Source organism: Sanguibacter biliveldensis, assembly GCF_033798665.1.
Classification (GTDB): domain Bacteria; phylum Actinomycetota; class Actinomycetes; order Actinomycetales; family Cellulomonadaceae; genus Sanguibacter; species Sanguibacter inulinus.
In genome coordinates this window covers 3901373-4016715 of sequence record NZ_CP138359.1, presented here as the reverse complement: position 1 = coordinate 4016715, position 115343 = coordinate 3901373, and the positions used below count along the sequence as shown (strand labels likewise).

At 71.2% G+C, this 115343-nt stretch carries 103 protein-coding genes, 1 tRNA gene and 2 riboswitches (1 of these 106 cut by a window edge); of the genes, 60 read left to right on the top strand and 44 right to left on the bottom strand.

What is annotated here, in order from left to right; genetic code table 11:
- From SANBI_RS17460 to SANBI_RS17445, 4 genes are all read right to left on the bottom strand, one after another.
- A protein-coding gene (locus SANBI_RS17460; RefSeq protein WP_319157322.1) for a hypothetical protein crosses the window boundary here: on the bottom strand, positions 1-1025 show its 5' portion. The gene continues 718 nt to the left of window position 1, outside the view; only the first 1025 of its 1743 coding nucleotides appear in the window; its start codon is at positions 1023-1025; its stop codon lies off the left edge, out of view.
- Between the two features lie 88 nt (positions 1026-1113).
- Entirely contained in the window at positions 1114-2616 is a 1503-nt protein-coding gene (locus SANBI_RS17455; protein ID WP_319157320.1) for a hypothetical protein, read from the bottom strand.
- Positions 2617-2913: 297 nt separating this feature from the next.
- On the bottom strand, positions 2914-3444 hold the full coding sequence (locus SANBI_RS17450; protein WP_319157318.1) for a hypothetical protein: 531 nt from the start codon (positions 3442-3444) through the stop codon (positions 2914-2916).
- Between the two features lie 304 nt (positions 3445-3748).
- Positions 3749-4264 (bottom strand): MerR family transcriptional regulator, encoded by a 516-nt coding sequence (locus SANBI_RS17445; RefSeq protein WP_408669719.1) that lies wholly within the window; start codon positions 4262-4264, stop codon positions 3749-3751.
- Between the two features lie 179 nt (positions 4265-4443).
- Between SANBI_RS17445 and SANBI_RS17440 the strand changes: the two genes are divergently transcribed.
- Positions 4444-5973 carry a SulP family inorganic anion transporter gene (locus SANBI_RS17440; RefSeq protein ID WP_373367342.1) on the top strand — a complete coding sequence of 510 codons (1530 nt, stop codon included), beginning with the start codon at positions 4444-4446 and terminating at the stop codon, positions 5971-5973.
- A 96-nt stretch (positions 5974-6069) separates the two neighbouring features.
- Positions 6070-6927 (top strand): SDR family oxidoreductase, encoded by an 858-nt coding sequence (locus tag SANBI_RS17435; protein ID WP_319157316.1) that lies wholly within the window; start codon positions 6070-6072, stop codon positions 6925-6927.
- 57 nt (positions 6928-6984) lie between these two features.
- On the opposite strand, the gene SANBI_RS17430 is transcribed toward SANBI_RS17435, so the two are convergent.
- From SANBI_RS17430 to SANBI_RS17395, 8 genes are all read right to left on the bottom strand, one after another.
- Positions 6985-7626, bottom strand: a complete 642-nt coding sequence (locus tag SANBI_RS17430) for an MBL fold metallo-hydrolase (RefSeq protein WP_319157314.1) — start codon at positions 7624-7626, stop codon at positions 6985-6987.
- A gap of 110 nt (positions 7627-7736) precedes the next feature.
- On the bottom strand, positions 7737-9152 hold the full coding sequence (locus SANBI_RS17425; protein WP_319157312.1) for a D-arabinono-1,4-lactone oxidase: 1416 nt from the start codon (positions 9150-9152) through the stop codon (positions 7737-7739).
- A complete protein-coding gene (locus SANBI_RS17420; protein WP_319157310.1) occupies positions 9146-10291 on the bottom strand; it encodes a hypothetical protein in 1146 nt (381 codons plus the stop codon). Before SANBI_RS17420 ends, SANBI_RS17425 begins: the two co-directional genes overlap by 7 nt.
- Complete coding sequence (locus SANBI_RS17415) at positions 10284-11303, bottom strand: vWA domain-containing protein (protein ID WP_319157308.1); 1020 nt, start codon at positions 11301-11303, stop codon at positions 10284-10286. Before SANBI_RS17415 ends, SANBI_RS17420 begins: the two co-directional genes overlap by 8 nt.
- On the bottom strand, positions 11300-12430 hold the full coding sequence (locus tag SANBI_RS17410; RefSeq protein ID WP_319157306.1) for a VWA domain-containing protein: 1131 nt from the start codon (positions 12428-12430) through the stop codon (positions 11300-11302). The genes SANBI_RS17415 and SANBI_RS17410 overlap by 4 nt, the downstream gene beginning before the upstream one ends.
- Positions 12424-12906: a hypothetical protein gene (locus SANBI_RS17405; RefSeq protein ID WP_319157304.1), complete on the bottom strand. Its 483-nt coding sequence runs from the start codon at positions 12904-12906 to the stop codon at positions 12424-12426. The genes SANBI_RS17410 and SANBI_RS17405 overlap by 7 nt, the downstream gene beginning before the upstream one ends.
- Positions 12893-13792, bottom strand: a complete 900-nt coding sequence (locus tag SANBI_RS17400) for a DUF58 domain-containing protein (protein WP_319157302.1) — start codon at positions 13790-13792, stop codon at positions 12893-12895. Before SANBI_RS17400 ends, SANBI_RS17405 begins: the two co-directional genes overlap by 14 nt.
- A gap of 8 nt (positions 13793-13800) precedes the next feature.
- Positions 13801-14799 (bottom strand): AAA family ATPase, encoded by a 999-nt coding sequence (locus SANBI_RS17395; protein WP_056127146.1) that lies wholly within the window; start codon positions 14797-14799, stop codon positions 13801-13803.
- Between the two features lie 195 nt (positions 14800-14994).
- On the opposite strand from SANBI_RS17395, the gene SANBI_RS17390 reads away from it, so the two are divergent.
- Positions 14995-17121: a bifunctional copper resistance protein CopD/cytochrome c oxidase assembly protein gene (locus SANBI_RS17390; protein ID WP_319157299.1), complete on the top strand. Its 2127-nt coding sequence runs from the start codon at positions 14995-14997 to the stop codon at positions 17119-17121.
- Between the two features lie 136 nt (positions 17122-17257).
- Here SANBI_RS17390 and SANBI_RS17385 read toward each other — a convergent pair whose 3' ends face one another.
- Positions 17258-18118, bottom strand: coding sequence for an aminoglycoside phosphotransferase family protein (locus SANBI_RS17385; protein WP_319157297.1), 861 nt, complete (start codon positions 18116-18118; stop codon positions 17258-17260).
- The gene (locus tag SANBI_RS17380) at positions 18115-19848 is read right to left on the bottom strand and encodes a sensor histidine kinase (RefSeq protein WP_319157295.1); all 1734 of its coding nucleotides are present in this window, start codon (positions 19846-19848) and stop codon (positions 18115-18117) included. The genes SANBI_RS17385 and SANBI_RS17380 overlap by 4 nt, the downstream gene beginning before the upstream one ends.
- A 140-nt stretch (positions 19849-19988) precedes the next feature.
- Here SANBI_RS17380 and SANBI_RS17375 point away from each other — a divergent pair, with 140 nt between their 5' ends.
- On the top strand, positions 19989-22079 hold the full coding sequence (locus SANBI_RS17375) for a S9 family peptidase (protein ID WP_319157293.1): 2091 nt from the start codon (positions 19989-19991) through the stop codon (positions 22077-22079).
- Between the two features lie 98 nt (positions 22080-22177).
- Here SANBI_RS17375 and SANBI_RS17370 read toward each other — a convergent pair whose 3' ends face one another.
- From SANBI_RS17370 to SANBI_RS17355, 4 genes are all read right to left on the bottom strand, one after another.
- Positions 22178-22783, bottom strand: coding sequence for a GNAT family N-acetyltransferase (locus SANBI_RS17370; protein ID WP_319157291.1), 606 nt, complete (start codon positions 22781-22783; stop codon positions 22178-22180).
- Positions 22784-22852: 69 nt separating this feature from the next.
- Positions 22853-23260, bottom strand: coding sequence for a RidA family protein (locus tag SANBI_RS17365; RefSeq protein ID WP_319157289.1), 408 nt, complete (start codon positions 23258-23260; stop codon positions 22853-22855).
- A gap of 183 nt (positions 23261-23443) precedes the next feature.
- Positions 23444-24148, bottom strand: coding sequence for a DUF3800 domain-containing protein (locus tag SANBI_RS17360; RefSeq protein WP_319157287.1), 705 nt, complete (start codon positions 24146-24148; stop codon positions 23444-23446).
- 9 nt (positions 24149-24157) lie between these two features.
- Complete coding sequence (locus SANBI_RS17355) at positions 24158-24913, bottom strand: alpha/beta fold hydrolase (protein ID WP_319157285.1); 756 nt, start codon at positions 24911-24913, stop codon at positions 24158-24160.
- A 146-nt stretch (positions 24914-25059) separates the two neighbouring features.
- On the opposite strand from SANBI_RS17355, the gene SANBI_RS17350 reads away from it, so the two are divergent.
- Complete coding sequence (locus SANBI_RS17350) at positions 25060-25788, top strand: helix-turn-helix transcriptional regulator (protein WP_319157283.1); 729 nt, start codon at positions 25060-25062, stop codon at positions 25786-25788.
- Between the two features lie 143 nt (positions 25789-25931).
- Here the strand turns inward: SANBI_RS17350 and SANBI_RS17345 are convergent, their stop codons facing one another.
- Positions 25932-26306, bottom strand: coding sequence for a PH domain-containing protein (locus SANBI_RS17345; RefSeq protein ID WP_319157281.1), 375 nt, complete (start codon positions 26304-26306; stop codon positions 25932-25934).
- 99 nt (positions 26307-26405) lie between these two features.
- Between SANBI_RS17345 and SANBI_RS17340 the strand changes: the two genes are divergently transcribed.
- Positions 26406-28364 carry an NHL domain-containing thioredoxin family protein gene (locus SANBI_RS17340; protein WP_319157279.1) on the top strand — a complete coding sequence of 653 codons (1959 nt, stop codon included), beginning with the start codon at positions 26406-26408 and terminating at the stop codon, positions 28362-28364.
- A 65-nt stretch (positions 28365-28429) separates the two neighbouring features.
- Positions 28430-29092 carry an HAD hydrolase-like protein gene (locus tag SANBI_RS17335; RefSeq protein WP_319157277.1) on the top strand — a complete coding sequence of 221 codons (663 nt, stop codon included), beginning with the start codon at positions 28430-28432 and terminating at the stop codon, positions 29090-29092.
- Between the two features lie 43 nt (positions 29093-29135).
- On the opposite strand, the gene SANBI_RS17330 is transcribed toward SANBI_RS17335, so the two are convergent.
- Positions 29136-29903 (bottom strand): phosphotransferase, encoded by a 768-nt coding sequence (locus SANBI_RS17330; RefSeq protein WP_319157275.1) that lies wholly within the window; start codon positions 29901-29903, stop codon positions 29136-29138.
- A gap of 102 nt (positions 29904-30005) precedes the next feature.
- Here SANBI_RS17330 and SANBI_RS17325 point away from each other — a divergent pair, with 102 nt between their 5' ends.
- Positions 30006-30776 carry a MerR family transcriptional regulator gene (locus SANBI_RS17325; protein ID WP_319157273.1) on the top strand — a complete coding sequence of 257 codons (771 nt, stop codon included), beginning with the start codon at positions 30006-30008 and terminating at the stop codon, positions 30774-30776.
- 57 nt (positions 30777-30833) lie between these two features.
- Here SANBI_RS17325 and SANBI_RS17320 read toward each other — a convergent pair whose 3' ends face one another.
- From SANBI_RS17320 to SANBI_RS17310, 3 genes are all read right to left on the bottom strand, one after another.
- A complete protein-coding gene (locus SANBI_RS17320; RefSeq protein WP_319157272.1) occupies positions 30834-31484 on the bottom strand; it encodes a biliverdin-producing heme oxygenase in 651 nt (216 codons plus the stop codon).
- A 129-nt stretch (positions 31485-31613) separates the two neighbouring features.
- A complete protein-coding gene (locus tag SANBI_RS17315; protein WP_319157270.1) occupies positions 31614-32738 on the bottom strand; it encodes a GNAT family N-acetyltransferase in 1125 nt (374 codons plus the stop codon).
- 105 nt (positions 32739-32843) lie between these two features.
- A complete protein-coding gene (locus SANBI_RS17310) occupies positions 32844-33446 on the bottom strand; it encodes a TetR/AcrR family transcriptional regulator (protein WP_319157268.1) in 603 nt (200 codons plus the stop codon).
- A 190-nt stretch (positions 33447-33636) separates the two neighbouring features.
- Between SANBI_RS17310 and SANBI_RS17305 the strand changes: the two genes are divergently transcribed.
- The 4 genes from SANBI_RS17305 to SANBI_RS17290 all read left to right on the top strand — a co-directional run bounded on the left by SANBI_RS17305 (position 33637) and on the right by SANBI_RS17290 (position 37872).
- Positions 33637-34533, top strand: coding sequence for a hypothetical protein (locus SANBI_RS17305; protein WP_319157266.1), 897 nt, complete (start codon positions 33637-33639; stop codon positions 34531-34533).
- A gap of 198 nt (positions 34534-34731) precedes the next feature.
- Positions 34732-35823: a pirin family protein gene (locus SANBI_RS17300; RefSeq protein WP_319157264.1), complete on the top strand. Its 1092-nt coding sequence runs from the start codon at positions 34732-34734 to the stop codon at positions 35821-35823.
- A complete protein-coding gene (locus SANBI_RS17295) occupies positions 35820-37097 on the top strand; it encodes an acyltransferase family protein (protein ID WP_319161351.1) in 1278 nt (425 codons plus the stop codon). The genes SANBI_RS17300 and SANBI_RS17295 overlap by 4 nt, the downstream gene beginning before the upstream one ends.
- A gap of 181 nt (positions 37098-37278) precedes the next feature.
- The gene (locus SANBI_RS17290; protein WP_056127205.1) at positions 37279-37872 is read left to right on the top strand and encodes a M15 family metallopeptidase; all 594 of its coding nucleotides are present in this window, start codon (positions 37279-37281) and stop codon (positions 37870-37872) included.
- A 101-nt stretch (positions 37873-37973) separates the two neighbouring features.
- Here the strand turns inward: SANBI_RS17290 and SANBI_RS17285 are convergent.
- Positions 37974-38047, bottom strand: a tRNA-Gly gene (locus SANBI_RS17285).
- Between the two features lie 56 nt (positions 38048-38103).
- Here SANBI_RS17285 and SANBI_RS17280 point away from each other — a divergent pair.
- The 9 genes from SANBI_RS17280 to mnhG all read left to right on the top strand — a co-directional run bounded on the left by SANBI_RS17280 (position 38104) and on the right by mnhG (position 47895).
- The gene (locus tag SANBI_RS17280; protein WP_319157261.1) at positions 38104-38778 is read left to right on the top strand and encodes a TM2 domain-containing protein; all 675 of its coding nucleotides are present in this window, start codon (positions 38104-38106) and stop codon (positions 38776-38778) included.
- A gap of 200 nt (positions 38779-38978) precedes the next feature.
- Positions 38979-39554 carry a dCTP deaminase gene (gene dcd / locus SANBI_RS17275; RefSeq protein ID WP_179914018.1) on the top strand — a complete coding sequence of 192 codons (576 nt, stop codon included), beginning with the start codon at positions 38979-38981 and terminating at the stop codon, positions 39552-39554.
- A gap of 2 nt (positions 39555-39556) precedes the next feature.
- Complete coding sequence (locus SANBI_RS17270) at positions 39557-40687, top strand: hypothetical protein (protein ID WP_056127218.1); 1131 nt, start codon at positions 39557-39559, stop codon at positions 40685-40687.
- Between the two features lie 445 nt (positions 40688-41132).
- Complete coding sequence (locus SANBI_RS17265; protein WP_319157258.1) at positions 41133-44285, top strand: Na+/H+ antiporter subunit A; 3153 nt, start codon at positions 41133-41135, stop codon at positions 44283-44285.
- Entirely contained in the window at positions 44285-44761 is a 477-nt protein-coding gene (locus SANBI_RS17260) for a Na(+)/H(+) antiporter subunit C (RefSeq protein ID WP_056127220.1), read from the top strand. Before SANBI_RS17265 ends, SANBI_RS17260 begins: the two co-directional genes overlap by 1 nt.
- The gene (locus SANBI_RS17255; protein ID WP_319157256.1) at positions 44758-46380 is read left to right on the top strand and encodes a Na+/H+ antiporter subunit D; all 1623 of its coding nucleotides are present in this window, start codon (positions 44758-44760) and stop codon (positions 46378-46380) included. The genes SANBI_RS17260 and SANBI_RS17255 overlap by 4 nt, the downstream gene beginning before the upstream one ends.
- Positions 46377-47000 (top strand): Na+/H+ antiporter subunit E, encoded by a 624-nt coding sequence (locus tag SANBI_RS17250; protein WP_319157254.1) that lies wholly within the window; start codon positions 46377-46379, stop codon positions 46998-47000. The genes SANBI_RS17255 and SANBI_RS17250 overlap by 4 nt, the downstream gene beginning before the upstream one ends.
- Positions 46997-47464 (top strand): monovalent cation/H+ antiporter complex subunit F, encoded by a 468-nt coding sequence (locus SANBI_RS17245; RefSeq protein WP_319157252.1) that lies wholly within the window; start codon positions 46997-46999, stop codon positions 47462-47464. Before SANBI_RS17250 ends, SANBI_RS17245 begins: the two co-directional genes overlap by 4 nt.
- Positions 47461-47895, top strand: a complete 435-nt coding sequence (gene mnhG, locus SANBI_RS17240) for a monovalent cation/H(+) antiporter subunit G (RefSeq protein ID WP_056127228.1) — start codon at positions 47461-47463, stop codon at positions 47893-47895. Before SANBI_RS17245 ends, mnhG begins: the two co-directional genes overlap by 4 nt.
- 10 nt (positions 47896-47905) lie before the next feature.
- Here mnhG and SANBI_RS17235 read toward each other — a convergent pair whose 3' ends face one another.
- Both SANBI_RS17235 and SANBI_RS17230 read right to left on the bottom strand, forming a co-directional pair.
- A complete protein-coding gene (locus tag SANBI_RS17235; RefSeq protein ID WP_319157249.1) occupies positions 47906-48973 on the bottom strand; it encodes an alpha/beta hydrolase in 1068 nt (355 codons plus the stop codon).
- 189 nt (positions 48974-49162) lie between these two features.
- Positions 49163-50395, bottom strand: a complete 1233-nt coding sequence (locus tag SANBI_RS17230) for an LppM family (lipo)protein (protein WP_319157247.1) — start codon at positions 50393-50395, stop codon at positions 49163-49165.
- Positions 50396-50673: 278 nt separating this feature from the next.
- On the opposite strand from SANBI_RS17230, the gene clpB reads away from it, so the two are divergent.
- Positions 50674-53286, top strand: a complete 2613-nt coding sequence (gene clpB, locus SANBI_RS17225) for an ATP-dependent chaperone ClpB (protein WP_319157245.1) — start codon at positions 50674-50676, stop codon at positions 53284-53286.
- 209 nt (positions 53287-53495) lie between these two features.
- Here the strand turns inward: clpB and SANBI_RS17220 are convergent, their stop codons facing one another.
- On the bottom strand, positions 53496-54659 hold the full coding sequence (locus SANBI_RS17220; protein WP_319157243.1) for a hypothetical protein: 1164 nt from the start codon (positions 54657-54659) through the stop codon (positions 53496-53498).
- 166 nt (positions 54660-54825) lie between these two features.
- Between SANBI_RS17220 and SANBI_RS17215 the strand changes: the two genes are divergently transcribed.
- Positions 54826-55482 carry a TetR/AcrR family transcriptional regulator gene (locus tag SANBI_RS17215; protein WP_319157241.1) on the top strand — a complete coding sequence of 219 codons (657 nt, stop codon included), beginning with the start codon at positions 54826-54828 and terminating at the stop codon, positions 55480-55482.
- A 174-nt stretch (positions 55483-55656) separates the two neighbouring features.
- Here the strand turns inward: SANBI_RS17215 and SANBI_RS17210 are convergent, their stop codons facing one another.
- Both SANBI_RS17210 and SANBI_RS17205 read right to left on the bottom strand, forming a co-directional pair.
- Positions 55657-57987: an aryl-beta-d-glycosidase gene (locus SANBI_RS17210; protein WP_319157239.1), complete on the bottom strand. Its 2331-nt coding sequence runs from the start codon at positions 57985-57987 to the stop codon at positions 55657-55659.
- 333 nt (positions 57988-58320) lie between these two features.
- Positions 58321-59112 carry an exodeoxyribonuclease III gene (locus tag SANBI_RS17205; RefSeq protein ID WP_319157237.1) on the bottom strand — a complete coding sequence of 264 codons (792 nt, stop codon included), beginning with the start codon at positions 59110-59112 and terminating at the stop codon, positions 58321-58323.
- A gap of 142 nt (positions 59113-59254) precedes the next feature.
- Here SANBI_RS17205 and SANBI_RS17200 point away from each other — a divergent pair, with 142 nt between their 5' ends.
- From SANBI_RS17200 to SANBI_RS17185, 4 genes are all read left to right on the top strand, one after another.
- Positions 59255-59803, top strand: a complete 549-nt coding sequence (locus tag SANBI_RS17200; protein ID WP_319157235.1) for a hypothetical protein — start codon at positions 59255-59257, stop codon at positions 59801-59803.
- Positions 59804-59865: 62 nt separating this feature from the next.
- Positions 59866-60615: an SDR family NAD(P)-dependent oxidoreductase gene (locus SANBI_RS17195; RefSeq protein ID WP_319157233.1), complete on the top strand. Its 750-nt coding sequence runs from the start codon at positions 59866-59868 to the stop codon at positions 60613-60615.
- A gap of 234 nt (positions 60616-60849) precedes the next feature.
- On the top strand, positions 60850-61443 hold the full coding sequence (pyrE, locus tag SANBI_RS17190) for an orotate phosphoribosyltransferase (RefSeq protein ID WP_056127256.1): 594 nt from the start codon (positions 60850-60852) through the stop codon (positions 61441-61443).
- A 507-nt stretch (positions 61444-61950) separates the two neighbouring features.
- On the top strand, positions 61951-65304 hold the full coding sequence (locus tag SANBI_RS17185) for an HtaA domain-containing protein (RefSeq protein ID WP_319157231.1): 3354 nt from the start codon (positions 61951-61953) through the stop codon (positions 65302-65304).
- Positions 65305-65532: 228 nt separating this feature from the next.
- On the opposite strand, the gene SANBI_RS17180 is transcribed toward SANBI_RS17185, so the two are convergent.
- Both SANBI_RS17180 and SANBI_RS17175 read right to left on the bottom strand, forming a co-directional pair.
- A complete protein-coding gene (locus SANBI_RS17180) occupies positions 65533-66306 on the bottom strand; it encodes an HAD-IIA family hydrolase (protein ID WP_319157229.1) in 774 nt (257 codons plus the stop codon).
- Positions 66303-67205, bottom strand: a complete 903-nt coding sequence (locus SANBI_RS17175) for a VTT domain-containing protein (protein WP_319157227.1) — start codon at positions 67203-67205, stop codon at positions 66303-66305. Before SANBI_RS17175 ends, SANBI_RS17180 begins: the two co-directional genes overlap by 4 nt.
- Before the next feature lie 171 nt (positions 67206-67376).
- On the opposite strand from SANBI_RS17175, the gene purT reads away from it, so the two are divergent.
- From purT to fbaA, 3 genes are all read left to right on the top strand, one after another.
- Positions 67377-68714 carry a formate-dependent phosphoribosylglycinamide formyltransferase gene (purT, locus tag SANBI_RS17170; RefSeq protein ID WP_319157225.1) on the top strand — a complete coding sequence of 446 codons (1338 nt, stop codon included), beginning with the start codon at positions 67377-67379 and terminating at the stop codon, positions 68712-68714.
- Positions 68711-69388: a TrmH family RNA methyltransferase gene (locus tag SANBI_RS17165; protein ID WP_319157223.1), complete on the top strand. Its 678-nt coding sequence runs from the start codon at positions 68711-68713 to the stop codon at positions 69386-69388. Before purT ends, SANBI_RS17165 begins: the two co-directional genes overlap by 4 nt.
- A gap of 133 nt (positions 69389-69521) precedes the next feature.
- Positions 69522-70544 carry a class II fructose-bisphosphate aldolase gene (gene fbaA / locus SANBI_RS17160; protein WP_056127275.1) on the top strand — a complete coding sequence of 341 codons (1023 nt, stop codon included), beginning with the start codon at positions 69522-69524 and terminating at the stop codon, positions 70542-70544.
- A gap of 160 nt (positions 70545-70704) precedes the next feature.
- On the opposite strand, the gene SANBI_RS17155 is transcribed toward fbaA, so the two are convergent.
- Complete coding sequence (locus SANBI_RS17155) at positions 70705-71133, bottom strand: STAS domain-containing protein (protein WP_319157220.1); 429 nt, start codon at positions 71131-71133, stop codon at positions 70705-70707.
- 187 nt (positions 71134-71320) lie between these two features.
- Here SANBI_RS17155 and SANBI_RS17150 point away from each other — a divergent pair, with 187 nt between their 5' ends.
- Positions 71321-73600, top strand: coding sequence for a SpoIIE family protein phosphatase (locus SANBI_RS17150; protein WP_319157218.1), 2280 nt, complete (start codon positions 71321-71323; stop codon positions 73598-73600).
- Positions 73601-73766: 166 nt separating this feature from the next.
- On the opposite strand, the gene SANBI_RS17145 is transcribed toward SANBI_RS17150, so the two are convergent.
- From SANBI_RS17145 to SANBI_RS17130, 4 genes are all read right to left on the bottom strand, one after another.
- Positions 73767-74510 (bottom strand): AIM24 family protein, encoded by a 744-nt coding sequence (locus tag SANBI_RS17145; protein WP_056127279.1) that lies wholly within the window; start codon positions 74508-74510, stop codon positions 73767-73769.
- A 14-nt stretch (positions 74511-74524) separates the two neighbouring features.
- A complete protein-coding gene (locus SANBI_RS17140) occupies positions 74525-75199 on the bottom strand; it encodes an AIM24 family protein (protein ID WP_319157216.1) in 675 nt (224 codons plus the stop codon).
- A 2-nt stretch (positions 75200-75201) separates the two neighbouring features.
- The gene (locus tag SANBI_RS17135) at positions 75202-75825 is read right to left on the bottom strand and encodes an AIM24 family protein (protein ID WP_235533785.1); all 624 of its coding nucleotides are present in this window, start codon (positions 75823-75825) and stop codon (positions 75202-75204) included.
- A 239-nt stretch (positions 75826-76064) separates the two neighbouring features.
- Positions 76065-76424, bottom strand: coding sequence for an STAS domain-containing protein (locus SANBI_RS17130; RefSeq protein WP_056127286.1), 360 nt, complete (start codon positions 76422-76424; stop codon positions 76065-76067).
- Between the two features lie 148 nt (positions 76425-76572).
- Here SANBI_RS17130 and SANBI_RS17125 point away from each other — a divergent pair, with 148 nt between their 5' ends.
- The 14 genes from SANBI_RS17125 (at position 76573) to purQ (ending at position 88027) form a co-directional block, all read left to right on the top strand.
- The gene (locus tag SANBI_RS17125; RefSeq protein ID WP_056127289.1) at positions 76573-77013 is read left to right on the top strand and encodes a DUF3151 domain-containing protein; all 441 of its coding nucleotides are present in this window, start codon (positions 76573-76575) and stop codon (positions 77011-77013) included.
- Between the two features lie 324 nt (positions 77014-77337).
- Positions 77338-78627: an adenylosuccinate synthase gene (locus SANBI_RS17120; RefSeq protein ID WP_056127293.1), complete on the top strand. Its 1290-nt coding sequence runs from the start codon at positions 77338-77340 to the stop codon at positions 78625-78627.
- Between the two features lie 311 nt (positions 78628-78938).
- Complete coding sequence (purD, locus tag SANBI_RS17115; protein WP_319157212.1) at positions 78939-80228, top strand: phosphoribosylamine--glycine ligase; 1290 nt, start codon at positions 78939-78941, stop codon at positions 80226-80228.
- A complete protein-coding gene (locus SANBI_RS17110; protein ID WP_319157210.1) occupies positions 80225-81172 on the top strand; it encodes a phosphoribosylaminoimidazolesuccinocarboxamide synthase in 948 nt (315 codons plus the stop codon). Before purD ends, SANBI_RS17110 begins: the two co-directional genes overlap by 4 nt.
- A 195-nt stretch (positions 81173-81367) precedes the next feature.
- Positions 81368-82138, top strand: a complete 771-nt coding sequence (locus SANBI_RS17105; RefSeq protein ID WP_319157208.1) for a DUF1206 domain-containing protein — start codon at positions 81368-81370, stop codon at positions 82136-82138.
- A 102-nt stretch (positions 82139-82240) separates the two neighbouring features.
- Positions 82241-82594, top strand: coding sequence for a PadR family transcriptional regulator (locus tag SANBI_RS17100; RefSeq protein ID WP_319157206.1), 354 nt, complete (start codon positions 82241-82243; stop codon positions 82592-82594).
- Between the two features lie 120 nt (positions 82595-82714).
- Positions 82715-83257 (top strand): hypothetical protein, encoded by a 543-nt coding sequence (locus SANBI_RS17095; protein ID WP_319157204.1) that lies wholly within the window; start codon positions 82715-82717, stop codon positions 83255-83257.
- Positions 83250-83918, top strand: a complete 669-nt coding sequence (locus SANBI_RS17090; RefSeq protein ID WP_319157202.1) for a hypothetical protein — start codon at positions 83250-83252, stop codon at positions 83916-83918. Before SANBI_RS17095 ends, SANBI_RS17090 begins: the two co-directional genes overlap by 8 nt.
- Entirely contained in the window at positions 83911-84543 is a 633-nt protein-coding gene (locus SANBI_RS17085) for a hypothetical protein (RefSeq protein WP_319157200.1), read from the top strand. Before SANBI_RS17090 ends, SANBI_RS17085 begins: the two co-directional genes overlap by 8 nt.
- Positions 84536-85162, top strand: coding sequence for a hypothetical protein (locus SANBI_RS17080; RefSeq protein ID WP_319157199.1), 627 nt, complete (start codon positions 84536-84538; stop codon positions 85160-85162). Before SANBI_RS17085 ends, SANBI_RS17080 begins: the two co-directional genes overlap by 8 nt.
- Before the next feature lie 85 nt (positions 85163-85247).
- Positions 85248-86285: a siderophore-interacting protein gene (locus SANBI_RS17075; RefSeq protein ID WP_319157197.1), complete on the top strand. Its 1038-nt coding sequence runs from the start codon at positions 85248-85250 to the stop codon at positions 86283-86285.
- A gap of 11 nt (positions 86286-86296) precedes the next feature.
- Complete coding sequence (locus tag SANBI_RS17070) at positions 86297-86827, top strand: DUF4303 domain-containing protein (RefSeq protein WP_319157195.1); 531 nt, start codon at positions 86297-86299, stop codon at positions 86825-86827.
- Between the two features lie 208 nt (positions 86828-87035).
- Positions 87036-87314, top strand: coding sequence for a phosphoribosylformylglycinamidine synthase subunit PurS (gene purS, locus SANBI_RS17065; protein WP_179913698.1), 279 nt, complete (start codon positions 87036-87038; stop codon positions 87312-87314).
- Positions 87311-88027, top strand: a complete 717-nt coding sequence (purQ, locus tag SANBI_RS17060) for a phosphoribosylformylglycinamidine synthase subunit PurQ (RefSeq protein WP_319157192.1) — start codon at positions 87311-87313, stop codon at positions 88025-88027. The genes purS and purQ overlap by 4 nt, the downstream gene beginning before the upstream one ends.
- 118 nt (positions 88028-88145) lie before the next feature.
- Here the strand turns inward: purQ and SANBI_RS17055 are convergent, their stop codons facing one another.
- Together SANBI_RS17055 and SANBI_RS17050 are read right to left on the bottom strand one after the other, a co-directional pair.
- Positions 88146-89423: an O-succinylhomoserine sulfhydrylase gene (locus SANBI_RS17055; RefSeq protein WP_319157190.1), complete on the bottom strand. Its 1278-nt coding sequence runs from the start codon at positions 89421-89423 to the stop codon at positions 88146-88148.
- A gap of 6 nt (positions 89424-89429) precedes the next feature.
- Positions 89430-89861, bottom strand: coding sequence for a rhodanese-like domain-containing protein (locus SANBI_RS17050; RefSeq protein ID WP_056127333.1), 432 nt, complete (start codon positions 89859-89861; stop codon positions 89430-89432).
- Positions 89862-89867: 6 nt separating this feature from the next.
- A riboswitch (SAM riboswitch) is annotated at positions 89868-89972 on the bottom strand.
- A gap of 110 nt (positions 89973-90082) precedes the next feature.
- Positions 90083-90196: riboswitch (SAM riboswitch) on the top strand.
- A gap of 47 nt (positions 90197-90243) precedes the next feature.
- Here SANBI_RS17050 and SANBI_RS17045 point away from each other — a divergent pair.
- Positions 90244-91674 (top strand): aminotransferase class V-fold PLP-dependent enzyme, encoded by a 1431-nt coding sequence (locus SANBI_RS17045; protein WP_319157187.1) that lies wholly within the window; start codon positions 90244-90246, stop codon positions 91672-91674.
- A gap of 155 nt (positions 91675-91829) precedes the next feature.
- Here the strand turns inward: SANBI_RS17045 and SANBI_RS17040 are convergent, their stop codons facing one another.
- Together SANBI_RS17040 and SANBI_RS17035 are read right to left on the bottom strand one after the other, a co-directional pair.
- Complete coding sequence (locus tag SANBI_RS17040) at positions 91830-92444, bottom strand: pentapeptide repeat-containing protein (RefSeq protein ID WP_319157185.1); 615 nt, start codon at positions 92442-92444, stop codon at positions 91830-91832.
- A gap of 100 nt (positions 92445-92544) precedes the next feature.
- A complete protein-coding gene (locus SANBI_RS17035; RefSeq protein ID WP_319157184.1) occupies positions 92545-93429 on the bottom strand; it encodes a hypothetical protein in 885 nt (294 codons plus the stop codon).
- 513 nt (positions 93430-93942) lie between these two features.
- Between SANBI_RS17035 and SANBI_RS17030 the strand changes: the two genes are divergently transcribed.
- From SANBI_RS17030 to SANBI_RS17010, 5 genes are all read left to right on the top strand, one after another.
- Complete coding sequence (locus SANBI_RS17030; RefSeq protein WP_319157182.1) at positions 93943-95052, top strand: FAD-dependent oxidoreductase; 1110 nt, start codon at positions 93943-93945, stop codon at positions 95050-95052.
- 376 nt (positions 95053-95428) lie between these two features.
- Positions 95429-95866: a hypothetical protein gene (locus tag SANBI_RS17025; protein ID WP_319157180.1), complete on the top strand. Its 438-nt coding sequence runs from the start codon at positions 95429-95431 to the stop codon at positions 95864-95866.
- A gap of 56 nt (positions 95867-95922) precedes the next feature.
- Positions 95923-96954 carry a peptidoglycan-binding domain-containing protein gene (locus SANBI_RS17020; RefSeq protein WP_319157177.1) on the top strand — a complete coding sequence of 344 codons (1032 nt, stop codon included), beginning with the start codon at positions 95923-95925 and terminating at the stop codon, positions 96952-96954.
- The gene (locus SANBI_RS17015) at positions 96951-97592 is read left to right on the top strand and encodes an ABC transporter ATP-binding protein (protein ID WP_408669718.1); all 642 of its coding nucleotides are present in this window, start codon (positions 96951-96953) and stop codon (positions 97590-97592) included. Before SANBI_RS17020 ends, SANBI_RS17015 begins: the two co-directional genes overlap by 4 nt.
- Positions 97589-98761 (top strand): FtsX-like permease family protein, encoded by a 1173-nt coding sequence (locus SANBI_RS17010; protein WP_319157176.1) that lies wholly within the window; start codon positions 97589-97591, stop codon positions 98759-98761. Before SANBI_RS17015 ends, SANBI_RS17010 begins: the two co-directional genes overlap by 4 nt.
- 197 nt (positions 98762-98958) lie before the next feature.
- On the opposite strand, the gene SANBI_RS17005 is transcribed toward SANBI_RS17010, so the two are convergent.
- The 3 genes from SANBI_RS17005 to SANBI_RS16995 are packed head-to-tail and all read right to left on the bottom strand — an operon-like array spanning position 98959 to position 102784.
- Positions 98959-100020: a MaoC/PaaZ C-terminal domain-containing protein gene (locus SANBI_RS17005; RefSeq protein ID WP_319157174.1), complete on the bottom strand. Its 1062-nt coding sequence runs from the start codon at positions 100018-100020 to the stop codon at positions 98959-98961.
- Complete coding sequence (locus SANBI_RS17000) at positions 100017-101387, bottom strand: 3-oxoacyl-ACP reductase (protein WP_319157173.1); 1371 nt, start codon at positions 101385-101387, stop codon at positions 100017-100019. Before SANBI_RS17000 ends, SANBI_RS17005 begins: the two co-directional genes overlap by 4 nt.
- Positions 101384-102784: an acetyl-CoA C-acetyltransferase gene (locus tag SANBI_RS16995; RefSeq protein WP_319157172.1), complete on the bottom strand. Its 1401-nt coding sequence runs from the start codon at positions 102782-102784 to the stop codon at positions 101384-101386. The genes SANBI_RS17000 and SANBI_RS16995 overlap by 4 nt, the downstream gene beginning before the upstream one ends.
- Before the next feature lie 343 nt (positions 102785-103127).
- Between SANBI_RS16995 and SANBI_RS16990 the strand changes: the two genes are divergently transcribed.
- The 9 genes from SANBI_RS16990 (at position 103128) to SANBI_RS16950 (ending at position 113966) form a co-directional block, all read left to right on the top strand.
- On the top strand, positions 103128-103889 hold the full coding sequence (locus SANBI_RS16990) for a copper homeostasis protein CutC (RefSeq protein ID WP_319157171.1): 762 nt from the start codon (positions 103128-103130) through the stop codon (positions 103887-103889).
- 207 nt (positions 103890-104096) lie between these two features.
- Positions 104097-105782 (top strand): ABC transporter substrate-binding protein, encoded by a 1686-nt coding sequence (locus SANBI_RS16985; RefSeq protein ID WP_319157169.1) that lies wholly within the window; start codon positions 104097-104099, stop codon positions 105780-105782.
- Positions 105783-105829: 47 nt separating this feature from the next.
- Positions 105830-106825, top strand: coding sequence for an ABC transporter permease (locus tag SANBI_RS16980; RefSeq protein ID WP_056127394.1), 996 nt, complete (start codon positions 105830-105832; stop codon positions 106823-106825).
- Complete coding sequence (locus SANBI_RS16975; RefSeq protein ID WP_319157166.1) at positions 106818-107882, top strand: ABC transporter permease; 1065 nt, start codon at positions 106818-106820, stop codon at positions 107880-107882. Before SANBI_RS16980 ends, SANBI_RS16975 begins: the two co-directional genes overlap by 8 nt.
- On the top strand, positions 107879-108772 hold the full coding sequence (locus tag SANBI_RS16970; protein ID WP_319157165.1) for an ABC transporter ATP-binding protein: 894 nt from the start codon (positions 107879-107881) through the stop codon (positions 108770-108772). Before SANBI_RS16975 ends, SANBI_RS16970 begins: the two co-directional genes overlap by 4 nt.
- Before the next feature lie 2 nt (positions 108773-108774).
- Positions 108775-109644: an ABC transporter ATP-binding protein gene (locus SANBI_RS16965; protein ID WP_319157163.1), complete on the top strand. Its 870-nt coding sequence runs from the start codon at positions 108775-108777 to the stop codon at positions 109642-109644.
- A 294-nt stretch (positions 109645-109938) separates the two neighbouring features.
- A complete protein-coding gene (locus tag SANBI_RS16960; protein ID WP_319157161.1) occupies positions 109939-110655 on the top strand; it encodes a TetR/AcrR family transcriptional regulator in 717 nt (238 codons plus the stop codon).
- A gap of 233 nt (positions 110656-110888) precedes the next feature.
- Entirely contained in the window at positions 110889-112985 is a 2097-nt protein-coding gene (locus SANBI_RS16955; protein WP_319157159.1) for an acyl-CoA dehydrogenase family protein, read from the top strand.
- Between the two features lie 117 nt (positions 112986-113102).
- Positions 113103-113966, top strand: coding sequence for an EamA family transporter (locus tag SANBI_RS16950; RefSeq protein WP_319157157.1), 864 nt, complete (start codon positions 113103-113105; stop codon positions 113964-113966).
- Positions 113967-114082: 116 nt separating this feature from the next.
- On the opposite strand, the gene SANBI_RS16945 is transcribed toward SANBI_RS16950, so the two are convergent.
- The gene (locus tag SANBI_RS16945) at positions 114083-115030 is read right to left on the bottom strand and encodes a DUF2599 domain-containing protein (RefSeq protein WP_319157155.1); all 948 of its coding nucleotides are present in this window, start codon (positions 115028-115030) and stop codon (positions 114083-114085) included.
- Between the last annotated feature and the right edge of the window lie 313 nt (positions 115031-115343).

The window sequence follows — 115343 nt, the reverse complement described above, 5'->3', positions numbered from 1 at the left end:
CCGGCGTTGCCTGTGGTGGGGGTGGTGGGGGTGGTGGGTGTTGCCGGGGTGCCGGTGGTGGTTCCGCCGGTAGTGGTGCTGGTGGCGTCGCCGATCACGCCGAGGGCGAGTCCGGAGAGGTCGAGGTCGACGTCGACGGGTGCGACGGCGTCGGTTCCGTTGAGGATGCCGTCGGTGGGTCCGGCGGTGCCTGTGGCGGGGGTGGTGGGCGTTGCCGGGGTGCCGGTGGTGGTTCCGCCGGTGGTGGTGCTGGTGGCGTCGCCGATCACGCCGAGGGCGAGTCCGGAGAGGTCGAGGTCGACGTCGATGGGTGCGGTGACGTCGGTTCCGTTGAGGATTCCGTCGGTCTCGCTGGTGGCGGGAGCCTCAGGTGCGGGTGCGGGTGCGGGTGCGGGAGCTGGTGCCGGTGCCGGGGTCACGACTGTGGACTCGGCGTCTCCGATGCCGCCGATGGCGATGCCGGAGAGGTCGAGGTCTACGTCGATGGGTGCGGCGACGTCGGTTCCGTCGAGGACCCCGTCGGTCTCGCTGGTGGCGGGAGCCGCAGGTGCAGGTGCCGGTGCCGGTGCCGGCGCGGGCGCCGGGGTCACGACTGTCGACTCGGCGTCTCCGATGCCGCCGATGGCGATGCCGGAGAGGTCGACGTCCACGTCGATGGGTGCGGCGACGTCCGTCCCGTTGAGGATGCCGTCTGTCTCCGGTGCAGGTGCCGGTGCCGGGGCTGGCTCGGCGACCGGGGTCGCCTCGGCCGGTGCCTGGACGGGGAGCTCGGCCACGGGGCCGGTCTCGGCCGGCGGTGCCTGCGGGGGCGCCGCAGGTGCCGGCTGGACGACGGTGCTGGACGCATCGCCCAGGAGTCCGAGAGACAGCCCGGAGAGGTCGACGTCGACTGTCACCGGCGCGACCACCTCCGACCCGTTCCCGATGCCGTCGGTGTCTGCTGCGTGGGCTGCTGCTGTGCCTGCGAGCACCAGACCGCTGGCGAGCAGCGTGGTGCGCAGAGCGCGCTTGACGTACGTGTTCATGAGAGCTCGTTCCTGACGTGAGAGCGTGCGCGCAGACCGGTCGGTCTGCTGCGGGGCGTGGTCGACGACGAGGGTCGACGGGGCCCGCTCAGTCAGGTGCTACGGAGATGTCCTGCGCGACGTCCTGCCACGGGGCGACGTCGCCCGCGGTGAGGACCCACGCCGCGAGCAGCGGCATGGTCGGGTCGGTCGGGAGGATCGCGTCGGTCGCCCAGGGAGCCCGTGACGTCGAGGACGCCGAGCCGGGGGCCGACGGGGCTGCGGGGGCCGCGGGCTGGGTCGGGAGGATCGGCTCACCGAGGCGGGGTGCGGCGGGGGCTGATGCGGACCCGGAGGAGGAGCCGGCGGTGGGGGAGGGGAGCGCGGTCGGGTCGGAGCCCGCGACGCTGACGGCGGGGTCGGCGACGAAGGGAGAGCCGCTCACGCGGTGCTCGGAGAGCGTCCCTGTGCCGAGAGCAGGCGTAGCCGACGATCCTGCTGCGTCAGCCGCGTCTTCAGGACCTGCGGCGGCCGACGGGACCGTCGTGGACGTGGAGGAGTCAGAGCTCTCCGGGTCGGCGGCTGGGGGCGTGCCCGTGCCCGAGCCAGGCGGGGTCCCTGGGCTACCAGGCGGCGGCGGAAGCACGACAGGCGGGAGTGGGCCGACGACGTCGATCACCGGGTCGACGACCGGGGTCACGACGGGCGACAGCGCGTCGACGACGGGGACCAGGACGTCGGTCACGGGGGTCAGGACCGCCGCGACCGGCGCGACCACGTCGAGCACCGGTGTCAGCACCCCGAGGACAGGCGGCAGGACTGCCCCGACCACAGGGGAGACGACAGGCACGAGCGGGGCCAGGACGGGCGGGAGCACTGCGCCGACGCCGCCGGAGACGGGTGCCAGCACGTCGACCGCGGGGTCCAGCACGGGGAGGACGACGTCCTCGACCACCGGCGAGACAGCCTCGCCGACGGGCGTGAGGACGGTGTCCAGGACGGGATCGGTGCTGGTCAGCACCGCGTCCACGACTGTGGCGACGACGGGAGCCGTCGTGTCGACGACAGGTGCCGCGAGGTCCGTGACGGGCTCGACGACAGCGCCGACCACGGGAGCCACGCCCTGCGTCACCGTGGTGACCACGGCGTCGACCACCGGAGCGACGGGCTGCTCGACGGCGGGTGGGGCTGAGGGAGGTGGAGATGAAGGAGGCGGAGCTGCCGGAGGTGCCGCGACGGGCGGTGCCGGGGCGGCAGGGGGCGGCGGTGGTGGGGTCTGCGGCGCTGGAGCCGGCGCGGCCGGGGCCACGACACCCTGCACGACTCCCGTCACCACGTCGGTCACCGGTGCGGTGATGCCTCCGACGGCTCCGGCGAGCGCGTCTCCGAGATCGCCGACCCCGGCCCCGAGGTCCACGACTCCCTGCACGAGGAGGCCCTGGGCGGGGCCCGCAGAGGGAGTCGTCTCGTCGGCCTGGGCTGAGGAGGAGAGGGCGACGGCAAGACCACCGGCGACGGTCAGGGCCCCGAGGCTCGTGAGGCCGCGACCGAGCCAGCGTCTGGCGCCAGCACCCGGTGCGTGCGTGGCGCCCCGGGGTTCCGTGGCAGCCATGGTCGTCTCCAGCGATGAGTCCGGAGGGACGACTCTCCCCCCGGAGTGATCAGCCCACGCTACGACGGGTCTGGCATGTGTGCCACGTCACAAGGCGGACGCAGGTGCGCGTCGCCAGTGTGCCCCGGGGTGGGGGTGAAGGGGAGGGAGGTGTCGTGGGGATCGGGAGCGGCGCGATCGGGCAGGTCAGCGACCAGGGGCAGACGGACGCCGACCGGGTGACGCGCCGTTGCGTGGTGCGAGTGGGGCGAGGGTCTCTGGCGAGATTTTCACCCGCTCGCCGGGTGGTCGTGCAGGCTACAGCGGGCCGAACTCGCGGGTCTCGTACGGTGCGTCCCACGTCCGGGACAGCTGGTCGAGGCTGGCGTGCAGGCGAGGGTTGCGCAGGATCGCGGCCCGGAAGTCGCGGACGGCGTGCTGGACGAACCAGGCCGGGACGGCGAAGACGCACAAGGCCTGGGCGACGATCAGTGCGTGGAGGGCGAGCGCTGCTGCCACGTCAGCGGCGCCCTCCTGGAAGGACGGCGCGGTCAGAGGCAGCGCGGCTGCGGAGAGCACCGCGCCGATCATCAGGCCGGCGCCGACACCCGACGAGACCGTCCCCGCTCCGCGGTAGGCGGCCAGCGAGTCTGACGGCACACCGCGCACTGTGCGACCGCGGAGCGTCGCGAAGCCGCAGAGCCCGAGGACTGCGGCCGCGAGCAGCAGCCACGGTGCCGGACCGCGGGTCTCGGTCAGGACTGCCAGGATCGCCCCGGCGACCAGGGCACCGGACGTCCCCAGGCAGACGGCGGCGAGACCGCGCATCATCCCGTAGTTCGACGCCATGGATCGCAGGACGGTGTCGGACGCACCGGGACTGGTGGGTCCTGGAGGGACGGCGAGCCACGCGTCGAGCGGCAACCGCCGGGCCGCGCTCGTTATCGGGTAGGCCCCTCGAGGTCGGCCCGGGCCCAGAGGGTTCTTCTGGGGTCTGCGCTGCATGCTGTTCTCTCTCTGAGCGTGCGGTCGTAGGAGTGGCTGAGGTCGTGGCGGCCGGACAGCTCGGTCGACTGCGGACTGCCTCCGTGCTGCGCAGCGGACCGCGTGCGCGCCTCGCTGCGGACGGCATGCGTGCTGCGCAGCGGTCCGCCTACGTGCCGCGCAGCAGCGCGATGAACTCGTCGGCCATGTCGAGCTTGCGGGCGAGCTCTGCGCGGCGCTCCTGGGCCGACTCGACGTAGGCGTCGAGCCGCGCGCGCAGCGAGCCGTGGGTGTCTGCGACGCTGTCGACGCCGTCGGCGTCTTCAGCACCGCTGGTGCTGGCGGCACTGCCGCTACTGCCGCTACTGCCGGCGCCGTCCGTGCCTCCTGCGCCGGCGCGGAGCCGGTCGACGACCTCGAGCAGGTCGGCCATCTCGTCGAGGCTGAAGCCGAGAGGCTTCATGCGGCGGATGACGAGGAGGCGTGCGAGGTCGTCGTCGGTATAGAGGCGGAAGCCGCCCTCCGAACGACCCGACGGCTTGAGCAGACCGGTCTCGTCGTAGTGCCGCAGGGTGCGCAGCGACATGCCGGTGCGCTCTGCGAGGGCGCCGATGTGCATCGTCGGCGTCGCCGTCCTCGCCGAGCCCTGCTCGTGCGCCGCGTCGTGTGCCTCGGGGGCGGTCATCAGTCGTCGTCTCCTTGCCGTCGCCCTCGCCGGGCGCCTGACAACTCTACCCTGACGTTAGGGTAGAGTCTCGTCGGTCGTCTGCCGACCACCCATCTTCCCTCGCTCGCCGCCCGCCCAGCGCCTGCCCACCAGCACCCGCCCCGTGCCCGCGCGCCCAGCACCCCGTGAGGACCCCCGTGCCAGATCTTCCTCAGCACCCCACCGCGCCCCGCCCTGCCGCGCCGCCCGAGGCGGACGCCGCGCACTCCGTCCGCGCCGCGCTGCGCTCGCCGCGCCGGCTGCGCACCGAGGTCCTCGGCGGGCTCGTCGTCGCGCTCGCGCTCATCCCCGAGGCCATCTCCTTCTCGATCATCGCGGGCGTGGACCCGCGGCTCGGGCTCTTCGCCTCCTTCACCATGGCCGTCTCGATCGCCTTCCTCGGTGGGCGCCCCGCGATGATCTCCGCGGCCACGGGCGCCGTGGCCCTCGTCATCGCCCCCGTGGCCCGGGAGCACGGGGTCGACTACCTCGTCGCGACAGTCATCCTCGCCGGGGTCGTCCAGGTGCTCTTCGCGGTCCTCGGCGTCGCACGGCTCATGCGCTTCATCCCACGCTCGGTCATGGTCGGCTTTGTCAACGCGCTCGCGATCCTCATCGTCATCGCGCAGGTGCCGCACCTCGTCGACGTCCCGCTGCTCGTCTACCCGCTCGTGCTCGCCGCGATCGCGATCCTCGTGCTGCTGCCCAGGCTCACGACAGCCGTGCCCGCGCCGCTCGTCACCATCGTGCTGCTGACAGCCGCGACGGTCGTCTTCGCCGTCCACGTCCCGACCGTCGGGGACGAGGGTGCGCTGCCCGACTCGCTGCCGACCCTCTTCCTGCCCGACGTCCCGCTGACACTCGAGACCCTGCGGATCATCGCCCCCTACGCGCTAGGGATGGCCGTCGTCGGGCTCCTCGAGTCGCTCATGACCGCCAAGCTCGTCGACGAGGTCACCGACACCCACTCCGACAAGACCCGCGAGGCGTGGGGCCAGGGCGCCGCGAACGTCATCACCGGGTTCTTCGGCGGCATCGGCGGCTGCGCGATGATCGGCCAGACCATGATCAACGTGAAGGCCTCCGGGGCGCGCACCCGCATCTCGACCTTCCTCGCCGGGGTGTTCCTGCTCGCGCTCGTGGTCGGCCTCGGCGACGTGGTCGCCGTGATCCCGATGGCCGCCCTCGTGGCGGTCATGGTGATGGTCTCGGTCGGCACCTTCGACTGGCACTCCGTGCGGCCTTCGACGCTGCGGCGCATGCCCAAGAGCGAGACCGCCGTCATGGTCGTCACCGTCGCGGTGGTCGTGGCCACGCACAACCTCGCGATCGGGGTGGTCACCGGGGTCCTCGTCGCGACGCTGCTGTTCGCCCGCCGGGTCGCCCACCTGACCGACGTGGTCGTCTCGGACGACCCCTCGGGTGCCCGCGTGTACACGGTGACCGGGGCGCTGTTCTTCGCGTCGTCCAACGACCTCGTGTCCAGGTTCGACTACGCCCGCGACCCGTCCGAGGTGGTCGTCGACCTCTCCGGCGCGCAGGTGTGGGACGCGTCGACGGTCGCGACCCTCGACGCGATCACCACCCGGTACGCCCGCCGCGGCACGACCGTGACGATCCGCGGGCTCGACGACGTCTCGGCAGCCCGGCACGCGCGGCTCACGGGGACGCTCGGCGGCGAGGGCTGAGCTGTGGCGGTGTGCCCACAGACGACGGTGTCCACCCGCGCACGCGTCCACACAGGCCGCCGTGCGAGGCTCCGGGCCTGCGCCTAGCGTGGACGCATGAGCGACGAGACCACACCCACGACCACAGACCTCCGGTGGCCCGGGGCCACCTCGGCCCTCGACCCCACCCCTGACCACGGCGAGACGTCCTACGTCGGTCACGGCCGGCTGAAGGGCAAGCGAGCCCTCATCACCGGCGGTGACTCCGGCATCGGCCGCGCCGTCGCCATCGCCTACGCCCGCGAGGGCGCGGACGTGGCGATCGGCCACCTGCCCGAAGAGCGTGACGACGCCGCGCAGACCCTCGCGCTGGTCGAGGCCGAAGGTGTCCGCGGCCTGGCCGTCGAGGTCGACGTCCGCACCCCCGCCGCCAACGACGCTCTCGTGCAGCAGGTCGTCCGCGAGCTCGGCGGGATCGACCTGCTCGTGGCGAACGCGGCGTACCAGATGGCTCAGCCCGGTGGGCTCGAGGACTACTCGCCCGAGCAGGTGCGCCGCGTCTACGAGACGAACGTCTTCGGGACGCTGTGGCTGATCCAGGCGGCCAGGCCGCACCTGGAGAGCGGTGCGTCGATCATCGTCACCACCTCCATCCAGGCGTACCAGCCCTCGGAGGCGCTCCTCGACTACGCCTCGACCAAGGCCGCGCTCAACAACCTCGTGGTCAACCTCGCGGGCGACCTCGGGCCTGAGGGCATCCGCGTCAACGCCGTGGCGCCAGGACCGATCTGGACGCCGCTGATCCCCTCGACCATGCCCGAGGAGAAGGTCAAGACCTTCGGTCAGGACACCCCGCTCGGCCGCATGGGCCAGCCGGGCGAGCTCGCCGGGGCGTACGTGTTCCTCGCCTCGCCCGACGCGAGCTACGTGTCCGGCACGGTCATCGGCGTGACCGGCGGGAAGCCTGTGTTCTGAGCAGAGCCGACTCCACAGTCGACCCGCGCGGGTGCTCCCCGCGCGGGTCGACTGCTGCTACGGCAGCCTGACCGTCTCGCCCGAGGCGAGCACCAGGTGCTGCGCCCCGGTGCCAGGGCCACCGGCGCCGAGCATCCGGTTGACCAGGCCGAGTCCGCGGTCGTTGAGCGCGCCGTCGTGGACCGATACCGTCCGGACCGGGCTCACTGCCCGCACCCAGTCGATGATCTCCTGCAGCTTGGACCACGGCGCGTGGGCCGGGGTCAGCAGCGTCTCGACCGGGCGGCCGGGCATGGTGAAGGCGTCGCCCGGGTGGAACACCGTGCCGTCGACCACGAAGCCGACGTTCTGCATGCGCGGGACGTCGGGGTGGATCACCGCGTGCCACTCGCCGACAGCGGTGACGTCGAAGCCGGCCGCGGTGAACGTGTCACCGTCGGTGACAGCCGTGACCCGTCCGTCCCGGTCGCCGAGGACTTCTGCGACCGCAGCCGTCGTCCACACCCGCAGCTCGGGGTTCTGCGCCCACGCGGCGTCGAGGGCCTCGACGCTCAGGTGGTCAGGGTGCTCGTGCGTCACGAGCACAGCCTCGGCGTCGCCGATCACGCCGTCCTCGGTGAAGGCCCCGGGGTCGATGACGAGCCTGCGCCCGTCCTTGCTCAGCGCCACGCAGGCGTGGCCGTACTTCGTCAGATCCATGCCAGCCACGCTACGTCGCGGGCTGGGGCTCGGCACGCTGTGCCAGGCGCGGCTGGCTGCCTGGTCCGGATGCCCCGGCGCCCGGGTACGTGCCGAGAACCCCAAGCCGTCTAGCCGAGCACCCGGTCCAGGTAGTCGTTGCGCAGCACACCCTCGGGGTCGAGACGGGCCGCGAGGGCACGGAGCTCGGGCAGCCGCGGGTACAGCTCGGCCAGACGTGCCGCGTCTGTCGTGAAGAGCTTGCCCCAGTGCGGGCGGGCGTCGAAGGGCGCGAGCGCGGCCTCGATCACCGGGAGCAGCGCCTCGACCTCGGGCTGGCGCTGCAACCACGTGAAGTGGATGCCGACGGAGTCCTGCGCGCCGCTCGGGCTGAGCCAGAAGCCGTCGGCCGCCATCGTGCGGATCTCGGTCACCTGGAGCAGCGGCACGATCTGCTCGCGCAGGGCACGCACCGCCGCGACTGCCGCCACGGCGTGCTCGCGCGGGACGATGTACTCGCTCTGGAGCTCGTCACCGTTGCTCGGGGTGAAGTCCATCTTGAAGTGGGCCAGACGCTCGTGCGCCGGGCCGGCCACACCGAGCTGCTCGGTGCAGCTCTCGGCCGAGATCCCCGGCAGCGGGTGGAGCGGCACGGGGGAGCGGCGGGCTCCGTGGAAGTCTTCGCCGAGGGCCAGCGCACCCCCCGGACGGGTCCCGATCTCGTCGACGCGGCTCTTGAGCCACACCTGGTCCATCGCGTTGTCGCGCCACGTGGTGAAGACGCTCACCGAGTACGCGGCGCCGAGCACGGCGTCCGCGTCACGCTCGAAGGACTCCCACGGGAGGTCGACGAACACGTCCTGGCGGACGTCGAAGGTCGGCTCGACCGCGAGGGTCACGCGGGTGACGATGCCGAGCGCACCGAGGTGCACGACGGCCGCGTCGAAGGGCAGGGGGGCGCTGTCGACGTCGGCATCGAGCTCAGCGGCGCCGGCCGAGCCTGCGGCTGCGCCCGAGCCTGCGTCCCCGGAGGTCTCCGCAGCACCGTCGCCGCGCCGGACCGTCAGGACCTCGCCCGTCGCGGTGACGATCTCGAGGGCGACGACGGCCCCGCCGAGGCCCTGGTTGGTCACGCCCGAGCCGTGGGTCGCGGTCGCGATCGCCCCGGCGACGCTGATGTGCGGCAGGGACGCGAGGTTGGGCATCGCATAGCCGTGCGCGTAGAGCGCCGTCGCGAGGTCACCGTAGCGGGCGCCGCCCGAGACCGTCACCGTGGTCGCCCCGTCGGCGTCGGTGTCGACTGTCAGCGTGCTCGCGTCCACAGGCTCGAAGCTCTCGAGGCTCAGGTGCGTCCCTGTCGTGTCCGCGATGTCGTTGAAGCAGTGCCGCGACCCGACAGCCCGCACGGGGCCGCCGGCCGTGACGGCCTCGCGCACCTCCTCGAGGGTCGTCGGCCGGAGCAGCCGGGCTGCCCTGTACTCGAGGTTCCCCGCCCAGTTGGAGCGGATGGTCGTCGGTGTGCTCACGTCATCGGTCACGCTCACCATTGTGGCGTACCTCCGTCGAAGGGCTCGCCGTCGTCCGTGTATCCCTCCTGCTGCTGCTTGTCGAGCTCGGCGTCCTTCGCGCGCTCCTGGAGCTCTTCCTGGCGCTCCTGCTCGGCGGGGTCCGGCGGGGGCGGCTCGCCCTCCTCGCCCTCCGGGGGCGGGTCGGTCTGGTCGTCCTCGCCGCCACCACCCTGCGGGGGCGGCGGGTTCTCGAGGGCCTCGCGCTTCTCGCGAGCCTCGGTCTCCCGGCCCGTCGCACGCTCGCGCGACTCGTCCACGTCGGGGCACCCGCCCTCGATCCGCACGGCGTTGGCCGTCCTGTACAGCTCTTCGGCCTCGAGGTACGTGGCGATCGCGTCGAGACGGAAGGGCTCGGGGTCGGGGGCGGCCGACCCGTCGGTCGGACCGTCAGGACCGAGGGCGTCGAGTGCTTCCTGCTCTTCCTTCATCTCCTCCACGAGCGCGTCGGCGTCGGTGTGCTTGCCCTCGGCGCGCGTCTCGTGCAGGACGGCGAGGTTGGTCCGCACCAGGCAGGCCGGCAGCTCGCGCAGCTCGGCGTCCGAGTACGGAGTGAGGTCCTCGGGCATCGCGGGGGCCTCGGACAGCGCCTGGTCGAGGAGCGTCTCGGCAGGGTCGAGGTCTCCGGCGGCCAGCAGCGAGGTGCCCTCGTTGAAGGACACCTTCCACTGCTCGGCCACGTCCCACGTCTGCAGGCGGTGGTAGTCCGCGGCAGCCTCGACGTAGCCCTGCTCGTCGAAGCTGTCCTTCGCGCCGTTGGCGATGACCGGCACGGACAGCGCCTTGCCGACGACCACGAGGGCCACGACCATCAGCGGCGAGGACCACAGCAGCAGGTTCCGGCGTCGGCGCAGCCGGGCACGACGTGCCTGCAGGCTCGCGTCGGCAGCCTCGCGGGCGGCACGCTCGGCGGCCTGGTGCGCGAGGTGGTCGCGGGCCGTCGCGGCCTCGGCTGCGGACGTCGTGGGCGCACCGGTTCCCTGGGGCCTGGCGGCACCCCCGCGCGCAGACCGCCTGGAGGCGTGGGTCGGGAGGTCGGGCTCCGTCTTCGTGCGCTTGATGCCTGTGGCAGGCCAGTCGGGGTGCTGGGGTGCCTGCTCAGGTCCTGTGCTCTCAGCCATGCGTCAGCCCCACCTTTCGTCCGATGCGCCGTCCAGACCCCCACACCTCGAGGCCGAGCAGCAGGGTGAGAACGACCGCGAAGGGCCACAGCAGGGGCTGGTAGGACGTCACGGCCCGGCGCCCGTCGGTCGCGATGACGTCGGGGTCGATCCCGGCGGTCACCTCGGTCGTCGGGCCAGGAGCCGTGCGGTGCAGGTACGGGACACCGAGCTCGTCGGCGACAGCCTGGAGCTCGGCCGGGTCGAGCTTGGAGATCCCCGGGGACCCTGTCGCGTAGTCGACGATGTAGTCGCCCTCTTCGATGTCGCCGTCGCCCGAGAAGTCGAGCGACCGCATCTGGCCGCCCTCCTCGGTGCCGTAGCCGAAGACGGCGCCGCCGTCGACGAGCGGGGCGAGGTCGGCGTAGGAGGCGCGCTGGCCCTTGGCGGTGTTCTCGCCGTCGCTGAGGAAGAACACCAGCCGCACGTTCGCGGGCCGCTGCTCGACCGAGCCCTGGAGCGCGCGACCGAGCTCGTCGAGCGGGCGGTCCACGAGGGACCCGCGCGACCTGTACGTGAGCTCCCGGTCGGTCGTCTCGGTCCAGGACCTCACCGCGCGGGTGTCTGTCGTGAGCGGTAGCTGACGGGTCGCCTGGGAGTCGAAGGAGATGATCGAGTAGCGGGCGCCGGGGATCTCGTCGACGACGCTGAGGATGTCGGCCTTCGCGCCGTCGAGGCGCTTGGTCTGGCCGTCGTAGTCCTCGGCGGCCATGGACCCTGTGCGGTCCACGACGAAGAACACGTCGACGGCCGCGGCCGCGGAGTCCGTCGAGGTGCGCGGGACGCTCGGGCCGAGGCCCATGACGCCGACCACGAGCACGAGGAAGAACCTCACGGTCCACGCGGCGGCCTGGGCGCGGCCCGTCGACGACCCGGCACGCAGACCGCGCACGGCGAGGACCGCCGTGACGACGAGCAGCGGCAGGACCACGACGAGGAGGACAGCGACGGGCAGGAGCGGGTGCAGGCTCATTCGCGCAACCTCCACTGGACGAGGACGAGCAGGGTCACACCGACGAGCGCGACCCAGAGCCACGGCCCGGCCTTGTCCGCCTGCGAGATCTCGGGGGCGGCGTCGAGGTCGACGGCCTGCTGGGACTGGACGTCGGCGACCATCGCCTCGACGGCGCGCGGGTCGTCGCTGAAGAAGTACATCCCGCCGGCGCCCTCGAGGGCCTCTCCGTACTCCTTGGCACGAGGGCTGTCCGCGGACTCGCCCTCGGCCGCCCCGTACAGGCCGTTGACCGTCACGTCACGCGAGCTCGCGAGGTCAACAGCCTGCTGGAGGGTGTAGATCGGCGTGCCGAGCAGGTCGTTGTCGGTGGCCAGGATGATCGACCTGGACCGCTCGGAGTCGCCCTGGTCGAACAGCAGCGAGCAGTTCGCGAGGCCGTCGCCGATGAGCGACGAGCCCTCCATGCTGCCCAGGGTCCCCGCGGTCAGCCGCAGGTACCTGTCGACGAGCTCCATGTCGTCGGACTCCAGCAGCCGCGGGTCGAGGGCTGCCTTGGCCTCTTCGAGCTGCTCGCGGACGAGCGTGTAGTCGTCGGTCAGCGGGAAGACGGTCCGCGACGTCGAGTTGAAGATCGACAGGGCGATCCGCTCACCCTCGAAGCTGTCGACCAGCTCGGAGAACACGTCGACCACCTGCTGGTCGTACTCGATCATCGAGCCCGACACGTCGAGGCACAGCACGATGTCGCGGGTGGCGAGCTTGCCCTGGCTCGTCGTGATGTCGACGGGCCGCGCCGCGAGGAACCCTGCGGCGACCGCCGCGACGAGGACCGCACCGACGCCTGCCCACTGGAGCGCCCTGTAGCGGCGCACCCACGACGTCATCTGCGGGATGTGCTCCACGTAGCCGGAGTTCGCGACCCAGACGGCCTCTTCGTCCTTGACCGGGTGGGGACGGTGCGTGAGGTACCAGGCGACCACGCCGACCACCACGACGACGACGACCACGACGGGGACCACCCAGGGCCACACGATCGACGAGGTGACCGACTCGGCGGCGAGGTCCTGGGGCGCGGCGACGAGGCCAGCGACCGTCTGCGCTGCTGCGACCAGCCCGTCTGCGAGCATGCCCTCTGCGTTCACCACGTCGTGATCACCGTCCTCGCTCCGTCGATGCTCTCCACGCCCGTGGCCGTGGTGGCCTCGGAGAACGCGGGCTGGTAGTAGTACGCGATGAGGGTCGCCAGGCTCCCCGCACCCGTGAGCCGCTCGATGTCGGTCAGGGTCATGACCGTCGTGTCGACACCCCGCCGCTTCCCGGCGAAGCCGCGCACGATCGTGCTCAGGCGCAGGTGCAGCTCACGGACGTCGATCTCCCCGGCGTGGAAGGCGCGGCTCGCCTCGTCCACCTGCGAGAGGTACGTGGTCCGCAGGTCGCGGAAGGGGTCGGCGCCGGGGGACAGGACCGTGCTCGGGTCCTGCGGCTGCGGGGTCGGCGGGCGGTGCCGGGTGAGCACGAGGACGACGATCACCCAGGCGGCGAGGAGGGCGATGACGAGCACACCGGTGATCGCCCACCACGGGCTGAAGTCCTGGGGCCCGACGAGGTCATCGATCGGCACGCTTCTGCCTCCCCAGCAGGTCGATGAGCTGGACGACCGCGTGGTCGGAGCCCGTGGCGGTCATCCCGTGGATCTGCTGGCGGCGCAGCAGCTCGGCGACCATGTCGCGCCGCGCCCGTACCACCTGCTCGCCCGAGGCCTGGAGCGCCCGACGGCGCTGCAGGAAAGGGGGGAGCTGGAGGTCGGCGTCGACGTCGCGGACAGGCTTGCTCGTCGCGCCTCCGGTGAGGGTGAGCGCAGAGGCGTCGGCCACCGCGAGCACCATCACCTCATGCCGCACCCGCAGCTGGCGGAGCAGCTGCTCGTGCCCGGGCTCGGGCCGCGCCTCGTCGGTGATGACGAGCATGAGCGACCGGCGCTGGAAGGCGTTCATCGCCCGCTCGAGCGGCCTGTTGAGGTCGCTCGGCGGTGCGTCCACGTCGTAGGCGCCCGCGAGGACGTGCAGCATGAGCTCGAGCTCTTGCGTGCTCGAGCGCGGGGGCCGCTGGACCAGACGCTCGGCGTCGCCCGCGACGAGCGCGACCCTGTCCCCGCGGTCGCGCGCCAGGTACGCGACGAGGGAGGCCATGAACACGGCGACCTCGGACTTCTCCTCGCCGCCCGCAGCCAGCGCAGCCATGTTGCGGCCCGTGTCCGCGACGATCACCAGGTTGAGGTTGGACTGCCGCGCGAAGCGCCGGATCACCGGGATGCCCGCGCGGGCGCTCGACTTCCAGTCGATGTCGCCGACGTCGTCCCCCGGGGTGTAGAGCGAGAGATCGTCGAAGTCCTGCCCATGCCCCTTGAGGATCGAGCGGTGGCGTCCCTCGAGCAGCCCTGACGCACGGCGTGCGAGCGGGAGGTCGAGCCTCGCCCTGACCTGCGCGAGCCGTGAGGTGGAGTCCATGAGGGGGCCTACGGGGTCGGGACTGCGTCGAAGATCGCGTCGATGAGCTGCTCCGGCTGCACGTTGTTCGCGAGGGCGTCGAAGGTGCGGACCAGCCGGTGGCGCAGGACAGCGTGCCGGGTTGCCTTGACGTCGTCCGGGATGACAAAGCTGCGGCCCGACTGGATCGCGAGCGCCTGTGCGACGCGCATGAGCGCGATGCTGCCGCGAGGGCTCGCGCCGACCCGCACGTGGGCCGCGAGCCCAGGGACCGGGCGCGGACCGCCGCAGCGGCTCGTGTTGATGACGTCGACGATGTAGCGCTTGATCGAGGTGTCGACGTACACGTCGTCGACGAGGCCCTGCAAGAACCTCACGTCGTCGAGCGAGACCGGCTCGGCCGTGATCGGTGCGCTCTGACGGCCCGACGCGACCCGCTCGAGGATCTCGACCTCGTGCGACGCCGCGGGGTAGGTGAGGACCTCCTTGACGAGGAACCTGTCCATCTGCGCCTCGGGGAGGACGTAGGTGCCTTCCTCCTCGATCGGGTTCTGCGTCGCGAGCACCATGAAGGGGTCGGGCAGCTTGTACTCGACGCCGCCGATCGAGGTCTGGCGCTCCTGCATCGCCTCGAGCATCGCGGACTGCGTCTTCGCGCTCGACCTGTTGATCTCGTCGAGCAGCACGAGGTTCGCGTGGACGGGCCCGAGCTGTGTGGTGAAGGAGCCCTCGCCGTAGTTGTAGATCTGCGTGCCGACGATGTCGTTCGGCATGAGGTCCGGCGTGCACTGGATGCGGTGGAAGCTGCCGCCGACCGACGCCGCGAGGGTCTCGGCCGCCGTCGTCTTCGCCAGGCCCGGCACAGACTCGAGCAAGATGTGCCCGCCCGTGATGAGCGTGCTGACGAGCGCCGTGCGCAGCGACTCCTGCCCGACGACCTTCTGGTCGAAGACCGTCGCGACCCTGTGCAGCAGGGTCGAGGCCTTGTCGAGGTCAGCGGGGGTGATGCCGCCTTCACCTGCACTCATGGGGTGACGCCTTTCGTCGGGAGCGGCCTTCAGTATGCCAGCGGGAGGTGCTCTGGGCGGGTCCGCGCGATGGACCGCGCTCCCCATGCTCAGGTACCCATAGGAGCACCGCGAACCCTGTGCAGGAGCGTCCTCGTCCACAGCACCGGCTCCCGCCGGTCCGCCGCTCTCAGCCGCCCGAACTACCCTGGGGACGTGACCGCAGGACAGCAGGACCGCACCCGGGCGCAGCGCCCCTCCACCCACCGCCCGAGCTCCTCGCGCGGTGCGCAGGACGCTGCCCAGGTGGTCCCCGCCGCCCCCAGGTCGCTGACCTGGACCCTTCCCCTCGCCGTGCTCGTCGCGATCGTCGCCCTCGCCCTCGGCGGGGTGTTCTCCGCGGCCTTCGCCTCACAGCTCTTGCAGGACCCCGGGCCCGTCGTCCGGTGGGGCCTGCCGCTCACCACGGTCCTCACCGAGCTGTCGCTCGCGGTGACCCTCGGGTCGTTGATGCTCGCGGTCTTCGTGGTGCGACCAGGCCGCGCGCTCGACACCGCGCTGAGCACGGCCGGGGCCGCAGCAGGCGTGTGGGCGGTCTGCGCCCTCGCCCGCGTGGTGCTCACAGGTGCCAACACCGTCGGCCTGACGCTCTCCGCCGAGGGCTTCGGCGAACAGCTCGGCGTGTACCTCACGCAGATCCCCTCCGGGCGGGCGCTGCTCGCGATCGCGCTGATCGTCGCGGTCGTCGCGGTCCTCGCGCTGCTCGTCACCACACCGACAGGCGCTGCCTGGACCCTCGTGCTCGCCCTCGTGCCGCTCGTCATCCAGTCGCTCATGGGGCACGCCTCGGGCTCGACCAGCCACGAGCTGGCCGTGTCCTCGATGTTCATGCACCTCGTCGGGGCCGGTCTGTGGATCGGCATGCTCGCCTCGATCGCGCTGCTGCGGGTGCGCCGGGCTCTCGACGGCGAGGCGCTCGCAGTCACCGTCTCGAGGTTCTCGCCCGTCGCGTCCTGGTGCTTCGTGCTCGTCGCTCTCTCCGGCCTCGTCAACGCCGCGGTGCGGCTCGGTGGGGTCTCGGGGCTGAGCACCGACTACGGGGTCCTGGTCCTGACCAAGACCGCCCTGTTCCTGGTGCTCGGCGGGTTTGGGTGGGCGCACAGGCAGTGGGTCGTCGGGCGCCTCGGTGCTGTCACGGCCGTCGGCGCGACAGCGACCACGGCTGCCCGCGCGGCCGACACCACCCCTGCCTCACCGAAGACCACGGGTCTCTTCTGGCGCCTGGCTTCCGCCGAGCTGCTCGTCATGGGCACCGTGAGCGGTGTCGCCGTGGCTCTCGGTGGCACCAACCCGCCCGACGACAACGCCCCGCCGACCGACCCCAGCCCCGCCTACCTCATCACCGGGCACGAGCTCCCGCCCGAGCCCACCGTCGCGCGCTGGTTCACCGAGTGGCGCTGGGACGTGCTGCTCGGCTTCGCGTGCGTCGCCGGGCTGGTCGTCTACCTGCGCTGGGTCTTGCGGCTGCGCAGGCGCGGCGACGCGTGGTCGGTCTGGCGCACCCTCTCGTGGGTGGTCGGCATGCTCGTCATGTTCTGGGTGACCAACGGCGGGCCCGTCGTCTACGGCGCGGTCCTGTTCAGCGCCCACATGCTCCAGCACATGGTCCTGGCGATGGTCGTGCCGATCTTCTTGGTGAGCGCCGCTCCCATGACGCTCGCGCTCCGCGCGCTGCCGGCCCGCAAGGACGGCACCCGTGGCCCCCGCGAGTGGCTGCTGATCATCATCCACTCGCACTACGGCCGGTTCTTCGCGCACCCGATCGTGGCCGCGCTGAACTTCGCGGGGTCGATGGTGATCTTCTACTACACACCGGCCTTCGAGTACGCGCTGTCGACCCACATCGGGCACATCCTCATGACCGTGCACTTCACGATGGCCGGCTACTTCTTCGCGAACGCGCTGATCGGCATCGACCCGGGGCCCTCGCGCCCGCCGCACGCGCAGCGGCTCCTGCTGCTGCTCGCGACCATGGCCTTCCACGCCTTCTTCGGCGTGACGCTCATGAGCGGCGAGATCCTCATGGTCCCCGAGTGGTTCGGCCTCATGGGGCGCCCGTGGGGCGAGAGCGCGATCGCCGACCAGCAGACCGGCGGTGGCATCGCGTGGGGCGTCGGCGAGATCCCGACAGTCCTGCTCGCGGTCTTCGTCGCGCTGTCGTGGTCGCGCGACGACGACCGCGTCGCCAAGCGCCGCGACCGCAAGGTCGACCGTGACGGCGACGTCGAGATGGACGAGTACAACCAGATGCTCGCCAAGCTCGCGGACCGCGACGGGCGCTGACGCAGGCGGAGGCTCACGAGGACGAGGACGAGGACGAGGATCAGGACTGGGACGATGACCAGGCCCGGGACCAGGCCTGGGGCCAGCAGCAAGTCTGGGCCAGGCGGCCTCTCGGCGGACTGATGGCACGAACCTCTCAGCCGTCTCGCAGCAGCCGTTCGGCGGCGCGACCGACCGTGAGGACCGCCGTGGCGCTCGGGCTCGGTCCGTGGAGCCCGGTCCCCTCGCCCGTGTGCCAGACGTACGACAGCCCCGTCCATGCGACCACCCAGCGCAGCAGGCGGTCGCGGTCCAGGTCAGCGGCGGCGCTGATCACCTCGACCTGACGCTGGAGCCGCCCAGGGCTCACCGCGACCTGGGGCGTCGGGTTGCAGAAGATGTTGGCGTAGTCGAAGCCGCGTTCGCCGACGAGCCCCTTGGGGTCGATCACGCGCCACTGCGCGGACTGCACGGTCCCGACGTCCAGGACGTTGCCGTGGTGCAGGTCGCCGTGGAGGACGGTCTCGTCCCACGGGTCGGCCAGCAGCTCCCGCGCGGTGGCCGCGCTGCGGTGGAGGAAGCCCCGCATCGTGTCCTCGACAGCCAGCAGGTCGCGGAACCATCGGTCGAGGGGGACGACACCCGGTGGGCGGTCCGGCTCGGACGCGTCCACGGCGTGCAGGGTGCGGGCGACCTCGCACAGCACCTCGGTCGCGTGCTGGTCCTCGCGCTCCCACCCGGGCGTGCCGAGACCCGTCGCCACGGGGATCGCGAGCGACCTCGGGCCGACGGCGCGCTCGAGCAGCACGGCGGTGTCGTCGTGCTCGAGGACGCGCACAGCGCCCCGGCCCGCCCACCAGGCCATGACCCCGCCGCCCCGCCGCTCTTCGTCGACGCGGGCGACCTTGAGCATCGCGCGCTCGTCACCGCGGCGGACGGGCATGAGCACGCTCGACGGGGTCTCGACAGGCCGCCCGTCCTGGACCAGACCCCACAGGTCGAGATACGTGGCACTCACCCCGCCTGCGGGGGAGCTGCGAGCGGGAGCCGCACCTCGAAGGTGCTGCCCCGTCCGAGCGTCGAGTCGACGACGATCGTCCCGCCGTGCCCTTCCACGATCGCCTTGCAGATGACGAGCCCGAGCCCGACACCCGGGATCGCAGCCCTGCGCGCCGACTCTGCGCGGAAGAACTTCGCGAACAGCGATCTCACGTCGCTCTCGCTCATGCCGATCCCGGTGTCCCGGACGCGCAAGGACGTGTGGTCGCTGTGGGCGGTCACGTCGATCTCGACGGTCCCGCCACGGGGCGTGTACTTGAGGGCGTTCGAGAACAGGTTGTCCAGGACCTGGGTGATCCGTGCCCTGTCGAGCAGCTGCTCGGGCGTGGGCCGGACGTCGACGCGCAGCGCGACCCCGCGGGCCCGCGCCCTGTCGGCCACACCGTCGACCGACTGCTGGGTGATCTCGTCGAGCCGGCCGGCCGTCATGCGCAGCGCGAGGGTGCCCGAGGCGTGCTGGGCCGTGGTGAGCAGGTCGGAGACGAGGGCGAGCAGCCGCGAGGCGTTGCGGGCCACCACCTCGATCTGCCCGTGGACCTCGTCGGGCAGGTCGTACTCCCCGTCGTCGTGCCCCTCCTCGATGAGCTCCAGGTACCCGATGATCGAGGTCAGCGGCGTGCGGAGCTCGTGGGAGACGGTCGAGACGAAGTCGTCCTTGACCTGCATGGCCGACACCAGGTCGGTGATGTCGGTGTTGGCGACCACGGCACCCCAGACCTCTCCGGCCCCGTCGAAGATCGCCTGCGAGGTGGCGAGCAGCGCCCGCTGCGTCGACCTCTCGTGCCCGAACCACAAGAAGGCGGCCGTCACCATCTCGCCCTCGCGTGCTAGGGCTGAGGGCATCTGCTCGGGCGGGACCAGGGTGGTGCGGTCCGAGTCGTAGACGGCCCAGGAGCCGTCCGGGGTCTGGGGCCGGGCGAGCTCCATGAGCTCTTGCTGCCTGCGGTTCGTGATGAGCACACCACCCTCGGCGTCGACGACCAGCACGCCTGTGTCGATGGTGTTGAGGACGGTCTCGAGCAGCAGCGAGGTCGTCTGGCTCGACCGGAGCGTCTCGGTCAACCGGGCACGCTCCTGCTCGAGCAGGTCTTCCTGCCTGTAGCGGTACTCGGTGAGCAGGGCCGCGACCCCCGCGACCGCCCCGACGATGAAGGGCAGCACGAAGGTGTGCAGCCAGAAGCTCAGGTCGAGGGCCGCACCGTCGACCACGTCCGGCACGACCACCACGGCGAGGGTAGAGAGCACCGCGGCGGCGACCCCGGGCCACAGGCGTTCGAAGGCCAGCCAGAGCGAGGGGAACAGGACGAGCACCTCGAGGACGGAGTACTGCAGACCCGGGGCGAAGGACAGCAGCGCGACGACCACGAAGTCCGCCCCTGCGACCAGTGCCAGCCCGAGGGTCGTGTCGGGCAGCCACGGCGAGAAGGCACTGGCGCTCGCGACTGCCGCGAGGACCAGCCCGGCGACGAAGGTCCCGCTGACGAAGAGGTCGCGGTCGAAGGCGAAGACCAGCGCGGCGACCACCACGACTGCTACGGCGAACCCCGACTGGTACGCCGCCGTCGTCCGGCGGCGGTCGACGCCGACTGCGGTGTCGAGACGCGCCGCGAGCCCCGAGAGTCGTGGCGCAGAGGCCGTCTGCGGCGCTGACCTCGCCCGTACGTCGTCGTGCGTGCTGCCAACCGTCACGCTGCCCCCTGGTGAGCGCTTGGCGAGCCCCTGGTGAGGTTCTGTCCTCGGAGTGTAGGACGTGACGGGCATCCCAGCCAGGTGTGACGCGGGCGACAATTCACAGCCCCCTCGGGCGGCCTCCGTGATAGGAACGACGGGTGACCACACACGACGCTCACCACGCACCGGACCAGCCCGCCCCGTTCACGGACCTCGACCAGTACGTCGCCCTGCCGCGCGTCGGCGGCCTCGTGCTCTCCCACGACGGCACGCGCCTCGTCACCTCGGTGTCGACGCTCTCGACCGACAGCACCGCGTACACGACAGCGCTCTGGGAGGTCGACCCCAGCGGGCAGCAGCCCGCCCGTCGCCTGACCCGTTCCGCGAAGGGCGAGGGCGGTGCGATCTTCACCCCCTCGGGCGACCTGCTCTTCACCTCCGGCCGGCCCGACCCGCAGTCCGACGACGACGCGACGACAGCCCTCTGGCTGCTGCCCGCCACGGGCGGTGAGGCTCGGGTCGTCGCCTCCCGCGCCGGCGGTGTGGGCAGCCCGCTGACCGCGCGCGACGCGTCGACCGTCGTGCTCACCGGAGGTGTCCTGCCGTCGGCCCGCGACGAAGAGCACGACGCCGAGCTGCGCGCCGACCGTTCCAAGAAGAAGGTGTCGGCGATCCTGCACACCGGGTACCCGGTCCGGCACTGGGACCACGACCTCGGTCCCTCCGACCCGCACCTCTTCGCCGCAGACCTCGCCGAGCTCGACGGCGCTGCCGCTCCCGCGGACCCGCGGCTCTCGCTCCGCGACCTCACCCACGACGTCAAGACCGCGCTGCGCGAGACCTCCGCGGTGCTCTCGCCCGACGGCACGACTGTCGTCACCACCATCAACGTCCCCGAGCCGCGCGGCGCCGAGCGCACGGTCCTCGCCGCCGTCGACGTCGCCACCGGCAGCCGCCGCGTCCTCGTCGACGACGGAGCCTCCGAGGCGCACGGGCCGAAGGTCTCGCCCGACAACCGCACGGTGGCCTTCGTCCAGCAGAGCCGCAGCTCCGGGCACGAGGCGCCGCGCGTCACGCTCGCCCTCGTCGACCTCGCCGGGGGCGACGTCCGCCCGCTCGCGACGGGGTGGGACCGCTGGCCCGGGTCGGTCACCTGGCTGCCTGACGGCAGCGGGCTGCTCGTCACGGCCGACTCCGACGGCCGCGGCCCGGTGTTCCACGTGACCCTCGACGGGACCGTCACCCAGGTCACCGCCGACGACGCGACCTTCACCGACGTCCAGGTGTCCCCGGACGGCCAGACCGTCTATGCGCTGCGCGTCAGCTACCTCGAGCCGTCGACCCCCGTGTCGATCGACCTCGGCGCGGCCCTGTCGAGCGGTGCACCCGTCACCTCCGTGACGCTCCAGGGCCCGACGACGGCCCCGGCGCTGCCCGGGACGCTCACCGAGGTCGAGACGACCGTCGACGACGGCTCGCGCGTCCGGGCCTTCCTCGCGCTGCCCGAGGGCGCCGGGCCCGACAGCCCCGCACCTCTCGTCCTGTGGATCCACGGCGGCCCGCTCAACTCGTGGAACGCGTGGAGCTGGCGCTGGAACCCGTGGATCCTCGTCGCCCAGGGCTACGCGGTCCTGCTGCCCGACCCCGCCCTGTCGACGGGCTACGGGCAGGACTTCATCCAGCGCGGGTGGGGCGCCTGGGGCGCCGCGCCGTACACGGACCTCATGGCGATCACCGACGTCGCCGAGGCCCGCGACGACATCGACGAGACCCGCACGGCCGCGATGGGCGGGTCCTTCGGCGGGTACATGGCCAACTGGGTCGCCGGGCACACCGACAGGTTCAAGGCGATCGTCACCCACGCGAGCCTGTGGGCCCTCGACCAGTTCGGCCCCACGACAGACCACGCCTTCTACTGGGAGCGGGAGATGACGCAGGAGATGGCACGCGAGAACTCCCCGCACCTCTCGGTCGACAAGATCGTCACGCCCATGCTCGTGATCCACGGGGACAAGGACTACCGCGTGCCCATCGGCGAGGGCCTGCGCCTCTGGTACGAGCTCCTCGCGAAGTCCGGGCTGCCCGCCGACGAGAACGGCGAGTCCGAGCACAGGTTCCTGTACTTCCCCGACGAGAACCACTGGGTGCTCACGCCCCAGAACGCCATCGTCTGGTACGAGGTCGTGCTGGCCTTCCTCGCCGAGAAGGTGCTGGGCGAGCAGCGCGAGCTGCCGTCGACGCTGGGGTGAGGGTGGCTCTCGTGGGATGACCTAGGGCGGCATCAGAGGGAGGGGGGCGGTGGGACCGGCGCAGGTGCGGCGGTCCCACCGGCAGCGAGAGCCTTGGCTCAGCTAGCCCGCAGCATGGACCACACCGTCGGGCCGCCGGGGACCTCGACGACGGTGGTGACCGCAAAACCGAGGCGTTCGTAGAACGGGACGTTGCGCTCGTCGCTCGTCTGGAGCGTGCACGAGGCCATCGACTCTTCGAGGTCCGCTAGACCGGCATCGATCACGGAAGACCCCAGACCGGCGCCTCGGTGGTCCGGGTGCACGCCGACAGTCGCGAGGACCCAGGCCTGCGAGCAGACCTCGCGGGTGTCGTCGGGGATCTCGGTGGCGCGGGCCGCGACGGCGGCGTCGGCCGCGGCCTGACGGGCGAGCCCGTCGTCGCCCTGCAGCGCGGCGATGCGCTCCATGACGTCCTCGGGGAGCTCGGGCAGGACGGGCGGGAGGAAGGCGGCGACGGCGGTCACCTCGTCGTCGACCCACACCGTGCCGTGCGGCAGGGCCACGTGCTCGACGTAGAGCCTCTGCAGCTCCGCGACGCGGGCCTCGTGGTCGGGCTCGGACACTGTCCAGCGTGTCCAGGGGTAGTCGCTGAACGCTGCTCCGAGCGTGCTGGCTATTCGGGGGAGGTCGTCGCGCGTGGCGCGCCTGGCCGGAGAGTTCACCGGACCACCGTACGTGAGCCTCCCGGGGTGCGGCACGCCGGGCAGAGGGTGCCCGGCGTGCCACGGGTGTCAGTCGAGGACGGCCGCGACAGCCTCGATCTCCACGAGCTGGTCGTCGTAGCCGAGGACCGTCACGCCGAGCAGGGTGCTGGGCACGTCATGGTCGCCGAACGCGTCCCGGACGACCTCCCACGCGGCCACGAGATCAGCCTGCGTGCTCGACGCCACCAGGACACGGGTGCTGATGACGTCGGTGATCGTCGCCCCTGCTTCCGCGAGGGCGATCGTCATGTTCTCGACGCACTTCGCAGCCTGCGCCGCGTAGTCGCCCACGCCGGCCGTCGAGCCGTCGGCCTCGAGCGGGCACGACCCGGCGAGGAAGATCAGACGCGCCTCAGAGGGAGCGGTCGCCGCGTAGGCGTACTCGGCGGTGTCGGAGAGAGCGCTGGAACGGACGAGGGTCACTGCCTGGGGCACGGGTCCACCTTCGGGAGATCTTGGCTGGTCAGGAGCCATCCTCCCAGGTGAGAGGACCCAGCTGCCCCCTGTCGCTGTGGTCACTGGCATATCGAGGACTGCCTGAGTACGCTGGAGGTGCAGGACGTCGGAAGACCTCCCGCACTGCCTTAGGCCCCGTCTCCGGATGGGGCCTTCGTGCGTTCAGGGGACCCATGTCGAGGCGACTGCGACCGCAGGTTGGATCTCTGCCCAGACCGTGTCGGTTGCGGCCTGGGCTCTCGCATCAGGTTCTGAGTGGGTCCTGCGCCGGCGGTAGAGGTAGGTCACGAGGTCAGCAGCCTGGAGCAGGCATGAGTAATGCGACGGTGCGAAGTGGATCGTGTCTCGGACTCTGTCGAGTCTCCGGCTCTTGTAGCCGGGCGTACCCCACGACCTGTAGTCCCGGAAGTTGCTCCTGTGGCGGTCTTGGGAGTGGATCTCGTCCGCCACCACGAGGATGTGCTCGTCCTCGTCTTGTGCCAGAGCATCGAGGGACTCGAGGAGATGCGCCGGGACTACTTCGTGAGGTGGGAACGGTGTGGCGTACCGAGCCCTGTGTCGCTCGGAATCCATGCCGCGGACGACGTATCGGGCACCTGATTCCCGCACGACCTTCATCGCACGCCTGAAGATGGCGATCCTGGCGCGGACAGGGACCCCGTCCCACCCGTCCTGGCCGTGGAAGATCTCCTTGCCGTGCAGCTCGACGTCGGGGGCGACCGGCGCGGCGCCTGACCGTCGGAACTCCTCGACAAGGCGGTTCAGACCGTCCTCGATCGCCTTGGCCTGGGCGCCCGAGCTGATGACGAGAGCCCCTAGGTAGAAGTAGCTGGACGTATACGACTCATCTACGTATCCCAGGAGCATCAGCGCATACTACGCCTTTTCTAGCGGAGGCCGTATGTCGGCCCGTGCCGCCGTCGCGATCTCCCGTGCGAGCTCGGCAGGCTTGGAGAACATCGGCCAGTGGCCCGTCGGGAGGTCGACGTACGTCGCCTGGAGGCTTGCGAGCTCGGTGTGGAAGGGCGGGCCTGGGGTCGCCATCTGACGCAGCATCTCCGACGGCAGGCTCGTGCAGATCACCGTGACGGGGACGCCGAGGCGGGCCGGGTCGGTGAGGTGGACCGTCCCCGTCGCGACACCGGCCGGGTGCGGCACGGCGCGGGCCCGGAACCGTGCGAGCCCTGCGTCGTCGATCCCCTCGATGCTCGACCCCTCCGCGGCAAGCTCCTCCCACGTGGGCAGCGGCAGCTCGACGGTCTCCTCGGGCAGCCCGGGGCGCAGTGAGGCTCCGTCGACGAGAGGCCCGGAATCCACGTACACGACCCTGCGGATCCGCGCGGGGTCCCTGTCGACGACCTCGTGGACCACGGCCCCGGCGCCGCTGTGCCCGACGAGCACCACGTCGCCCTCGAGCGGCGCCACGGCGTCGAGCACCGCACGGACATGGTCGTCGTGGGTGATGCCGGAGCGGTCTGTCGCGACGTCGTCCAGCCCCGGGAGGGTCACGGCGTGCGGGGTCAGGCCGTCGGCCTGCAGGTGCGGGACGACGTCGCCCCAGGCCCACCCCCCGAGCCAGAAACCGGGGACGAGGACGATGTGGAGGGGGTCGGTGCTCTGCGTCGTAGTCATGAGACCAGCCTCGACGGGGTCTGGTGACACCTGTCTGTCACCATGGGCTGAGAGACTTGTGGAGACGTGGACGACCGCACCGCGCGGGAGCCTCCGGAGGTGCCGCCGGGCGCTTCAGCGAGGCGGACAGACGACGGAGACGATGCGTGGACAAGACCGAGCGGCTCTACGCTGTCGCCGAAGAGCTGCGACGTGTCGGCCCGTCGGGGACCACGGGTGCCCGCCTGGCTCGACTCCTGGAGGTGAGCATCCGGACCGTCAAGCGGGACGTCTCGGCCCTCCAGCAAGCGGGCCTGCCGATCTGGGCGCAGGCGGGCCCGGGTGGTGGGTACGTCCTCGACGCCTCAGCCTCTCTCCCTCCGCTGAACTTCACGCCCCAGCAGGCCGTGGCGGTCGCCGTGGCCCTCGCGTCCCTGCCGCCAGCCAGCCCGTTCGCCGTGGACGCCGTCGCCGCTCAGCGGAAGGTGTGGGACGCTCTCGGCCCGCAGTCTCAGGCCAGCGCCGCGGAGCTCGCCTCCAGGGTGTGGGTCGCCCACGGTGCGCGCAGGCCGGCGGCGGAAGGGCACCCGTCGCCAGCCGACGGCTCGCGGCAGCAGACCCTCCGAGCAGTCGAGCAGTCGCTCGCCCGGTCCACCGTCCTTGCGGTCCGGTACCGCGACTCCGCCGGTGCCGAGACGGCCCGCCGGGTGGAGCCCGTGATCCTCGCCCACACGGGCACCGCCTGGTATCTCGTCGCGTGGTGCCGGTCGCGTCGTGGCATCCGGTGGTTCCGGCTCGAGCGCATCGCCCGCGCTGACCTCACGGCAGAGACGTTCGTCCCGCGCCCGGTGGCCGAGGCTGGGGAACCCCCGGAGGGTGCGGCACCTGTCGGCTGATCCGCCGACCGTCCGGAGTGCACCGTGGAACGAAGTCGCTGCACGGGCCCTGCTCGAGGCCGACCCGCTGACATACCGCCGGAGCTACAGTCTGGGCAGCAGGGCTGGCCCTCGTGCGCTGTGTGGCCCGGCACCGTCGCCCGTCAGAGCACCTTGTCGCCCAGCAGTCGGTTGATCGTGTAGATGTCGACCCCTCGCCCGAAGTCGAGCTTGACTTTCCCGAGCCCGGAGAACCACAGGATGAGCTCGGAGTCGAGGTCGAGCGTCCCGGCCGTCTCGACGGAGTAGGCCTGGATCTTGCTGTAGGGCAGGGTCGTGTAGTCCTTCTTCTTGCCCGTCATTCCTTGGACGTTGAGCGCGATGATCCGCTTGCTCGTGAACGTGACCGAGTCGCGCATCCCCTTGAAGGCCAGGTAGATCTGCTCGTCGGGGTGCAAGATCTGCTGGAGGTCCTTCTGGGCGCTCGCCAGGTCCCACGGGTTGAGCTTGATGAACGTCGCGTTGTTGAAGTCGATCATGAGGGTCCGCCGTCTCGGGAGAGGTGGCCAGGAGAGCCACGCGCGCCGACGCTACAGCCTGGTCGCGGAGCGAGCGGGGCGCCCGGACGTGTCCTGCGGATGAGATCTTCGGCCGTCAGTTCCCCGACGGGGCCGGCGTGCAGGCAGAATCGTCCTGTGAGCGCAACGACCCCCAGCCCCCGCCTGCCCCGCGTCCGTGCCAGCGAGCTCGTGGGCCGCGGCTGGCTCAACACCGGGGGCGTCGACGTCACCCTCGCGGACCTGCGCGGCAAGATCGTGGTCCTCGACTTCTGGACCTTCTGCTGCGTCAACTGCCTGCACGTCCTCGACGAGCTCCGCGAGCTCGAGGAGGCGCACCGCGACGAGGTCGTCATCGTCGGGGTGCACTCCCCGAAGTTCGTCCACGAGGCCGACCCCGTCGCGCTCGCGGCCGCCGTCGACAGGTACGAGGTGCGTCACCCCGTGCTCGACGACCCGGACCTCGTCACGTGGTCGGCGTACACGGCCCGCGCCTGGCCGACGCTCGTGGTGATCGACCCCGAGGGGTACGTCGTCGCGCACATGGCGGGGGAGGGGCACGCGTCGACCCTCGAGATCCTCGTCCGCGAGCTCGTCGACGAGCACACGGCCAAGGGCACGCTGCACCGCGGTTCCGGGCCCTACGTGCCGGCCGAGCCGACCCCGGGGACGCTGCGCTTCCCCGCCGCGGTGATCGCGCTCGAGTCCGGGAACCTGCTCGTCGCCGACGCCGGGCACCACAGCCTCGCCGAGCTCGCCGCGGACGGCGAGACCCTCGTCCGGCGGATCGGCTCGGGTGAGCGCGGGCTGGCCGACGGCGGCCCGGACGCCGCGACCTTCAGCGAGCCGAACGGGCTCTGCCTCGTGCCCGAGGCGCTGCGCGAGCAGGTCGGGTACGACGTCCTCGTCGCCGACACCGTGAACCACGCGCTCCGTGGGGTCCGGCTCTCCGACGGCCACGTGACGACCGTCGCGGGGACGGGGGAGCAGCTCATGGTCGGCGGCTCGGAGAACGTCCTCCCCGAGTCGTCCGCACCCGGCACCACCCCCGCCCTGCGGCACCGTCTCACCTCGCCGTGGGACGTCGTCTGGTCCGAGCGGCTCGATGCCTTCCTCGTCGCGATGGCCGGCAACCACTCGCTGTGGACCTTCGACCCCGTCGCCGGGACCGTCGAGCAGGTCGCCGGGACCCAGAACGAGGGGCTGCTCGACGGTCCGCTCGCGCAGGCGTGGTTCGCGCAGCCCTCGGGTCTGTCGGTCGCCCCCGACGGCTCCGTGTGGCTCGCCGACGCGGAGACCTCTGCGCTGCGCCGCGTCGACGTCGCGGACGACAGGTCCGCGACCATCACCTCGCTCGTCGGGCAGGGGCTCTTCGACTTCGGTCACCGGGACGGCCCGGCGGCACAGGCGCTGCTCCAGCACCCGCTCGGCGTCGCCGCGCTGCCCGACGGCTCGGTCCTCGTCACCGACACGTACAACGGAGCCCTGCGCCGCTACGACCCGGCTACCGACGAGGTCACCACGCTCGTCGGTGACCTCGCGGAGCCGAGCGACGCCCTCGTGCAGGTGGACGGCGACGAGGTGCACGTGCTCGTCGTCGAGTCGACCGCGCACAGGCTCACCCGCGTCGCGCTCCCGGCCTCGCTCGCCGGTCAGGTGCTCGACTCGGGTGCCCACCGCACGCAGCGTCCCGTGACCGAGGTGCCGCCGGGCGAGATCCGCCTCGACGTGATCTTCACGCCCGCCACGGGCCAGAAGTACGACGACCGCTTCGGGCCGTCCACCCAGCTGACGGTCTCCTCGACCCCGCCCGAGCTGCTGCTCGACGGGGCCGGCCGCGACCTGCCGCTCGTCCGGACGCTGCGCATCAACCCCGAGATCGCCGAGGGGGTCCTGCACGTCACCGCGCAGGCGGCCAGCTGCGACGCCGACCCGGCCGTCGAGTACCCGGCGTGCCACCTGGCCCAGCAGGACTGGGGGGTGCCCGTGCGCGTCGTGGCCGGGACGCCGGACGTGCTCACGCTGCCGCTGCGGGGGTAGTGGGGCCAGGGCAGGTAGCGGCTCCAGCGCGCGTGAGGCTCGTGTCAGCCTGAGAAGATCGACGTATGCGCTACGACCTCGCCCTCGTCGACCTCGACGGCACCCTGACCGACTCTGCACCCGGCATCATCGCCTCGATCGAGCACGCCTACGACGCCCTCGACATCCCGCGCCCCTCCGAGGAGGCCCTCGCGCTGTTCGTCGGGCCGCCGATCGAGGAGAGCGTCGTGCGCAACGGCGTGCCGCCCGAGCGCGTGCCCGAGCTGATCACCGCGTACAGGTCGGCCTTCACCCGCGGCGGCATGTTCGACAACAGCGTGTACCCCGGGATCGTCGACGCCCTCACCGCGCTGCGCGCCGCGGGGCTCCGGCTGTGCGTGGCGACGTCCAAGCCGGAGATCTTCGCGCGGCAGATCGTCGAGCACTTCGAGCTCGACGGGTTCTTCGAGGCCGTGTGCGGCGCGAGCATGGACGGCACCCGCAGCACCAAGGCCGACGTCGTCGCCCACGCCCTCGAGACGATGGCGGCGACCGAGCGCGGGCTGCCCGCCCTCGAGCGCATCGTGATGGTCGGCGACCGCGAGCACGACGTCCTCGGGGCACGCCAGCACGGCATCGAGACCGTGAGCGTCGCCTGGGGCTATGCGCCTGCTGGCGAGATCGACGACGCCGCGCCGCTCGCGGTCGTGCAGACACCTGAAGAGCTGGTGGGGTTGTTGCTGGGCTGAGGTGCGCCGAGGCTGTCGGCCCGGTGCGGGGAGAGCGCGCGGCTCAGCGCAGCGCGGCCCGCAGCTCGCCCCGGTGACGGAGCACGTAGTCCGCCGCCGACTTCCAGTGCTTGGCGTGCCCGGCCGCGTAGAGGGAGGCCCACGGCTCCGCCCCCGTGCGGCTGCCGTCGACCAGCAGGTCGTACACGCCGCGCGTGTGGTCGGCTGCCGCCTGGACGAGGCCTGGGCGCTGGCCGGCAGTCAGCCCGTAGCCGTCGACGAGGGAGCGCAGGCGCTCGCCGTCCCGGTGCGGGTCGCCGTCGGGCTGGAGGGGCAAGAATGCCTGGCCGACCGAGGCGAGCTCGTCGACGCGAGAGCCCGGACCAGCTCCGTCCCAGTCGAGCAGCACCCAGCGCTCGCCGTCGCGCACGAGGTTCCACGGCGAGATGTCGTTGTGGCACACCAGCTCGGTGCTGGTCGACGGGATGGTCACGTGCCACTGCACGCCCGGCGGCGGCTCGAAAGACTCTGCGGCGTCGTGGAGGTCCCGCACGAGCTCGCCGAGGCGGGTCAGCTCGGCGTGGTCGAAGGGCGCGTCCTCGTCGGCCGTCGATCCCGGGATGTACTCGAGGACGTGCCGTTCTTGCTCGTCGACGCCGAAGGACCGGGGTGCACCCGCGAAGCCGACGTTGGTCAGGTGGGTGAGCAGCGCGTGCACCCCGTAGGTGGCGCGGGTCGCGGGCTTGCGGACGGTCAGTCCGAGGACCGGGTCGGCGACGAACTCGACACGGCGCGAGCGGCGCCGTGACCGCGTCCGCCCCGATGTCTGCATGGCTCCAGTCTGCCAGTCTCGCGCCGTTCAGCGGGGGTCCGGCAGACGTGTCGCGGGTGCGGGCTTGACGTTGACGCAGCGTCAAGCCCTAGCGTCGTGGGCATGACGACGCAGGGGGACTGGCCGATCCAGGAGGTGGCCCGCCTCACCGGCACCACGAGCAGGACGCTGCGGCACTACGACGCGATCGGTCTGCTCACGCCGAGCAGGACCGCGCACGGCGGCACCCGCTGCTACGACGCTGCGGGGCTCGTCAGGCTCCAGCGCATCCTCATGCTCCGCGACCTCGGTCTCGGGCTCCAGGCGATCGCCGAGGCCCTCGACTCCGACCAGGACGAGGCGCACGCGCTGCGCGCCCACCTCGCCTGGCTCGAGTCCGAGAGGCGCAGGATCACCGACCAGATCGGGTCCGTCCGGACCACGATCGACACGCTCACGACGAAGGAGGCCCTCGTGCCCTCACGCATGTTCGCAGGCTTCGACCACACCGCGTACCGCGGCGAGGTCGAGCAGAGATGGGGCAAGGACGCATACCGCGCCGGAGACGCGTGGTGGTCAGGGATGACCCAGGACGAGAGGGCCGCCTTCCTCGCCGAGCAGCGCTCGATCGCCCAGGCCTTCGCCGACGCCCGCGCGGCAGGCCTGGCCCCCGACAGCGACGAGGTGCGCGCGGTGACCCGCCGCCAGCACTCCTGGCTGTCGGTCTCGGCCACGGCCACCGGTCAGTCGGGGGTCACGGCCGAGTACTTCACCGGGATCGGCGAGATGTACGTCGCGGACCCGCGCTTCACGGCCGCCTACGACTGGGCTGGGGAGGGGACCGCGGTGTTCGTGCGCGACGCGATGGCGGCGTACGCGCGCGAGGTGCTCTGACGGGACAGCGCTGACTGGACGAGCTCCGACGAGGACAGTGCGCAGGGGCCGCGCGCCTCAGCAGTGCTGCGCGCCGAGGTCCGCGAAGAGGTCCTGGTTGAGGCGGAACGCGCCCTTCGCCTCGGCGACGGCCTCGGCGAGCTGCTGCTCGTCGAGCTCGAGGCCGTCGAGGCGCTCGCGGTACACGTCCTTGAAGGGCTTCGACTTCGGGATCTCCTCGAAGGAGTAGAACGTGATGCCCTCGGGGCCCAGGCCGTAGTGGCGCTCGAGCATCCGCTTGATGATCTGCCCGCCGGACAGGTCGCCGAGGTACCGGGTGTAGGCGTGCGCGGCGTAGCGGGGGAGCGAGGTGGCGCTCGCGTTGAGCGCGTCGACGTAGCGGACCGTCGCGGGCAGCGGCATGATGATCGCCCGCCAGTCGGGACCGACCAGGTGCTCGAGGTCGCGGGCGATCGACGGGGTGCGGGTCAGCTCGTCGAAGAGCAGCGAGGAGCCCTGCGGGAGGGCGCGCACGTCGTCGGCGATCGCCTCGAGGGCCGAGTAGACGAAGAACTGCTGCGAGGCGAGCGCCACGTAGGCGTCGACGCCCAGGCCGCCCGACATGAGCCTGCTGATGAACCCGGAGCTCTCGGCGCTCTCGTGCTCTTCACGGGTGCCCTCGCGGAGCCGGCTGGACAGGGTGGGGCGGTCGGTGGCGAGAATCGTCACGGGTCCTCCTCGGTCGGGTGCGCGGGCATGCGCTGGCACTGTCGACGACGGCCAGCGGGCCGAGGTGACGCGTTGTCAGGAACGGTACCCCATCGAGGTTAGGGTTGCCTACCCTGTCAGCCTGTCGTCTCAGACCAGCTTCTTCTGCCACAGCGCGACCACGCCTGTGGGCTCGAAACCGAGCGCCTCGTTGATCGAGAGCATGTGCCGGTTCTCCTCGGCGTTCCACGTGTGCAGCCGGGCGAGCTCGGGGCGCAGCGTGCGGAGCTCGACGAGGTTCTTCGCCTTCATGAGCATGCCGAGCCTGTGGCCCCGGTGAGCCGGGTCGACGAGGGTGTCGTCCTGGAACGCGAGCCAGCGGTACAGCGTGGGCATCGCGATCTCGCTGTACGCCACGAGACGTCCCGACGGACGGTGCCGCACAGCCGTCACGAGGGTGTCGTGACCGGCCTCACGGTTGGTCGCCTCCTGCTGACGGAGCTCCTCGACGGTCCACACGTGCTCGACCAGGTCGAGCCCGGCCACCGGGACGGCGGTCGTCATGAGGGTCGCGAGCGCGGCCATCTCCTCGACGAGGTCCTCCGGGCAGGTGTTCTGCCACGTCACGGTCTCGTAGTCGTCACCCGCTGCGGCGAGGGACTCGCGCAAGAACGTGTCGACCACGCTGTCGTCGGAGAGGGGCAGGTGCAGCGTGCTGAACCTCTCGCCCTGCTCGAGCGAGTAGCCACGACCACGGGCGAAGGCGACGCCGGGCGCGTCTCCGGCGATCCGCCCGGCTCCAGTCGGCGGCGTGACCACGTCGGGTGCGTCTGCCGGTGGCTCGCCCGGGTGCTCGATGTCGAGGATCACCGTCGTGCGTCCCTTGGCCGCGACGGCCGCCTCGGTCGCGTCGGCGAGGGCCGTGCCGATCCCCTCGTGCACCCGCTCCGGGCGGACCAGGACACCCATGCTCGCCGCGTGCGTGTTGCCAGTGCGCTCCATGGTGACGAGCGAGACGCCCACGACGTCCTCAGGCCCCGGGGTCTGGGGCAGAGGGTCACGGACGGCGACGAAGCCGAGACGCTCGGTGCGCATCTGGTCGCGCATCACGGCCAGCCGCATCTCGGCCGGGAGGTGCAGGTCCGCGTGCCCCCAGCTCGCCTCGTGGACCTCACGCTGGACGGCGACGAGCCCGTGCAGCACCCAGGCGTCGGGGGAGTCGAGGGACTCGGGGATCGAGATCGGGCGGACGGTCCAGCCAGGACGAGAGGTCATGCGGACGATGCTCGTCGGGGGTGCCGACGGCGGTCAACGGATTAAACCTGGTCGGAGAGGGACGACGCCTGCCCGGGCTGCGCCCGCTGACGGGCGGCGGTGTCCTCAGGCGTGCGCGGGCTCGACGCCGACGGCGCGCAGCACGAAGGACTCCGTCGCCAGGATCGCGCGGTCGCGGGCCGGCTGCTCCTCGGGGATCTGTCGGCCGGACAGGCACGCGTTGATGAGTGCGACCGTCGTCGCGATGTCCTGCTCGGGGAAGTCACCTCGGGCGATGCCGGCGACGAGGATCTCCCGCAGGATCTCCTCGACCACGACGGCGTGCTCGCGCAGGCGCTGCTGGGTGCCGCGGGACAGCACAGTGCGCAGGTCTGGTCCTGGTGCCACGTGGAACACGCGCTTGAGCCGGGCGTGCGCCTGGACGTAGGTCCGCAGGCGCAGCACGGGGGCCTCGACGTCTTCGAGGGAGCGGCGCAACGTCTCGACGTAGCGCTCGGTCTCGAAGGTGATGAAACCCATGAGCAGGGCTTCTTTGTCCGAGAAGTGGTTGTAGACGGCGGTCCGTCCGACACCGGCTGCTGCGGCGATGTCGGCGAAGGAGATCGCGTCGAAACCACGCTCCGACATGAGGGTGGACAGTGCCGTGAAGAGTCGTTGGCGTGTCTGTTCGCGGTGCTCGTGGAGTGACCCACCGATGATCTTCGGCATTGTGACAGCATCCCACGGAGTGTCAGAACATGCACATCGGCGGGATCCCGCGGCTGTGCGCAGCCCCTGACGTGGCACGACGGTCCGTGCGCCAGCCGTGCGGCCGAGCTGTGGCCGAGCCCTGGCAGACGTTCGCGACCCGTTGCACGCCGGAAACCTCCCGGCATTCTGCGCCTCGTACTGTCCGGGCATGACAGCACTCCTCGACAGGCTCGGCCCCGGCAGCCGCACGGGAGACCACCTCCTCGCCCTGCCCGCGCACGTCGACGTCATGACGCTCGTCCGGGCGTGGTTCCCGGACGCCGACTGGCTGGTCGAGCCCGTCAGCCTCGACACTGCGACCTCGCGGGTCGTGCCGCTGCGCGGCGCGCGGTTCCGCGGCATGGCCCCGCAGCCCGAGGCCACCCCGGGGACGCTCCGGCTCGCCCCGGGCTACGTGCTCACCGGGCCCCACCCGCTCACCGCTGAAGACACCGTCACCTACGTGCTCCCACCGCGGCACGTGGAGGGATACGTCGTGCGGCCGACGGGCGAGGGGACGCCCGACGAGCAGGACCGCGAGGCCGCTCGGGTCATCGCCTGGGTGGCTGCCGCCGCCCGTCACGCCCACGGCGCCGTCCTCGAGAGCGGCCGCACGCAGGCCGTCGTGCCCGACGCCGGGCAGTCGGTCGACCGCACGCTCTACAGCGCGCACCCGTTGCCGCCCCAGCACGCCCTCGCGCTCGTCCGCACGGTCCTGGTCCAGGCCGTCGTCACCGCGCAGTCCGCGCCCACGGACGGCGGGCCAGTTGCCTGGACCATCACCACGCAGACGCCCTACGACGGCACCGTCGAGGTCGGTCTCAGCCGCACCGACGCCCTCCCGCCTGCCCTCCTCCAGCTGCCGTGGCGCGACTCGGGGCCCTTCGCCTACGCGGTCCGCTGGAGGTCCGGGAGCCCGGAGGACGAGGCCTCGGACCACCCGTCCTCTCTCCACGTCGTGGCCCGCAGCCGCATCGCGCCCGTGGTCGAGAAGGTCGCGGCGGTCTTCGAGCGGGCCGTCGCCGGCACTGTGCTCGACGACGCGGGATTTGCCGTCGGGGTCTAGCGCGGAGGTGCCGGCCGGGTCGGTGCTGTGACCGCCCGCGGCGGAGGTCTTCGCAGGCCCGAGAGTTATCCACAGAATGCGTCCACAGGCTTGTGGGTGATGCGAGGTTTGCGGTGCACAGGCTGTGGACAACCTTGTGGGAAACCCCTTCCACCTGGGCATAGACACCTCGCGCGCGGCACCCGATACCCTCGCAGCGTGAGCAACCTCGACAGCGCCCCCGACGAGCAGACCTGCGTCGCCCTCCCTGGCCCGACGACGGCCCTCGAGGTCCTCGAGCCGCGCGAGGTGCCGCTCGGCGGAGCCCGGGCGATGACCGTCCGACGGACCCTCCCGCAGCGGTCGCGGAGCCTGGTCGGTGCCTGGTGCTTCCTCGACCACTTCGGACCTGACGACGTGACCACAGGCCCGGGGATGCAGGTGCCCCCGCACCCGCACACCGGGCTGCAGACCGTGACGTGGCTGTTCGGCGGCGAGATCGAGCACCACGACTCCGTCGGCTCTGCCTGCCTCGTGCGGCCCGGCGAGCTCAACCTCATGACCGCAGGCCGCGGGATCTCGCACTCCGAGCACTCGCCCGACGCCCGGACCACCACGACCCTCCACGGGGTCCAGCTGTGGACAGCGCTCCCGCACGCGAGCGCGGGGGTCGCCCCGGCCTTCGAGCACCACGAAGACCTGCCTGTCGTGCAGACCGACGGGGTCCGGCTGCAGGTGTTCCTCGGTGTGCTCCCCGCTCAGCCCGGCCTCGGCGTCGTCGAGCGCATGGAGTCCCCGGCGACGACCTACTCCGAGATCGTCGGCGCGCAGATCGACCTCGACCCGGGGACCAGCCTCACGCTCGCTCTCGACCCGGAGCACGAGCACGCCTTCCTCGTGGACTCGGGCGACGAGGTCACCGTCGACGGGAGCCCCCTCGCCGCCGACAGCCTCGGCTACCTCGCTCCCGGGCGCGACGCGGTCGTGCTGACGACCACGGGACGCGCCAGGCTCGTGCTCGTCGGTGGCCGGCCGTCGACCGAGGAGATCGTCATGTGGTGGAACTTCGTCGGACGCAGCCACGACGAGGTGGTCGCCGCCCGGGCGGACTGGCAGCGGCAGATCGGTCGCGCCGACCGCGACACCCTCGAGACGCTCGGGGCCCGAGCCGACGTCGCCGGGCAGGAGTCACCATCGACGGGCACCGGCCAGGACGCTAGGTTCGGGACCGTCGTCGGCTACGACGGCGCACCGCTCCCCGCGCCCGTGCTGCCCAACGTGCGCCTCGCACCCCGGAGGAACCCGAGCTGAGCACGACGCCTGAAGCGCCCCACGGACGAGAGGCTGTCCCGGCTGCGCCACCACCGGTCGAGCCCGCGCCGACGTCTCCGGCCGCGAGCTCTCCTGCGCAGACCTCTTCCGCACAGACCGCCTCCGCCCCGACTTCTCCTGCGCCCCGCGACCGCTTCGCCGACCTGCTGCGCACCCTCGCCCTGGGTGCGGTCGTCGTCGGGCACTGGACGATGGCCGCGATCGGCCGGGACGACGACGGCGGGCTCGCCGTCGACAACATCCTCAACACCGAGCGCTGGATGTGGCCCCTCACCTGGGTCTTGGTGCTCATCCCGCTGTTCTTCTTCGTCGGGGGCTTCTCGAACGCGACGAGCTGGTCGCGCGTCGTCGAGCGCGAGACGGCGCGCGCCGGGCGCACCCCGTCCTTCGGTCGTCTCTGGGGCGTCTTCCTGCGGCGGCGGCTCAGCGGGCTGTTCCTGCCGCTGATCCCCTTCGTGCTGCTCGTCGCCGTCGCCGTGGGGGGCGCGCTCGCCCTGGGTGCCCCGGCGGGGCTCACCCGGACCGTCGCCGTCGTGGTGGTCATGCCGCTGTGGTTCGTCGCCGTCTTCGCGGCCCTCGCCGCTGTCGCCCCGGTGATGCTGCGCCTGCACGCGCGCTACAGGTGGTGGGTCGTCGTCGCGCTCTCGGTCGCCGTGGTCGTCGTCGAGCTCGTGCGGATCGCGACCGACAGCTCGGCCGTCGGTACCTTCAACTACCTCTTCGTGTGGGGGACGGCCCAGCAGATCGGCTTCGCCTACGCCGACGGGTCGCTCCAGCGGATGCGAAGGTCCACGGTCGCGTGGTGGGCCCTGCTGGCCTTCGCGGCACTCGTCGCCGTGACCGCCTCGCCGATGTGGCCCGAGTCGATGATCGGGCTGTCGGGGGAGCGCTCGAACTTCAGCCCGCCCGGCACGGTCCCGCTGCTCCTCACCCTCGTGCAGATCCCCGTCGCCCTGCTGCTGCGCCCCGTCGTCGCGCCGCTGCTCGAGCGGCCGCGGGTGGCACGGGTGCTCGACGTCGCCTCCGGCGCCTCGATGCGGGCCTTCCTGTGGCACCTGCCCGTCATGGTGGCCGTCACCGGTGTCCTGCTGCTCCTGCACGTGCCCTTCCCTGACCCGGGCAGCGGCACGTGGTGGGCCACCCGGCCGCTCTGGTACGCGGTCCTGGGGCTGAGCCTGTGGGGTGTGCTCGCGGGGACGGACAGGGTCCGGGGCAGGGCAGGCAGGGGCAGCCAGCCCCGCGAGGCCCGCTAGCACGGCGGGAGCCACTAGCACTGCGGGAGCCGCGAGCGCGGCGGGAGCCGCGACCGTACCGCGGACCGCCAGCGCTGACTCCCGTCAGACCGCTCATGCCCGCGGACCCCTGGCCGATGGGTCGTGTGCACTGCTCCCCGCCGACGGGACGTGCGCACGAGCGACCAGCAGGAGGAGACCAGTGGACGGGATCGTCGCGATCTCGCAGCGGATGGCTGCGATCCAGGCGACCATGAGCTCCTTCGCGCCTGCCTCGCAGCCGGCGACCGGGACGATGGGCACGGGTACCTTCGGCGACGTCCTCGCCCAGGCCGTCGACGAGACCACGGCGACCGAGGCGGCGACGACGGGCACCCCCGCGGCCTCGACGGGCTCGTGGACCTCCGGCGTCCCCTCCGACCTGCTCCCGTACGGGAACGGCAACGTCCCGCGTGAGGCGCTCGCGAGCGTCGGGCAGACGGGGCACAGGCTGTGGGCACCCGCGGCGACGGCCCTCGAGCAGGTGATCGCCGACGCCGCCAAGGACGGCGTGACCATCGGCGTCACCGACTCGTACCGCTCCTACGACGCGCAGGTCGACGTCGCCGAGCGCAAGGGTCTCTACAGCCAGGGCGGCCTCGCAGCCGAGCCCGGGACGAGCCCGCACGGCTGGGGCATCGCCGCAGACCTCGACCTCGACGCCGCGGGCCAGGCCTGGATGCGCGCCAACGGCGGACGCTACGGCTTCGTCGAGGACACCCCACGCGAACCGTGGCACTGGGTGTTCAGGAAGTAGCCACCGTGCCACCGTGCAGACGGGCTACGAGTCCGGGCTGGCTGAGCTGGTCGGGCTCTTCGGGGTCGAGGTCGACGGGTGAGACACGTCCTGACCTGCTGTGGAGCGGATGACGGGAATCGAACCCGCGCTATCAGCTTGGGAAGCTGAAGTTCTACCATTGAACTACATCCGCACTGCGCAACCATCGCGCGACGACGATCATACCCATACGACGGGAGCAAACGACAAGTGAGCAGCTCTTCAGGCTACGGGTCGGTCCCGTCAGAGCCCGTGCCCGAGCACGAGCGACCCGAGTGGATGCGGCCTGCCGGCGCCTCCGGGCAGACGTCGCAGGAGCCCCCCACGGCGCAGTACGGCTACAGCCTCGACAAGCCGTCGGCCCCCGCAGCACCGTCGACCCCGTACGCCTCGCCGTACCCCGGGCAGACGGGTGCGCAGGGGCACCAGGGTGGCGGTTGGTCCGGGTACACGCCCCCGCAGGCCCCGCAGCAGCCGGGATACGCGCAGAAGCAGCCGGGCTACGCGCAGAACCAGCCGGGCTACGCGCAGAACCAGCCGGGCTACTCGCCAGCGCCCGGCGCCTACCCGCCCGCTGGGCAGCCCTACCCCGGTCAGCCCCACCCAGGGCAGCCGTACCCCGGGCAGTGGGTCCAGGAGGACCCGTACGCGAAGTCGCGGGTGGTCGCGGGGCTCCTCGGGATCTTCCTCGGGGCCCTCGGCATCCACCGCTTCTACACGGGGCACACGGGCATCGGGATGATCATGCTGCTGATCACCGTGCTCTCGCTCGGGATCTTCGCGGCGGTCACGAGCCTCTGGGGTCTGATCGAGGGGATCCTCTATCTCGTCTCGAAGACCGGCAGCTATTCGCGCGACGCGAGCGGTCGACCGTTGCGCGGCTGAGGAGCTTCCGCACCACGGAGGCACCACTCCACAGAGAGACCACTCTGCGGAAGGACCTGGCACGTCAGAGCCAGGACCCGGCCCCGGTCTGGCCTCGGCATCCGTCACCCGGCACCCGGTCCCCGGGCCTCGTCAGGACGCGGTCGTCGGGGCTGCTCGCGGCCAGCCGGCCCTCCAGGCAGATCGGCTACCGTTGCAGGGTGCTGCTCTCAGACCGTGACATCCGCGCCGAGCTCGACCTCGGACGCGTCAGGCTCGACCCCTACGCGCCGGAGATGATCCAGCCGTCGAGCATCGATGTCCGCCTCGACAAGTTCTTCAGGTTGTTCGACAACCACAAGTACCCCTTCATCGACCCGGCCGCCGACCAGCCCGACCTCACGCGCGCCGTCGAGGTCGAGCAGGGTGAGTCCTTCATCCTGCACCCGGGCGAGTTCGTGCTCGGGTCGACCTACGAGGCCGTCACGCTGCCCGACGACGTCGCGGCGCGCCTCGAGGGCAAGTCGTCCCTCGGACGGCTCGGGCTGCTCACGCACTCGACCGCCGGGTTCATCGACCCCGGGTTCTCCGGGCACGTCACCCTCGAGCTGAGCAACGTCGCGACGCTGCCGATCCTGCTGTGGCCCGGCATGAAGATCGGCCAGCTGTGCTTCTTCAGGCTGTCCTCGCCCGCCGAGCACCCCTACGGCTCCGAGCAGTACGGCTCGCGCTACCAAGGGCAGCGCGGCCCGACAGCCTCGCGGTCCTGGCAGAGCTTCCACCGCACCGAGGTCTGAGCGTGACCGACGAGCAGGACCTGCCCCCCGAAGACGGCCCGCGACCCGAGCTGGTGCCGCTGCCCGGGAGCAGCGAGCACCCGATCGCTGATCTCTACGTCCGTCACCTGCTGGCGGTCGACGAGGACGTCGACCCCTCCGAGATCGAGGCCCTCGCCCTGTCGAGGTTCCCCGCGACCCGGTGGGAGACACCGCCCGAGGTGGTCCAGACGAAGGCCGGCCGCGGGAGCAGGGGCAGCGAGGTGCACGACAGGCTCGTGCCCGGGACGCTGCGCACCTCACGGCACACGACCATCTCCGGGCCCTACGCCCCGGCGAGCGACGACGGTACGGCACTCGGCTTCGACGGACCTGTCGGCATGGTCTACGAGGTGCTGTGCCCGCGGGAGCGCGGTGCTGCACCCTTCCAGGGCGGCGGCGACAGGGACGGCCTGGCGCGCGTCTACTCCGAGGCCTTCCCGATCCGTGAAGAGGCCCGGGTCGCGTCCTGGCTGGTCGCGGTCGCGCGGCGGCTCTGCGGCGCGGTCCGCTTCGACCTCGGTGCCACGGAGCCCCGCTTCGTCGTGCCCGACCCTGCGGTCTCGGTCGACCTCACCGTGTACTCCGACGTGTGGCTCTCGCCCGACGCGGCCCTCGCGGTGTGCGCCCAGGCCGACGGCAGCGCCCGCCTCGCGAGCACAGGCACGCCCTGGCAGGGGCCGCCGCAGACAGCCGGCACGGTCCCGGTCGAGCCTGACGGACCGCTGACGCCCGAGCAGCTCGCGGCTCTGCACGCCCGCGCCGAAGACGCAGACATCGCTGCCCTGACAGGCCCGCGGACGCTGTCCGCCTACGCCGTCGAGGTCGACCTGGGCGACGACGGCCTCGTCTCGGTCGAGGTCAGCGGTGTCGAGCAGCTCCCGCTCGTCCTGCGCGGCCTCGAGTGGGCCGTCGACGGTGCGATCGCCTACCAGGTGCGCTGGACCCCCGACGACCTCGTGGACTGGCAGCGCGAGCTCCCGTCCTTCGAGCACAGGGTGTCCAGGACGCGTGCGGCCGGGGTGGTCGCAGCGCTCACCCGGGCGGTCCACGTCGCCGTCGGTGGCGAGATCGTCGACCAGGACGAGTTCCTCGTCGAGCCCGACGACGTCTGAGAGGCGTCGAGCCCGAGGAGGTCTGAGGTGCGTCGAGCCCGAGGATGGCTGAGGGCCATCGAGCCTGACCTCGTCGGAGAGGCGTCGAGCCTGAATGCGCCTGAGGCTTCGCACTCGGCGGCTTCCGGGACGTCTTCTGCGCTGCACCGCGGGCCGTCCCGCTGCGGCTTCTGGTCGAGATCTGCGCCTTGTCCTCCGGGCCGCGGCGTGGCGTTCGTCTCGTCTCGCGGTGGGCCCGCGCCGAGGTGCCGCGCCCAGCCCGGGCGCAGAGCCCCTGTGTACCCCAGAATGGAGTCCACCGGAGCCACGGGTGGCTCGGTCCGAGGCCATGCCTTGGTAAACTGATCCCCACAACTCCACCTTGCCCTGGGTGCGCGCTGGCCATCGAGCCCTGCGCGCGTCGCGGGGCCGACCGACCACCCGCCCACAACAGGACGGAGCGGACGTGCTGCTCTTGCTCGTTGCCCACGTCGTCATGGCACTTGCCGCGCCCGCACTGGTCTCCTGGCTGGGCCGCCGGGCCTTCCTCGTGATGGCGCTCGCCCCCGCGTCGGCCGCGGTCTACGCGCTCACCCAGACCAGCCGCGTCATGGACGGCGACCACCCGACCGAGGTCGTGCAGTGGATCCCCGCGCTCGGCGTCGAGCTGTCGTTCCGCCTCGACACCCTCGGCTGGCTCATGCTGCTGCTCGTCGGCGGCGTCGGTGCGCTGGTGCTCGTCTACTGCTCGGCGTACTTCGCCGCCTCGGCCTCGGGCCTGCGCAAGTTCGGCGGGGTCCTCACGGCCTTCGCCGGTGCGATGGTCGGTCTCGTCACCGCCGACGACATGCTCCTGCTCTTCATGTTCTGGGAGCTCACGACAGTCTTCTCCTACCTGCTCATCGGTCACTACCACGACCGCAAGGCGAGCCGTCGGGCCGCGATGCAGGCGATCATCGTCACGACAGCCGGCGGACTCGCGATGCTGGTCGGCATCGTGATCCTCGGGCAGACCGCGGAGTCCGGCTACAGCCTGTCCGGGCTGCTCCTCAACCCGCCCGAGGGCACAGCGGTCACCGCGGCGGTCGTCTGCCTGCTCGTCGGCGCATCGTCCAAGGCCGCGCTCATCCCCACGCACTTCTGGCTGCCCGCAGCCATGGCGGCTCCCACGCCCGTCTCCGCGTACCTGCACGCCGCGGCGATGGTCAAGGCCGGTGTCTACCTCGTCGCGCGCTTCGCGCCGGCGTACTCCCACCTCACGGTGTGGGTCGTCATCATCGTCGTGCTCGGCTGCGGCACGCTGCTGCTCGGCGGGTACCGCGCGCTGCGGCAGAACGACCTCAAGCTCGTCCTCGCGTACGGCACCGTGAGCCAGCTCGGGCTCATCGTCCTCATGGTCGGTCTCGGCTCGCGCGCCGCCGCGCTCGCCGGGCTCGCCATGATCGGCGCCCACGCCATGTTCAAGGCGGCGCTGTTCCTCACTGTCGGCATCGTCGACGCCGCGACAGGCACGCGTGACCTGCGGCGCCTCTCGGGTGTCGGACGCGCGATGCCTCTCACGGCGATCGCCGGAGGTCTCGCCACGGCGTCGATGATCGGTCTGCCGCCCTTCGCCGGCTACGTCGCCAAGGAGGCCGCGCTCGAGGCCCTCGTGCACGACGGCGTCCCGGTCGGGCCCTCGTGGCTCGGGCCTCTTGTCGTCGCGGCCGTCGCGGTCGGCTCGATGCTCACCGTCGCCTACGGGCTGAGGTTCTTCTGGGGGGCCTTCGCCACCAAGAAGGCCGCCCCAGCCATCCCGATCGTGCCCGTCAACGCCGAGGGCCACACCGTCGAGACGTCGCAGATCGACCCCGCGAGCATCAAGCGCCAGTCCCTCCTGCTCGTGCTGCCCGCCCTGACCCTCGCGGTCCTGGGTCTGGTCACCGCGCTCAACCCGACATTCGGCGAGCACCTGCTCGAGCCGCACGCCCAGACCTACCCGACGGGCGAGGCCGGTCACCTGGTCCTCTGGGCAGGCGTCACCCCGGCCTTCGGGCTGACGGCCGCGATCCTCGGCATCGGTGCGCTGATGTTCTGGGGTCGCCGCCAGGTCGAGTGGTTCCAGGCCGCGATGCCTCGCACCCTCGAGGCCGACAAGGCGTACCGCCGCTCGATGCGCGCCCTCGACGACCTCGCCGCGGACGTCACCGCGATGACCCAGCGTGGTTCGCTGCCCTTCTACCTCGGCGCGATCCTCATCGTGCTGGTCGTCGGTCCGGGCGGTGTGCTGCTCACGCAGAACGCCTGGCCTGCCGAGACGCGGATCTGGGACAGCGCCGCGCAGCTCGCGCCGGTGCTCGTCATCGTGGTCGCGTCGATCCTCGCGGCGCGCTCGAGGCGCCGCCTCAAGGCCGTGCTGCTCGCCGGTTTTGCCGGGTACTCGGTCGCCTTCTTGTTCATGCTGCACGGCGCACCAGACCTCGCGCTCACCCAGGTGCTCGTCGAGACCGTCACCCTCGTGGTCATGGTGCTCGTCCTGCGCCGCCTGCCCGCGTACTTCTCCGACCGTCCGCTCGCCATCACGCGCTGGGTCCGCCTCGGCATCGCCGTGGCTGTCGGGCTCGTCGTCATGGGCTTCGCGCTCGTCGTGCCCGGCGCGCGCATCCACGAGGCCGTCTCGACCAAGTTCCCCGACGAGGCTTACGAGTTCGGCGGTGGCAAGAACATCGTCAACGTCACCCTGGTCGACATCCGTGCGTGGGACACCATGGGCGAGATCTCGGTCCTGCTGGTGGCCGCGACGGGTGTCGCCTCGCTCGTGTTCCTCAGCCGCCGCGGCGGCGAGATCTTCCGGGCGCAGAACGTCACGACAGACACCGCCAACGCCTACAGGGTGTGGGCCGCGCAGACCGAGGCCGAGGCCAGCCCGCAGGTCGCCGCCCTCATGCCGGCCAAGGGTGCCCCCGCCGCGCCTGCGCAGTCGATGCGCCAGCGGGTGTGGCTGCCGGCCGGCAAGACCCTCGCGCCGGTGCGGCGCTCGGTGATCTTCGAGGTCGTCACGCGCCTGCTGTTCCACTCGATGATCGTCTACGCGGTCTATCTGCTCTTCGCCGGGCACAACGCCCCGGGCGGAGGCTTCGCGGCGGGGATCGTCGTCGGCATCGCGCTCGTCGTGAGGTACCTCGCCGGCGGTCGCTACGAGCTCGGCGAGGCCCTCCCGGTCCAGCCCGGTCTGCTGCTCGGCCTCGGTCTGTTCCTCTCGGCAGGGGTCGGCCTCGGCTCGCTGATCTTCGGCGGCGGGGTGCTGCAGAGCGAGATCGTCGAGTTCACGCTGCCGCTCTTCGGGCACGTCAAGCTCGTCACCGCGCTGTTCTTCGACCTCGGGGTGTTCCTCGTCGTCATCGGGCTCATCCTCGACGTCCTGCGGTCCCTGGGAGCCGAGATCGACCGGCAGATCGACCTGGCCATGCCCGCCGCGCAGAGCTCGGCCGAGGCCATCTCGGTCGGGACCGGCACGAGCGTCGTCGAGCACACCCGTGAGAGCGCGGCCGACCGTGTCCGCGACGAGCGCGGCGTCACCCGCTCGGCCGGGGACGGCTCAGAGACCCGCGGTCCCAACGAGCACGAGGAGAGGATCTGATGGACCTCATCGACACCAGCCCCAACCTGCTCCTCGTCCTCGCGATCGGCGTGCTGTTCACGACCGGGGTCTACCTGCTCCTCGAGCGCAGCCTCACCCGCGTGCTCATCGGGTTCATCCTCATCGGCAACGGTGCGAACCTGCTGTTCCTCGTGGCCGGTGGCCGCGCCGGGGGGGCGCCGATCATCGGTGACACGGACCCGGCCGACATGAGCGACCCGCTCCCGCAGGCGATGGTCCTCACCGCGATCGTCATCACCCTCGCCCTCACGGCCTTCGTGCTGGCCATGGCGTACCGCTCATGGCAGCTGCACGGCCACGACGAGGTGCAGGACGACCTCGAGGACAAGCGCATCGTCCGGATCGCCGCCAAGAACGCCCCGACCTACAACGACACCGACTCCGAGGAAGACAGCGAGAGTGCCGATGAACAGGCCGCCGAGGCACGCGACGAGACCGAGAGGGGCACACCATGAGTGAGTACACCTGGCTCGTGCCGCTCCCCGTCGTCATGCCGCTGTTCGCCGCCGGTCTGACGCTCGCGCTCTACAGGCACCCCCGCGCGCAGCGGGTCATCTCCGTGCTCGCCCTCTCGCTCATGGTCGCCGTCGGGGTGGGGCTGCTGTTCCTCGCCGACTCCGGTCCTGTCGTCGTCGACATCGGTGGCTGGGCGGCGCCCGTCGGCATCGACCTCGTCGCCGACAGGCTCTCCTCGCTCATGCTCACGGTCTCGAGCACCGTGATGCTGTGCGTCCTGCTCTACTCCCTCGGGCAGGGCATCACCGACGGGGACGAGGCCGCCCCGGTCTCGATCTACCACCCGACGTACCTCGTCCTGGCGGCCGGCGTCTCGAACGCCTTCCTCGCGGGCGACCTCTTCAACCTCTACGTCGGCTTCGAGATCCTGCTGGCCGCCAGCTACGTGCTGCTGACCCTCGGCGGGACCGGCGAGCGCATCCGCGCCGGGTCGATCTACGTGATCGTCGCGCTGCTGTCGTCGATCATCTTCCTCGTGGCGATCGCGCTCGTCTACGCCGCGACGGGCACAGTCAACCTGGCCCAGCTCGCGCAGCGCCTGCCCGAGATCGATCCCGGGGTCGCCCTCGTGCTGCAGCTGCTGCTGCTGCTCGCCTTCGGGATCAAGGCGGCCATCTTCCCGCTGTCCGCGTGGCTGCCCGACTCCTACCCCACGGCCCCCGCACCCGTCACCGCGGTCTTCGCCGGGTTGCTCACCAAGGTGGGCGTCTACGCGATCATGCGCACCCAGACGCTGCTGTTCACCGACGGACGCCTCGACACGCTGCTCATGTGGCTCGCCCTGGCGACCATGGTCATCGGGATCCTCGGCGCCGTGGCGCAGAGCGACATCAAACGACTGCTGTCCTTCACGCTCGTCAGCCACATCGGGTACATGCTCTTCGGCATCGCGCTGGCCAGCCAGGCCGGTCTCGGTGCGTCGATCTTCTACGTCGCACACCACATCACCGTGCAGACGACGCTGTTCCTCGTGGTCGGTCTCGTCGAGCGCAGGGGCGGGTCCACCTCGCTCGACAGGCTGGGCGGACTCGCGAAGATCGCGCCAGGCCTCGCGATCCTCTTCTTCATCCCGGCGATGAACCTCGCCGGGATCCCGCCCCTCTCCGGGTTCCTCGGCAAGGTCGGGCTGCTCGAGGCCGGTGTCGCGCAGGGCACCGCCCTCGCCTACACGCTCGTGGTCGGCAGCGTCGTCACGTCGCTGCTCACGCTCTACGCGATCGTCAAGGCGTGGAACAAGGCGTTCTGGCAGACACCGCCCGAGCCGCTGCCCGACGCGACCCTGCCCGGTTCGATGGTCGGCCCGACGGCTGCCCTCGTCGGTGTCGGGCTGCTGCTCACGGTGGTCGCCGGTCCGCTCTACAGCTATTCCGACCGCGCCGCCGCGACCATGCAGGACACCAGCCAGTACATCGACGCAGTCCTCGGCCCCGACGGCCGCGGAGAGGGCGACTCGACAGACTCGGTGCCCAACCCCGGCATCGACAACACCCCGGTCCCGACACCGAGCGGGACGCCTGCCGACGACTCGAGCGCGACCACGGCCGGAGGCGACTCATGACGATCCACCGCAGGCGCCGCAAGATCGCCGAGCAGTGGCCCACGGTCCTGTGGCTCGCCGTCGTCTGGGTGATGCTCTGGGGCACGCTCAGCTGGGGCAACGTGCTGGCCGGTCTCGGGATCGCGCTGCTCGTCACGGTCCTCATGCCGCTGCCGACCATCGACTTCCACGGTCGCGCCCGGCCGCTGGGCATCCTCGCGCTGCTGCTGCGGTTCCTCTGGGACCTCGTGGCGGCCTCGATCGAGGTCAGCCTCTACGCCTTCAGGTTCGGCAAGGTCCCGCGCGGTGCCGTCGTCGGGGTGAGGCTTCGCAGCTCGTCTGACCTCTATCTCACCCTCGTGGCGGAGATCAGCTCGCTGGTCCCCGGCTCGCTGGTCATCGAGGCGCACCGCAACACCGGCATGCTGTACCTCCACGTCCTCGACATCGAGTCCTACGGTGGTCCTGACAAGGTCCGGCACGACACCCTCGAGCTCGAGGCCCGCGTGATGCGCGCCCTCGCCTCCGACGACGAGCTCGCCCGTGCGGGTGTCGCCAAGACCCGACGCGGCCAGGCGGCGCTCGACGCCGAGCGGTCCGCACAGACCAGCTCGACCACGACCACGGAGGCCTCCTCATGACCGTCGTCGCCATCATCTGCGGTGTCATGCTCGTGACCGCCGCGATCCTCGCGCTGATCCGCGCCGAGCGCGGACCGAGCATGCTCGACCGCACGGTCGCCCTCGACGTGTTCGTCACGACCCTCGTCGGAGGCATCGTGCTCGAGTCGGCCCTCTCCGGGAGGCTCGACACCCTGCCGATCCTCATCGTCCTGTCGCTCGTCGGCTTCGTCGGCTCGGTGACCATCGCGCGCTTCGCCGCCGTCGAGCCCGAGGGCGAAGGACGGGTGCGCACCCTCGAGGAGATCGCGCAGGAGGAGGCCGCGCGCGCCGAGGCCGACGCAGAGCACCCGATCCTCGACGAGCCGCGCGACCTCATCGAGCCGAAGGACCCGAAGGGGTCCGAGCACACCACGACCATCGGCTCGATCCCGCAGGCGGCCAAGGCCGTGCAAGACATCACCGGACCGAAGGAGGAGCGATGAGCTGGACGACCCTCGCCGACGTCGCGGCAGGCTTCTGCCTCATCGCCGGTTCCTTCCTCGCCCTCGCGGCCGGGGTCGGTGTGCTGAGGTTCCCCGACCTCCTCGCCCGCATGCACGCGGGCACCAAGCCGCAGGTCCTCGGGCTCATCCTGCTGCTCACCGGTGAGGCGCTGCGCGTGCGCAACATGCAGGTGCTCGGCATGCTCGTGCTCATCATCGTGTTCCAGCTGCTCACGGCCCCCGTCGCGGCGCACATGGTCGGCCGGGCGGGCTACCGCACGGGCAAGGTCCGCAACGACCTGCTGGTCGTCGACGAGCTCACCGAGGACCACTTCCGCGCGCCGGAGAAGCCCGTCCGCTGCGAAGACGACCACGGGCTCGACAACCCCGCCCGCAAGGACAAGCGCGACGTCGAGGCACCCCCGGCCTGAGCAGCGGCCGTCAGAGGCCCTTCGAGGCCAGCCAGCTGGTGACCTCGTCGAAGAACCGGCTGCGCGCGGGCTCGGGCGAGAGGCTCAGGTCGTGGGCGGCACCCGGGACGGTCACCAGGGTGACGTCTCGCCCGAGGCCCGGGGCGAGCCGCGCGGTCTGCTGCACGTCCAGCACGCTGTCGGTCGTGAGGATCGCGTCGTGCCAGCGCTTCGCGTCGCCGGAGGCGTCGGGGGTCAGCACGAGCACCGGGCAGCGGATGTCGAGCCCCCGGGCCACCTGCGCGTGGCCGCGGCGGACGGCCCGCAACCAGCCGGCCCGGGCTGGGAAGCCCTCGTGCGGCTTGAGCGTGAGGTCGTAGTCCCACTCGCCGCCGGTGTCCTTGTGCAGCGCCCGGCCGTAGTGCGGACCGAGCCCGCCGACGGGGGTGCGCGGGGCGAGCGGACCGAGCACGTCGATCAGCCGCGTGGCCACCACGCGCGAGAACCACGGCTCGTTGAGGTCGAGCCAGGGGGAGTTGAGGACCAGGGCGTCGATCTGGACGGTGTCGATCTGCACGGTCGAGCCTGCGGCAGGGCCGGAGCCCGAGGCCGTGCTGGTGCCCGACGTCGAACCTGAACCGGGGCCCGACGCCGATCCCGTGCGCGTGCGGGCGTCGGCCCAGAGGGCTGTCACGAGCCCGCCCGTGGAGTGCCCGAGGACCACCAGCTCCTCGTGGCCGAGCTCGTCGCGGACGATCCGTGCCGCGGTGTCGAGCTCTTCGGCGTAGTCGGACAGCCGCGTCACGTAGTTGGGCGTCTGGTGCGCACGCAGCGAGCGTCCGTAGCGACGCAGGTCGAGGGCGTAGAAGGTGTAGCCGTGGTCGGCCAGGACGTCGGCCATGTGCGTCTGGAAGAAGTAGTCGACGTAGCCGTGGACGTAGAGGACCGCCCGCGCTGTCCGTGGCCGTGCACCGTCGGCGACGAGCGTGGCGACGACCTCGCCCTCCTCGTCGGGGCGCAGCCGGAGCGTCCGGGCGAGCCAGGAGCCGCCGAGCATGTCGGGTTCCCAGCGGCTGTCCGAGGTGAGATCTGCGGTCATGCGGTCATCTCCGTCGACGAGAGACGGCGTGCGGCTCGCCCTCGGTCGAGGGGAGCCGCACGCCGTCGGGGGTGCTGCGTCTGTGTGCGGCTGTCAGCCGACTGTAGCTGTCGACAGGCCGTCGCTGTCAGGCGACTGCATGTGTCAGCCGACCGTGGCTGTCAGCCGGCTGTCAGCCGGCCGTGGCCGTCAGCGCCAGGGCTGCTGCCCAGGTGCCGGAGGCTCCTCGCCAGGCTTCCCAGGCTGGCCCCACTGCTGGCCGGTCTGGTCCTGGCCGGGCTGGCCCGGCTGGCCCGGCTGCTGACCCCACTGCTGCTGACCGGGCTGCTGGGGCTGGCCCTGTCCGGGCTGGCCCCACTGCTGGCCGGGCTGGCCCTGCTGACCCGGCTGCTGGTCCGGCTGGCCCCACTGCTGGCCGGGCTGGCCAGGCTGCTGCTGGCCCTGACCGGGCTGGCCCCACTGCTGCTGACCGGGCTGGCCTGGCTGCTGGGGCTGGCCCCACTGCTGACCCTGCTGACCGGGCTGCTGCGGCTGCTGGCCCCACTGCTGCTGTCCGGGCTGACCCTGCTGCTGGCCCCAGGCGGGAGCGCCTGCTGCGGCGTACGCACCGGGTCCGCCGGGGCCGCCCTGGCCGCCACCCTTGCGGTTGCGCAGGATCAGCCACGTGGCGAGTCCTGCGAGGGCGAGGACGCCCACGCCGATGCCGACCCAGAGGAGCCAGCTGACACCCTCGTCGTCAGAGCTGGAGCTGTCGGCCTCGGGCTCGTCGCTCGAGGAGTCCGAGCTGTCGGGCGTGGACTCGGTGCTGGGGTCCGTCGCGTCGTCCGTGGCGTCGTCCGACGGGTCGACGACCGAGCCGGAGCCGCCGGCCGAGCCGCGCGCGTCGAAGTCGAGGGTCTCGCCGAGGACGTAGGTCCAGGTGACCGTGTTGCCGTCGATGACGCCGTTGGAGTCGGTGACCTCGCCCGGGAACTCGACCGAGAAGGTGATGTCGGGCTCGCCCATGCCCAGGCTCTCGAAGTTCGCGACGTCGTCCTCGGTGAAGCCCATGTCCGCGTTGTCGAGCGACCCGGTCACCACGTACTCGTCGCCCTCGCGCGTGAAGGAGAGCACGTCGTCCGAGAAGTCGGCGAGCGGCGCGTCCTCGGTCGTGTAGAGGTAGCCGGTGTAGCCGTCCTGCTTGTAGGCCTCGCTCTCCATGCCCGGCATGATGAGGTCGTCGCCGGCCTCGGTCTCCATCTGCTCGAGGAAGTCGTCGGCCGACATGCCGAGCTGCTCGATCGTGGCGTCCTCGACGGCCATGAGCATCTGGATGTTCATGGTGTCGTCGTCGTTGAGGACGATCTCGGTCTGCACACGCATGCAGCCGGTCAGTGTGACGGCGAGGACCGCGCCTGCGGCGAGGGCTGTGAGACGTTTCATGGCCGGTGGGCTCCTTGGGACAGGTCGCGCACCGGGGGGTGACGACGGGTGAGGATCTCGACTGGTGCCAACTCTGGCATGCCGGGTGCCCGTCCGCCCCATGATCTGGGCCTTCCGGGGACTTCTCCCCAGCGCAGAGGGGCTGTGGACGACGGGTTCACCCGCTCGAGCGCCGCTGGGGCCTCTCCCGGCAGTGGCGGAGCAGAGTTGAGTGGAATACGCTCAACTTTCGCGGCGTTGTCGTCTACAGACCCGTTCCCTGACCTTGGAGGACTTGCATGGACCTCAACCTCACGACCCTCTCCCGCGACGCCCTCGGCAACGCCGTGCAGTCCGCAGGTGCCGCCAGCAACCCGCAGGTCGAGCCTGTCCACCTGCTCGACGCGCTGCTCGCCCAGCAGACCGGCACGACCCCGGGCCTCCTCGCCCAGGCTGGCGTGGACGCCCAGGCAGTCGGCGCCGCCGCCCGCCGGGCCCTCGTCGCCCTGCCGACCCTCTCGGGGTCCTCGGTCGCCGAGCCCACGCTCTCGGGCGCCATGTCCGCAGTGCTCCAGCGCGCCCGCACCGAGGCCGCCGAGCTGCAGGACGAGTACATCTCGACCGAGCACCTGCTGCTCGGTCTCGCCGCCGCGCCCTCGCCGGCCGCCGACATCCTCCAGCGCGCCGGAGCCACGCGTGAGGCGCTCGCCGCAGCGATCCCCGTGGTCCGCGGCGGACGCCGGGTCACCAGCCCCAACCCCGAGGGCACCTACGACTCGCTCGAGAAGTACGGCGTCGACCTCACCGAGGCCGCACGCGACGGCCGGCTCGACCCTGTCATCGGCCGCGACTCCGAGATCCGGCGCGTGGTCCAGGTGCTCTCGCGCCGCACCAAGAACAACCCCGTGCTCATCGGTGAGCCCGGCGTCGGCAAGACCGCCGTCGTCGAGGGTCTCGCCCAGCGCATCGTCGCAGGCGACGTCCCCGACTCCCTCAAGGGCAAGCGGCTCATCTCGCTCGACCTCGCGGCGATGGTCGCCGGTGCCAAGTACCGCGGTGAGTTCGAAGAGCGCCTCAAGGCTGTCCTCGAGGAGATCAAGGGCTCCGACGGCGAGGTCGTCACCTTCATCGACGAGCTGCACACCGTCGTCGGTGCCGGGGGTGGCTCCGAGGGTGCGATGGACGCGGGCAACATGCTCAAGCCCATGCTCGCCCGCGGCGAGCTGCGCCTCGTCGGTGCGACCACGCTCGACGAGTACCGCGAGCACGTCGAGAAGGACCCCGCCCTCGAGCGCCGCTTCCAGCAGGTGTTCGTCGGGGAGCCGACGGTCGAGGACACCGTCGCGATCCTGCGCGGGCTCAAGTCCCGCTACGAGGCTCACCACCGCGTGACCATCTCCGACGCCGCGCTCGTGGCTGCCGCGGCGCTGTCCGACAGGTACATCACCGGTCGCCAGCTCCCCGACAAGGCGATCGACCTCGTCGACGAGGCAGCCGCCCGCCTGCGGATGGAGATGGACTCGTCTCCGGTCGAGATCGACGTGCTCCAGCGCGCCGTGACACGCCTCGAGATGGAAGAGCTCGCGCTGGAGAAGTCCGACGACGAGGCCTCCCGCCAGCGTCTGTCGGTGCTGCGCGCGACCCTCGCCGACCGCAAGGAAGAGCTCGCCTCGCTCACGGCCCGCTGGGCTGCTGAGAAGGGTGGCTTCAACAGGGTCGGTGAGCTCCGTGAGAGGCTCGCCCAGCTCGACGCGCAGGCCGAGAAGGCCGAGCGCGAGGCCGACCTCGAGACCGCGTCGCGCCTGCGCTACGGGGACATCCCCCAGCTCGAGCGCGAGATCGCCGAGGCCGAGAAGGCCGAGCACGCCGAGGAGACCGTCGACCGCCCTGCCCCGCTCGTCGGGGACAAGGTCGACGCCGACGAGATCGCCGAGGTGGTCTCCGCCTGGACGGGCATCCCTGCCGGGCGCATGCTCCAGGGCGAGAGCCAGAAGCTCTTGTCCATGGAGGAGGTCCTCGGGCAGCGGCTCATCGGCCAGAAGGCGGCTGTGGCGACGGTCTCCGACGCTGTGCGTCGTGCACGGGCAGGGGTCTCCGACCCCGACCGGCCGACCGGGTCGTTCCTGTTCCTCGGCCCCACGGGTGTCGGCAAGACCGAGCTCGCCAAGTCGCTCGCCGACTTCCTCTTCGACGACGCCCGGGCGATGGTCCGCATCGACATGTCCGAGTACTCGGAGAAGCACACCGTCGCGCGTCTCGTCGGGGCGCCCCCGGGCTACGTCGGCTACGAGGAGGGCGGTCAGCTGACCGAGGCCGTGCGGCGTCGTCCGTACTCGGTCGTGCTGCTCGACGAGGTCGAGAAGGCGCACCCCGAGGTCTTCGACATCCTGCTCCAGGTTCTCGACGACGGACGGCTCACCGACGGGCAGGGCCGGACCGTGGACTTCCGCAACGTGATCCTCGTGATGACGTCGAACCTCGGGTCGCAGTACCTCGTCGACCCGCTGCTCGACGACGGGGCCAAGCGGGCGTCGGTCATGGCCGCCGTGCAGAGCGCCTTCAAGCCGGAGTTCCTCAACAGGCTCGACGACGTGGTGCTCTTCGACCCGCTCGACCTCGACGAGCTCGGGCAGATCGTGGACATCCAGGTCGAGGCCCTGGCGGTGCGCCTGGTCGACCGGCGGATCACGCTGGTCGTCACGGACGCTGCGCGGGAGTGGCTCGCGATCGAGGGCTTCGACCCCGCCTACGGAGCGCGGCCGCTGCGCCGCCTCGTGCAGCGGGAGATCGGCGACAGGCTCGCACGGACGCTCCTCGCGGGCGAGATCGCCGACGGCGACAGGATCCTCGTCGACAGGCCCGAGACGCCCGAGGGCGGCGCGGGGAACCTCGTGGTCGAGGTGCTCCGCTAGGAGTGCTCCGCCAGGAGCGCCTCACGATGAGCGCTCCGTCGAGAGCGCCACGCTGAGCGCGTTCCTGCGAGAGCGCTCTGCGAGGAGCGGGACCAGCCAGACGACAGCAGCCGCACCGGTCATCCGGTGCGGCTGCTGTCGTCTGGCCTGCTGTGCTGCTGTTGCTGTGCTCGCGCGTCAGTTCCCGGGCAGCGGGAGGTGGTGCGGTGTCAGTCGAGGAGGCTGCCGGAGAGCCCGCCCTCGACGACGGCGATGCACAGACCTGTTCGGTCGTCGTCAGCCCACGAGTCTTCGCTCGGGGTCCACACGACGAGGCTGAGGTCGTCGGCCGGGACGTCGCCGCTCGTCACGAGGTCGGGGGAGCAGATCGCCGTGGTCTGGGTGACGAGGGTGTCCTGCCCGGGGAAGTCGCCGTCGGTGAAGGTCGTGCTCCCGACCACCTGAGCGCCGTGGTCGTCGGAGCAGGGCACCACGTCGACCTCGCCGACAGACCCGCTGCCCGAGACGTCTTCGAGGCAGTTGCCGACGACGAGCTGGCTGACCGACGCGCTCGTGCTCGACGACACGTCGGGCTCGAGGGCCTCGGGCGTCGAGTCGGAGAAGAACAGGAAGAACGCCGCGACGGCGAGGCCGATCACGACGACCGCGACGACGATCCCGATGATCAGGCCGCGCGACGACTTCTTCGGGGGCTGCTGCCCCCACTGCGGGTTCTGCTGGCCGGGCTGGCCGGGGTAGCCGCCCTGCTGGCCAGGGCCCCACTGCTGCTGCGCGGGCTGCTGGCCCCACGGGCCTTGCTGCCCGGGGCTGTGCTGCCTGGTTCCTTGCTGGGCGGGTGCGCCAGGCTGACCCCACTGCTGTGCGGGCTGCTGCTGGCCTGGCTGCTGACCGGGCTGACCCCACTGCTGGCCGGGCTGCTGGGGCTGCTGGCCCGACGGCTGCTGCTGCTGCCAAGGCTGCTGTGCCGGCTGCTGACCATGCTGCGGACCAGCGGGCTGCTGCGGGCCGCCATGCTGCTGCGGACCGCCGGGCTGGCCCCACTGCTGGGTGGGCTGCTCCCACGGCTGACCGGGCTGAGACTGCGGCGCGGGCTGTGACGTCTGGCCCTGCTGCCAGGGTTCGCTCTGCTGGGCCTGACCCGGCTGGCCCTGGCCCGCCTGACCGGGCTGGCCCTGGCCCGCCTGACCCGGCTGGCCTGCCTGTCCTGCCTGTTGACCGGGCTGTCCTGCGTGGCCCGGCCGGCCGTAGGACGCCGAGGGGCCCTGCGTGCCCTGCTGGTCGCCCCACCCCGGCTGCGCGCCGAGCTTCTGCGTCTTGGCGTCGTCGGGACCAGGAGCGCCCGCGCCGGGTGGGGGAGGAGGAACGTGGCTCATGGTCAACCGCCTAGGTTCAGGGCGGTCGGACCGCCGGAGTCGTCTCACGGGCAGCCTAGCCGCCGGTCGAGCCGCAGGGGAGGTGAGATCGCAGGTCGGACGTCCGACTGTAGAGTCCTGCTCGCGGAGGGGGCACTGCAGCCCCGTCGAGGAATGGGGTCAGACCGTGACAGAACCTGCGCAGCCGCGCCGCGAGCGGGGGTACGCCAAGGGGCGCGCCACGCGCGTGCAGATCGTCGAGGCCGCGATGGTCTTGTTCGGCGAGGTCGGGTACAGGTCTGCGTCGCTGCGCGAGATCGCGTCGCGCGTCGGGATCTCGCACCCCGGCCTGATCCACCACTTCCCGACCAAGGAGGTGCTGCTCGCAGCGGTTCTCGAGCACCGGGACGAGATCGACGACTCCGCGCTGGCCGCAGACCTCGCGTCGGGGACGGCGCTGCTCGACGCGGTCGTCAGGCTCGTGCGCCGCAACGCCGAGAGGCCCGGCATCGTCGAGCTGTTCACCACGCTCGCCGCCGAGGCCACGGCGCCGGACCACCCCGCGCACAGGTACTTCCGCGACAGGTACACCACGACGATCGCGCTGCTCACGCGGGAGCTCGAGGCGCTCCGCGCCGCCGGGTCGCTGCGCCCCTCGGTCCACCCGGCCTCGGGCGCCCGTCAGCTCACGGCCCTCATGGACGGGCTCCAGGTCCAGTGGCTGCTCGAGCGCGGCTCCGAGGACCAGGTCGACATGGCTGCCGTCATGCAGGACGCGCTCGCCCTGTATCTCGTGGAGCCGCACCTCGTGGACCCGCAGAGGCCCGGGGGCACAGGCGACTGACCCAGCGAGTCCCCCGGGAGCCTGTGCCCCGGCAGACTGACGCAGCACGCCCCAGGAACGTAGGCCCCGGCAGACCGACCCAGCACGTCCCCCAGCCCGTCCCCCGGCGGACTGACCCAGCACGTCCCCCAGCCCGTCCCCCGGTGCGTGTGCCCCGGGGGACGTGCTCGGGTGTCAGGCGCGGACCGAGCGCTCCTGCGCCTGGTCGAGGAGCCTGGCGAGGCCGTCGCGGTCGAAGAGCATCCCGGCGAAGTTCGCGATCACCCGGACCGGCATGTCGAGCAGCATCTTGGCCATCGTCTCGTCGATCTCGAGGTTGCCCTGGTCGTCGGCGCCCGGGGTCTCCGGGCGTGCGAGCTCGGCGCGCAGCAGCTCACCGCCGACAGGGTGGTCGAGCCACTCGCCGAAGGTCGAGTCGTCCGAGAGCGGTGCCGCGAGCGGGGGAGCCGTGACGTCGACGGACACCGTGGCACGGAGGTCGCGCGATGAGGCCCCGACCGAGACGAGGAACTCGCCGCCCTCGAGGGTCCAGGCGCGCAGCGTCGGGTGCCAGTACGAGAGGTCGCGCGCGTCGAGGACCACCTCGACCTCGCGGGACTCACCGGGCTCGAGCGACACCTTGACGAATCCCTTGAGCTCACGCTCGGGCCGCAGGACGACAGACTCGGGGTCGCCGACGTACACCTGGACCACCTCGGCGCCACGGACGGTGCCGGTGTTGGTGATCCGCGCGCGGACCGTCACGGTCACGTCGTCGCCCTCGCCGGAGACAGTGGCTGTCACGTCAGTGTGCTCGAAGCTCGTGTAGGTCAGCCCGTGACCGAAGGGGTAGGAGACCGTCATGCCCTTGGCGTCGTAGTACCTGTAGCCGACCAGCACGCCCTCGCCGTAGCGCACGTGCCCGAGCTCGCCGGGGAAGCTGCCGTAGGCGGGGGTGTCGCGCAGGGAGACGGGGATCGTCTCGGTGAGGCGACCCGAGGGGCTCTGCGCGCCGAAGAGCAGGTCGGCGACGGCGCCGCCGCCCGCCTGGCCCCCGAGCCACGTCTCGAGGACGGCGGGGGTGAGGTGCTCCCAGCCGGAGAGCGCCACGGCGGAGCCGTTGGCGAGCACCACCACGAGGCGCGGGTTCACCTCGGCGAGAGCCTGCAGCAGCGCGACCTGGCTGTCGGGCAGGTCGAGGTGGTCGCGGTCGTAGCCCTCGGACTCGTCGGCGGCGGGCAGCCCGAGGAAGACCACGACTGTCGTCGCGGTCCTGGCAGCCTCGACGGCCTCGTCGCGCAGCTGCTCGTCGGAGCCCTCGGTCACGCCCTCGATCGTGAAGCCCGGGGCGAAGCTCACGTCCGCACCTGCGACCTCGCCGATCGCCGTCAGGGCGTCGTCGAGCCGGGTCGGGTTGACCTGCGACGATCCTGCGCCCTGGTAGCGGGGAGTCCTGGCGAACTCGCCGACGACGAGCACACCAGCGGCGTCAGCAGCCCGCAGCGGGAGCAGGGGAGTGCCGTCGACGGGATCGTTCTTCAGCAGGACGGAGCCTGCCGCCGCGGCCTCGCGGGCGAGGGCGTGGTGGGCGCCGGCGTCGTAGGACGACGGTTCTGCGGCAGCCGGGAGCGCGCGGGAGAGCAGAGTGAGCAGACGGCGGACGGCCTGGTCGAGGACGGCCTCGTCCATCGCGCCTGACCGGACTGCCTCGACGACCTGGGCGTCGCCGATGTTCCCGGAGTTCGGCATCTCCAGGTCGAGGCCGGCGGCGAGCGAGGGCACGCGGTCGGCGACGGCGCCCCAGTCGGAGACGACCACCCCGTCGTAGCCCCACTCGTCGCGCAGCACCTCGGTGAGCAGCCACGGGTGCTCGGAGGCATAGGTGCCGTTCACCTTGTTGTAGGCGCACATGACGGTCCAGGGCTTCGCGCGGGTCACGGCACGCTCGAAGCCGGTGAGGTAGATCTCGCGCAGGGTGCGCTCGTCCACGTCGGCCGAGACGCGCATGCGGTCGGTCTCCTGGTTGTTGACCGCGAAGTGCTTGAGCGAGGTGCCGACACCCTCGGACTGGATGCCCTCGATGAGCGCGGCGCCGAGGTCGCCCGAGACGACGGGGTCTTCGGAGAAGTACTCGAAGTTGCGGCCGCAGAGCGGTGAACGCTTGATGTTGATCCCCGGGCCCAGCAGGACGGCGACGTCGTTCGCGCGGGTCTCGCGGCCCAGTGCGCTGCCGACCCGGCGCAAGAGGTCGACGTCCCAGGTGGAGCCCAGGGCGGCAGCCGTCGGGAAGCAGGTGGCCGGGACGGACTCGGCGAGGCCCAGGTGGTCGGCCGAGGTGTCCTGCTTGCGCAGGCCGTGCGGGCCGTCGGTCACCATGACCGAGCCGATGCCGAGGCGCTCGACGGGCTGGGTGTGCCAGAAGTCCAGGCCTGAGGTCAGCGACGCCTTCTCCTCGAGCGTGAGGTCCTGGATCAGGCGCTCGACGTCGAGCGGGCCTGCCGTGGTGGTGGTTGGTGCAGAAGTCATGCGAGCACTCCCTGGGTGTCGGCGGAGCACGCTCCGGCGCGTGCTCTGGCCAGCGTAACGCGAAAACCTACCGGGCGGTAGGAGATGTGGAGAGGGGTGTGTGCCTGCCAGGGGCAGGAGCAGCGAGATCGATACTTCGGAGCGAGATCGTGCCGCAGGGGGATCGATCTCGCTCCGAGGTGCCGACCTCGACGTCTGGTTCGGGCCGTTGGGAGACAGGCAGGGCAGGGCAGGGCTGCGCGCGTCGTCCGACGGGGGTGCGACGGCAGGCTCAGAGGAGACGACGAAGGGCGGGGGTGCGCGCTCGCACCCCCGCCCCTCGTCCCGGTCGCGCTAGTCCGCGATGTCGACGATCACCGGGACGTGGTCGGACGCGCCCTTGCCCTTGCGCTCGTCACGGTCGATCTCGACAGCCGTGACCGCAGAGGTCAGCGCGGGGGAGGTGTAGGCGAAGTCGATCCGCAGGCCCTGGTTCTTGGGGAAGCGCAGCTGCTGGTAGTCCCAGTACGTGTACTTGCGGTCCTCGGGGACGAACTCGCGGCTCACCTCGGTGAAGCCCGCGGTCTCGAAGGCCGCGAAGGCGTCGCGCTCGGGCTGGCTCACGTGCGTCTGACCCTCGAACACGGCCATGTCCCACACGTCGGTGTCGCGCGGGGCGACGTTCCAGTCGCCCACGAGCGCGATCTTCGCCGCAGGGTCTGCCTCGACCCAGCCCGCAGCGTGCGATCGCAGCGTCGACAACCAGTCGAGCTTGTAGGCGTAGTGCGGGTTGTCGAGCGCCCGGCCGTGCGGCACGTAGAGGCTCCACACGCGGACGCCGCCGCAGGTCGCACCGATCGCGCGGGCCTCGACCACGGGCTCCTCGCCGAACTGCGGCTGGTCCGGGAAGCCGAGCGAGACGTCCTCGAGCCCCACCCGGCTGATGATCGCGACGCCGTTCCACTGCGAGAGGCCGAAGTGCGCCACCTCGTAGCCCGCAGCCTCGAAGGCCTCGAAGGGGAACTGCGTGTCCTTGCACTTGGTCTCCTGGAGCGCGAGCACGTCGGTGCCGCTGCGCTCCAGGAAGGCGACCGCACGGTCGACACGGGCGCGGATCGAGTTGATGTTCCAGGTGGCGAGGCGCATGAGGTCCAGGCTAGCCGTCTGGGCCGACACGCACCCGAGAGGGACGGGAGGCGCCGAGGGCGGTGCCGCTCGACTCGGCATCTCCCCGCCGCTCAGAGAGAGCCTCGGACCACGCCGCGCGATCGTGCGAGAGGATCTGGGGGTGACCGTGCACATCGACCTCGACTGGCTGGCCCAGCTCTCCGGCACGTCGGCCTACAGCGCTCCGGCGCACACGCTCGACGTCCCGCTGATGGACCGTCCGCTGCCGATCGGGCCGCTCGCCGAACGGGGCACCCGACCCCTCTTCGACGTCGACCACGAGGAGACCGCCTGGTTCTACCTCCGCCGGACCTATGGCGGCGGTGCCTCCAGGATGACCGCGAGCGATGCGATCCTCAGGCCCGGTCGCCTCTCCAGGGACGAGACCTACTGGTTCGGCTCGGCCAAAGAGGCGTTCCTCGGCTACGAGAAGCGCGCGGTGGCCCATCGTGGGCAGCTGATCCGGCTCTGGCCGCAGGTCTCGCACCAGGACCTGGGTCTTCGCACGATCTCTCCGGGGACCGGCGCGAGGACCGGTCAGGTCGGTGACCTGGAGCCTGCCCGCGCGAGCACGCTGGCAGGAGCCCTCAGCGGAGCCATCCTGGAGTCGGAGGCCCGGTGGACCACGGTGATCCTCGCGGTAGAGGTGGACCGCGTCGACCTCTACTGACCGTGCCGCACGATCGGCCGCCCGGAGAGGGCTCGACCGTGGTGCTCGGTAGGCTGGCGCCCATGGCTACTGCACTCATCACCGGCGCGAGCGCCGGTCTCGGCGTCGAGTTCGCCTGGCAGCTCGCGACAGGGCACCACGACCTCGTCCTCGTCGCCCGCGACACCGACCGCCTCGAGACGCTCGCGCACCAGATCCGGTCGGCAGCAGGCGTGAGCGTCGACGTCCTCGGGGCCGACCTCTCCGACCGGGAGCAGACCGAGGCGGTCGCCGAGCGGCTGCGCAGCACCACCAGCCCGGTCAGCCTGCTCGTCAACAACGCCGGGTACGCGGTCCACGACTCCTTCGTCGGCGGGGACGTCGCCGCCCAGGAGGCGTCGCTCGACGTCATGGTCCGTGCGGTGCTCGTCCTGTCGCAGGCCGCGGCAGGGTCCATGCGCTCGCGCGGCCGCGGGGCCATCCTCAACGTCTCCTCCGTCGCGGCGCTCACGGCCTCCGGCACCTACTCGGCGCACAAGGCGTGGGTGCGGACCTTCACCGAGGGCCTCGCGGTCGACCTGCGCGGGACCGGCGTCACGGCGACGGCGCTGTGCCCCGGGCTCACGCGGACCGAGTTCCACGAGCGCGCCCAGCTCGACTACTCGGCCTTCCCGGAGGTCGCCTGGCTCGACGCCGGTGCCGTGGTGAGCGCCGCGCTGCGCGACGTGCGGCGGGGCGCCGTGATCTCGACGCCCTCGATCAGGTACCGGGTGGCTGCGGGCCTGCTCCGCCTCGCACCGCGGTCGGTCGTCCGCGCCGCCGAGGGCCGCTGAGCGGACCCAGGAGCCCCGGCTGACGCTGCACCAGCCCAGCCCAGCCCAGCCAGCGTCCGTCGACCACCTAGGCACCCCAGCCGTCGAGATCGGCACTTCGGAGCGAGATCGACCCTCCTGCGGACCGATCTCGCTCCGGAGGATCGATCTCGCCTCCTTGGCGCCCTGCCCCCCGGCCCCCCGGCGGCGATCGGCTGCACGGGCTGAGCGACCGGGTCTGGGGCTGGCGATAGGGTGGCGGGCGTGACGACCACCGACTCTTTCAGCGCCCCCACCCCCCGCGAGCAGCTCCGCGACCTCATCACGTCCCTCGCGGTCGTGCACGGCAAGGTCACACTGTCCTCAGGCAAGGAGGCTGACTACTACGTCGACCTCCGCCGGGTGACGCTGCACCACCGCGCCGCGCCGCTCATCGGGCACGTGATGCTCGACGCCCTCGAAGAGGCCGGGCTCGGCACGTCCGAGGTCGACGCCGTCGGCGGGCTCACCCTCGGCGCCGACCCGATCGCGACAGCCCTGCTGCACGCCGCGGCGTCGCGCGGGCTCGACCTCGACGCCTTCGTCGTCCGCAAGGCTGCGAAGGCCCACGGCATGCAGCGTCAGATCGAGGGCCCGGACATCAGCGGCCGTCGTGTGGTCGTCGTCGAGGACACGACCACGACGGGCGGATCGCCCATCGCCGCGATCGAGGCGGCTCGTGCAGCGGGGGCCGAGGTCGTCGGCGTCGCGACGATCGTCGACCGCGCGACGGGTGCCCGCGAGAAGATCGAGGCGCTCGGGGTGCCCTACCACTCGCTCTTCGGTCTGGCTGACCTCGGTCTCGCCTAGGGCGGACGCGACCGCGGGCCGCGCCGAGCGCTGAGGAGCGCGGTCGGGCCCAGGCGATCACACTCACCGAGCCGAGCCGAGCCGAGCCGAGCCGAGCCGAGCCGAGCCGAGCCGAGCCGAGCCGAGCCGAGCCGAGCCGAGCCGAGCCGAGCCGAGCCCGGTGCGCCCGGCTGGCTGCTCGTGGACCTGGACCGTCTGCTCCGTGCCGCGGCGGGTCAATTTATGACGTTCCGTCATCTTCAAGGTATCTGACACTGCTTGAGAGTTTTTCATATCTCTGCGAGGGTCGTGCTGTCCGGTACCGCTCTCTCGCGACCGCTCCCGTCGGCACTCGTCGACGTCGCCCCTGGTGAGGGGCGTCGTCCAGGACCTTTGACTTAGGCATGCCTCTGCTTGCTTTGGTAAGGCTCTCCTTATAAGGTGCGGACCACACGGGTGCACACGTCGCTGTCGAGCGACCTTGCCGGTACCCCGCGCCGCGAGGCGCCGACCCCAGGAGGCTCCACGGTGCCCACCGTCCTCGAGCAGCGCGTCAGACGCGTACTCGCCACCCTGACAGCGCTGGCGCTCGCCGCCGGGCTGTCTCTTGTCGGCGTCCTCGCGCCGGCCCAGGCAGATCCCGCCGCCGGGACCCTCTCGTGGGGGGTCAAGGAGAGCTTCCGCTCCTATATCGCCGGTCCCATCGCCAAGGGCTCCGTGACTGTGGGCGGAGGGGCGACGAACAACGGCACCAGCTACGGCTTCGCCCAGACGGAGACCACCTTCGACGGCTCGACGGGACTGACCACCTTCGCCGGATCGGTGCACTTCACCGGGCACGACGGAGCCCTCGACACGACTTTCGAGAACCTCCGGGTCCGTGTCGACTCTCCGACCGCCGGTGTCCTCGTCGCTGACGCCCGGGGAAAGAGCTTCGACACAGGTGGGGCCTACGAGCTGTCCGGTGTCGAGCTGGCCACGCTCGCACTCCCTGCTCCGCAGGTCGACGGTGACGTCTCGACGTGGACTGCCGCACCGGCAGCCCTGACCGCGGCTGGCGCGCAGGCCTTCGCCGGGTTCTACCCTGCCGGCAGCGCGCTCGACCCTGTGACCTTCTCGGTCGTCACGCAGACTCCGGTCGAGCCGGAGCCCGAGCCGACGACGCCCGACCCCGAGCCCACGACGCCTGATCCCTCGCCCGAGCCGACCGAAGAGCCGAGCCCAGAGCCGACCACCGAGCCCTCGCCCGAGCCGACCGACCCTCCGGTCGCGACTTTCGAGCCTGCGGTGAGCCTGTTCGCTGCTGACGGCACGACGCCGCTCGCGTCGTCGTCGGTCAAGCTGGGTGACACGATCGTGGTGAAGGGTTCGGGCTTCGACCCGGCTGGGAACCTGGCTCCTGCGGGTGCGCGTCCGCCGATCTCGGCGGGCAACCCTGCGGGGACCTACGTGGTGTTCGGCAAGTTCGCGGACACGTGGAAGCCTTCTGCTGGCGCTGCGTCGAGCACGCGCGTCGCGGGCGACCAGAAGTGGGCGCTGAGCGATGCTGCCTTCGCGGCGGTCAACCCGACCTACCAGCCGGCGATCGCCGGTCAGCGTGCGGTGATCGCCCCGGACGGGACCTTCACCACGACGCTGACGGTCAAGGAGAAGGCGACCGGGTGGCCCGAGTCGGGCAACCTCGGTGTCTACACCTACGCAGCCGGTGGCACGACCAACGCCGACCAGGAGCTCTACGCACCCGTCACGATCACGCCCCCGGCGCCGACTTTCGAGCCTGCGGTGAGCCTGTTCGCTGCTGACGGCACGACGCCGCTCGCGTCGTCGTCGGTCAAGCTGGGTGACACGATCGTGGTGAAGGGTTCGGGCTTCGACCCGGCTGGGAACCTGGCTCCTGCGGGTGCGCGTCCGCCGATCTCGGCGGGCAACCCTGCGGGGACCTACGTGGTGTTCGGCAAGTTCGCGGACACGTGGAAGCCTTCTGCTGGCGCTGCGTCGAGCACGCGCGTCGCGGGCGACCAGAAGTGGGCGCTGAGCGATGCTGCCTTCGCGGCGGTCAACCCGACCTACCAGCCGGCGATCGCCGGTCAGCGTGCGGTGATCGCCCCGGACGGGACCTTCACCACGACGCTGACGGTCAAGGAGAAGGCGACCGGGTGGCCCGAGTCGGGCAACCTCGGTGTCTACACCTACGCAGCCGGTGGCACGACCAACGCCGACCAGGAGCTCTACGCACCCGTCACGCTCGCCGACGTGACCACGCCGACGGACCCCACGACCCCGACCGACCCCGAGGTCCCCACGACCCCGACCGACCCCGAGACGCCCACCACGCCGGAGACCCCGGTCGCGCGCGGCGTGCTCAGCTGGGGCGTCAAGGAGAGCTTCCGCTCGTACATCTCCGGTCCGATCGCCCGAGGCAAGGTCACCGTCTCCGCGGGGGCCACGACAGACGGCTCGCGCTACGGCTTCCCCCAGACGTACTCCGACCTAGACGGCGGCCGGGGCTCTGCGATGTACTCCGGCGCAGTGACCTTCACAGGCCACGGCGGCGCGCTCGAGCTGACGCTGAGCAACCCCACGGTCTGGTTCTCTGCACAGCCGACAGCCACGCTCACCGTCGACGTGAAGGGCAAGACGCTCAGCGGCGAGGTGCTCGACCTCACCGGGGTGAAGTTCGCGACACTCACGCTCCCGTCGCCCTCGACGTCGCAGGGCGTCAACACCTGGGCTGACGCTCAGGCGACGCTCACCGCGGAGGGTGCCGCGGCATTCTCCGACTTCTACGCCGCCGGTGCAGTCCTCGACCCGGTGACCTTCACCATCGGCTCTGGCGGTGGCACCACACCGGGCGGTGAGACTCCCGGCACCGACCCCGGCACTCCCGTGGTCGTCACCCCGCTCGCTCCCGGCACCTACGCCAACGCGATCGCCAGCGTCACGACCGTCGTCCCCGGTGGCGAGGTCACCTTCACGGGTCAGGGCTTCGGCTCCGGCACCGAGAACATCGAGGCCGCGGTCTACTCCGAGCGCCAGCTGCTCGCGTCGGGCATCACGGCCGACGCCTCAGGTGCCGCCACGGCGACAGTCACCCTCCCGAAGAACCTCGCGCCGGGCGTCCACACGCTCTCGCTCGAGTCTCCCTCGGGCGTGAGGTCGCAGGTGCAGATCACCGTCGAGGCGCCTGTCGTCCCGACGGCCGCGCAGCAGTGCGTCGCCCGCTCGGTCTCGGGCGCGACGCTCAGCTGGGGCGTCAAGGAGTCCTTCCGCACCTACATCACCGGTCCGATCGCCAAGGGCTCCATCACGCCCTCCGGTGTGACCAGCAGCGGCAGCAGCTTCGGCTGGGGTGGTGGCAGCGGCAAGTTCAACACCGAGGTGAACCAGGGACGGGTCGCCTTCCCCGGGTCGGTGAACTTCTCCGGTCACGGCGGGATCCTCGACCTGACCATCTCGAACGTCCGCGTCCAGGTGAGCAGCGCCTCGACGGGCTCGCTCGTCGCCGACGTCTCGTCGACGGACATGAACGGCACCGCCTCCCAGCAGAAGGGCGTGACCATCGCGTCCCTCGGCCTCGCGGGGAAGAAGTCGACCACCGGCAGCACGGTCTCGTGGTCCGGGGCGAGCGCGACGCTCACCTCGGCCGGTGCGAGCGCATTCGGCGGCTTCTACGTCGCCGGTGACGCCATGGACCCCGTGAGCTTCAGCTTCCCGCTGGGCTCCGAGGTCGACTGCGACGCCTCGTCCGGCGCCAACGGTGCCGGGTCGCTCGCCACGACAGGAGCCGACGGGTCGGTCTCGGCCGCCCTCGCCGCGCTCCTCGCCCTCACCGTCGGTGTCGGGGCCGTCGGCCTCGCACGCCGCCGACGGACGGTCGGCTGAGCCGAGGCCTGACGGGCCGAGCACTCACCATGAGCAGGACCGGTCGTCGCTGACGACCAGGGGCCCGGGACGCGCAGCAGCGCGGACCGGGCCCCTCTGGCGTCCAGGGCAGCGTCGTCAGGTCAGGTCAGGTCCCACCACCAGCCGATGCTGGCCGCTCACGAGGAAGGCCCGCCCCCGACGGTCGTCGGGGGCGGGCCTTCTCGGTCGTGCTGGGAGTCCGGGCGGTCAGACCCTCTCGATGAGGTTCGCGACCGAGTCGACGACGGTGCTCGGGCGGAACGGGTACCTGTCGACGTCCTTGACCGAGGTCGACCCCGTCAGCACGAGGAAGGTGTGCAGACCGGCCTCGATCCCGGCGACGACGTCGGTGTCCATGCGGTCGCCGACCATCGCTGTCGACTCCGAGTGCGCGTCGATCCGGTTGAGGGCCGAGCGGAACATCATCGGGTTCGGCTTGCCGACGAAGTACGGCTCCCGTCCCGTGGCCCGGGTGATCATCGCCGCGACAGCACCTGTCGCGGGCAGCGGGCCCTCGGCGCTCGGACCCGTCGCGTCGGGGTTCGTGCAGATGAAGCGCGCCCCGCCGAGGATCAGCCTGACGGCCTTGGTGATCGCCTCGAAGGAGTACGTGCGGGTCTCGCCGAGGACCACGTAGTCGGGGTCGGACTCGGTGAGCGTGTACCCGGCCTCGTAGAGCGCCGTGGTCAGCCCGGCCTCGCCGATCGCGTAGGCGCTCCCGTTGGGGATCTGGTCTGACAGGAACTGCGCTGTCGCCAGGGCAGACGTCCAGATCGCCGACTCGGGCACGTCGATGCCCGACGCGTACAGCCGGGCGCGGAGGTCGCGTGCCGTGAAGATCGAGTTGTTCGTGAGGATGAGGAACGGACGTTCTTTGTCACGCAGCGTCTTGATGAACTCGGCGGCACCGGGGATGGCGTGGCCCTCGTGCACGAGGACCCCGTCCATGTCGGTGAGCCAGGACTCGATCGTGCGGGTCATCTGCGGTCCTTGTCGTCGGACGGGGTGCCTTCGACGACGTCGGAGGCTTCTGCCTCCGATGGTACGACCGGGCCCGCAGGACCTGCCGCGGCGTCCGCGACGGGGTCGGTGACCGAGCCGGCGACGGGGTCGATCACCGGGCTGGCGAACGGCCGGGCAGCCGGGTCCCGGACCGGGTCGGCGGCTGCGGCGGTGAGACCGTCGGGGGCGGTGGACGCGCCGGTCGCCGCGGCGGCCTTGCGCTTGCCCAGCCAGCCGCGGCCGAGCTCGACGATGATCGGCAGGACCGACACGAAGACGATGATCACGAGGATGAGCTCGATGTTGTCGTGCACAAAGCTGATCTGGCCGAGGAAGTACCCGAGGACCGTGATCCCGACGCCCCACAGGAAGGCGCCGATGACGTTGTAGCTGACGAAGTGGCGGTACGGCATCCGGCCGACGCCTGCGGCGACGGGGGCGTAGGTGCGCACGAAGGGTGCGAAGCGCGCGAGGATCAGCGCGCGGCCGCCGTACTTGTCGAAGAACGCGTTCGTCTGCTCGATGTACGACTGCTTGAAGAACCTCGAGTCGGGCTTGTTGAAGATCTTCGGCCCGACCTTCCGGCCGATGAGGTACGAGCACTGGTCACCGGCGAAGGCAGCGAGGAACAGCATGATGCAGAGCAGCCACAGCGGGAAGTCGAGCTGCTCCTGCGCCACGAGCATGCCTGCCGTGAAGAGCAGAGAGTCGCCGGGCAGGAACGGGAACAGCAGCCCGGTCTCGACGAAGATCACCAGGCAGATCCCGACGAGGGCGTAGCCCCCGAAGGAGGCGATGAGGCTGTCGGCGTTGAGCCAGTCGGGGCCGAGGGCCACGACCTGCTCGCCGGCGGACGCGAGGATGTCTGCTGAGATCACGGGAACCAGAGTACGGGGTCGACCTCTCGACAGGTCCGGCTGCCGCAGACCCGCACGCGATGGTCACATCGTGCTGCTGGGTGGCAGGCGCGCCGGGCTGTCGTCGTCAGGGGTGTCGTCGTCACCGGTGCGGGCGCGACCCGTCGCACCGGGTGCGACAAGATAGGCGGCATGTCGACACCTCAGACACCGCAGAGCCCGCAGAGTCCGCTGTCCCCGCGGTCCTCGCCGAGCCCGCAGTCCGCTCAGCCCCTGACGGCCCCGTCAGAGCAGCAGTCTCCCGGCAGGCGCTCCGCACCGAGCATCGCCCCGCCCGGGCACCCTGACGCCACCCGGGTCCTGCTCCTCGGGTCGGGTGAGCTCGGCAAGGAGGTCGCGATCGAGCTGGCGCGCCTCGGGGTCGAGGTCGTCGCAGCCGACCGTTACGCCGGTGCCCCGGCGATGCAGGTCGCGCACAGCAGCAGGGTCGTCGACATGCTCGACCCGCAGGCGCTCCGCGACCTCGTCGCCGAGGTCCGCCCGCACGTCGTGATCCCCGAGATCGAGGCGATCGCGACCGAGGTGCTGCTCGAGGTCGAGGCAGCCGGCACGGTCGTGGTCCCGACGGCCCGCGCGACGCGGCTGACCATGGACCGCGAGGGCATCAGGCGGCTCGCCGCCGAGACCTTGGGGCTGCCCACCTCGCCCTACAGGTTCGTCGACACGCTCGACGACCTCCGCGACGCCGCGCAGAGGCTCGGGCTGCCGTGCGTCGTGAAGCCGGTGATGAGCTCGTCGGGCAAGGGGCAGTCCGTCATCCGCACGGCCGACGACGTCGACGCCGCCTGGGACTACGCGCAGACCGGTGGTCGGGCGACAGGTGTCGAGGGGGCTGCCGCCCGCGTGATCGTCGAGGGCTTCGTCGACTTCGACTACGAGCTGACGCTGCTCACGGTCCGCCACGTCGCCGGCACCACCTTCCTCGAGCCCGTGGGCCACACCCAGGTCGACGGCGACTACCGCGAGTCCTGGCAGGGCCAGGACGTCCCCGCGGTCGTCCTCGAACGTGCCCAGGCCGTCGCACGCGCGGTGACCGACGACCTCGGCGGGTACGGGGTCTTCGGTGTCGAGCTCTTCGTGGTCGGTGACGAGGTGGTGTTCTCCGAGGTGTCCCCGAGGCCCCACGACACAGGTCTGGTCACCCTCGTCTCGCAAGACCTCAGCGAGTTCGCCCTGCACGCCCGCGCGGTCCTCGGGCTGCCTGTCGGGGACGTCCTGCGGACCGGTGGACCCGGCGAGAGGGCCGCGGCCTCGTGCGCGGTGCTCGCCGAGGGGGAGGGCGTGCCTGTCGTCGGAGGGCTCGCCGAGGCTCTTGCCGTGCCCGCGGCCCAGGTGCGCGTCTTCGGCAAGCCCAGCGTGTCGGGGCGTCGTCGTGTCGCTGTCACGCTCGCCCGCGGGGCTGACGTGGAGGAGGCCAGGGCGCGCGCCCGCGCTGCTGCGGCTGCGCTGCAGGTCGAGGTCCGCCCGTGACTGGTCCAGCGACGGACGGCGTGGCTGAGCCGCAGGCTGTCGCCGCTCACGAGATCGGTGTCGGACCGTGGCCCGGCGGGCCGGAGGCGTGGCCGCGCACCGCCGACGGCGGGCTCGACCCCCGGTACGACCCCGAGCTGCTCGCCGAGGGCGACCGCCGCAACGTCGTCGACGAGTTCCGCTACTGGACCGTCGAGGCCGTCGTGGCCGAGCTCGACACCCGGCGCCACCCGCTGCACGTGGCGATCGAGAACTGGGGGCACGACCTCAACATCGGGTCGGTGGTCCGCACGGCGAACGCCTTCGGGGCGGCCGAGGTGCACATCGTCGGGCGCCGCCGGTGGAACCGCCGGGGTGCGATGGTCACCGACCGCTACCAGCACGTGCGCCACCACCCCGACGTCGAGAGCTTCCTCGCGTGGGCCCGCGGCGAGGGCCTGCCCGTCGTCGGGATCGACAACGTGCCCGGCTCCGTCCCGATCGAGCGGTACGCGATCCCCGAGCGGTGCGTCATGCTCTTCGGCCAGGAGAGCACCGGGCTCACGCCCGAGGCGCGGGCGGCGAGCGTGGACATCTTGCACATCACGCAGTTCGGCTCCACGCGCTCGATCAACGCCGGGGCGGCCGCCGCGGTCGCGATGCACGCCTGGGTGCAGCAGCACGCCGTGGTCTGAGCGGGCCCGGCCCGCCAGCCCCGCTGGGACCCCCACGACCACAGGCCGAACGGCCCAGGCACGCACCCCCGGTTTCGTGACAGACTTGGCACGAAAGTCGTTCAGAATCCCCCCTCTCTCACAGGAGCTATCGATGGCCATCGCAACCCCCGAGGTCTACGCCGAGATGATCGACCGCGCGAAGGCAGGCAAGTTCGCCTACCCGGCCGTGAACATCACGTCGTCCTCGACCGTCACCGCGGCCCTCCAGGGCTTCGCTGAGGCAGAGAGCGACGGCATCATCCAGGTGTCGGTCGGCGGCGCGGAGTACGCCTCCGGCTCGACCGTCAAGGACCGCGTCGCGGGCTCGCTCGCCCTCGCCGCCTACGCGCACGAGGTCGCCAAGGGCTACGGCATCACCGTCGCGATCCACACGGACCACTGCGCTAAGCAGAACCTCGACTCCTGGGTCCGCCCGCTCCTCGCCCTCGAGGCCGAGCAGGTCAAGGCCGGCAAGCTCCCCACGTTCCAGTCGCACATGTGGGACGGCTCGACCGTGCCGCTCGAGGAGAACCTCATCATCGCCGAGGAGCTCCTCGAGCTCTCCGTCGCGGCCCGCACGATCCTCGAGATCGAGGTCGGCGTCGTCGGTGGCGAGGAAGACGGCCACGAGGCCGAGATCAACGAGAAGCTCTACACGACCGTCGAAGACGGCCTCGCGACCGTCCGTGCCCTCGGCACCGGCGAGAAGGGCCGCTACCTCACGGCCCTCACCTTCGGCAACGTGCACGGCGTCTACAAGCCCGGTGCCGTCAAGCTGCGCCCGTCGCTCCTCAAGGAGATCCAGGAGGGCGTCGGCTCGGTCATCGGCAAGGAGAACCCCTTCGACCTCGTCTTCCACGGTGGCTCCGGCTCCACGGCCGAGGAGATCTCCGAGGCTGTCGACAACGGCGTCATCAAGATGAACGTCGACACCGACACCCAGTACGCGTACTCGCGTCCTGTCGCGGACCACTTCTTCCGCAACTACGACGGCGTCCTCAAGGTCGACGGCGAGGTGGGCAACAAGAAGGCCTACGACCCGCGCGCCTGGGGCAAGGCTGCTGAGGCCGGCATGGCTCAGCGCATCGTCGAGGCTGCCCAGCAGCTCCGCTCGGCGGGCCAGTCGATCGGCTGACCTGGCTGACCGCACGTGAGAAGGGCCCCGGTGGACATCCACCGGGGCCCTTCTTCATCATGCTGCGGGTGCTGCGGGTGCTGCGGGTGCTGCGGGTGCTGCGGGTGCGGGCCGCCCGCTGCTCTCGGCGCCCGCTGGTCGCAGCGGCCGTCCGTCAGGCTCAGCCCTCGGCCGGCTCCGCAGGGGTCGTCTCGTCCTCGACGATGTCGAGCATCGTCCCGATGCTGGTCACCTCGAGCAAGAACTTCACGGTCGGCGGGACGTTGTGCAGCCGGACCCGGCCGGGTGTCACCGAGGTGAGACGCGCGAGGAACGCGACGCCCGAGGAGTCCATGAAGGTCACGTGGTGCACGTCGACGTCGACCGGCAGACCGGACTCGCGGACGTCTTCGGTCGCCTGCTGGAGGTCGGCCGACAGGTCGGCGTCGATCTCTCCCGAGAGGACCACGCGCGCGTGGGTCTCGTCCACGATGACGTGCACGGACCCAGGCTCGATCTCGTTCGTGCTCACCAGCGCGACGTCGTCGCGTCCTGGCGATGCCGCCGGTCCGGTGGACCCGACAGCGTGCGGGGTGTTGGCTTCGCCCACGATGCTCCCTTCGACAGGTGACCATTGTGACCTGAGAGCGCCTCGATGACTAGTTGCGTGCGATCTGGCCACTCATGAGGGCAGTGCGGGGGAAGTCTGCGTGCCGTCGCCGGCCGCCGGTGAGGGTCCGCCGTCGCTCGACGCCCACCCTCTATGCTGGCCTCACCGAGGACCTGGAGGGGTACGAGTGGATTCCGCGACGCCACGTCACGGTGCGCAGACGGGCGCGCCAGACCACGCCACGGGCGTCGTCGCGGGCCTGCGCGACCGCGCGCTCGAGCACGCAGGCGTCGCGGCAGCACTGCTCGACCCGAGCGTCGACGTCCCCACGATCCTCTGGGCCAACGCCTCCTTCGAGAGGCTCACCGGCCACGACCCGGCGGCTGTGGTCGGGCTGCCGCTGAGCGTCCTGGAGGCCGAGGGCGGGACCCCGCTCGACGTCGAGGCCCTGCACGCGGCGATGTCGCCGACGGCGGCTGGGACACCGGTGACCTGGCGGATGCTCAACGTCCGCGCCGACGGTGGTCAGATCTGGTGCGAGTACACGCTCTCCCAGGTGCGTGACGAGGACGGTGCCGTCGAGGCGTGGCTCGTGCTGCTCAGCGACGTGTCGGGACAGGTGCGCGACGTCGCGAGCCGTGCCCAGACCTCTCGTCGTCTCGGCACCGCGGAGATCGTGCTCGAGGTGGTCAGCGGTGTGTCGAGGCTCCTCAACGACATGGAGTACCCCTTCGTCCTGCGAGACATCTCGGCGGCCTACAGCCGTGGCGTCGTCGCGTGGGGCGGGTTCTTCCTCGACGAGAACGGGCTCCGGTACTCCGAGGGGGTCCCGGCCGCCGTGCTCTCGCGCCCTCGGCGGGGACAGCCTGCGACCGACGCGCTCGGCGACGCGCAGGTGGAGGGGGAGTCGGCGGCGGCGCCGACAGGGCCGACCACCTTCATCGACCCGCTGCGCGAGCTCGTCGAGGGCCTCGTCGACGGCCCCCTCGACTTCCCGCTGTCGACCGGCTACCCGGCCGGGAGCGACGCCGCGTACGTCGCAGAGCAGGTGCGCGAGCGCGCAGGGCTGACCGAGGCCGACGGTGACGGTCCCCTCGTGCCTGTGGCGCGGGTCGTGGGGATCCCGGGGCGACGGTCGGTCCTCGGGCTCTTCGTGTCGCTGCCGGCGGTCGACAGCATCGAGCCGGCCACGTCGGCGAAGCTCGTGAGGGCTCTCGTCGACAGGGTCGCCGTCGGGATCGACACCCTCCGCCTGCACACCCGCGAGCACCAGCTCGCCGAGACGCTCCAGCGGTCCATGCTCCCCGAGCAGGTCGAGGTCACCGGTCTCGACGTCTGGACGTACTACGCGCCGACGTCGGACGACGCGCAGATCGGCGGCGACTGGTACGACATCGTGCAGATCGACGACGAGGTCGTGGGCCTCGTGATCGGCGACGTCGCGGGCCACGACATCGAGGCTGCGGCGACCATGGGGCAGCTGCGCTCGGTGGTCCGCTCCTACGCCTTCGAGCTCGCGACCCCGGGACCTGTCCTCGAGCGGGTCGACCACCTCGTGGCAGGCATGCGCGTGCAGCGCTCGGCCAGCCTCGTCTACGCGACGCTGCGCCGGACGACCGGTGCGCTGACAGCGCGCGACGGGCGAGAGCGGACAGACGGTGAGCGCCCCCTGCGCTGGCGGCTCGAGTACACCCGGGCCGGGCACCTCCCGCCGCTGCTGGTGCGGCGGGGTGCTGTCACGCCCCTCGACGGTGCGGCGGGTGCGCTCGTCGGCTTCGGCTCCCGCGCCAGGTCGACGGCGGCGACCACGCTCGAGCCGGGCGACACCCTGCTCTTCTACACGGACGGGCTCATCGAGCGCCGGGACCGACCGCTGCGGGCGGGCCTGGCGGCGCTGACCGAGGTGGCCTCGAGCATCACCGCGACCGACGCTGCGGGCATCGGTGAAGACCTCCTCGCCCGGCTGGCCGAGGCTGCCGAGGACGACGTGGCCGTCGTCGTGGTCCGGGTCCCCGACCCTGAGCGTGACGCGCTCGCACCCGCGGTCAGCCCGCGGTCGCGCCGCTGGCTGCTGCCGAGCGAGCCCGCGTCGATCGGGCGGGCCCGGCACGCCGTGCTGCGCACCTGCCAGGCGTGGGAGCTCGCTGACGTCTCGAGCGCCGAGCTGGTCGTCTCCGAGCTCGTCGCCAACGGCGTCCTGCACGGCTGGGGGCACATCGCGCTGCGCCTGTTCGACACCGGGGACGGTCTGCGCATCGAGGTCGAGGACTCCAACCCGTCGCCGCCCGTGACGACCGACGGCCACGCGAACAGGCTCGGCGGCTACGGCATGCAGATCGTCGAGCGGCTCGCCGACTGGGGCTGGCGTCCGAGCGGCACGGGCAAGCTCGTGTGGGCGAAGGTGCGACCTGTCCCCGTGCGGCGGTCGCAGACCACCCAGACCACGCAGACCACGCAGACCACCTGAGCGCGTCTCGTCCGAGAGCAGGTCGGCCACCGGGCGGATGGGCCGCCGGGCAGGTAGGCCGTCAAGGCTGGTGAGGTGTGTGCGTGAGCCGGAGGGCGGTGAAGCGTGTGCCTGAGCCGGAGGGCGGCGCCGGCCGGGGGCGCACCCCAGGCCGGCACCGCCGGTGTCACTGCTGCAGGCGTGCGCCGATCGACCTGTGCAGCTGCTGCAGGCTCACCTGGCTCAGGCTCGCGGTCTGCGACTCCACGTGGCGGAACATGTGGGTGTCGTCGAGGACCTTCTCGCTCGACTGGATGAGCACCGTGCCGGTCCCCGTGAAGTCGAACTGGCGCTCTTCGCCCGAGTCCATGCCGAAGAACCCTGCCGCGGCGCTCAGGAACGAGCTCATCCACTCGGCGTCGAAGTGGTGCGAGGGCGCCGGGGTGTCAGCCCACCCGACGAGGGCCTGCGGGTCGACGCGCAGCGGCGGCTCCGCGAACATCACGGGGCCGTTCGACGAGGCGAGGAACTTGCCCGTCCCGAGCAGCGTGAGGAACCCCGGCACGATCGACTGCTTGAGGCTCAGTCCTGGCTCGAAGGCCAGCAGGCTCGAGGCGCGGATCGTCAGGTTGCCCTCGTCGAGGTCGAAGGAGTTGATGTCGAAGCCGCGGTCGCCGAGGATCAGCTTGCCGCGGCCCTGGGCGATCACCCAGTCGTCGGCGTAGAGCGGGGACGAGAACTGCGAGGCGACCATGCCTGTCACGCTCGTCCGGCTCAGCGGCTCGAACTGGACGGTGCCGTAGTACGCGATCATCGCGCCCTTGGACGTGAACCACGGCGTGCCGTCGAGGTCGACGCAGAAGGCGTAGGAGTTGCCCGGCAGGTTGTCGTTCGTCGGCAGGGTCGACGGGTCGAGGATCTGGATGCTCATGTCGTGTCTCCTGCTCAGAACTTCTGCTCGGACGCCTGGACCCACACGGTGCCCTGGCCGGTGAACTTCAGCTGTGTGGCCTCGCCGGACCCCTTGCCGACGACGTCGCGGAACCCGACCTTCGCCGTGAGGTCCACGGTGATCGGTCCGCGGTGACCGACGTAGGCCTGCGGGTCGACGACGACCTCGGGGTGCCCCGGGCCCACCTCGAGCGAGAAGGTCCCGCCGTGGGACAGGACCGCGACCGAGCCCTGGCCGCTGAGCTGCGTGGTGAACATGCCCTGCCCGGTCACGGCACCGCGGACGGCACCTCGCATGCCGCCCTGCTGCGTGAGCGGGACGATCGCGGTCTGCAGGTAGCCCTCGTAGGCGAGCAGCCGGCTCGCCTCGACGGTCAGCTGGTTGGCGCCGTCGAGCTGGACGATGTCGATGTACAGACCGTCGTGGCCGAAGTACGACTCGCCCTGACCCTCGACGGTCATCATCGCGACGTGCTCGCCCTGCATCATGCGACCGGCCGCGCCGGCCATCGCGCCGAAGCCGGGCATGCCTCCGCCGCCGCCCATCGAGTGCGGGACGAAGCGCACGTCGCCGCGGTAGTACAGCATGCTGCCCTTGCGGGCCGTGAGCTGAGCACCGGGGGTGATCGTCGTCTTGAGGACCTTGCCGTTCTCGATCTCCATGACCATCTCTACCGCTCCTCGGGCTGGATGTAGACGACGCCGTGGCCGTCGAAGCGCAACGAGAACGCCTCGCCGCTGCCGCCGCCGACGGCGGACCGCCACGTCACGTCCGTGACGAAGCTCTGGTTGAGCTGACCTTGGAACGCCACGAAGGCGTCAGGGTCGGCGACGAGCGGGGTCTGCGGGGTCACACCGAGCGCGATGAGCGGCCCACCGGCCGAGAGCAGCGCGATCGTGCCGGTCCCCGAGACCGTCGTGGTGAACAGCCCCTGGCCGGAGGTCGCACCGCGCAGGCCGGAGAACTTCACGTCCATGCGGACCTGGCCGTCGATCGCGAGCAGCTGGGAGGCCTCGACGCTCATGGTGTCGTTCTCGAGCTGCACCAGCGTGATGTGCTGGGCGTCGACCGCGAAGTGCACGCTGCCGTGGCCCGTCACCTCCATGAAGGACAGCGACTCGCCCGTCATCTTGCGCTTGAACGCGGCCTTGAAGCCGTCCCCCCCGCCCATGCCGGCGTTCTTGAACGTCACGTCCCCCTCGTAGGCGACCATCGATCCTGTGACGGCTCGGATGGTCTCGCCCCTGAGGTCTGCGACCAGCACCCTGTGCCCGGTCATGCGTAGCTGTGCCACGTGCTCTCCATCGTCTGGTTCGTGCGTCCGTGCCCTGGTGGACGTCGCTGCTGCGCGTCCCTGCTCGTTCGTCATGGAGACCCTAGAGGCTCGGCGCGCGTCGAGGACATGGGGAGTGCTCCACACCGGGTGAGCTTCACCCTGGTGGTGGGCGCGGCGTAGGGGTAGGACGAGGTGTCCGGGGGGCCGGTCACGCATCCTGCGGGTCAGCGGGTGGCCTGGTGACGGGCCGTCCTGCGTCAGCGGTGCTCGACGACAGGGACGCCCGTGGCCGGGGTCTCGGGGGCGCAGGAGTGGTCCGGGTCGATCCTGAACAGCTCGAGCGCGCCGCAGACCTCGAGCACGAAGAGGTCGCGGTCGTCGCAGCCGCGCAGGACCGTCGCACCGCCGCGCTTGCGGCCGGAGTCGGCGAGAGAGATGAGGAAGGCCGCGCCCGTGGAGTCCATGAAGGTCACCCGGCACATGTCGATGACCAGCAGCTGACGCCGCAGACCGACCACACGCGCGGCGATCTCGGGGAACTGGTCACGTTCGGCGAGGTCGAGGTCGCCGGCGATCACGAGCGTGGTGGTCGCCGGGGATGTTGCGATCTCGATCATGAGGCCCGACTCTATCGACGCCCTCCCAGGGCCGCACCCTGGTCCGGTCACGACTCGGCAACGGCTCCGTCGGGTCTCCGCGCGACTCTGTCCACAGGGTCCACAGCGCCCGGCGCCCTGACGCCTCCGCCGGGGCACAATGGGACCCATGAGCCACGCACCCCTCGACCCGTCCTCGAACCTCCTCGGCCCGGCGCCCACGCTGCTCGGCGCCGACCACCCCGACGTCGCGGCACGCGCCGAGATCGACGGCGGACGCAGCGCGCAGGACGTCGCGCGGGACGTCCCGTCCTCCTCCTACGCCTGGGCGCTCCTCGCCGAGGCCGCGCTCGACCGCGGGGACGACGTCACCGCCTACGCCTTCGCCCGCACCGGGTACCACCGCGGCCTCGACTCCCTGCGCCGCGCAGGCTGGCGCGGCCAGGGGCCGATCCCCGTCACGCACGCGCCGAACCAGGGATTCCTGCGGGCGCTGCTCGCGCTCGCGGAGGCGGCTGCTGCCATCGGCGAGGACGACGAGGCAGCACGCTGCCAGACCTTCCTCGTCGACTCCGGGGTCTCGGCCGACGCCGTCGCCGCGCTGCGCTGACGGACGGGCCAGCCGTGCTGAGGGACGCGACTCTGCTGGGATGACCTGCCTGCGCCCGGTGCCCTGACAGCGCCGGGCCGCACTGCACCGACAGCACCGTGCCGCCCCGCCCGCGCGACGTCCGCCGGCCGTCCTCGAGGAGAGACGGCCGGCGGTCTCGTCTCACCGCGGGCCCGCAGTCGTGGGACGACCCGTGCGTCCGGGGGTTCCGGACGGTAAACTCGCCGGGGAGATCGGGTCACTGCCGCCCGAGAGTCCTGAGCACCAGCGCGAAGTCGAGCCGCTGCGGCTGCCACAGACAGGCAGGTTGAAGGTGGGGATTCCATGCCAGCCGTGATCGTCGTCGGTGCCCAGTGGGGCGACGAAGGCAAGGGCAAGGCGACGGACCAGCTCGGCTCTCGGGTCGACTACGTCGTGAAGTTCAACGGCGGGAACAACGCCGGGCACACCGTGGTCATCAACGGTGACAAGTACGCCCTGCACCTGCTGCCCTCCGGGATCCTCTCACCAGGCGTCACCCCCGTCATCGGCAACGGTGTCGTCATCGACATCGAGGTCCTCTACCAAGAGCTCGACGCGCTCATCGCGCGTGGCGTCGACGTCTCCCGACTGCTCGTCTCGGGCAGCGCGCACGTCATCGCGCCGTACAACCGCATCATGGACAAGGTCACCGAGCGCTTCCTCGGCAAGCGGAAGATCGGCACGACCGGCCGCGGCATCGGCCCGACCTACTCCGACAAGATCAACCGTGTCGGCATCCGCGTGTGGGACCTCTTCGACGAGAAGATCCTGCGCGCCAAGGTCGAGGGCGCCCTCGAGCAGAAGAACCACCTGCTCGTGAAGGTCTACAACCGCCGCGCGATCACCGTCGACGAGACAGTCGAGGAGCTCATGCAGTACGCCGAGCGCCTGCGCCCGATGGTCGCCGACACCTCGCTCGTGCTCAACACGGCTCTCGACGAGGGCAAGACCGTCCTCTTCGAGGGCGGCCAGGCGACGATGCTCGACATCGACCACGGCACGTATCCCTTCGTCACGTCCTCGAACGCGACCGCCGGTGGTGTCATCACGGGTGCGGGTGTCGGCCCGACCCGGATCGACCGCGTGGTCGGCGTCATCAAGGCGTACACGACCCGCGTGGGCGAGGGACCCTTCCCGACCGAGCTCTTCGACGAGTGGGGCGAGTTCCTCGCACGCGTCGGCGGCGAGGTCGGCGTCACGACAGGTCGCGCGCGTCGCTGCGGCTGGTATGACGCCGTGATCGCCCGCTACGCCTCGCGCGTCAACGGCCTCACCGACCTCGTCATGACCAAGCTGGACGTCCTCACCGGCATCGAGAAGATCCCGGTCTGCGTGGCCTACGACGTCGACGGTGTCCGCCACGACGAGATGCCGACGGACCAGAGCGCCTTCCACCACGCGACCCCGATCTACGAAGAGTTCCCCGGCTGGACCGAGGACATCTCCGGCGTGCGCACCTTCGACGAGCTTCCCGAGAACGCGAAGGCCTACGTCCTCGCCCTCGAGGCGATGTCGGGCGCACGGATCTCGTCGATCGGCGTCGGCCCCGGCCGCGAGGCCACCATCCAGCGCCACGACCTGATCGACGACTGAGGTCTGAGGCCAGCTTCCAGCCCCAGGCCGTACTCAGGTGCGAGCCGGGGGCTGGATCTGGGCTCCTAGCCCCGAGATCGTGACTTCGGAGCGAGCTCGGGCTTCCGGGGCATCGATCTCGCTCCGGAGTCACGATCTCGCTGCGGGGCTGCGGGGCTGCGGGGCTGCGGGGCTGCGGGGCTGCCGGGCTGCCGGGGCTGCCGGGGGACCGGTGGCTGGATGGAGGCGTCGAGCACCGCGCGGGTGGGACCTGTCTCAGGACGGGTCCCGCCCGCTGTCGTCTGCGGGCTCGATCAGTAGACTCACGTCCCGTGAAGATTCTCGTCGTCGGGTCCGGTGCTCGTGAGCACGCCATCGTCCACTCGCTCGCGCAGGAGGCCCCCGCCGGGGGACGGCACGAGCTGCACGCGGCGCCCGGGAACCCGGGGATCGCCGCCCTCGCCACGCTGCACAAGGTCGACGCCCTCGACGGTCGCGCCGTCGCCGAGCTGACGCAGCAGATCGGCGCCGACCTCGTGGTCGTCGGACCCGAGGCTCCGCTCGTCGCCGGTGTCGCCGACGCCGTCCGGGCGACCGGGACCCCGGTCTTCGGCCCGAGCGCCGACGCCGCCCGGCTCGAGGGCTCGAAGGCCTTCGCCAAGGACGTCATGGCCGCAGCCCACGTGCCGACCGCGAAGGCTCACGTCTGCTCGACCGTCGACCAGGTGGGTGACGCCCTCGACGACTTCGGTCCGCCCTTCGTCGTCAAGGATGACGGCCTCGCCGCCGGCAAGGGCGTCGTGGTGACGAGCGACCGTCTCGAGGCGCTGCGTCACGCGCAGGAGTGCTTCGCCAACCCGGACCGCGGGGGAGACCCGCGCGTCGTCGTCGAAGAGTTCCTCGACGGCCCCGAGGTGTCGCTCTTCTGCATCAGCGACGGCCAGACCGTCGTCCCGCTCGCCCCGGCGCAGGACTTCAAGCGCGCCTTCGACGACGACGCCGGCCCCAACACCGGCGGCATGGGCGCGTACAGCCCGCTGCCGTGGGCTCCCGAGGGGCTGACCGCCGAGGTGGTCGAGCGCATCGCGCAGCCGACCATCGACGAGATGCGCTCGCGCGGTATCCCCTTTGTCGGAGTGCTCTACGTCGGGCTCGCGCTCACCAGCCGCGGCACCCGCGTCATCGAGTTCAACGCGCGCTTCGGCGACCCGGAGACCCAGGTGGTGCTCTCCCGCCTCGAGACCCCGCTCTCCGAGCTGCTGCTGTCCGCCTCGACGGGCCGGCTCGCCGAGCTCCCGGAGCTCCGCTGGCGCGACGAGGCCGCGGTGACCGTCGTCGTGGCCTCGGACGGCTACCCGGCCGCACCACGGACCGGCGGTCCGGTCACCGGTGTCGGCGAGGCCGAGAGCCTCCCCGGGGTCCACGTGCTGCACGCGGGCACGGCGACCGACGACGAGGGTGTGCTGCGCAGCGCCGGCGGGCGTGTGCTCTCCGTCGTGGGCGTCGGCGAGACCCTCTCCGAGGCGCGACGCCTCGCCTACTCGGGTGTCGACCGCATCGTGCTGCCTGGCTCGCACCACCGCACGGACATCGCCGAGCAGGCTGCGGCGGACGCCCGATGAGCGCGCAGACGCAGGGCGACGCGCCCCTGCAGCTCTCGGGGTGGCGGCACGTCTACTCGGGCAAGGTCCGTGACCTCTACGAGCCCGACCTGGCTCACTACGGCGGCGTGCACCCGCTCGGCGACGTCGTCCTCGTCGTCGCGTCGGACCGGGTGAGCGCCTACGACGCCGTGCTCAGCCCCGGGATCCCCGACAAGGGGACCGTCCTGACGCAGCTGAGCCTGTGGTGGTTCGAGCAGCTGACCGACATCGTCGGCAACCACGTGGTGAGCACCGAGGCGTCGGCGATGCCCGGTGACGGTCTGGTCCCCGACGCCGTCGCGGGGCGCGCCATGGTGTGCCGTCGTCTCGAGATGTTCCCCGTCGAGTGCGTCGTCCGCGGGTACCTCACAGGGTCTGGGCTGGTCGAGTACCGGCAGAGCCGGTCGGTCTGCGAGGTCCCGCTGCCCGAGGGCCTCGTGGACGGGTCGCGGCTGCCCGAGCCCATCTTCACGCCGGCCACCAAGGCCGAGGTCGGGGAGCACGACGAGAACGTCAGCTTCGAGGTCGTGGCCTCGACCATCGGGCTGGAGGACGCGACCAGGCTGCGCGACCTGACCCTGGCCGTCTACGCGCGGGCCGAGAGCATCGCCCGGGAGCGCGGCATCATCCTGGCCGACACCAAGCTCGAGTTCGGGGTCGACCCGGCGACGGGCGAGATCATCCTCGGCGACGAGGTGCTCACCCCGGACTCCTCGCGCTTCTGGGCTGCAGACCGCTGGGTGCCCGGTCAGGCGCAGCCGAGCTTCGACAAGCAGCCGATCCGCGACTGGCTCGTCTCGGCAGAGTCCGGGTGGGACAAGGACTCGGACACCCCGCCGCCGGCGCTGTCCGACGAGGTCGTCGAGGCGACGCGCGAGAGGTACCTCGACGCGTACAGGCGGCTGACCGGGGCTGAGCTCTAGGAGCAGGGCTGACGTGCGTGGCTCGCTCAGGCAGAGCGGGCTGCGCTCGAGCGACGCCTGGGTCGGTCACGTGACGCGGGGCCTCGTCTGAGGTGTCCCGGCGGGCGCCTGAGACGAGCCTGCAACGACGTGGCGGTCGTCACGTCCGCCATGCCTGGGCGTGCGCTGTGAGTCACCCGATGCCAGTCTCGACCCATGACTGGAAACGTTCAGAGTGCAGCCTCCCGCGCCGGGGACCACCCTCTCGTCGAGAAGGGCGCGCGTCTCGGCTACGGCGCGAGCGGTGTCCTGCACCTGCTCCTCGCCTGGGTGACGGTCCAGCTCGCGTGGACCTCGGGCGGCGAGCAGGCGGACCAGGAGGGTGCTCTGCAGCAGCTCGCCGGCGACGGAGCCGGTCAGGTGCTGCTGTGGGTGCTGTTCGTCGGCTTCGTGCTCCTCGCGCTGTGGCAGATCACCGAGGCCGTCGCCTGGGGCGAGACGAAGGACCGCATCAAGGCGGCGGCGAAGGCCGTGACCTACGGCGTGCTGGCCTTCACCACGGTGTCGGTGCTCACGAGCGGGTCGAGCGGCGGTTCGGGTGGGGCGACGTCCAGCCTCATGTCCTCCGGTGCTGGCCGCGCCCTCGTAGGTGTCGTCGGCCTCGGCGTGGTGGCTGTCGGGGTCTACCACGTGGTGAAGGGCTGGAAGGAGAAGTTCCTCGAGGACCTCGAGTCGAGCCCGAGCCGCTGGGTCCGCCGGGCGGGCCGCATCGGGTACGTCGGCAAGGGCGCTGCGCTCGGCGTCGTCGGTGTGCTGCTCGTCGCCGCCGCCGTGCAGAGCGACCCGGAGCAGGCTGAAGGTCTCGACTCCGCGCTCCACGCGCTCGCCGGGCTCCCCTACGGTCCGGTCCTGCTGACGCTCGTCGCGATCGGCTTCGCTGCGTACGGGGTGTACTCCTTCGGGCGCGCGAAGCACGCGAAGGTCTGAGCTGCTGCACGGGAGGGCGCGGGCGGTGACTCTGCTCGCGCCCCCCGTCATCTCTGCATGCATCGCTTGACGATATATATCGAGGGTGGCTAGCGTCGTGCCATGACCTCGTTCCGGATGACGCAGCAGGCGTACCTCATCCTGCTCACGCTCGTGCAAGAGCGCCAGCACGGGTACGGGGTCATCAAGCAGGTGGCCGAGCTGTCCAGCGGCGACGTCAAGCTCGCCGCGGGGACGCTCTACGGCAACCTCGACAGGCTGCTCGCCGCCGGGATGGTCGCCGCCGACGGCGAAGAGATCGTCGACGGCCGGTTGCGCAGGTACTACCGCGCGACCGACCTCGGCGCCCAGGCCGCGCAGGCCGAGACCGAGAACCTCGCGCGTCTCGCGGCTCGCGCGCAGCGGCTGCTCGACCGACCCCGAGGGCTCGGGCGCCCCGTGCTCGGGGGTGCGTGAACGATGGCTGGCAAGGGGGCGGGCGAGACTACAGCAAGCAGGTCGTCGGCCGAGCGAAGCGCTCGGCTGTGGCTGCGTGCCTATCCGCGCCGGTGGCGGACGGCATCCGGGGCGGACCTCGTGGGGACGCTGCTCGACCTGGTCGAGCCCGGAGCGTGGACTGTGCGGTGGCGCGACGGGGTGTCGGTCGTGCGTGCCGGGTGGGCGCTGCGATGGCGAGAGCACCCGCCGCTCGGGCCGTGGCTCGCCTACAGGCTGTTCGAACGGAAGCTGTCGGCGCAGCACAGGGCGTGGACGATGGACGACCTGCTCGGGAGGTTCTTCCTGGTCCGGCGAGGCGTCTCGGCGCTCGCGGTCGTCTTCACGACGTTCCTCGTCCTGTCTGCGGTCTTCCCGGTGCTCGCTCCACGGATCTTTGCGAACCCGACGGGCTTCGTCTCCGTCTACGGGGCGATGGTCTTCGGTCTCGCGCTGCTGCCGCCAGGCCCCGGAGTCCGGCGCACCTGGCGGCGACACGTCGGGACACAGATCCCAGTGGAGCTCCGGCCGCGATCGGAACTGCAGGCGACCGAGCCGGACCTGACCGGCAGCAGTCTCGTGGTGCACACGGAGCTGCGGGGCGACGAGAGCAGCACGATCGAAGGGGGCGAGAGACGTGGATGACCTGGTCGACGACGATTCGCGAGGCGGTGTCTCCCGGCTCGACCTCCGTCAACGCCGCGTCGATCGCTCCGCCCGCATCTGGCTGCGTGCCTACCCTCGCCGGTGGCGGTCCTCGTACGGCGAGGACCTCGTCGGGACGCTGCTCGACCTCGCCGGGCCGGACGCTCGGACCGTTCGGCTGCGCGACGGGCTGTCGGTGCTCTGGGCCGGGTGGTCGCTGCGGCTGCGCGAGCACCCGCCGCTGCTGCCGTGGTTGGGATACAGGTTCTTCGAGATGAGGTTGGCCCAGCGCTACAGGGCGTGGGTCGCAGACGACGTGCTCGGACGTCTGTTCGCCGTCCGGTCGGTACTGATCTACACAGCATGTCTCGCACTGCTCTACGTCGGCTGGGCGTTGTTGTTCTCAGACCCGGTGCCGTCGCTGCAGGGTGATCCATGGTTCTACGCCATGGTCTGGGGTGCGCCTGCTCTCAGCTCACTGCTCTACCCGCGGTTCATTCCACGCCGGATCTGGCGACGGCAGGTCAGTGCCTGGGTCCCGCCCGAGCTCCGCCCGCGGTCGAGCCCCGGAGATCCGGCGCGAGAGCTGGCGGAGTACCGTGCAGCCTCGATGCAGAGACAGGCTGGGCCGGCAGGTAGACCAGAGGCGTCGCATGGCTGAGCCGCGCCGCACGTCGTTGCTCGAGCGCAGTGCTGGGTTGTGGTCCCGGGCCTACCCGCGTCGCTGGCGGTTCGCGTACGGCGAGGACCTTGTGGGCACCTTGGTCGACCTAGCCGGGCCTGACGCGGCGACGGTCCGACTCCGTGACGGCCTCTCGGTACTCCGCGCCGGCTGGTCGCTGCGGCTGCGGGAGCACCCGCCCCTGCTGCCGTGGCTGGCATACAGGCTGTTCGAGAGGCGCCTGCCTGCGCGGTACCGGTCTTGGGTGATGGACGACCTGCTGGGCTGGTCCTATGCCGCGCGGGGCATGGCTGTGGGGCTGATGGTGGTCGTCGGCGGCATCGCCCTGGTCGGCGTGCTCTTCCCGGCCGTGCGTCAGCTGATCCCTCCTGACCCTGTCGTCTTCCTGGCGATCGTGAGCGGCCCTCTGGTGGTGCAGATGTTGTTCGGAGCTCGGTACTGGGCACGCAAGGCCTGGCGCAGGCATGTCGGCGGGTGGGTCCCACCCGAGCTGAGGCGGCGGTCGGAGCGGTTGGATGCGCAGACCGAGCTCGCCCTGTACCGCGCGTCTCTGCGTCAGGGACGCGGCGGATGGTCTATCGGTGGAGGTGCGACCCGTGGGTGAGGGTTCTTCCAACGGCTCGGGTGGCGGTCGTCTCGAGCGTTCCGCACGCCTGTGGCTGCGCGCCTACCCGCGCCGCTGGCGCTACGCCTACGGCGAGGACCTTGTGGGCACCCTCGTCGACCTTGCCGGGCCTGACGCGGCGACGGTCCGGCTCCGAGACGGGTTCTCGGTGCTCTGGGCCGGGTGGTCGCTGCGGCTGCGGGAGCACCCGCCTCTGCTGCCGTGGCTGCGATACAGGATCGTCGAGAGCGACCTCCCGGAGCAGTACAGGGTCTGGATGATCGACGACCTGCTGGGTCGCCTGCACGCAGCTCGGTGGTACGCGGGGTACATGGTGATCCTTGCCCTCATCTTCTCGGTGGTGTCCCTCGTGTCGAGGGATGCGCAGCTCGTCCTGACGGCGCTCAGCGCGTGGCCCGCCTACGTCCTCCTGGGAGTCGTGGGGACCGTGGTCGGGCCTCGCGTCAAGGCCCGCCAGGTCTGGCGCAAGCACGTGAGTGGGTGGGTCCCGCCCGAGCTGCGGCCGCGGTCGGAGCGGGCAGATGCCCTCCAGGAGCTGGAGCAGTTCCGGGCGTCGACGGGGTACGTGGGCGCACCGCACCGGATCCACGGAACCTGACGGCTGTCCTCGTGTGGCATCTTCCACACGAGCTCTAGGCAGCGAAGCCTTACCTGTCCAAGGTTAGGCATGCCATACTCGAAGCATGACGACGACAGCGACGACCGAGACCGTCACGAGCGCCGAGCCCGCGTACCGCGTCTTCGACGTCACGGTCTCCCGGGTGCAGCAGCTGAGCCCGTCCTTCGTCCGCATCACGTTCACGGGGCCTGACGCCGCTGCCTTCGGCACCGACGGTCTCGACCAGCGCATCAAGCTCGTCCTCCCCAACGAGGCCGGCCACCGCCCGGACGCCGCAGACTTCGAGGGTGACAGCTGGTACGCCGCGTGGCGCGAGCTGCCCGACGAGCTCCGCTGCCCGCTGCGCACCTACACGGTCCGCGCCGTCCGCCCGCACGTCGGGCTCGGTGAGATCGACATCGACCTCGTCGTCCACGTCTCCGAGGACGGCCACGACGGGCCCGCCGCCCGCTGGCTCCAGACGGCCGAGGTCGGCACGCCCTGTGTCCTCATCGGCCCGAACGCCCGCTACGACGGACCGCCGTCCGGCATCGAGTGGGCACCGCCCGCCTCCGCGAGCACGCTGCTGCTCGCCGGCGACGAGACTGCGGCCCCCGCCATCTGCTCTATCCTCGAGTCGCTCGCCCCCGGCACGCAGGCGCACGCCTTCGTCGAGGTCCCGCTCGAGGCCGACGCGCTGCCGCTCGACCTGGCCGAGGGCGTCTCGATCACGTGGCTGCCGCGCAGCCGACGCGGCGCCGCGCCGGTCGAGCACGGCAGCCTCCTCGACCGCGCCGTCCGCTCCCACATGCAGCTCTGCGCCGCCAAGCAGGCTGCCGGGCTGTGCGACATGTCGTGCCACGAGGTGCCGATCGAGCGCATCACCCTCCCGGCCCGCCCCGCGGCGGCCGAGCTGGACGACGTGGACGTCGACCAGAACATCCTGTGGGAGGTGCCGACGGTCGAAGACTCGGCGCGCCCGCTCACCGACTGCTACGCCTGGATCGCCGGCGAGGCAGGCGTCATCAAGCTGCTCCGCCGCCACCTGGTGAGCGACCTCGGCATCGACCGCCGCTCCGTGGCCTTCATGGGCTACTGGCGCCGCGGCAAGGCCGAGGGCTGACCTGAGCGGTCGTGACCGCACCTGAACTCTCGGCGGCTCCGGCCCCCGATCCTGCCCTGACTGCCGAGATCGTGCGCGGGACGCGGCTCGCTGTCCAGCAGCTCCACGACGAGCACCCCGGACCGTTCTGCGTCTACGCGCTCGCCACCAGCGGTGAGGCGCTCCGGCCGTATCTCATCGTCACCCCGGACGACGCGACCCGGTGGGACCTGCCGGACAGCCCTTTCGCCGTCTACGGAGACGAGCACCTCGCTGGGCTCGAGGAGCTCTTCACGGCGCGTGGCGATCTCTTCGACATGTCTGCAGAGCAGGCCCAGGCAGAGTACGACCTCCGACTGGCATCGATGGAGGCGGCCCTCCGAGCCCTAGACGCCGACGGTCTCTTCGGGGCGGGGGACGCCCGGGCAGATGTTCTGCTCCTCGTGACGACGATGCCGCCGGACGAGACCGGTGCGGAGAGCGCGCGACGTCTCAACCCGGCCAGCCCGCTCCTGGCAGCTTGGCTAGACGAGGCCGCGGAGGTCGGGTCGGCCGAGCGCTGACCCCGAGGGGCAGCAGCCTCGGAGATCAGCGGGGTGCCGGTGAAGCCCTTGCGACGCCCGTCGCGAGACGCGCGCACGCCCGCGCGCAGCCTCGCGATAAACTGTCCGCGAAGCACTCAGAGGACCGCCTGGCCGTCTCTCGGCCGGGGCCTCGCGCGCTTCCGCCCTCACGCCCTCGCGTGACCAGAACCGAGCACTAGGAGCCCCCGTGGGACGCGTAGTCGTCGACGTCATGCCCAAGCCCGAGATCCTCGACCCGCAGGGGAAGGCCGTCGCCAACGCCCTGCCGCGCCTCGGTCTCACAGGCTTCACCAGCGTGCGCCAGGGCAAGCGCTTCGAGCTCGAGGTCGACGGGCCGGTGACCGACGAGGTCCTCGCCGCCGCCCGCGAGGCCGCAGCCACGGTGCTCTCCAACCCGATCATCGAAGACGTCGTGGCCGTCGTCGACGCCGCGAGCCTCGACGCCGTCCAGGGCGCCCAGGCATGAGCGACGTCCTCACCGGCGCGCGCATCGGCGTCATCACCTTCCCCGGCACGCTCGACGACCGCGACGCGGCCCGCGCGGTCCGCATCGCCGGTGGCACCGCGGTCCCGCTGTGGCACGCCGACGCCGACCTCCACGGGGTCGACGCCGTGGTCCTGCCGGGCGGCTTCTCCTACGGGGACTACCTGCGTGCCGGGGCGATCTCGCGCTTCGCGCCCGTCATGGACGTCCTCGTCGACGCCGCGAACGGCGGCCTGCCCGTCCTCGGCATCTGCAACGGCTTCCAGATCCTCACCGAGTCGCACCTGCTGCCCGGCTCGATGATCAAGAACGAGTCGCTGTCCTTCCTGTGCCGCGAGCAGCGCCTCACGGTCGAGAACGCCGACACCGCCTGGACGCGCGGCTTCCGCGCCGGCCAGGAGATCACCATCCCGCTCAAGAACCAGGACGGGCAGTTCGTCGCCGACGAGCACACCCTCGACGAGCTCGAGGGCGAAGGCCGCGTCGTCTTCCGCTACGCCGGTGAGAACCCCAACGGCTCGCGGCGCGGGATCGCCGGGATCACGAACGCTGCGGGCAACGTCGTCGGGCTCATGCCGCACCCCGAGCACGCCGTCGAGGTGGGCTTCGGGACGGCCGCCGAGGCTGGCCCTCGCGCCGGGACCGACGGGCTCACCTTCTTCACCTCGGTGCTCGGGACCCTCGTCACCGCCTGACGTAGCGGGACGATCAGCACCACCAGCACCTCAGCACGACAGACGTGGCCCCAGCCGGATTCCGGCTGGGGCCACGTCTCTCGTGGCGGTCCGTCCGCGACGGCCGGACGGCTGCCTCTCACGCCTGGAGCGCGATCTCCACGTCCTCGATGAGGTCCTGCACGTCTTCGAGCCCGACGCTCAGGCGCACCGTCGTCTCCGCGATGCCCACGGCAGCGCGTCCCTCCGGGCCGATCCTGCGGTGCGTGGTCGTCGCGGGGTGCGTGATGAGCGACTTCGCGTCGCCGAGGTTGTTCGAGATGTCGATGACCTCGAGGGCGTCGAGGAAGGCGAAGGTGCGCTTCTTGGCCGACTCCGGGTCGGTGCCCTCGGGGACCGCGAGGTCGAAGGTGACGACGGTCCCGCCGCCGGTCTGCTGCTTCCGGGCGAGCTCGTGCTGCGGGTGCGACGGCAGGAACGGGTAGCGGACCCGGGTGATCCCCGGCAGCGTCTCGAGGTGCTCGGCGACCCGCAGCGCTGCGGCGGTCTGCGCGGCGACACGGATCGGCAAGGTCTCGAGTCCCTTGAGCAGCACCCAGGCGTTGAAAGGGCTGAGCGAGGGTCCAGTGTTCCTGATGAACTTCTGGACAGGTCCCTCGATGTACTCCTTCGACCCGAGGATCGCCCCGCCGAGCACACGGCCCTGCCCGTCGATGTGCTTGGTCGCCGAGTACACCACGACGTCGGCGCCGAGCTCGAAGGGCTTCTGCAGGATCGGCGTCGCGAAGACGTTGTCGAGGACGACGACAGCGCCGGCGGCGTGCGCGAGCTCGCAGACGCGCTCGACGTCGACGATGTCCTGCATCGGGTTGGACGGGGTCTCGAAGAAGACGACGTCGGCCGGGGTGGCCAGGGCCGCCTCCCACTGCTCGGTCTCGTGGCCGTCGACGTAGTCCACGGTGACTCCCCAGTCGGCGAAGATCTCGTCGAAGATCACCACGGTCGAGCCGAAGAGCGCGCGGGCCGAGACGATACGGGACCCGGACTTCACGAGGGCCGCGAGGGAGGTGAAGACTGCGGACATGCCTGTCGCCGTCGCGTAGCAGGCCTCGGCGCCGTCGAGGAGCCGCAGACGCTCCTCGAACATGTGGACCGTCGGGTTGCCGTAGCGGGAGTAGATGAAGCGGTCGGTCTCGCCCTTGAAGGCCGCCTCGGCGTCGGCGGCCTGCGCGTAGACGTAGCCCTGGGTGAGGTAGATCGGCTCAGAGGTCTCCTGGAACTCGGAGCGGACCTGGCCACCGCGGACAGCAGCGGTCGCGGCACGGACAGTGCGCGGAGGTCGGGTCGGGTCGGATGACGGGACGGTCGGTGCGGTCGCGGCCGAAGCGCCGGCCGGGGCGTCAGGGGTGGTCGACATCCTCGTTCACTCCCCAGCGGTGTAGGTGGTGCTCGGCAGGCCGCGCAGGCGCCAGCCGTTGACGGTCCGCCCGCCGGAGAGGTCCGTGTCGCCCTCGAAACCTTCGAGCACGTTGTACGACGGACCGAAGCCGGCTGCCGTCGCGTCGACAGCCGCACCGATCGACCGGTTGCCCGAGCGGCACAGGAAGATCACCGGGCGGCCGTCGCCGGGTGTGAGGCCAGCCTCGGCCAGCTGGTCGAGGAAGCGCGGGTTGGGGCCGAAGGCCGTCGCCCACTCGGTGAAGACGACCTCGCGGTCACCATCGAGCGGGGAGAGGTCGGGGACGCCGATCTGCTGCCACTCGCCGACTGTGCGCACGTCGACGAGGACGGCGTCGGGGGTGGTCTCGAGCAGGTCCCAGGCCTGCTGCGGGGTGAGGTCGCCTGCGTAGCTCATGTCATGCCTCCATCGGTCCGTGGCGGTAGCACCCTCGCCCCGACGTCGAGCTCGTCGGAGGGGTTGCTGCGGCGTCGTCGTGCCAGGTCACTCAGCCGCTCTGGATGGTTGTCCCTCTGAGCATCGCCCTCGACCCCCAGAATGAGACAGCCCGTCCAGCATGCAAGACAGACTGCGCTCGCTGATTGACACCCCCGAAAACCTCGCCAATCCTTGACGCAGGTCATGAGTGCCAGCGTGTAACCCCGGTTTGCTGGCCGGCAACCCTCCTCCGCGGTGGGGTGCCCCGGGTGACGACCTGGCCGGAACCAGATGGTCTCCGGCAAGCGCGGGAATCGGTCGAACCCAGGTGCGTCGATCCCCACCACGTCCTGGAGGATCTATGTCTGCCACCCCTGAAGCCCAGTCCTGCCTGCCTGTCGTCGGCTCGGACACCCTCGTCCCGCTCGTCGACGGCCGGACGGTCACCTACGCCAACCTCGACTGCGCAGCGAGTGCCCCCGCGCTCCAGGCCGTCGCCGACCGCGTCACACAGGTGCTGCCGCTCTACGCCTCCGTCCACCGCGGTGCTGGCTACCTCTCGCAGGTGTCGACGGCCCTCTACGAGGCCTCGCGCCAGACCATCGGCGCCTTCGTCGGTGCACGGCCCGACGACGTCACTGTCGTCACGCGCAACACGACAGACTCGCTCAACCTGCTCGCCGGCTGCGTCCCGGCCGACGCTGACGGCACGCCTGGCCGGGTGCTCGTCCTCGACGTCGAGCACCACGCCAACCTCCTCCCGTGGCAGCGGTCGGCCGGCGGTGCGACCGTGCTGCACGGCGCGGAGACCGTGGCCGAGACCCTCGAGGCGATCCGGGCCGAGCTCGCCCGGGCGCCCTACGCGCTGCTCGCGCTCACCGGCGCGTCGAACGTCACCGGCGAGCTGCTGCCTGTCGCCGACGTGGTCGCGATCGCCCACGAGGCGGGGACGCGCGTCGCGATCGACGGTGCTCAGCTGGTCCCGCACCGCCGCTTCTCGCTCGCCGAGACCGGGGTCGACTACATCTCCTACTCGGGCCACAAGACCTACGCGCCCTTCGGGTCGGGGGCCCTCGTGGGACGTCGCGACTGGCTCGACGCCGGGACGCCCTACCTCGCCGGTGGTGGAGCCGTCCGCCAGGTCGACCTCGACCAGGTGCAGTGGACGAACGCCCCGGCGCGGCACGAGGCCGGCTCGCCGAACGTCATCGGCGCCGTGGCCCTCGCCGCGGCCTGCGAGACCCTCGCGTCGCTGCCCGCGGGCACGCTCGAGGCGCACGAGGCCTACCTGCGCGAGCGCCTCGTGAGCGGTCTCGAGTCCATCCCGGGCGTCCAGGTGGTCCGGGCCTGGGCCGACGCGTCCGACCCTGTCGGCGTGGTGACCTTCTCGGTCGTCGGGCACGACCCGGGCCTCGTCGCCGCGTACCTCTCGGCCGAGCACGGTATCGGCGTCCGCGACGGTCGGTTCTGCGCCCACCCGCTCCTCGCCCGGCTCGGCTACGCCTCGGGCGCCGTGCGGGCTAGCGTCGGTGTCGGGACCACGCAGGAGGAGGTCGACCGTCTGGTCGCCGCTCTCGAGACCTACGTGACTGACGGCCCGACCGCTCGTTACGAGATCGTCGACGCCTGCTGGACCGTCGCTGACGACCCGCGTCCGCTGCCTGAGGGATCGGGTCTCTCGGGGCTCATCGCCACTGCCGCGGCCGGGTTCATCGCGGGGGCTGCTGGCTGCGGCCCCGTGCCGGAGCCGCAGGCCTCGGCTGCGCGTGCAGGATCGCTCGTCGACGCCTGAGCGCTGCCTGTCTGACCGTCACGATCTCACGGCTGCGTGCCGTGCTCGCCGCCGCGGGCGCTCCTGGAGCCCGCCCGGCACTCCGCCCCGGCTGGTCCACCCGGCCGGGGCGGAGCCGTGCCGGGGCCGGGCTCGGGCGTCCTAGCGGACTGGTCTTACTGGATCGAGATGCCCAGGTGTGCCGCGAGCAGCGGAGCGAGGTCGAGGAACTGGTCGGTGCTGACCGTCGTGCCCTTGAGGCCCGTGATGCCTGTCAGCTGACCGAGCTCCGCGCCGCGCAGGTCGGTCCGGGTCAGGGTCGCCCGGCTCAGGGTGAGCTGGGCGATGCGCGTCCCGACAAAGCTCATCCGGGTACCGCGCGCTGAGGAGAGGTCGAGCTCTCCGATGACGCAGTCGGTGAAGGTGACGTCCGCGAGGCGGGCCTCGCGGAGGTTGAGGTAGTCGATCTTGGTGCCGTGGAAGGCGACGCGCGACCACTGCGAGCCGTAGGCCTGGACGCCACCGAGGCGGCTCGCGCGGATCTGGGTGTCCTGCCAGTCGCCGCTCGAGATGTCGAGGGTCGCTGCGTTGACCGTGTCGAAGGAGCAGTCGCTCACCCGTGACGAGGCGAGCTCGGCGCCCGACAGGTCCGTCCCGGTGAAGCTGCACTCGATGATGCGGGAGTCGACGGCGTCGATGCCGCTCAGGTCGGTCCCGTCGAAAGTGAGGACCTCGACGTAGGCCTCTGGGCTGAAGGCTGTGGCGGTGCCGAGGGTGTCCGGTTCAGGCATGCGACCAGCCTCTCACGAGCGCCTGACAGCCGATGTGTCCGCGAGTCGGGGCCCTGGGGACGCTCGGTGATGCTGCGCCATCGAGACGCGCCGCGCTGGCCTAGTTCGGAGCCGGAGCCGGAGCCGGTGTCGCAGGAAGTAGGGCGTCGATCCTCTCGTTGATCCAGGCGAATGCACTCGTCAACCAGTCGAATCCTAGTCCGCTGGTCATGATCAAGGACAAAGAGGCAAGGATGAATAATGTCCACCAGGTCGATGTGTGCATCGCCCACCGATTGGTCCAGAAAGCAAACTTCCAGAGCCAGCGCGGTCGACTGCTGGAGTGCACGTACACCGCGGAGACTGAGCCCAGGCCAAGTGCGATGCAGGCTATGAGCAGGCCGAACGTGAATAGGGCTGCGAACATCTGGGTCACGATGACTCCGACGTGCACGCCATCGGCAGCGAAGATGGAGCCACCATTGCGTAGAGCTGTCGCCAGGGCGTCCAGAGCGTCTGCGTGGAGCGGGGGCTCAACGAGCCAGAGTGCTGAGAGGACTCCGGCGATCACTGCAAAATAGACGGCTGCGAGGCGCGCGGCGATGCCTCTGCCGTCCACTGCGCCGCGGCGCCACAGCACGGTGAAGGTGATAGTGACTACGACCGTGGCCAGGATTGAGAGTCCTGCCATCAGCCCCGCGATGAGGACTGCGTTTCTCACGTACGCGGTCACGATAGTCACGAGGATCACGAGGGCGACGAGGGCTGCCGCGAGTTCTTCATCGTTCGTCCTCGTCTTGGTGCTGCCGCCTGAAGGGAACTGTGCTCGAATTCTTGCGAAGACGTGCCAATCGGTCGTCGCGAGGGAGTGCGCCACTGCGCTGTTGAGGGAGACTCGACCGTGTCCGTGCCCCCCGAGCAACGGGGAGAATGCTAGGGCGATAGGGGTGCCGAGGAGGATGCCGACAATGGCAAAAGCCAGGCTTGTGCCGTCAAAGTTCTGCATCGGGACCCGCCCTGTTTGCCGGAGGTTTCTGGAGCCTGCCGACCAGGGCACCGAATACGGCCGTCAGGGACGTGGATCCTAAGAGGAAAACGATGTCCCAGAGGTGGTCGCGAAAGAAGGTAAGTAGCAACTTTCCTCTTCTGGGTCATGGGTGGCGGCTCGAGGGGTGGGGCTGGCCTCGGTCGTCGCGCTCTGGACGGAGAGATGGCGGATGGTGCGGTAAAACCGTAATCGGGATAGAGATCACGAAGCAGGACGAAGGTCATGGGTGAGAGATGAGTCGAGGGCCGGCTGGACTAGCTCGCCAACCCGGCTCGGTGACGGTGCGGGTCGCTCTTTTGCGCCCTTGTTCGTCGACGCCAGCGGCATCTGCAGTGTTTTCGCACTCGTTCAGGGGTATGGCTAGATCGCGGGCGACTGTCTGTCGGTGCCGTGTGTTCTCAAGCTGGCCGGGAACATCCGGTGGACCGACGCGGTTACCGTAGTGCTTGAACCTTCAACCAAGGAGTGCACGTGTACGACGTCGTCGTGATCGGGGCTGGTCAGGCAGGGCTGTCGGCCGCCCGCCACCTGCGACGGCGCGGGCTGGTGCCGGGCGTCGACATGGTCGTCCTCGACTCGGGTGACGGGCCCGGGGGAGCGTGGCGCGAGCGCTGGGACTCCCTGACGCTCGGTGCAGCGCACGGCATCCACGACCTGCCTGGCCTCCCGCTCGGCGACCCTGACCCGGCCGAGCCCGCGTCCGCCGTCGTCTCCAGGTACTACGGGGCGTACGAAGAGCGCTTCGGGCTCGACGTGGTCCGCCCTGTGCGGGTGCGCGACGTCAGGCCGCTCGTCGGAGAGGCAGGTGATGAGGTCGTCGAGGGCGGGACTGGCGAGGTCGACGACCGCGGTGTCGATCGGACGTCGCCCCTCGTCGTGACCTCCGACGCCGGTTCGTGGACCACCCGCACCGTCGTCAGTGCGACGGGCACGTGGACGCGTCCGCACTGGCCCGCCTACCCGGGGCGTGAGACCTTCCTCGGCAGGCAGCTGCACACCCACGACTTCGTGTCGGCCGAGGAGTTCCGCGGCAAGCACGTCGTGGTGGTCGGGGGAGGGGCCTCCGCGGTCCAGTTCTTGCTGCAGATCGCCGAGGTGACCACGACCACGTGGGCCACCCGGCGCCCGCCGGTCTTCGACGTCCGCAGCTTCGACCAGGAGTGGGGTCGCGACGTCGAGCGGCGGGTCGTCGAGCGGACCTCCGCCGGCCTGCAGACCCTGAGTGTCGTCGGCGCGACTGGGCTCGCTCTCACGCCCGTGTACCAGCAGGGCATCGACGACGGCGTGCTCGTCTCCCGGGGTATGTTCACGCGGATCACGCCGTCAGGTGTCGTGTTCGAGGACGGCGAGGTCCAGGCTGACGTCATCCTCTGGGCCACCGGCTTCAAACCTGCCGTGGACCACCTCGCGCCGCTGCGCCTGCGTGAGCCGAGCGGCGGCATCGCGACGGACGGCGTGCACGTCCCCCGTGACCACCGGGTGTTCTTGGCCGGGTACGGCGCCGGGGCCTCGACCATCGGTGCGACCCGGACGGGGCGGGCGGCGGCGCTCGCGGCCCTGGAGCGGGTGGGACGGCGGTAAGCCGCGCGAAGGTGCAGGGTTGTCGACCTCGCACTTGTGTAGTGCGATAAGCCGTGAACCTGGACGGAAACCCCTAATGGGCCTATCGTCGCAGGACGAGTTCTTCGGGCACATGACTGCCTCGCGGCGCACTGGTGCGCTGCGCAGGCGCGGACGGAGCGATGATGAAGAGACGATTTCTGACGATGCTGACGGTCTCGTCGGTGACGACTCCCTCGGGTAGCTACGGCTGCTTGTGAGACTGCGGTCCGCGACCGTCGCAGCAGCAGGCCTCCTGATGCTCAGCGCGTGCAGCCCAGCCCCGGTCGAGGGTGAGGAGGTCTCGTACTCCCCGCCAGCCTGGATGGCAGATGTGGTGGCGCAGGACGAGGAGTACATGAGTGCCATGACGACCTGCCTCGAAGACCGCGGGCAGACCGTCGTGGCCCACGGGGGCAAGGTGGGGATCGAGACTCTCTCGGACGAGGACGGCCAGACTCTTCCCGGTGTCTCTGAGCTCGCTGACGAGGCGTGGGGCGAGTGCTCTGCGCTCGTCCCAGAGCAGGCGTACATCTCTGACGACCGCGACCTCGAGTACGACAGGATGCTCGACACCGTCGAGTGCCTGGCGCACGAGGGCTATCCGCTCTCCGCGCCCCCCAGCAGAGAGGCGTGGGTCTCGGGGAGTGTGCAGTACTCGCCCTACGCAGAGCTGACCGAGACTGAGGACGGTGGCTCCTGGGCGGTCGAGACTGACGAGGTGCTCAGGCTGCTGGAGGTCTGCCCGGCCAGCAGCCAGAAGCTGATCCTGCTCGACTCCACGGATGCGGGGTGAGGTGTCCTCGACGGGACGGGCCGAGGGACGCCCGCGAGTCGGTCCACGCACGGCGGGTGCTCTGGGGCCTCGCGCTCGTGGGCGCGGCCGGAGTCGGGTTCGTGTGTGCGCGTGCGACCCTCCAGCCACCCGCAGTCGACGCGGTCGACTCTGGTGAGCTCACCGTCACTGTCGTCGAGGCGACGGTCGGGCGCTCCGTCCCCTACGTCGTGCGGGGAGAGTGGACGCAGATACCCGCCGGCGCAGGAGCGAGCGAGGGGGTCGTGACGACCCAGCACGTCGATGGCGCAGATGCAGTCATTCCGGGGACCGTCGTCTACACGGTCGACCTCCGCCCGGTGGTCGTCGGGCTCGGCGAGGTCCCGTCCTTCCGCGATCTCTCCCAGAGCATGCAGGGGCGCGACGTCGGCCAGGTCCAGGCTCTCCTGCGCGAGACCGGACACCTCACGGCTGCTGCGGGCGACGGGGTCTTCGACGAGGTGACCGCGAGCGCCGTCCGAGAGTGGCAGCGCTCGCTGGGCGTCGAGGCCGACGGGATCGTCCGCGCCGGCGACGTCGTCTACCTCCCGTCGCTCCCGGCCCGCATCGTCCTGGACGACGAGGTCGGCGTCGGATCGCGGGTGAGTGTCGGGCAGTCGGTCCTGGACATCGTGTCGGACGTGCCCGAGCTCAGCATCACCGTCTCCCTCGACGAGGTCGAGCAGGTCACCTCTGGTCCGCTCACAGTCGCTCTCGACTCCGGGCCTGTCGAGGCCGTCGTCGCCAGCACACGGACCACCGAGAGCGGAGACGCGCTCCTCGTCCTGGCGTCGCCTGACGGGAGTGCGCTGTGCGGCGACAGGTGCGCGGACGTGCCGCGTGATCCTGCGGCCGCGACGTACCGCGCTGAGAGGGTCGTCGTCCCTGAGGCTACAGGTGCAGCTGTCCCGACATCCGCGGTCCGCACCTCGGGGGACGGGACCACCTTCGTCACCACTCCCGCCGGGGAGCGTCGAGCCGTCGAGGTCCGAGCGCAAGGGGACGGGCTGACGGTCGTGGAGGGGGTCGACGTCGGTGACGAGGTCAGGCTGATCGGGAGCGAGCCGTGACGGTCGTCGTCGAAGGGCTCGGTCTCCGGTACCCGCGCGCCGCAGCACCTGTCTTCTCCGGCTTGTCCGCAGCCTTCGCACCTGGGGCGCTCACGGCGGTCACGGGCCCCTCGGGATCGGGGAAGTCGACGTTGCTGTACGTGCTCGGACTGCTGGTGCGGCCTACTGCTGGTGACGTGCTCTGGGACGGTGTGCCGACCCAGGGTCTGACCGACCTCGAGCGGTCGAGGATCCGGGCGCGAGACATCGGCTTCGTGTTCCAGGACGCTCTGCTCGACCCCGCACGGAGCATCCTGGAGAACGTCTGCGACGCGGGGCTCTTCGCCGGGATGGACCGTGCCGTGCAGGTCGAGCGCGCGCAGGTGCTCCTCGGGAGGTTCGGGGTCGAGCACAGGGCGTCGCACAGGCCCGGTGAGATCTCGGGCGGACAGGCTCAGCGCGTCGCGCTCTGCCGCGCGCTGCTCACGTCACCGCGGGTCGTCCTGGGAGACGAACCGACGGGCAACCTCGACGCCGAGTCGGCCCGGGTGGTGTGGGATGCCCTCCGGGACCATGCACGCACCGGCGCGACTGTCGTGGTCGCCACCCATGACGAGAGGCTCGCCGACACCGCAGACCACCGCCTGGTGCTCCCGTGAGAGCTCGTCCTGGTGAGCAGGGCGACCCGACCGCGGAGCGCCCGGGAGTACTCTCTCCCGGCCGACCGCGCCTCCTCGCGCTGCTCGTCGACAGTGTCGTGGGGGCTCTCGCGCAGCCTCTCGCGACGTCGACCATGGCCTTCGTGGTGCTCGTCGTGTGCGCGTCCGCCCTGGTCACGACAGGGCAGGCGGCGGTCGCCGAGCAGCAGGTGGTGGCGCGCATCGACGGGACGGGTGCCAGGCTCCTCACTGTCGTGGACGAGTCGGGGAGCGGGCGGATCGTCGCGGCAGGACTCCCGGTGGTCGGGGCGATCGACGCTGTCGAGTGGGTGCTCAGTCTCGGGGTGGTGACCGACGTCCGTAACGCGGCCTACCCCACGGACGAGCGTGCGGTCGCCAGCAGACCCGTCTTCGGTCGCCTCCCGACCGAGCTCGCGATCGTCGCCGGACGGGCGCCGGAGGTCGGCGAGGCTGTCGCCGGGAGAGCGGCCGCAGCGGCGCTCCACCTCGCCGACGGTGTCGGGTCCGTCGTGGCAGCCGACGGCAGCAGCACTATCCCGGTGGTCGGCGTCGTCGCCGGGACCGGTCCGCTGGCCAGGCTCGACGAGACCGTCCTCGTCGCGTCCGAGGAATCTGCTGACGCCGTGGTGCGCACCGTCTATCTCATGGCGCGTGACGCCGCCGACGTGTCGACCCTGGGTGCGGCGCTCCCTGATGCGCTCCCGGCCGCAGACCCTGCCGCGCTCGTGGTGGATGCTCCGGAGGGGACGGTTGCTCTGCAGGCCGTGGTCTCAGGTGATCTGGGGGCGAGTGCCCGCCGGACCATGCTGCTCGTCCTGGGTGTCGGGCTGGTCGTCGTCGTGGTGACGACCTACAGCTCGACCTCCTCACGACGACGCGAGCTCGGGCGACGGCGTGCTCTGGGGGCCACCCGTAGCGCACTGGTCGTCGCCGTCCTCACGCAGCTGGCTGTCGCAGGTGTGGCTGGAGCGCTGCTCGGCGTGGTCGCAGGGCTCGTGGTCGTCCACAGGCTGTCGGGAGCTCTGCCGCCGGCATCCTTCGTCGGTGGGGTCGCAGGTCTGGCAGTCCTCGTCGCAGTTGTCGGGGGGACCGTGCCGGCTGTGCTGGCCGCCCGACGAGACCCCCTGAAGATCCTCCGCGTCCCGTGAGCCCGCGGCTCTGGACAGTGGAGCGCCGAGCGCCGGGCGGTCCGTGGGCGCCTCGGCATCGGGTGCCCGGCCGACCGAGCGGCTTGCGTTCTTGTGTGCTCGGCCGACCGAGCGGCTTGCGTTCTTGTGTGCTCGGCCAACCGAGCAGCTCACGTCTTCGCGTGCCCGCCGACTGAGCAGCATGCGTTCTCGTGTGCTCAGCCGAGCGGGACGACGGTCCCGGTGAGGTGGAGCCTCGTCCGGCGGGCGTCCCAGCCGACGACGTCGTATCCCGGAGAGCTCGACGCGCGGGGATGCGGGATTGCTGCTGAGGGAGATGACGTCGACCGGTGTGGTCGTGGCAAGACGGCCACGTCGACAGTCCCGGGCAGCAGGACCGGGGAGGCGAACTCGACGGTCCAGTCGAAGGCCTCGCCGCGGGACGGGCCGACCTGGGCGAGGGCGCGGCTGGCCGTGTACATGCCGTGGGCGATCGCGCGGGGGAAGCCGAAGGCCTTGGCCGTGAGCGCGGAGAGGTGGATGGGGTTGCGGTCGCCCGAGACGGCCGCATAGCGGCGGCCGGTCGCGGCGTCGAGGTGCCACTGGGCAGTCGGAGTCGGTGGGGCGAACGACGGGCGGCCGGAGGCGGAGTCAGCGTTGCCGCCGACAGCGCTGGGGTCGCCGTCGGCCGAGTCCTCGCCCAGCATCGTGCCCTTGGCGAGATAGGTCGAGACACCGCGCCATACGACCTCGGTGCTGTCACCCGCGCCGTAGCGCGCCGACACCTCGGTGACGAGGTCGACCTGGGTGCCCTTGCGGTGCGGGCGGAGGTTCTCTGCGTGGGCGTGGACGAGCAGGCGCTCGTCGGACGAGATCGTGCGGTGGACGGTGACGGCGTTGGACAGGTGCACCATCCCCGCGAGCCGCAGCGGGAAGTCGTCACGCACCATGAGCGCCGTCGCGACAGGGAAGGCGAGCACGTGCACGAATCCCGCAGGGAGCGTCCCGTCGACGGGTTCACCGAGGAGGCGCTGGTAGGCGACGAGCTGCGCCTCGTCTGCGACGACGTCGGCGACCCTGTACGTGACGTCGGGCAGTGTCGCGTGCGTGAGGTCCGGCGAGCGCCGGGGGCGCAGGGCCCGTGCGTACAGGCCGCCGAGGGCCGGGACCGTCGCGAGGGTGGTCGTGGTGCGGGTGCTCTCGGCCGAGCTCGACGGACCAGCAACGCCCGGCAGTCCGCTCGCCTGCGACGGGGCAGTCTCGCCGCGGTCGTCGCTCATGCGCCGACCATGCTCTGGCCGCAGACCCGGAGCACCGTGCCGTTGATCCCGCCGGCGGCTGGGCTCGCGAGGAAGGCGACCGCCTCGGCGACGTCGATCGGCAGACCGCCTTGCTGCACGGAGCTGAGGCGCCGTGCGACCTCGCGGGTCGCGAAGGGCATCCGTGCGGTCATCTCGGTCTCGATGAACCCCGGCGCGACGGCGTTCGCCGTACCGTCGACCTTCGCCATGAGCTTCCCTGTCGGACGCACCATGCCGATGACCCCGGCCTTGGACGCCGCGTAGTTCGTCTGCCCGCGGTTCCCCGCGATGCCGCTCGTCGACGCGAGCGAGATGATCCGCGGTGCGTCCACGAAGGCGGGAGAGCGCATGAGGGTGTCGTTGATGCGCAGCTGCGCGGCGATGTTCACCGCGAGGACCGCGTCCCACTTCTCGGGGGTCATGTTGGCCAGCAGCTTGTCGCGCGTGATCCCCGCGTTGTGGACCACGATGTCGATGCTCCCGTGCCGCGAGACGGCGTGCTCGATGATCTTCTCGCCGGCGTCGGGCGCGGTGATGTCGAGCTGGAGCGCCGTGCCCTTGATCCGGTTGGCGACCCCCGCGAGGGCCTCGCCGGCGGCGGGGACGTCGACCACCACGACCCGGGCGCCGTCCCGGGCGAGGGTCTCGGCGATCGCTGCACCGATGCCTCGCGCGGCACCCGTGACCACGGCGACGCGGCCGTCGAGCGGACGGTCCCAGTCGGAGGAGGAACCAGCCGTCGAGCCGACGGTGAGGGACTGCCCGTCGACGTACGCCGAACGGGCGGACATCAAGAACCGCAGGGCCGCTCCGACCGACGGCGCGCTGAGGTCGACGTCGTCGGTCAGCACGATGCCGTTGGCTGTCGAGCCGCCGCGGAGCTCTTTCGCGACCGAGCGGAGCAGCCCGTCGACGCCCTGCCGGGCTGCGGCGACCGCCGGCGCGTCGTCCTCGGTCGCTGCCCGGGAGATCGTCACGACGCGTCCGCCGGGAGCGAGGGAGCGCAGGGTCGAGGCGAGGTCGAGGGCGGGGCCCGACAGGTCGTCAGGGTGCTCGACCTCGGTCAGCACGAGGACCACAGCCCCCCAGCTGACGTGCTCGGTGCCCAGGACTGCTCGGTGCACCTCGAGGTCGGGTGCTGCGAAGCCCGTCGACAGCAGCAGCTGCGCGACGATGTCCGAGTCCTCGCCGGTCCCTGTGGTCGACCCGAGCACCAGGACGGGACCGGCGGTCAGCGTCGCGCCCTCGGTGTACCTGCGCAGGACCGAGGGGCGAGGCAGCCCGAGGGTCTTGGCGACCTTGCCGCCGATCCCGCCGTTGACGAGGGAGATGTAGCCGTCGCTCACTGGTCTGCTCCGTCCGTCGTGCCTGTGGTGCTGTCGCCCGGGACCGACTCGAGCAGGGCTGCGACACCCAGGCCCCCGGCTGCGCACACCGAGATGAGCGCGCGGGACACCTGCCCGGTCTCGGCAGCGCGTGCCGCGAGCAGCTTGGCGGCCGTCGCGACGATGCGTCCGCCGGTCGCGGCGAAGGGGTGGCCCGCGGCGAGCGACGAGCCAGCGACGTTGAGCCGGGTGCGGTCGACGGAGCCGAGCGCACCGTCGAGGCCGAGCTCGGTCCGGCAGTACTCGTCGTCCTCCCACGCGGCGAGCGTGGTGAGCACGGTCGAGGCGAAGGCCTCGTGGATCTCGACGAGGTCGATGTCGCCGAGGGTGAGCCCGTTGCGGGCGAGCAGGCGGGGCACAGCGTGGGCTGGGGCCATGAGCAGGCCGTCGTGGCCGTGCACGAAGTCGACCGCGGCGGTCTCGGCGTCGACCACCCGGGCGAGGATCGGCAGGTCGTGCTCGTCGGCCCAGTCGCGCGAGGCCACGAGGACCACGGAGGCACCGTCGGTCAGGGGCGTCGAGTTGCCCGCTGTCATGGTGGCAGGCGTCGACAGCGAGGTGCCGAAGGCGGGCTTGAGGGAGCCGAGCTTCTCGGCCGACGTGTCGGGCCGCAGGTTCTGGTCACGGGTCAGCCCGCGGAAGGGGGTGACGAGGTCGTCGAAGAACCCGCCGTCGTAGGCAGCGGCGAGGTTGTGGTGGCTCGCGAGGGCCACCTCGTCCTGCGCCTCGCGCGTGATGCCCCAGCGGGCTGTCGTCAGCGCCTGGTGCTCGCCCATCGACAGGCCTGTGCGTGGCTCGTCGGTGCGCGGGGGAGCGGGCGCGAGGTCGGAGGGACGGACGGCGGCGAAGGCCTTGAGGCGAGCGCCAAGGGTCTTGGCGTGGGAGGCCTTGAGCAGTGCGTGGCGGAGCCCCTCGCTCACCGCGATCGGCGCGTCGGAGATCGTGTCCGTGCCGCCGGCGATCGCCGAGTCGATCTGGCCGAGGCGGATCTTGTTGCTCACCGAGACGACGGCCTCGAGGCCTGTCGCGCAGGCCTGCTGGAGGTCGTAGGCAGGGGTCGTGGGCGCGAGGGCCGAACCCAGGACGCACTCCCGGGTGAGGTTGAAGTCCTTCGGGTGCTTGAGCACCGAGCCTGCGACGACCTCCCCGATCCGTTCACCCTGGAGGCCGAAGCGGGCGACCAGCCCGTCGATCGCGGCGGTCAGCATGTCCTTGTTCCCGACGTCCGCGTACGCCCCGCCTGCCCGTGCGAAGGGGATGCGGTTCCCCCCGACGATCACGGCGTCCGTGAGCGCGCGACGCGCCTCGGCCTGGGCTGTTGGGCTCTCACCCTGTCCTGCTGCGGTCCTTCGGGGCACGTCAGTCTCCTCGCGTCGTCGCTCGGGTCTCGCTCTGGTGCGGCTGGTCTCCGGCGCCTCTGCGGGAGCACCTCGGAGGGCGAAGACTTACCGACACCCACGGTACCTGGTACCGGCCCTGTCGACCCGGCGAGAGCGCGGCCTGTGGACGGACGCCCTACGCTGACCAGCGGGGACGGCCTGTGGTGCGCGCCGGGCTGGGCTGGGAGGGTGCATCTGTGGGTGGCCACACTCCCGCTCGGGATCGAGAGACCGCCTCCAGAGCAGTAGCCCGCAGGGAGCTGCCCGTAGACCGGGCCCGCTGTCCCGTCCCGCCGCCCCACCACCCGAGAAGGAGCGCCACATGCCAGGCAGGCCCGTGCTGGAGATCGCCGTGCAGGACGTCGCCGGCGTCAGGGTCGCCGCCGAGGTCGGTGCTGCCCGTGTCGAGCTGTGCGTCGCGCTCGGCGCGACAGGCGGGCTCACCCCGAGCGTCGGCCTGGTCGAGGCTGTGGTCGACGCGGCCCGATCGGCTCCGCGTGCCGGCGGCTACGACCTCCCTCTCGAGGTCCACACCCTCGTCCGCGCCCGAGCGGGCGGCTTCGTCTACGACGCCGACGAGCTCGGTGTCCACCTGCGCGACGTCCGTGCGCTGGTCGCCGCAGGCGCCTCGGGGGTCGTCGTCGGTGCGCTCACCCCCCAGGGAGAGGTCGACGCCGAGCAGGTCGCGCGGCTCGTCGAGGCGGCGAGCGGCGCAGAGGTGACCTTCCACCGGGCTATCGACACCCTCGTCGACCCGCTCGCGGCCGTCGAGACGCTCTGCGGGCTGGGTGTCACGAGGATCCTGACCTCGGGCGGCGCCGAGCGCAGCGTCGACGGCGCCGAGCAGCTCCAGCAGATGGTCGAGGTCGCGGCGGGCCGCCTGCAGGTGATGGCGGGCGGAGGCGTGCGCCCTGTCGACGTCGCGACGCTGGTGGCTGTCGGTGTCGACGCCGTGCACCTGTCGGCCAAGGGTGTCGTGGCTGCGGACGGCGGCGTCGGGGGCGGTGCGGGTGCTGGCGTCGAGGTGACAGACCCGGTGGTGGCCCGTGCCGCGGCCGACGCGCTCCGCGTCGCGACGGCCTGAGCCTGAGGCCTGGTCAGGGGCTCGGCGGACTCCGCCCGGGCGGGTGGAGGTCCTAGACCAGGAGTGTGGCGTGGGTCTCGATTGCGTAACAGTCGGTGAGAGGGTTAGTGTTTTCAGAGTCTGTTCGTTAGGTTCCCTTACTAAAGCCTCACAGCAGTTGAGGGGCGAGCGGCGTCGCGGCGTCGCACACGACCGAAGGGATTGACGATGATCCGAACTGAGGGCCTCAGGAGACTGCTCCCGGCAGTCGCGCTGGCCTCGAGTGTCGCCCTGATCGCCTCGGGGTGCAGCAGCGACTCGGACGGCGGCTCCGGCGGGAGCAGCGGCGAGGAGTCTGTCCTCAACGTCTGGGCCGGGTCGCAGACCCCGCTCGTGGCGAACTTCAACCCGTACTCCACGGGCATCCAGAACGGGACGCTCGGCCCGATCTACGAGCCCCTCTTCTACTTCAACCGTGCTGCCGCAGGCGACCCGGTCCCGATGCTCGGCATGAGCTACGAGTTCAACGAGGACGGCACCGAGATCACCGTGAAGACCCGCGAGGGCGTCACGTGGAACGACGGCACCCCCTTCACCGCGAAGGACGTCGCCTTCACGTGGAACTACGAGCCGGCCAAGCCGCTCGGCCTCATCTCGGCCGAGGCGACCGACGACACGACTGTCGTCGCGAAGTTCGAGACCGCGCAGTACACCACCGTCGCCGGACTGTTCATGGCCGCTGTCGTCCCTGAGCACATCTGGAAGGACAAGACCGTCGAAGAGGCGGGCTCCTGGGCCAACGAAGAGGCTGTCGGCACCGGCCCCTACATGGTCGACTCGACCTCGTCGCAGGCCTTCACCCTGAAGAAGAACCCTGAGTACTGGCAGGAGGGGAAGCCGACGGTCGAGAAGCTCCGCTACCTCGGCATCAACGACAACAACTCGGCGCAGAGCCTGCTCACGACCGGCAAGATCGACTGGACGGCGATGTTCATCGCTGACACCGAGCCCGTCACCGCCGACGGCCGCATCGCGATGGTCAACACCCCGCAGGACCCCACGGTCATCTACACCTGCTCGAACGCCGAGCTCGGGTGCACGGGCCCGCAGACGGACGTCGCCGTCCGCCAGGCGATCAACCTCGTGCTCGACCGCACGGAGATCAACTCGAAGGCGTTCTCGGAGAAGGCCGGCATCATCTCGCCGACCTTCGCCCTCATGCCCCGTGACGAGAAGTGGCTCGCCGAGGGGATGCCCGAGGAGAGCCCGCAGACGGCCGACGCCGCTGCTGCGGAGAAGGTCCTCACCGACGCCGGCTACGCCAAGGGCGGCGACGGCATCTACGCCAAGGACGGCGAGCGCGTCGCGATGACCCTCGTGTCGATCGACGGCTGGACCGACTACAACAACGCCGCGAAGCTCATCGCCGAGCAGGCTGCTGCCGCAGGCATCGAGATCACGGCGTCGACGGCCTCGCAGGCCGAGGTCGACGAGCAGAAGACCTCGGGCAGCTTCCAGCTGATGGTGCACGGCATGAACGGCACCAACGTCGCGGACCCGTACCAGATCTACCTGGACTGGTTCACGACCGACAAGACCCAGCCCGTGGGGACCACGGTCCCGCAGGGTGACTGGAACTTCTCGAGGTTCAGCAACCCCGACGTCGACGCGGCTGTCGTGGCCGCTGCGGCCACGGACGACGACGCCACCCGCCTGGAGCAGTACACGATCATCCAGGACGCGATCGTCACCGACCTGCCGTACATCCCGCTGGTCATCAACTCGACCATGACCTTCCAGAACGTGAAGGACTTCACGGGCTGGCCGACGGACGAGGACCTCTACGCCTTCCCGCCGTCGTGGGGAGCGATGGCCTCGGGTCTCGTCGTCACGAACCTGACGCCGACAGACTGACCTGAACGACCGAGGAGGAGCTCCGACAGCATGGGAAGTGTTGAGCAATGAAATTCTACGTCCGGCGGTTCGCGTTCTACCTAGCAACGCTGTGGTTCGCCGTCACACTCAACTTCGTCCTTCCCAGGCTCTTGCCGGGGGACCCCGCGACCATCCTGCTGCAGAAGCTTGCACGGCAGGGCGGCGAGGTCACCCCGGCGATGATCCGGAGCGTGGAGCTCCTCCTCGGCACCTCGGACGGTGCGTCGCTGTGGTCCCAGTACTGGAGCTACCTCGGCAGCATCCTCCGCGGAGACCTCGGTGTCTCCATCTCGAACTACCCGGAGCAGGTCACCACGCTCATCGGCCAGGCGCTGCCCTGGACGCTGGCTCTGGTCGGTCTCGCGACGCTCATCTCCTTCCTCATCGGGATCTTCGTCGGCGCCTACGTCGGCTGGAAGCGCGGGACGTGGGCCGACCACATCATCCCGGCGACCACCTTCATGCAGTCCGTGCCGTACTTCTGGCTCGCGCTGCTGCTCATCTACATCTTCTCGGTCACCCTCGGCTGGTTCCCGATCATCGGCGGCTGGGACACCTGGACCTTCGACAACCCTGAGGTGAGCTTCGCCTTCCTCAAGGACGCGATCTGGCACGGGACGCTCCCGGCGCTGACGATCATCCTCAGCTCGGTCGGCGGCTGGCTGCTCGGCATGCGCAACATGACGGTGTCGACCCTGTCGGAGGACTACATCACCACCGCGGAGGCCAAGGGGCTGCGCCCGTCGCGCATCTTCATGACCTACGCCGTCCGCAACGCCTCCCTCCCCTCGATCGCCGGGTTCACGATCTCCCTCGGGTTCGTGGTCGCCGGGTCGATCGTCATGGAGCAGGTGTTCACCTACCCCGGGCTCGGGCGGCTCATGATTCAGGCTGTCCAGGGCAACGACTACGCGCTCATGCAGGGCGTGTTCCTCGTGATCACGCTCACCGTGCTCGCGGCGAACTTCATCATGGACATGTTCTACGGACTCATCGACCCGAGGGCGCGCAACAATGGCTGACGACATCCGCGAGCAGCAGCTCGCAGCACAGGCGAGCGGCGGCGGCATCGCGCCCGCCCAGATCATCGAAGAGACCCCGACGGCGGTCCTGGCGGGGAAGGCTGCGAAGGTCGGCGTCTGGCGCCGGTTCGGACAGCTGCTCCGGCGGTCCCCGAAGCTCGCGATCGGTCTCGTGATGGTGGTCGCGATCGTCCTCTTCACGGTCGTCGTGCCGTTCTTCACGGCCTCGCCCTTCGCCCTCGACAATGCCTCGCTGCTCAAGCCCGGTGAGGACGGCCACCTGCTCGGTACCACGCAGCTGGGTGCCGACGTGCTCGCCCAGCTCGCGCACGGTGGACGCGGCTCGCTGATGATCGGTCTCACCGCCGGCGCCATCACCGTCGTCCTCTCGGTCTTCTTCGGGGTCGTCGGTGGCTACCTCGGTGGCTGGACGGACGAGATCCTCTTCCTCATCAGCAGCGTCATCCTGGTGATCCCCGGCCTCCCGCTGATGATCGTCATCTCGTCCTACATCCCTGGACGCAGCATCTGGCTCATCGCGATGATCCTCGGGGTCACCTCGTGGGCTGGCTCGGCCATCGTGCTGAGGAGTCAGGCGCGGTCCCTGCGCAACAGGGACTACGTCGCGGCGGCCCGGGTGGCCGGCGAGAGCCCGTGGCGGATCATCTTCGTCGAGATCATCCCGAACCTGCTCCCGCTCGCAGCCGCGCAGTTCCTCTTCGCCGTAGTCGCGGCGATCCTCGGAGAGGCCGGTCTGTCCTTCCTCGGGCTCGGCCCGACGGGCAGCGTCACCTGGGGCACGATGCTCAACGACGCCCAGCAGGGTGCCGCGCTCACCCGCGGTGCGTGGTGGTGGTTTATCCCGCCGGGCATCCTCATCGCCCTGCTCGGTGGTGCGCTGTCCCTCGTCAACTTCAGCATCGACGAGATCATCAACCCCAAGCTGCGCACGGGCTCCGCCCAGGCCAAGAGCGTCCGCGAGGCACGCCGCAAGCACAAGGAGTCGCGCCGTGCGGCCAAGTCCGCCCGCGCCGAGCAGAAGAAGGTGACCTCGTGAACCCGCCCGTCGCTGCCCAGGGCAGCCACCGCGCCGACGGCGCGGTCCGTGCCGCCGAACCCGTCCTCACCGCACGCAACGTCTCGATCGACTACGAGGTCGAGCCCGCGGTCCACGCAGTCCGCGACGTCTCGCTCACGCTCCACCGCGGAGAGATCCTCGGTCTCGCGGGGGAGAGCGGCTGCGGCAAGACGACGCTCGCCTACGGCATCAACCAGCTGCTGCGACCCCCGGCCGCCCTCAAGGCCGGGACCGTCACCTTCCACGACCACGACGGCACGGACATCGACCTCGGTGGGCTGCACGGCGAGTCGTTGCGCGCCTTCCGCTGGGACAAGATCTCGATGGTGTTCCAGGGCGCGATGAACTCGCTCAACCCGGTGATCTCCATCCGGGCCCAGCTCTTCGACGTCTTCACCACCCACCGCCCGGGCATGAGCAAGAAGGAGAAGGAAGAGCGCTCGCAAGAGCTGCTCCGCAAGGTCGGGGTCGACCCGAACCGTCTCGACAGCTTTGCCCACCAGCTCTCGGGCGGCATGCGCCAGCGCGTGATGATCGCGATGGCCCTCGCCCTCAACCCGCAGGTCATGATCATGGACGAGCCCACGACGGCCCTCGACGTGGTCGTCCAGCGCGGGATCCTGCGCGAGATCATGCGGCTGCGAGAAGAGTTCAACTTCGCGGTCATCTTCATCACCCACGACCTGCCGCTGCTCCTCGAGATCAGCGACCGGATCGCGGTGATGCTCCAGGGCGAGATCGTCGAGCTCGACACCGCCGAGAACATCTACGAGAACGCCCAGCACCCGTACACGCAGCGCCTGCTCAGCTCCTTCCCGAGCCTGACCGGCGAGCGCGGCTCGTTCATCCGCACCGGAGAGGGGGCGTGACCATGGCATCGCTCGAGGTCAAGCACCTGGTCAAGGACTTCCGTCTGCAGGGCGGACGCGGCAAGCGCTTCCGCGCCGTCGACGACGTCTCGTTCACGCTCGAGCCCGGCAAGACCATCGCCCTCGTGGGCGAGAGCGGCTCGGGCAAGTCGACCATCGCCCGCATGATCGCCAAGCTCGAGACCCCCTCGAGCGGGGAGATCCTGCTCGACGGGAAGGTCAGCGCGACCCGTGGGCGGGGGCTGGCCAGCTACAGGCACGACGTGCAGATGGTGTTCCAGGACCCCTTCGCGTCGCTCAACCCCTTCCACACGATCCAGCACCACCTCGAGCGGCCGCTGCGCCTGCACGGGAGGGTCAAGGGCCAGGCCGAGGCCGACGCCGAGGTCGAGAGGCTGCTCGAGCGCGTGAGCCTCACGCCGGCGTCGGGCTACGCGCGCCGCAGCCCGCACGAGCTGTCGGGCGGTCAGCGTCAGCGCGTGGCCATCGCGCGGGCGCTCGCACCCGGGGCACGGTTCCTCGTGGCCGACGAGCCCGTGTCGATGCTCGACGTGTCGATCCGGCTCTCGGTCCTCAACCTGCTGGCCCGCCTGCAGCGCGAGGACAACCTCGGGGTCCTGTACATCACGCACGACCTCGCGACGGCGCGGCACTTCTCGGACGAGATCATCGTGCTGTTCAAGGGCAAGATCGTCGAGCGCGGCCCGGCTGACGACGTGATCATGAACCCCCAGCACGAGTACACGAAGCTGCTGCTCTCGGCGGCGCCGAACCCCGAGAACCACGGCCGGCTGCGCGCGGAGGTGCTCGCGGAGATGGCCCTCGGGCCGCAGGACGCCGGGCGGGACCGCTTCGGCACGCGAGGGATGTGAGCCGGCCTCGGCGTCCTGCCTGCTGACGCAGCGCGAGGCCCGGGGCACGAGAGACCTCTGACCGCAGGTCCGCACACCTCGGTCAGGTCTCGCCGGACAGACCGGCGGGGCGACGACGGCGCGACGGGACACCCGTCGCGCCGTCGTCGTGCCCGGGGTGGGGTGCGCCGGGTTCTCGGGGCTCGGGGCTGCGGGGTCAGAGCCCTGGGTGCGACGGGTGCGAGGACCGGGTGCTGCGTGCACAGCTCGCCGTCCCACTGTCCGCGACCGGAGGTACCTGATACCGTCGGTCTCGTGAGCCACGCCACCGAAGAAGCCGCGACAGCTGACGCCACCGAGCCCGCCACGAGCACCGGTGCCGCTGGCGCAGGGGAGCGCGTGGACCGCGCCGTGGCCGCCGTCCACGGGGCGCCCGACGGCCGGTCGACGCGCTGGGACGACCACCGCGCCGCGCGTCGTGTCGAGCTGGTCCACGCCGCCCGACGTGCCGTCCACAAGGTCGGCCCCGAGGTGTCGATGGACGAGATCGCGACGCACGCAGGGACGTCGAAGTCGATCGTCTACAGGTACTTCGTCGACAAGCCCGGTCTGCAGCAGGCCGTCGGAGAAGCCGTGGTCGCGCAGATGCGCGAGGCGCTCACCTCCGCTGCCCGCACGGCCTCGACGCCGCGTGACGCGCTGCGGTCCATGGTCGCCGTCTACCTCGAGATGATCGAGCACTCGCCGAACGTCTACTACTTCGTGACCAGGACGGCCCCCGGGTTGCCCTTCCTCGACTCGGTCATCGAGATCGTCGCGCTGCCCTTCGCCCAGGAGATGGACGCAGACCCCGTCGACGCCGCAGCCTGGGGCGCCGGGGCCGTGGGCTTCATCCGGGGGACGGGCGAGTGGTGGATGTCGGCGCGCGACGCCCCCGACGCCTTGAGCCGCGACGAGGTCACCGACAGGGTGACTGCCTGGCTCTGGGGAGGCCCTGTCGGGGTCCTCGCCCGCGGACGCCGCGCGCCCTGACGGCCCGGGCGGGACGTCCGCCCCGTCCGTCGTCACGGGCCCAAGCACCGTCGCCGGGCCGTCGACGACTCCATGAGCCCTCAGCCCTTCAACACCTCCGCCCCCCGCCCCCCGACTTCCTAGCCGTTGCGACCCTCTGTCCGCTGCGACCCTCCAGCCCTCCGACCCCCGCACCCAGAAGTCAGCTATCCCAGACACCCCAGACATCGTCGTCTGCACCAAGGAGTCCCGCCATGACCACCGTCTCGGACCGCCAGAGAACCCGACCCGCCGCCCGTCCCTCCACCCACGCAGACGGAGACCAGCCGACTGTCGACGTCCCCGGGCTCCAGACCCTCATGCTCGGCCGCTGGGCCGCGCTGCGTCGGCGGTCTCGCGAGATCGGGGCCGACCCGCGCTTCGCCAAGGTCGAGGGCGCGAGCATGTCCGACGCGCGTGAGCGGGTCATCGGCCAGCTCACGCTGCTCGTCGAGGAGGCCGAGGTGCTGCGGGCCTTCCCCGAGCGGCTCGGGGGCTCCGACGACGCGGGTGGCAACATCGCGGGCTTCGAAGAGCTGCTCGTCGCCGACCCGTCGCTCCAGATCAAGGCCGGCGTCCAGTGGGGGCTCTTCGGTGCGGCGATCTTGCACCTGGGGACCCCCGAGCAGCACGACAGGCTGCTGCCCGGCGCGATGAGCATCGACGTCCCCGGGGCCTTCGCGATGACCGAGACCGGGCACGGCTCGGACGTCGCGAGCATCGCGACGACAGCCACCTACGACGAGAGCACCGAAGAGTTCGTCCTCCACACGCCCTTCCGGGCGGCATGGAAGGACTATCTCGGCAACGCGGCCCAGCACGGCACAGCGGCCGTGGTCTTCGCCCAGCTCGTCACCCACGGCGTCAACCACGGTGTCCACGCCTTCTACACCACCATCCGTGAGACCCTCCCCGACGGCAGCACCGGGGCGTTCGTCGACGGGGTCGGGGGAGAGGACGACGGGCTCAAGGGCGGGCTCAACGGGATCGACAACGGTCGCCTGCACTTCGACCACGTCCGCGTCCCGCGCGAGAACCTGCTCGCCCGATACGGTCAGGTCGCCCCCGACGGCACGTACACCTCGCCGATCGAGAGCCCCGGACGCCGGTTCTTCACCATGCTCGGCTCCCTCGTCCAGGGACGCGTGTCCCTCGACGGCGCTGCGGGGGTAGCCAGCAAGATCGCCCTCGCCACGGCTGTGCGCTACGGCAACGAGCGCCGCCAGTTCTCGTCCGCGACGGGGTCCGACGAGACCGTGCTGCTCGACTACGGCGAGCACCAGCGTCGGCTGCTGCCCCTGGTCGCCCAGGCCTATGCCGGGCACTTCGCCCACGACCGTCTGCTCGACCTCTTCCACGCCGTGTTCTCGGGTGAGACCGACACCCCCGAGGCCCGCGAAGACCTCGAGACCATGGCCGCGGCCCTCAAGCCGATCTCGACCTGGCGGGCTCTCGAGACGCTCCAGACAGCGCGCGAGGCCTGCGGCGGTCAAGGGTTCCTCGCCGAGAACCGGCTCGTCTCGCTGCGTGCCGACCTCGACGTCTACGTCACCTTCGAGGGAGACAACACCGTCCTGCTCCAGCTCGTGGGCAAGCGGCTCCTGGCCGACTACGCCGCAGGGTTCAAGGGCATCGACGGGGTGGGCATGGCCAGGTTCGTCGTCGAGCGGGCGGCCGACAGCGTGCTGTACCGCACACCGCTGAGCCGTGTCGCCCAGGCCATCCAGGACCGTGGCGAGGTGCGCCGTTCGGCCGGTCACCTCCGTGAGGAGCAGGCGCAGCGCGAGCTGCTCACCGACCGTGTCGACACGATGGTCGCCGACCTCGCCGCAGCCCTGCGGCCCAGCGCGAAGCTGCCCCGGGAAGAGGCTGCGGCGCTGTTCAACGCGCACCAGCACGAGCTCATCGAGGCAGCCCGGGCCCACGCCGACCTGGTGCAGTGGGAGGCCTTCAGCAAGGCCCTCGGGGACGCCGACGACCCCGGCACACAGCTGGTCCTCACCTGGGTCCGTGACCTCTTCGGCCTCTCGGTGATCGAGAAGAACCTCGCGTGGTACCTCATCCACGGACGCCTCTCGGGGCAGCGGGCACGGACGGTCTCGTCGTACATCGACCGTCTCGTCGCGCGGCTGCGGCCCTACGCGCAGGACCTCGTGGACGGCTTCGGCTACGGGCCGGAGCACATCCGCGCGACCATCGCGACAGGCGTCGAGAAGCAGCGCCAGGACGAGGCGCGCGAGGCCCGGCGGGTGGCGCGGGCGAGCGGCGAGGAGCCGGTGTCGGAGAAGTCGCTGGCCAAGAAGACCCGGTAGCCGCGGAGGGCTCGAGAGCCGTCGCGCACCCGGCCGCAGGGGGGCCGGGCGCACGACGCCGGAGCCTCCGCGCTCGACGATGTGGACGGCGGGCGGGTCGTGGGAGAAGGTGTGCACGTGCACAGACTCCCCGCCCCGCTGCTGTTCCTGCTCTCGGGGGTCTGCCAGTACCTCGGGGCCGGGATCGCCGTCGGTCTCTTCGACACCGCGTCGGCGGTCTCGGTCGGGTGGGCGCGCATCGCCGTCGCGGCCCTCGTGCTCGTCGTGTGGGGGCGTCCGTGGCGGACCCGCTGGACCCGGCAGACGCTGCTGGCCTGCGTGCTCTTCGGCGTGGTCCTGGCGACCATGAACCTCACCTTCTACGCGGCGCTCGAGCACCTGCCGCTCGGCAACGCCGTCGCGATGGAGTTCCTCGGCCCTGTCGCGGTCGCCGCGCTCACCGGGAAGGGGGTCCGCGAGCGCGTCGCCATCGCGCTCGCGCTCTGCGGTGTCGTGCTGCTCGCCGGGGTGACGGTCGACGCCGGGGGAGAAGGGGCTGTCGTCGGTCTCGTGCTGATCTTCGGGGCCGCGGCAGCCTGGGCCGGGTACATCCTGCTGGGGCGCCGGGTCTCGGCCCAGGGGACCGGGCTGGCCCCGCTCGCCCTCGCGATGGTGGCCGGCGCCCTCGTCTTCGCGCCCTTCGCAGGGCCCGGTGCGCTGCCGCTGCTCGGCGGGTGGCAGAGCGCGCTGGCGCTCGTCGGCGTCGCCGTCGCCTCCTCCGTCATCCCCTACGCGATCGACCAGGTGGTGCTCCGCAGGCTGCGCCCCGCGCAGTTCGCGATCTTGCTCGCGATCCTCCCGGTCTCGGCGCTGCTCGTCGGCGTCGTGATGCTCGGGCAGGTGCCGCACGGGCTCGAGATCGTCGGCCTGGTGCTCGTGTGCGTCGCGATCGCCCTCACGAGCCGGCCTGCTCGGCCGGTGCCGGAGGCGGCGCAGGGCTGAGGGGTCGGCGGGCTGGGTGCGGGTCGGGGTGTCGGAGACGACGCGTCCTCGGGTGCTGGCCGCGCGCCCGGGTGAGCGTGCCCCGGCGTATGCCCGGTGGACTGCTGGCACGCCCCTCAGGTCGGGTTGCAGCGGGCGAGCGCGTACTCGACGAGGCTCACGGCTGGTCGCCACGGCTCGAGGTTCCAGGTGGCCTTCTCCCGCGCGCCGAGCAGGTGGCACTGCAGCTGTTCCTCCATGCCCGGAGTGTCAGCCGTCGGGTCTGCGGCCAGCAGGTCGGCCCACGCGAAGACGCTCCCGGTCGCCCCGGAGACCCGGCCCCAGTCTGTCGGGGTGACCGCGAGCGACCGCCCACCCTCGCGCTCTCCCCACGAGGTCGACGCGACGACGGAGGTGCCCAGGTGCGTGGTCACGACGAGCGGGAATGCCGTGGGGGCGACGTCGCTGAGGTCGAGGACGAGGCGTGATCCGTCGTCGTCGGCTGACCAGCGGACTGGCGGGTGGGACCCGTCGGGCGCGGTGCCTTCGGGGGACGACAGACCGAGCACGAGCCTGCCGTCGGGGCTCGTGACAGCCGCCGAGCGGTCTGCTTCGCTGCGGGCGGCGCCGCCCGCTGCGGCAGGGACGTCGAGGGAGACGGAGGTCTGCGGGTTGGGGAGCGTGAGGGTCAGGACGGCGCCGGTGTCTGCGTCCGGGACTGAGGAGACCGTCGTAGGCTCGCCGGTCCCCGGGCCCGAGCCCGTGCCCGCGGTCTCGTGGTCGAGGACGACGGCGCCCGACGACACGTCTGCGTGCACGACGAGGGCCGGACTTGCGGTGGTCGTCTCGCTCGACGGGCTGGTCGTGGAGGCCTCGGTCGGCGCTGGGGTGGGGCCCGGGGTGCCGGGCTCGGTGGTCGGCTCGCCGGTCGACTCTGCGCTCGGCGACGACGTAGTGGAGGGCGAGTGCTGGTCCGGCGAGCCGCCGCAGCCCGCGAGGAGCGCCAGGACGAGGAGGGCGCTCGCGGCCGTGCCTGGCGCTGTGGCGGACCCGGCTCGTCGGGCCGCGCGGGTCGGTCGGGTCACGCGGGTCTCCTCCTCGGCGGTGCGCTGACGGCAGGGTGCTGTCGGACTGGGTGCGTGCTCAGACCGGGCGTGCGACCGGGGCTGCGTGCCTGAGTGCTGAAGCGCCTGGTGGGGCGTGGTCGCGCCCCACGACTCTAGCGACGCGACCGGGAGGACCTGTGGAGAGGACGGCCAGGTCGGAGGTCAGTGCCAGGTCGCAGGCCAGTGATGTGCGCCACCTCTGGAAGCATCCGCACCCGCCGACGGTTGGCACCTGCGGGTCGTCGCGGTGCCGACGAGCGCCCAGCAGCGCTCCAGGTGCCCACCGCAGCGA

What these genes read in the sequence shown, in the direction of transcription:
- SANBI_RS17305 (WP_319157266.1), top strand. Translation starts at nt 33,637, where the DNA reads ATGACAGCACTCCTCGACAGGCTCGGCCCCGGCAGCCGCACGGGAGAC.
- SANBI_RS17425 (WP_319157312.1), bottom strand. Translation starts at nt 9,152, where the DNA reads ATGGTGAGCGTGACCGATGACGTGAGCACACCGACGACCATCCGCTCC.
- SANBI_RS17120 (WP_056127293.1), top strand. Translation starts at nt 77,338, where the DNA reads ATGCCAGCCGTGATCGTCGTCGGTGCCCAGTGGGGCGACGAAGGCAAG.
- SANBI_RS17145 (WP_056127279.1), bottom strand. Translation starts at nt 74,510, where the DNA reads ATGAGCATCCAGATCCTCGACCCGTCGACCCTGCCGACGAACGACAAC.
- SANBI_RS17330 (WP_319157275.1), bottom strand. Translation starts at nt 29,903, where the DNA reads ATGCAGACATCGGGGCGGACGCGGTCACGGCGCCGCTCGCGCCGTGTC.
- SANBI_RS17110 (WP_319157210.1), top strand. Translation starts at nt 80,225, where the DNA reads ATGAGCGCGCAGACGCAGGGCGACGCGCCCCTGCAGCTCTCGGGGTGG.
- SANBI_RS17050 (WP_056127333.1), bottom strand. Translation starts at nt 89,861, where the DNA reads ATGAGCTACGCAGGCGACCTCACCCCGCAGCAGGCCTGGGACCTGCTC.
- SANBI_RS17340 (WP_319157279.1), top strand. Translation starts at nt 26,406, where the DNA reads ATGAGATCTTCGGCCGTCAGTTCCCCGACGGGGCCGGCGTGCAGGCAG.
- SANBI_RS17435 (WP_319157316.1), top strand. Translation starts at nt 6,070, where the DNA reads ATGAGCGACGAGACCACACCCACGACCACAGACCTCCGGTGGCCCGGG.
- SANBI_RS17355 (WP_319157285.1), bottom strand. Translation starts at nt 24,913, where the DNA reads ATGACTACGACGCAGAGCACCGACCCCCTCCACATCGTCCTCGTCCCC.
- SANBI_RS17310 (WP_319157268.1), bottom strand. Translation starts at nt 33,446, where the DNA reads ATGCCGAAGATCATCGGTGGGTCACTCCACGAGCACCGCGAACAGACA.
- SANBI_RS16965 (WP_319157163.1), top strand. Translation starts at nt 108,775, where the DNA reads ATGGCATCGCTCGAGGTCAAGCACCTGGTCAAGGACTTCCGTCTGCAG.
- SANBI_RS17085 (WP_319157200.1), top strand. Translation starts at nt 83,911, where the DNA reads ATGGCTGAGCCGCGCCGCACGTCGTTGCTCGAGCGCAGTGCTGGGTTG.
- SANBI_RS17100 (WP_319157206.1), top strand. Translation starts at nt 82,241, where the DNA reads ATGACCTCGTTCCGGATGACGCAGCAGGCGTACCTCATCCTGCTCACG.
- purT (WP_319157225.1), top strand. Translation starts at nt 67,377, where the DNA reads ATGTCGACACCTCAGACACCGCAGAGCCCGCAGAGTCCGCTGTCCCCG.
- SANBI_RS17040 (WP_319157185.1), bottom strand. Translation starts at nt 92,444, where the DNA reads ATGCCTGAACCGGACACCCTCGGCACCGCCACAGCCTTCAGCCCAGAG.
- SANBI_RS17415 (WP_319157308.1), bottom strand. Translation starts at nt 11,303, where the DNA reads ATGAGCCTGCACCCGCTCCTGCCCGTCGCTGTCCTCCTCGTCGTGGTC.
- SANBI_RS17055 (WP_319157190.1), bottom strand. Translation starts at nt 89,423, where the DNA reads ATGTCGACCACCCCTGACGCCCCGGCCGGCGCTTCGGCCGCGACCGCA.
- SANBI_RS17045 (WP_319157187.1), top strand. Translation starts at nt 90,244, where the DNA reads ATGTCTGCCACCCCTGAAGCCCAGTCCTGCCTGCCTGTCGTCGGCTCG.
- SANBI_RS17105 (WP_319157208.1), top strand. Translation starts at nt 81,368, where the DNA reads ATGACTGGAAACGTTCAGAGTGCAGCCTCCCGCGCCGGGGACCACCCT.
- SANBI_RS17205 (WP_319157237.1), bottom strand. Translation starts at nt 59,112, where the DNA reads ATGCGCCTCGCCACCTGGAACATCAACTCGATCCGCGCCCGTGTCGAC.
- SANBI_RS17180 (WP_319157229.1), bottom strand. Translation starts at nt 66,306, where the DNA reads ATGACCCGCACGATCGAGTCCTGGCTCACCGACATGGACGGGGTCCTC.
- SANBI_RS17140 (WP_319157216.1), bottom strand. Translation starts at nt 75,199, where the DNA reads ATGGTCATGGAGATCGAGAACGGCAAGGTCCTCAAGACGACGATCACC.
- mnhG (WP_056127228.1), top strand. Translation starts at nt 47,461, where the DNA reads ATGAGCTGGACGACCCTCGCCGACGTCGCGGCAGGCTTCTGCCTCATC.
- SANBI_RS17005 (WP_319157174.1), bottom strand. Translation starts at nt 100,020, where the DNA reads ATGAGCGACGACCGCGGCGAGACTGCCCCGTCGCAGGCGAGCGGACTG.
- SANBI_RS17210 (WP_319157239.1), bottom strand. Translation starts at nt 57,987, where the DNA reads ATGACTTCTGCACCAACCACCACCACGGCAGGCCCGCTCGACGTCGAG.
- SANBI_RS17230 (WP_319157247.1), bottom strand. Translation starts at nt 50,395, where the DNA reads ATGAAACGTCTCACAGCCCTCGCCGCAGGCGCGGTCCTCGCCGTCACA.
- SANBI_RS17430 (WP_319157314.1), bottom strand. Translation starts at nt 7,626, where the DNA reads ATGGATCTGACGAAGTACGGCCACGCCTGCGTGGCGCTGAGCAAGGAC.
- SANBI_RS17245 (WP_319157252.1), top strand. Translation starts at nt 46,997, where the DNA reads ATGACCGTCGTCGCCATCATCTGCGGTGTCATGCTCGTGACCGCCGCG.
- SANBI_RS17450 (WP_319157318.1), bottom strand. Translation starts at nt 3,444, where the DNA reads ATGGCGTCGAACTACGGGATGATGCGCGGTCTCGCCGCCGTCTGCCTG.
- SANBI_RS17025 (WP_319157180.1), top strand. Translation starts at nt 95,429, where the DNA reads ATGAGTGCCATGACGACCTGCCTCGAAGACCGCGGGCAGACCGTCGTG.
- SANBI_RS17360 (WP_319157287.1), bottom strand. Translation starts at nt 24,148, where the DNA reads ATGCTCCTGGGATACGTAGATGAGTCGTATACGTCCAGCTACTTCTAC.
- SANBI_RS17075 (WP_319157197.1), top strand. Translation starts at nt 85,248, where the DNA reads ATGACGACGACAGCGACGACCGAGACCGTCACGAGCGCCGAGCCCGCG.
- SANBI_RS17130 (WP_056127286.1), bottom strand. Translation starts at nt 76,424, where the DNA reads ATGATCGAGATCGCAACATCCCCGGCGACCACCACGCTCGTGATCGCC.
- SANBI_RS17125 (WP_056127289.1), top strand. Translation starts at nt 76,573, where the DNA reads ATGAGCCACGCACCCCTCGACCCGTCCTCGAACCTCCTCGGCCCGGCG.
- SANBI_RS16955 (WP_319157159.1), top strand. Translation starts at nt 110,889, where the DNA reads ATGACCACCGTCTCGGACCGCCAGAGAACCCGACCCGCCGCCCGTCCC.
- SANBI_RS17325 (WP_319157273.1), top strand. Translation starts at nt 30,006, where the DNA reads ATGACGACGCAGGGGGACTGGCCGATCCAGGAGGTGGCCCGCCTCACC.
- SANBI_RS17455 (WP_319157320.1), bottom strand. Translation starts at nt 2,616, where the DNA reads ATGGCTGCCACGGAACCCCGGGGCGCCACGCACGCACCGGGTGCTGGC.
- SANBI_RS17445 (WP_408669719.1), bottom strand. Translation starts at nt 4,264, where the DNA reads ATGACCGCCCCCGAGGCACACGACGCGGCGCACGAGCAGGGCTCGGCG.
- SANBI_RS17335 (WP_319157277.1), top strand. Translation starts at nt 28,430, where the DNA reads ATGCGCTACGACCTCGCCCTCGTCGACCTCGACGGCACCCTGACCGAC.
- SANBI_RS17250 (WP_319157254.1), top strand. Translation starts at nt 46,377, where the DNA reads ATGACGATCCACCGCAGGCGCCGCAAGATCGCCGAGCAGTGGCCCACG.
- fbaA (WP_056127275.1), top strand. Translation starts at nt 69,522, where the DNA reads ATGGCCATCGCAACCCCCGAGGTCTACGCCGAGATGATCGACCGCGCG.
- SANBI_RS17315 (WP_319157270.1), bottom strand. Translation starts at nt 32,738, where the DNA reads ATGACCTCTCGTCCTGGCTGGACCGTCCGCCCGATCTCGATCCCCGAG.
- SANBI_RS17235 (WP_319157249.1), bottom strand. Translation starts at nt 48,973, where the DNA reads ATGACCGCAGATCTCACCTCGGACAGCCGCTGGGAACCCGACATGCTC.
- clpB (WP_319157245.1), top strand. Translation starts at nt 50,674, where the DNA reads ATGGACCTCAACCTCACGACCCTCTCCCGCGACGCCCTCGGCAACGCC.
- SANBI_RS16990 (WP_319157171.1), top strand. Translation starts at nt 103,128, where the DNA reads ATGCCAGGCAGGCCCGTGCTGGAGATCGCCGTGCAGGACGTCGCCGGC.
- SANBI_RS16980 (WP_056127394.1), top strand. Translation starts at nt 105,830, where the DNA reads ATGAAATTCTACGTCCGGCGGTTCGCGTTCTACCTAGCAACGCTGTGG.
- purQ (WP_319157192.1), top strand. Translation starts at nt 87,311, where the DNA reads ATGAGCGACGTCCTCACCGGCGCGCGCATCGGCGTCATCACCTTCCCC.
- SANBI_RS17395 (WP_056127146.1), bottom strand. Translation starts at nt 14,799, where the DNA reads ATGAGTGCAGGTGAAGGCGGCATCACCCCCGCTGACCTCGACAAGGCC.
- SANBI_RS17345 (WP_319157281.1), bottom strand. Translation starts at nt 26,306, where the DNA reads ATGATCGACTTCAACAACGCGACGTTCATCAAGCTCAACCCGTGGGAC.
- SANBI_RS17220 (WP_319157243.1), bottom strand. Translation starts at nt 54,659, where the DNA reads ATGAGCCACGTTCCTCCTCCCCCACCCGGCGCGGGCGCTCCTGGTCCC.
- SANBI_RS16975 (WP_319157166.1), top strand. Translation starts at nt 106,818, where the DNA reads ATGGCTGACGACATCCGCGAGCAGCAGCTCGCAGCACAGGCGAGCGGC.
- SANBI_RS17255 (WP_319157256.1), top strand. Translation starts at nt 44,758, where the DNA reads ATGAGTGAGTACACCTGGCTCGTGCCGCTCCCCGTCGTCATGCCGCTG.
- SANBI_RS17400 (WP_319157302.1), bottom strand. Translation starts at nt 13,792, where the DNA reads ATGGACTCCACCTCACGGCTCGCGCAGGTCAGGGCGAGGCTCGACCTC.
- SANBI_RS17195 (WP_319157233.1), top strand. Translation starts at nt 59,866, where the DNA reads ATGGCTACTGCACTCATCACCGGCGCGAGCGCCGGTCTCGGCGTCGAG.
- SANBI_RS17260 (WP_056127220.1), top strand. Translation starts at nt 44,285, where the DNA reads ATGGACCTCATCGACACCAGCCCCAACCTGCTCCTCGTCCTCGCGATC.
- SANBI_RS16985 (WP_319157169.1), top strand. Translation starts at nt 104,097, where the DNA reads ATGATCCGAACTGAGGGCCTCAGGAGACTGCTCCCGGCAGTCGCGCTG.
- SANBI_RS17035 (WP_319157184.1), bottom strand. Translation starts at nt 93,429, where the DNA reads ATGCAGAACTTTGACGGCACAAGCCTGGCTTTTGCCATTGTCGGCATC.
- SANBI_RS17420 (WP_319157310.1), bottom strand. Translation starts at nt 10,291, where the DNA reads ATGGCTGAGAGCACAGGACCTGAGCAGGCACCCCAGCACCCCGACTGG.